The organism is Achromobacter pulmonis (assembly GCF_021733725.1).
GTDB lineage: Bacteria > Pseudomonadota > Gammaproteobacteria > Burkholderiales > Burkholderiaceae_B > Achromobacter > Achromobacter pulmonis.
Genome location: NZ_JAIFOT010000001.1, coordinates 2,547,473 through 2,662,815 on the forward strand (window position 1 = coordinate 2,547,473; position 115,343 = coordinate 2,662,815).

Annotated in this window: 97 protein-coding genes, 1 tRNA gene and 2 riboswitches (2 of these 100 running past the window's edge); of the genes, 53 read left to right on the top strand and 45 right to left on the bottom strand. The window is 68.0% G+C overall.

Annotated features, from left to right (window positions below):
- Positions 1–970, top strand: partial view of a translocation/assembly module TamB domain-containing protein gene (locus tag K2W61_RS11715; protein ID WP_419761600.1) — the end only. The gene continues 2,765 nt to the left of window position 1, outside the view; only the last 970 of its 3,735 coding nucleotides appear in the window; its start codon lies beyond the left edge, outside the window; its stop codon occupies positions 968–970.
- Positions 971–1,058: 88 nt separating this feature from the next.
- Positions 1,059–1,622 (top strand): dCTP deaminase, encoded by a 564-nt coding sequence (dcd, locus tag K2W61_RS11720; RefSeq protein ID WP_175133998.1) that lies wholly within the window; start codon positions 1,059–1,061, stop codon positions 1,620–1,622.
- Between the two features lie 43 nt (positions 1,623–1,665).
- Here dcd and K2W61_RS11725 read toward each other — a convergent pair whose 3' ends face one another.
- Entirely contained in the window at positions 1,666–2,523 is an 858-nt protein-coding gene (locus K2W61_RS11725; RefSeq protein WP_236755673.1) for a GNAT family N-acetyltransferase, read from the bottom strand.
- A gap of 161 nt (positions 2,524–2,684) precedes the next feature.
- On the opposite strand from K2W61_RS11725, the gene K2W61_RS11730 reads away from it, so the two are divergent.
- Complete coding sequence (locus K2W61_RS11730) at positions 2,685–3,926, top strand: diguanylate cyclase (RefSeq protein WP_236755674.1); 1,242 nt, start codon at positions 2,685–2,687, stop codon at positions 3,924–3,926.
- A 13-nt stretch (positions 3,927–3,939) separates the two neighbouring features.
- Here the strand turns inward: K2W61_RS11730 and K2W61_RS11735 are convergent, their stop codons facing one another.
- The gene (locus K2W61_RS11735; RefSeq protein WP_175134001.1) at positions 3,940–4,461 is read right to left on the bottom strand and encodes a GNAT family N-acetyltransferase; all 522 of its coding nucleotides are present in this window, start codon (positions 4,459–4,461) and stop codon (positions 3,940–3,942) included.
- A gap of 117 nt (positions 4,462–4,578) precedes the next feature.
- On the opposite strand from K2W61_RS11735, the gene K2W61_RS11740 reads away from it, so the two are divergent.
- The 8 genes from K2W61_RS11740 (at position 4,579) to gcvP (ending at position 15,457) form a co-directional block, all read left to right on the top strand.
- Positions 4,579–5,031 carry a hypothetical protein gene (locus K2W61_RS11740; RefSeq protein WP_175134064.1) on the top strand — a complete coding sequence of 151 codons (453 nt, stop codon included), beginning with the start codon at positions 4,579–4,581 and terminating at the stop codon, positions 5,029–5,031.
- A gap of 269 nt (positions 5,032–5,300) precedes the next feature.
- Positions 5,301–7,562 (top strand): arginine/lysine/ornithine decarboxylase, encoded by a 2,262-nt coding sequence (locus K2W61_RS11745; RefSeq protein ID WP_175134002.1) that lies wholly within the window; start codon positions 5,301–5,303, stop codon positions 7,560–7,562.
- Positions 7,563–7,579: 17 nt separating this feature from the next.
- A complete protein-coding gene (locus K2W61_RS11750; protein ID WP_236755675.1) occupies positions 7,580–8,782 on the top strand; it encodes a BaiN/RdsA family NAD(P)/FAD-dependent oxidoreductase in 1,203 nt (400 codons plus the stop codon).
- Positions 8,783–8,968: 186 nt separating this feature from the next.
- Positions 8,969–9,583 carry a superoxide dismutase gene (locus K2W61_RS11755; RefSeq protein WP_236755676.1) on the top strand — a complete coding sequence of 205 codons (615 nt, stop codon included), beginning with the start codon at positions 8,969–8,971 and terminating at the stop codon, positions 9,581–9,583.
- A gap of 27 nt (positions 9,584–9,610) precedes the next feature.
- The gene (locus tag K2W61_RS11760) at positions 9,611–10,504 is read left to right on the top strand and encodes a ZIP family metal transporter (protein WP_175134005.1); all 894 of its coding nucleotides are present in this window, start codon (positions 9,611–9,613) and stop codon (positions 10,502–10,504) included.
- Between the two features lie 80 nt (positions 10,505–10,584).
- Positions 10,585–10,679, top strand: a riboswitch (glycine riboswitch).
- 33 nt (positions 10,680–10,712) lie between these two features.
- A riboswitch (glycine riboswitch) is annotated at positions 10,713–10,833 on the top strand.
- 80 nt (positions 10,834–10,913) lie between these two features.
- Positions 10,914–12,014, top strand: coding sequence for a glycine cleavage system aminomethyltransferase GcvT (gene gcvT / locus K2W61_RS11765; protein ID WP_175134006.1), 1,101 nt, complete (start codon positions 10,914–10,916; stop codon positions 12,012–12,014).
- A gap of 99 nt (positions 12,015–12,113) precedes the next feature.
- Positions 12,114–12,491, top strand: a complete 378-nt coding sequence (gene gcvH, locus K2W61_RS11770) for a glycine cleavage system protein GcvH (RefSeq protein ID WP_006385867.1) — start codon at positions 12,114–12,116, stop codon at positions 12,489–12,491.
- 92 nt (positions 12,492–12,583) lie between these two features.
- Positions 12,584–15,457 carry an aminomethyl-transferring glycine dehydrogenase gene (gene gcvP, locus K2W61_RS11775; protein ID WP_236755677.1) on the top strand — a complete coding sequence of 958 codons (2,874 nt, stop codon included), beginning with the start codon at positions 12,584–12,586 and terminating at the stop codon, positions 15,455–15,457.
- Between the two features lie 111 nt (positions 15,458–15,568).
- On the opposite strand, the gene K2W61_RS11780 is transcribed toward gcvP, so the two are convergent.
- From K2W61_RS11780 to aptA, 10 genes are all read right to left on the bottom strand, one after another.
- Positions 15,569–17,563 (bottom strand): DUF945 family protein, encoded by a 1,995-nt coding sequence (locus K2W61_RS11780; RefSeq protein ID WP_175140375.1) that lies wholly within the window; start codon positions 17,561–17,563, stop codon positions 15,569–15,571.
- Between the two features lie 210 nt (positions 17,564–17,773).
- The gene (locus K2W61_RS11785) at positions 17,774–19,249 is read right to left on the bottom strand and encodes a M81 family metallopeptidase (protein ID WP_175134009.1); all 1,476 of its coding nucleotides are present in this window, start codon (positions 19,247–19,249) and stop codon (positions 17,774–17,776) included.
- A gap of 33 nt (positions 19,250–19,282) precedes the next feature.
- Entirely contained in the window at positions 19,283–20,692 is a 1,410-nt protein-coding gene (locus K2W61_RS11790) for an amidase (protein ID WP_236755678.1), read from the bottom strand.
- Between the two features lie 46 nt (positions 20,693–20,738).
- Positions 20,739–22,424, bottom strand: coding sequence for an ABC transporter ATP-binding protein (locus K2W61_RS11795; protein WP_175134011.1), 1,686 nt, complete (start codon positions 22,422–22,424; stop codon positions 20,739–20,741).
- A 5-nt stretch (positions 22,425–22,429) separates the two neighbouring features.
- Positions 22,430–23,335, bottom strand: a complete 906-nt coding sequence (locus K2W61_RS11800; protein WP_175134012.1) for an ABC transporter permease — start codon at positions 23,333–23,335, stop codon at positions 22,430–22,432.
- 9 nt (positions 23,336–23,344) lie between these two features.
- Complete coding sequence (locus K2W61_RS11805) at positions 23,345–24,286, bottom strand: ABC transporter permease (protein ID WP_175134013.1); 942 nt, start codon at positions 24,284–24,286, stop codon at positions 23,345–23,347.
- A gap of 26 nt (positions 24,287–24,312) precedes the next feature.
- Complete coding sequence (locus tag K2W61_RS11810; protein WP_175134014.1) at positions 24,313–25,878, bottom strand: ABC transporter substrate-binding protein; 1,566 nt, start codon at positions 25,876–25,878, stop codon at positions 24,313–24,315.
- 82 nt (positions 25,879–25,960) lie between these two features.
- Entirely contained in the window at positions 25,961–27,466 is a 1,506-nt protein-coding gene (locus tag K2W61_RS11815) for a M81 family metallopeptidase (protein ID WP_236755679.1), read from the bottom strand.
- Positions 27,467–27,544: 78 nt separating this feature from the next.
- Positions 27,545–29,041: a CoA-acylating methylmalonate-semialdehyde dehydrogenase gene (locus K2W61_RS11820; RefSeq protein WP_175134016.1), complete on the bottom strand. Its 1,497-nt coding sequence runs from the start codon at positions 29,039–29,041 to the stop codon at positions 27,545–27,547.
- Positions 29,042–29,133: 92 nt separating this feature from the next.
- Positions 29,134–30,459 carry an omega-aminotransferase AptA gene (gene aptA, locus K2W61_RS11825; RefSeq protein WP_236755681.1) on the bottom strand — a complete coding sequence of 442 codons (1,326 nt, stop codon included), beginning with the start codon at positions 30,457–30,459 and terminating at the stop codon, positions 29,134–29,136.
- A 169-nt stretch (positions 30,460–30,628) separates the two neighbouring features.
- Here aptA and K2W61_RS11830 point away from each other — a divergent pair, with 169 nt between their 5' ends.
- On the top strand, positions 30,629–32,047 hold the full coding sequence (locus tag K2W61_RS11830) for an aminotransferase-like domain-containing protein (protein ID WP_175134018.1): 1,419 nt from the start codon (positions 30,629–30,631) through the stop codon (positions 32,045–32,047).
- Between the two features lie 40 nt (positions 32,048–32,087).
- Here the strand turns inward: K2W61_RS11830 and K2W61_RS11835 are convergent, their stop codons facing one another.
- From K2W61_RS11835 to K2W61_RS11850, 4 genes are all read right to left on the bottom strand, one after another.
- The gene (locus tag K2W61_RS11835; protein WP_175134019.1) at positions 32,088–32,573 is read right to left on the bottom strand and encodes a dihydrofolate reductase; all 486 of its coding nucleotides are present in this window, start codon (positions 32,571–32,573) and stop codon (positions 32,088–32,090) included.
- A gap of 129 nt (positions 32,574–32,702) precedes the next feature.
- Positions 32,703–34,766: a putative bifunctional diguanylate cyclase/phosphodiesterase gene (locus K2W61_RS11840; protein ID WP_175134020.1), complete on the bottom strand. Its 2,064-nt coding sequence runs from the start codon at positions 34,764–34,766 to the stop codon at positions 32,703–32,705.
- Positions 34,767–35,227: 461 nt separating this feature from the next.
- Positions 35,228–36,199 (bottom strand): thymidylate synthase, encoded by a 972-nt coding sequence (locus K2W61_RS11845; protein WP_175134021.1) that lies wholly within the window; start codon positions 36,197–36,199, stop codon positions 35,228–35,230.
- 47 nt (positions 36,200–36,246) lie between these two features.
- A complete protein-coding gene (locus tag K2W61_RS11850; protein ID WP_006391405.1) occupies positions 36,247–36,690 on the bottom strand; it encodes an OsmC family protein in 444 nt (147 codons plus the stop codon).
- Positions 36,691–36,807: 117 nt separating this feature from the next.
- Between K2W61_RS11850 and coq7 the strand changes: the two genes are divergently transcribed.
- From coq7 to K2W61_RS11900, 10 genes are all read left to right on the top strand, one after another.
- A complete protein-coding gene (gene coq7 / locus K2W61_RS11855) occupies positions 36,808–37,485 on the top strand; it encodes a 2-polyprenyl-3-methyl-6-methoxy-1,4-benzoquinone monooxygenase (RefSeq protein WP_175134022.1) in 678 nt (225 codons plus the stop codon).
- Between the two features lie 812 nt (positions 37,486–38,297).
- Complete coding sequence (locus K2W61_RS11860; protein ID WP_175134023.1) at positions 38,298–39,401, top strand: MraY family glycosyltransferase; 1,104 nt, start codon at positions 38,298–38,300, stop codon at positions 39,399–39,401.
- Positions 39,402–39,500: 99 nt separating this feature from the next.
- Positions 39,501–40,778 carry a Vi polysaccharide biosynthesis UDP-N-acetylglucosamine C-6 dehydrogenase TviB gene (gene tviB / locus K2W61_RS11865; RefSeq protein WP_175140381.1) on the top strand — a complete coding sequence of 426 codons (1,278 nt, stop codon included), beginning with the start codon at positions 39,501–39,503 and terminating at the stop codon, positions 40,776–40,778.
- 14 nt (positions 40,779–40,792) lie between these two features.
- Positions 40,793–41,818, top strand: a complete 1,026-nt coding sequence (locus K2W61_RS11870; protein WP_175134025.1) for an SDR family oxidoreductase — start codon at positions 40,793–40,795, stop codon at positions 41,816–41,818.
- A gap of 1 nt (position 41,819) precedes the next feature.
- On the top strand, positions 41,820–43,169 hold the full coding sequence (gene murJ / locus K2W61_RS11875; RefSeq protein WP_175140382.1) for a murein biosynthesis integral membrane protein MurJ: 1,350 nt from the start codon (positions 41,820–41,822) through the stop codon (positions 43,167–43,169).
- Positions 43,170–44,312: a glycosyltransferase family 4 protein gene (locus K2W61_RS11880; protein WP_175134027.1), complete on the top strand. Its 1,143-nt coding sequence runs from the start codon at positions 43,170–43,172 to the stop codon at positions 44,310–44,312.
- Between the two features lie 4 nt (positions 44,313–44,316).
- The gene (gene asnB / locus K2W61_RS11885) at positions 44,317–46,248 is read left to right on the top strand and encodes an asparagine synthase (glutamine-hydrolyzing) (protein ID WP_175134028.1); all 1,932 of its coding nucleotides are present in this window, start codon (positions 44,317–44,319) and stop codon (positions 46,246–46,248) included.
- Between the two features lie 3 nt (positions 46,249–46,251).
- A complete protein-coding gene (locus K2W61_RS11890; protein WP_175134029.1) occupies positions 46,252–47,367 on the top strand; it encodes a glycosyltransferase family 4 protein in 1,116 nt (371 codons plus the stop codon).
- Positions 47,364–48,518: a glycosyltransferase family 4 protein gene (locus K2W61_RS11895; RefSeq protein ID WP_175140383.1), complete on the top strand. Its 1,155-nt coding sequence runs from the start codon at positions 47,364–47,366 to the stop codon at positions 48,516–48,518. The genes K2W61_RS11890 and K2W61_RS11895 overlap by 4 nt, the downstream gene beginning before the upstream one ends.
- Complete coding sequence (locus tag K2W61_RS11900) at positions 48,515–49,648, top strand: glycosyltransferase family 4 protein (RefSeq protein WP_236755683.1); 1,134 nt, start codon at positions 48,515–48,517, stop codon at positions 49,646–49,648. Before K2W61_RS11895 ends, K2W61_RS11900 begins: the two co-directional genes overlap by 4 nt.
- A gap of 18 nt (positions 49,649–49,666) precedes the next feature.
- Here K2W61_RS11900 and pgi read toward each other — a convergent pair whose 3' ends face one another.
- Together pgi and K2W61_RS11910 are read right to left on the bottom strand one after the other, a co-directional pair.
- Positions 49,667–51,232, bottom strand: coding sequence for a glucose-6-phosphate isomerase (pgi, locus tag K2W61_RS11905; protein ID WP_236755685.1), 1,566 nt, complete (start codon positions 51,230–51,232; stop codon positions 49,667–49,669).
- 1 nt (position 51,233) lies between these two features.
- Positions 51,234–52,625: a phosphomannomutase/phosphoglucomutase gene (locus tag K2W61_RS11910; protein ID WP_175140386.1), complete on the bottom strand. Its 1,392-nt coding sequence runs from the start codon at positions 52,623–52,625 to the stop codon at positions 51,234–51,236.
- 331 nt (positions 52,626–52,956) lie between these two features.
- Here K2W61_RS11910 and K2W61_RS11915 point away from each other — a divergent pair, with 331 nt between their 5' ends.
- From K2W61_RS11915 to K2W61_RS11950, 8 genes are all read left to right on the top strand, one after another.
- Positions 52,957–53,586, top strand: coding sequence for a BPTD_3102 family carboxylase-like protein (locus tag K2W61_RS11915; protein WP_175140387.1), 630 nt, complete (start codon positions 52,957–52,959; stop codon positions 53,584–53,586).
- Positions 53,587–53,715: 129 nt separating this feature from the next.
- Positions 53,716–55,131: an FAD-binding oxidoreductase gene (locus K2W61_RS11920; RefSeq protein ID WP_175134035.1), complete on the top strand. Its 1,416-nt coding sequence runs from the start codon at positions 53,716–53,718 to the stop codon at positions 55,129–55,131.
- A 37-nt stretch (positions 55,132–55,168) separates the two neighbouring features.
- Complete coding sequence (locus K2W61_RS11925; RefSeq protein WP_175134036.1) at positions 55,169–55,888, top strand: response regulator transcription factor; 720 nt, start codon at positions 55,169–55,171, stop codon at positions 55,886–55,888.
- Complete coding sequence (locus K2W61_RS11930) at positions 55,885–57,204, top strand: sensor histidine kinase (RefSeq protein WP_175140389.1); 1,320 nt, start codon at positions 55,885–55,887, stop codon at positions 57,202–57,204. The genes K2W61_RS11925 and K2W61_RS11930 overlap by 4 nt, the downstream gene beginning before the upstream one ends.
- 236 nt (positions 57,205–57,440) lie before the next feature.
- Complete coding sequence (locus K2W61_RS11935) at positions 57,441–58,160, top strand: phosphatase PAP2 family protein (RefSeq protein ID WP_236755686.1); 720 nt, start codon at positions 57,441–57,443, stop codon at positions 58,158–58,160.
- A 124-nt stretch (positions 58,161–58,284) separates the two neighbouring features.
- A complete protein-coding gene (locus tag K2W61_RS11940; protein ID WP_175140390.1) occupies positions 58,285–59,013 on the top strand; it encodes a FadR/GntR family transcriptional regulator in 729 nt (242 codons plus the stop codon).
- Positions 59,014–59,165: 152 nt separating this feature from the next.
- Positions 59,166–61,061 carry an LTA synthase family protein gene (locus K2W61_RS11945; RefSeq protein WP_175140391.1) on the top strand — a complete coding sequence of 632 codons (1,896 nt, stop codon included), beginning with the start codon at positions 59,166–59,168 and terminating at the stop codon, positions 61,059–61,061.
- 179 nt (positions 61,062–61,240) lie between these two features.
- Complete coding sequence (locus K2W61_RS11950) at positions 61,241–62,155, top strand: acetyltransferase (RefSeq protein WP_175140515.1); 915 nt, start codon at positions 61,241–61,243, stop codon at positions 62,153–62,155.
- 9 nt (positions 62,156–62,164) lie between these two features.
- Here K2W61_RS11950 and fahA read toward each other — a convergent pair whose 3' ends face one another.
- Both fahA and hmgA read right to left on the bottom strand, forming a co-directional pair.
- Positions 62,165–63,484 carry a fumarylacetoacetase gene (gene fahA, locus K2W61_RS11955; RefSeq protein ID WP_175134041.1) on the bottom strand — a complete coding sequence of 440 codons (1,320 nt, stop codon included), beginning with the start codon at positions 63,482–63,484 and terminating at the stop codon, positions 62,165–62,167.
- Positions 63,485–63,602: 118 nt separating this feature from the next.
- Positions 63,603–64,901, bottom strand: a complete 1,299-nt coding sequence (gene hmgA / locus K2W61_RS11960) for a homogentisate 1,2-dioxygenase (RefSeq protein ID WP_175134042.1) — start codon at positions 64,899–64,901, stop codon at positions 63,603–63,605.
- A gap of 165 nt (positions 64,902–65,066) precedes the next feature.
- On the opposite strand from hmgA, the gene K2W61_RS11965 reads away from it, so the two are divergent.
- Positions 65,067–65,984: a LysR family transcriptional regulator gene (locus tag K2W61_RS11965; protein ID WP_175140393.1), complete on the top strand. Its 918-nt coding sequence runs from the start codon at positions 65,067–65,069 to the stop codon at positions 65,982–65,984.
- On the opposite strand, the gene K2W61_RS11970 is transcribed toward K2W61_RS11965, so the two are convergent.
- From K2W61_RS11970 to mutM, 4 genes are all read right to left on the bottom strand, one after another.
- The gene (locus tag K2W61_RS11970) at positions 65,950–66,168 is read right to left on the bottom strand and encodes a DUF2783 domain-containing protein (protein WP_175134044.1); all 219 of its coding nucleotides are present in this window, start codon (positions 66,166–66,168) and stop codon (positions 65,950–65,952) included. The genes K2W61_RS11965 and K2W61_RS11970 overlap by 35 nt on opposite strands.
- Positions 66,169–66,185: 17 nt before the next feature.
- On the bottom strand, positions 66,186–67,865 hold the full coding sequence (locus tag K2W61_RS11975) for an FAD-dependent oxidoreductase (protein ID WP_175140394.1): 1,680 nt from the start codon (positions 67,863–67,865) through the stop codon (positions 66,186–66,188).
- A 130-nt stretch (positions 67,866–67,995) separates the two neighbouring features.
- Positions 67,996–68,949 (bottom strand): MBL fold metallo-hydrolase, encoded by a 954-nt coding sequence (locus K2W61_RS11980; RefSeq protein WP_175140395.1) that lies wholly within the window; start codon positions 68,947–68,949, stop codon positions 67,996–67,998.
- A gap of 216 nt (positions 68,950–69,165) precedes the next feature.
- Complete coding sequence (gene mutM, locus K2W61_RS11985) at positions 69,166–69,993, bottom strand: bifunctional DNA-formamidopyrimidine glycosylase/DNA-(apurinic or apyrimidinic site) lyase (protein WP_175134047.1); 828 nt, start codon at positions 69,991–69,993, stop codon at positions 69,166–69,168.
- Between mutM and K2W61_RS11990 the strand changes: the two genes are divergently transcribed.
- The 10 genes from K2W61_RS11990 (at position 69,992) to ychF (ending at position 79,903) form a co-directional block, all read left to right on the top strand.
- On the top strand, positions 69,992–71,878 hold the full coding sequence (locus K2W61_RS11990) for a tetratricopeptide repeat protein (protein WP_175140397.1): 1,887 nt from the start codon (positions 69,992–69,994) through the stop codon (positions 71,876–71,878). The genes mutM and K2W61_RS11990 overlap by 2 nt on opposite strands.
- A 38-nt stretch (positions 71,879–71,916) precedes the next feature.
- Positions 71,917–72,477, top strand: a complete 561-nt coding sequence (gene lolB, locus K2W61_RS11995; RefSeq protein WP_175134066.1) for a lipoprotein insertase outer membrane protein LolB — start codon at positions 71,917–71,919, stop codon at positions 72,475–72,477.
- A gap of 233 nt (positions 72,478–72,710) precedes the next feature.
- Complete coding sequence (locus tag K2W61_RS12000; RefSeq protein WP_175140398.1) at positions 72,711–74,309, top strand: methyl-accepting chemotaxis protein; 1,599 nt, start codon at positions 72,711–72,713, stop codon at positions 74,307–74,309.
- Between the two features lie 110 nt (positions 74,310–74,419).
- The gene (gene ispE, locus K2W61_RS12005) at positions 74,420–75,349 is read left to right on the top strand and encodes a 4-(cytidine 5'-diphospho)-2-C-methyl-D-erythritol kinase (protein ID WP_236755689.1); all 930 of its coding nucleotides are present in this window, start codon (positions 74,420–74,422) and stop codon (positions 75,347–75,349) included.
- Between the two features lies 1 nt (position 75,350).
- Positions 75,351–75,427 (top strand) — tRNA-Gln (locus K2W61_RS12010).
- A gap of 135 nt (positions 75,428–75,562) precedes the next feature.
- Positions 75,563–76,513 (top strand): ribose-phosphate pyrophosphokinase, encoded by a 951-nt coding sequence (locus K2W61_RS12015; protein WP_175134051.1) that lies wholly within the window; start codon positions 75,563–75,565, stop codon positions 76,511–76,513.
- Positions 76,514–76,639: 126 nt separating this feature from the next.
- The gene (locus tag K2W61_RS12020; protein WP_175140400.1) at positions 76,640–77,245 is read left to right on the top strand and encodes a 50S ribosomal protein L25/general stress protein Ctc; all 606 of its coding nucleotides are present in this window, start codon (positions 76,640–76,642) and stop codon (positions 77,243–77,245) included.
- 96 nt (positions 77,246–77,341) lie between these two features.
- Positions 77,342–77,938, top strand: a complete 597-nt coding sequence (pth, locus tag K2W61_RS12025) for an aminoacyl-tRNA hydrolase (protein ID WP_175134053.1) — start codon at positions 77,342–77,344, stop codon at positions 77,936–77,938.
- On the top strand, positions 77,938–78,717 hold the full coding sequence (locus K2W61_RS12030; RefSeq protein ID WP_175134054.1) for a CPBP family glutamic-type intramembrane protease: 780 nt from the start codon (positions 77,938–77,940) through the stop codon (positions 78,715–78,717). The genes pth and K2W61_RS12030 overlap by 1 nt, the downstream gene beginning before the upstream one ends.
- 94 nt (positions 78,718–78,811) lie before the next feature.
- Positions 78,812–79,903, top strand: coding sequence for a redox-regulated ATPase YchF (ychF, locus tag K2W61_RS12035; protein ID WP_006385927.1), 1,092 nt, complete (start codon positions 78,812–78,814; stop codon positions 79,901–79,903).
- Positions 79,904–79,979: 76 nt separating this feature from the next.
- On the opposite strand, the gene K2W61_RS12040 is transcribed toward ychF, so the two are convergent.
- The 5 genes from K2W61_RS12040 to K2W61_RS12060 form a co-directional block, all read right to left on the bottom strand.
- Entirely contained in the window at positions 79,980–82,274 is a 2,295-nt protein-coding gene (locus K2W61_RS12040; protein WP_236755690.1) for a TonB-dependent siderophore receptor, read from the bottom strand.
- 239 nt (positions 82,275–82,513) lie between these two features.
- Positions 82,514–84,127, bottom strand: coding sequence for an ABC-F family ATP-binding cassette domain-containing protein (locus tag K2W61_RS12045; protein ID WP_236755691.1), 1,614 nt, complete (start codon positions 84,125–84,127; stop codon positions 82,514–82,516).
- A gap of 241 nt (positions 84,128–84,368) precedes the next feature.
- Entirely contained in the window at positions 84,369–84,866 is a 498-nt protein-coding gene (locus K2W61_RS12050) for a DUF2938 domain-containing protein (RefSeq protein WP_175134057.1), read from the bottom strand.
- Positions 84,867–85,046: 180 nt separating this feature from the next.
- Positions 85,047–85,493, bottom strand: a complete 447-nt coding sequence (locus tag K2W61_RS12055) for a MarR family winged helix-turn-helix transcriptional regulator (RefSeq protein WP_175134058.1) — start codon at positions 85,491–85,493, stop codon at positions 85,047–85,049.
- 3 nt (positions 85,494–85,496) lie between these two features.
- A complete protein-coding gene (locus tag K2W61_RS12060) occupies positions 85,497–87,095 on the bottom strand; it encodes an MDR family MFS transporter (protein ID WP_236755692.1) in 1,599 nt (532 codons plus the stop codon).
- A 336-nt stretch (positions 87,096–87,431) separates the two neighbouring features.
- Here K2W61_RS12060 and K2W61_RS12065 point away from each other — a divergent pair, with 336 nt between their 5' ends.
- Entirely contained in the window at positions 87,432–89,927 is a 2,496-nt protein-coding gene (locus tag K2W61_RS12065; protein WP_236755693.1) for an AsmA family protein, read from the top strand.
- On the top strand, positions 89,924–90,310 hold the full coding sequence (locus K2W61_RS12070; protein WP_236755695.1) for an MOSC N-terminal beta barrel domain-containing protein: 387 nt from the start codon (positions 89,924–89,926) through the stop codon (positions 90,308–90,310). The genes K2W61_RS12065 and K2W61_RS12070 overlap by 4 nt, the downstream gene beginning before the upstream one ends.
- A 67-nt stretch (positions 90,311–90,377) precedes the next feature.
- On the opposite strand, the gene K2W61_RS12075 is transcribed toward K2W61_RS12070, so the two are convergent.
- The 4 genes from K2W61_RS12075 to rsmD form a co-directional block, all read right to left on the bottom strand.
- Positions 90,378–91,598, bottom strand: coding sequence for a benzoate/H(+) symporter BenE family transporter (locus K2W61_RS12075; RefSeq protein ID WP_175134062.1), 1,221 nt, complete (start codon positions 91,596–91,598; stop codon positions 90,378–90,380).
- Positions 91,595–91,846 carry a YfhL family 4Fe-4S dicluster ferredoxin gene (locus tag K2W61_RS12080; RefSeq protein WP_175134067.1) on the bottom strand — a complete coding sequence of 84 codons (252 nt, stop codon included), beginning with the start codon at positions 91,844–91,846 and terminating at the stop codon, positions 91,595–91,597. Before K2W61_RS12080 ends, K2W61_RS12075 begins: the two co-directional genes overlap by 4 nt.
- A gap of 191 nt (positions 91,847–92,037) precedes the next feature.
- On the bottom strand, positions 92,038–92,541 hold the full coding sequence (gene coaD / locus K2W61_RS12085; RefSeq protein WP_006385942.1) for a pantetheine-phosphate adenylyltransferase: 504 nt from the start codon (positions 92,539–92,541) through the stop codon (positions 92,038–92,040).
- 58 nt (positions 92,542–92,599) lie between these two features.
- Positions 92,600–93,166, bottom strand: coding sequence for a 16S rRNA (guanine(966)-N(2))-methyltransferase RsmD (gene rsmD, locus K2W61_RS12090; protein WP_175140517.1), 567 nt, complete (start codon positions 93,164–93,166; stop codon positions 92,600–92,602).
- Between rsmD and ftsY the strand changes: the two genes are divergently transcribed.
- Positions 93,165–94,574: a signal recognition particle-docking protein FtsY gene (gene ftsY, locus K2W61_RS12095; protein WP_236755697.1), complete on the top strand. Its 1,410-nt coding sequence runs from the start codon at positions 93,165–93,167 to the stop codon at positions 94,572–94,574. The genes rsmD and ftsY overlap by 2 nt on opposite strands.
- A gap of 132 nt (positions 94,575–94,706) precedes the next feature.
- Here ftsY and K2W61_RS12100 read toward each other — a convergent pair whose 3' ends face one another.
- The 7 genes from K2W61_RS12100 to K2W61_RS12130 form a co-directional block, all read right to left on the bottom strand.
- A complete protein-coding gene (locus K2W61_RS12100) occupies positions 94,707–96,365 on the bottom strand; it encodes a CYTH and CHAD domain-containing protein (RefSeq protein ID WP_175132203.1) in 1,659 nt (552 codons plus the stop codon).
- Positions 96,366–96,722: 357 nt separating this feature from the next.
- A complete protein-coding gene (phnE, locus tag K2W61_RS12105; protein WP_175132204.1) occupies positions 96,723–97,547 on the bottom strand; it encodes a phosphonate ABC transporter, permease protein PhnE in 825 nt (274 codons plus the stop codon).
- Positions 97,544–98,455, bottom strand: coding sequence for a phosphonate ABC transporter, permease protein PhnE (gene phnE / locus K2W61_RS12110; RefSeq protein WP_175132205.1), 912 nt, complete (start codon positions 98,453–98,455; stop codon positions 97,544–97,546). Before phnE (K2W61_RS12110) ends, phnE (K2W61_RS12105) begins: the two co-directional genes overlap by 4 nt.
- Complete coding sequence (gene phnC, locus K2W61_RS12115) at positions 98,443–99,213, bottom strand: phosphonate ABC transporter ATP-binding protein (RefSeq protein WP_175132206.1); 771 nt, start codon at positions 99,211–99,213, stop codon at positions 98,443–98,445. Before phnC ends, phnE (K2W61_RS12110) begins: the two co-directional genes overlap by 13 nt.
- A 5-nt stretch (positions 99,214–99,218) precedes the next feature.
- The gene (gene phnD / locus K2W61_RS12120; protein WP_175140408.1) at positions 99,219–100,217 is read right to left on the bottom strand and encodes a phosphate/phosphite/phosphonate ABC transporter substrate-binding protein; all 999 of its coding nucleotides are present in this window, start codon (positions 100,215–100,217) and stop codon (positions 99,219–99,221) included.
- A gap of 209 nt (positions 100,218–100,426) precedes the next feature.
- Positions 100,427–101,242, bottom strand: coding sequence for an IclR family transcriptional regulator (locus tag K2W61_RS12125; RefSeq protein ID WP_236755698.1), 816 nt, complete (start codon positions 101,240–101,242; stop codon positions 100,427–100,429).
- A gap of 10 nt (positions 101,243–101,252) precedes the next feature.
- Complete coding sequence (locus tag K2W61_RS12130; RefSeq protein WP_175132209.1) at positions 101,253–102,059, bottom strand: HAD-IIB family hydrolase; 807 nt, start codon at positions 102,057–102,059, stop codon at positions 101,253–101,255.
- 148 nt (positions 102,060–102,207) lie between these two features.
- On the opposite strand from K2W61_RS12130, the gene ribBA reads away from it, so the two are divergent.
- The 6 genes from ribBA (at position 102,208) to K2W61_RS12160 (ending at position 106,777) form a co-directional block, all read left to right on the top strand.
- Entirely contained in the window at positions 102,208–103,383 is a 1,176-nt protein-coding gene (gene ribBA / locus K2W61_RS12135; RefSeq protein ID WP_236755699.1) for a bifunctional 3,4-dihydroxy-2-butanone-4-phosphate synthase/GTP cyclohydrolase II, read from the top strand.
- Positions 103,384–103,393: 10 nt separating this feature from the next.
- Positions 103,394–103,924: a 6,7-dimethyl-8-ribityllumazine synthase gene (ribH, locus tag K2W61_RS12140; RefSeq protein ID WP_006391339.1), complete on the top strand. Its 531-nt coding sequence runs from the start codon at positions 103,394–103,396 to the stop codon at positions 103,922–103,924.
- A complete protein-coding gene (nusB, locus tag K2W61_RS12145; RefSeq protein ID WP_049076116.1) occupies positions 103,893–104,384 on the top strand; it encodes a transcription antitermination factor NusB in 492 nt (163 codons plus the stop codon). Before ribH ends, nusB begins: the two co-directional genes overlap by 32 nt.
- Positions 104,385–104,605: 221 nt before the next feature.
- A complete protein-coding gene (gene thiL, locus K2W61_RS12150; protein ID WP_236755700.1) occupies positions 104,606–105,571 on the top strand; it encodes a thiamine-phosphate kinase in 966 nt (321 codons plus the stop codon).
- Between the two features lie 136 nt (positions 105,572–105,707).
- Positions 105,708–106,214: a phosphatidylglycerophosphatase A family protein gene (locus K2W61_RS12155; protein WP_175132401.1), complete on the top strand. Its 507-nt coding sequence runs from the start codon at positions 105,708–105,710 to the stop codon at positions 106,212–106,214.
- Positions 106,211–106,777 (top strand): CinA family protein, encoded by a 567-nt coding sequence (locus tag K2W61_RS12160; protein ID WP_236755701.1) that lies wholly within the window; start codon positions 106,211–106,213, stop codon positions 106,775–106,777. The genes K2W61_RS12155 and K2W61_RS12160 overlap by 4 nt, the downstream gene beginning before the upstream one ends.
- Positions 106,778–106,847: 70 nt before the next feature.
- Here K2W61_RS12160 and pyrF read toward each other — a convergent pair whose 3' ends face one another.
- The 3 genes from pyrF to K2W61_RS12175 are packed head-to-tail and all read right to left on the bottom strand — an operon-like array spanning position 106,848 to position 109,445.
- On the bottom strand, positions 106,848–107,666 hold the full coding sequence (pyrF, locus tag K2W61_RS12165; protein WP_175132213.1) for an orotidine-5'-phosphate decarboxylase: 819 nt from the start codon (positions 107,664–107,666) through the stop codon (positions 106,848–106,850).
- 8 nt (positions 107,667–107,674) lie between these two features.
- Positions 107,675–108,994 (bottom strand): NAD(P)/FAD-dependent oxidoreductase, encoded by a 1,320-nt coding sequence (locus K2W61_RS12170; RefSeq protein WP_175132214.1) that lies wholly within the window; start codon positions 108,992–108,994, stop codon positions 107,675–107,677.
- A 52-nt stretch (positions 108,995–109,046) separates the two neighbouring features.
- Entirely contained in the window at positions 109,047–109,445 is a 399-nt protein-coding gene (locus K2W61_RS12175) for a diacylglycerol kinase (RefSeq protein ID WP_054415096.1), read from the bottom strand.
- A gap of 269 nt (positions 109,446–109,714) precedes the next feature.
- On the opposite strand from K2W61_RS12175, the gene K2W61_RS12180 reads away from it, so the two are divergent.
- Positions 109,715–111,346 (top strand): mannitol dehydrogenase family protein, encoded by a 1,632-nt coding sequence (locus tag K2W61_RS12180; protein WP_236755702.1) that lies wholly within the window; start codon positions 109,715–109,717, stop codon positions 111,344–111,346.
- 119 nt (positions 111,347–111,465) lie between these two features.
- On the opposite strand, the gene K2W61_RS12185 is transcribed toward K2W61_RS12180, so the two are convergent.
- Positions 111,466–112,425 carry a YihY/virulence factor BrkB family protein gene (locus K2W61_RS12185; protein ID WP_236755704.1) on the bottom strand — a complete coding sequence of 320 codons (960 nt, stop codon included), beginning with the start codon at positions 112,423–112,425 and terminating at the stop codon, positions 111,466–111,468.
- 123 nt (positions 112,426–112,548) lie between these two features.
- A complete protein-coding gene (locus K2W61_RS12190; protein ID WP_236755705.1) occupies positions 112,549–113,802 on the bottom strand; it encodes a flavin-containing monooxygenase in 1,254 nt (417 codons plus the stop codon).
- Between the two features lie 352 nt (positions 113,803–114,154).
- Between K2W61_RS12190 and K2W61_RS12195 the strand changes: the two genes are divergently transcribed.
- Together K2W61_RS12195 and K2W61_RS12200 are read left to right on the top strand one after the other, a co-directional pair.
- Entirely contained in the window at positions 114,155–115,258 is a 1,104-nt protein-coding gene (locus tag K2W61_RS12195) for an ABC transporter ATP-binding protein (RefSeq protein WP_236755706.1), read from the top strand.
- 2 nt (positions 115,259–115,260) lie between these two features.
- Positions 115,261–115,343 carry the 5' portion of an NAD(P)H-quinone oxidoreductase gene (locus K2W61_RS12200; RefSeq protein ID WP_236755707.1) on the top strand. 919 nt of this gene lie beyond the right edge of the window, so 83 of the gene's 1,002 nt are visible here — the first part of the coding sequence; the start codon lies at positions 115,261–115,263; its stop codon lies beyond the right edge, outside the window.

Below are 115,343 nucleotides of genomic sequence, written 5' to 3' on the forward strand. Positions count from 1 at the left end.
CCGCTTCCCGGCGCTGCAGCGCTCCGACCGCTATGCCATGGTGTCCGGCACCATCGACCTGAACGCCGCGATGCCGCGCATCGACATCGTCGGCGACCTGAAGGCGGACGCCGGCTGGTTCAGCCTGGAGATTCTGCAAGGCGTGCCGTCGCTGGACGATGACGTCAAGGTGCGGCGCGCGGGCGACAACCCCGGCGCCGTTTCGACGCCGTTGCAGACCAGCATGAATCTGAAGTTCGACATGGGGCCGCGCTTCTACATCACCGGCATGGGGCTGGACGCCGGCCTGCTCGGTTCGATCCAGATCCAGCTCAACGACGGCCGCCTGACCGGCGTGGGCGCGCTGCGCACCCGCGGCGGCGGCATCGAGGCCTACGGCCAGAAGCTGCGGCTGCGGCGCGGCACGCTGACCTTCCAGGGCCGGCTGGACAATCCGTTGTTGGATATCGAGGCGCTGCGCACCGGCGAGCAGGTCGAGGCCGGCGTCAAGGTAGGGGGCACGGCGCAGCGCCCGCGCATCGACCTGGTGTCGTACCCGGACGTCAGCGATGTCGAGAAACTGTCGTGGCTGCTGCTGGGGCGCGGCCCCGACGAAAGCGGCAGCGACGCCGCCCTGCTGCTGTCGGTGGGCACGGCCCTGTTGGGTGGCGGCGAGCCGTTCTACAAGCAGTTCGGGCTGGACGACCTCAGCGTGCGCACCGGCAACCTGGGCAGTTCGGGCAGCATCCTGCCCGACCGCACCGTGGCCGGGGACGTCAACCGCGACAGCGACAGCCAACTGGCGACGCAGTTCCTGGTGGCCAGCAAGGCGTTCGCCAACGGCATCACGCTCAGCGTCGAACAGGCGCTGGCCGGCAGCGATACCGTGGGCCGGGCCAGCTACCGCCTGGCGCGCGGCCTGTCGCTGGACCTGAAGGGCGGCTCGGTCAATGGCATCGCCCTGGTGTATCGCACGTTCTTTGGCGATTGAAGCCCGCCGCCGTTCCGCCCCCGCTGGGGGCGGGGCGGCGCTCGGGATAAAATGACGTCCATTCCATTCCCCAAGCACCTTTGCCATCATGAGCATCAAAAGCGACCGCTGGATCCGCCGCCAGGCTGAAGTCGGCATGATCGAACCCTTCGAAGCGGGTCAGGTCCGCACGGCCAATGGCGGGCGCATCGTCAGCTACGGCACCAGCAGCTACGGCTACGACGTGCGTTGCGCCGACGAATTCAAGATCTTCACCAACATCAATTCCACTATCGTCGATCCCAAGAACTTCGACGAAGGTTCGTTCGTGGATTTCAAGGGCGATGTCTGCATCATCCCGCCCAACTCGTTCGCGCTGGCCCGCACGGTGGAATATTTCCGTATCCCGCGCAGCGTGCTGACCATCTGCCTGGGCAAGAGCACCTATGCCCGCTGCGGCATCATCGTCAACGTGACGCCGCTGGAACCCGAATGGGAAGGCCACGTCACGCTGGAATTTTCGAACACCACGCCGCTGCCGGCCAAGATCTACGCCGGCGAGGGCTGCGCCCAGATGCTGTTCCTGGAAAGCGACGAGGTCTGCGAGACCTCGTACGCCGACCGCGGCGGCAAGTACCAGGGCCAGCGCGGCGTGACGCTGCCGCGCACTTGATACCGCGCCGGGGGCCGCGGCGCCCGCCGGGCCCGCTGCCGCCTCAGGAGGCGGTTTGGCGCCCGGGCGCCTGGCGCAGGTAGTCGATGTCCCATTCGCCTTGCGCCACCGGCTCGAAGCCGTGGCGGCGATAGAAGCGGTTCGAGTCGCTGCCGCGCAGCGCGCCCACGCGCACCGGCAGGCCGCGGTGGTCTGCATCCCGCAGCAGGCGGCCCAGCACCCGGCTGCCCACGCCCAGGCCTTGCGCCGCGGGCAACACATACAGATGATCCAGCCGCAGGGCGTCGCCGTCGGGGCGCAGGGCGTAGAAGCCGACGCGCGCGCCGTCGCGCTCGATGAACCAGGTGTGGCCGGGGCTGAACGTGGCGCGCAGCCGTGCCCGGGCCCGCTCCGGGTCGAACCGGCCCAGGCGTTCCAGGCTGTCGCGCATGGCTTCGATGCGGATCGCCAGCAGGGCTTCGAAATCGGCTTCGGTCACGGGCGCATCGCGCAGCGTGTCCGCCGCCAGCGCATCGTAGCCGCGGCCCAGGAACTGCATGATGCAGATGCCATGACCGAACGGGTCGCTCAGGTGGGCGATGCGGCCCCAATCATGCGAAACCGCCGGATCTTCCAGCCGCGCGCCCGCGGCCACCGCCCGCGCCACCGCGTCATCGACGTCATCGACCACCACGTCCAGGTGTACCGGGGTCCAGTGGCGCGCGTAGTCGCGCGGCTGGCGCGCGGCGCCCGCGGCCGGTGTGCCGGCGGCCTTTTGCAGCAGGTAGATGGGCGCCGGGGCGCCCAGCATTTCGGCGCCGGTCGCGCCCAGCCGGCGCTGCAGCGCCAGGCCGAAGGCGCGGGTATAGAAATCGATGGCCGCCTCGAGGTCGGGCACGTCGATGTTGACCAGAATGCGCATGGTTTCTTTTCCTCGGGGACGGAGCGCAAAACATAGCACGCCGCGCGCGGCCGGGAACTGCGGGCAATGCGCTAAAGAACCTGCGGGGGCGACCGTAAAATGACATATGTGTTTGCCGATTTGGCGACGTCATTTCAGCAAGCGTGAGCAAGGCCCTATCCGTGCGTTACCCCCATATCCCCTGGCTGCCCCTGTTGTTCTACCCTGCGCTGCCAGTGATGGCGGCGGTCGGGCTGTTGCTGTGGCGCCAGTGGCCGCCGGCGCTGACCCTGATCATGCCGTTCGTGCCCTGGGTCATGGCGCTGGTGGGGGCGGCCATTTGCCTGATGTACCAGCGCTCGCAGACCCTGGCGCTGATGCTGGCGGTGCTGGCCGCCGTGGCCGTGTGGCCAACGCTGGCCCGCCAGGCGCCCTGGGCGCTGGGGCCGGCGCTGGTATGGTGGTCGTTGGCCTATAGCATCAACGCGCTGTGGCCGGAACGCGCGGGCATGCTGCGCGACCTGGCGGCCCGCTTAGGCCTGATGGCGGCGGGCGTGGCCGCCATTGCGCTGGCCGGCAAGGAAGGTGTGTCGCAGCTGTTCGGCGAGCTGGCGGTGCAGGGCGTGCTGGCGCGGCTGGGGGTGCCGTTCGAGGCGCTGGCGGCGTTGCTGCTGACCGGCTTGACGCTGACCCTGCTGTTGTTGCGCTATGGCCGCCCGCAGCAGGCCGGCCAATGGCTGGGTTTCGTCTGCATGGCCTGGGCGCTGCCGCGCGGCGCCGAGCATGGCATCGAACTGGCCATGATGGCCGCCGCCGCGCTGACCTCGCTGTCCATTTCGCTGGCGCACGAGGGCTATCACATGGCCTTCCGCGACGAACTCACCGGCCTGCCGGGGCGGCGCGCGCTCAACGAGCGCCTGCAGCGCATGGGCCGCGTCTATACGTTGGCCATGGCCGACGTGGATCATTTCAAAGTATTCAACGACACCCATGGGCACGACGTCGGCGACCAGGTGCTGCGCATGGTGGCGGCGCAACTGCGCCGCGTGCCGGGCGGCGGCTACGCCTATCGCTACGGCGGCGAGGAATTCACGCTGGTGTTCCCGGGCAAGACCGCGGTCGAGGCGATGCCGCACCTGGAAACGGTGCGGCGCGCCATCGAGGCCTACCAGATGCGCCTGCGCGACAAGCCGGCGCGCCCCAAGGCCGACCAGCTCGGCTTGCGCCGGCGCGGCGTGCGCGCCGGCCGCAATGCGCGGCCGCTGCGCGTGACGGTGAGCATCGGCGTGGCCGAGCGCGGCGAGGCCTTGCGCGCGCCGGACGCGGTCATCAAGGCGGCCGACCAGGCGCTCTACAAGGCCAAGGACGGCGGCCGCAATCAGGTGTGCGCCTACGGCGCAAGGCGGCGCGCGGGCACGGCCTGAGCGGCGCGGCAGTTCAGCGGCCGGGCAAGGGCAGCGCCATCAGCAGTTCATCGTAAAGCGTGCCGTTGACGCACAGGGCTTCCTGTTCGTGACCATACTGTTCGAAGCCGAGGCTGGCGTACAGCCGGCACGCGGCGGTGTTGTTGGCGGTGACGCTCAGGAGCACCGTGCGCACGCCGGGCATGGCGGCGGCGTGGTCGATCGCCGCCTGCAGCAACAGCCGCGCCAGGCCTTGGCCACGCCAGGCCGGCGCCACGTATACGCTCCAGACATGCGCCTTGTGGCGCATCTTCAGCTTGCGCTGCCGGGCCACCCCGATGATGCCGGCCAATGCCTGGCCGACGAATACGCCGAACATGGCGCTGTCGTCCACGGGGACGATCCAGGCGCGGATGTCCGCCAGTGTCAGCGTGTGTTCCTCTTCGTAACTCGATCCGAACGCTTCGGGGGTTTCGCGCAGCGCATCCAGGCGCAACTGGCGCAGGGCGGGGGCATCCTCGGCGGTAAGGCGTCTGACGAGCGGAGCGGGATTCATGGAGCGGAGCGAGTGTTGGGAATTGGGAACGGTCGAGGCCGCGCGCGGCCAGTATAGGCGGGCAGGCTGCCTATAATGGGGTCAACGCCGCTTGCGGTTTTCACACAGGAGCCAATGATGTTCGGTTTCCTCAAGATAAACCAGGACGCCAAGCGCGACGAGGTCCAGGAAGAGTTCGTGGCGCGCGTGGCCCATGCCGCGCAGGATTTCGTCCAGGCCGCCGGTCAGGCCGGCGCCGGGCTCGACTATTCCGTGTCGAGCGTCCATGCCCTTGATGACGTGCTCGACGCCGCGCATCTGGGCAAGTTGTCCCTCACCCCCATGCAGACCGTCGGCGCCGCCGCCTATCTCTACGAGGTGGTGCGGCGGGCCCATGGCGGGCTGTACGAAGTCTGCGACGACGAGGACCCGGTGGTGCTGGTATGCGGTGCGCCGCAGGCCGAGGTCTGCCTTGGGGCCATTGCCAAGGTCGAACGGCGCATCCGCTATGGCGCCGCCGAAGCCATCCCGCCGTACTTCGAGCGCTTCCTGGCGGCGCTGGCGGCGGGGGGCGACGTTACCCTGCGCTAGGCCTGGCCATCCTCCCGCGCGCCCAGTCTGCCGCCATCGCGGCCCCGGCGCCCGGCGTGGCCGCCGCCGCCGGGAAAACCCCCGCGCCGGGGGGGCGTGGACGGTTCTTTTCGAGGTTGGCCGGCCCCGGGGGAAAACCGCCCTACAATTCCGCCATTCCCGCCGCCGGCGGGAACCTCGCGCCCGCCTGTCATCAGACGGTTTTTCACTAGAAGTACACTCGCGTCCGCCAACCCGGTCCGATTCGCCTTGCCCCCAGGAGCGCCTGCATGAAATTCCGCTTCCCCATCTTCATCATCGACGAGGACTATCGTTCCGAGAACGCGTCCGGTCTGGGTATCCGTGCTTTGTCTTCGGCGATCGAGGCCGAGGGCGTCGAGGTGATCGGGGTGACCAGTTACGGCGACCTGAGTTCGTTCGCCCAGCAGCAGAGCCGTGCCAGCGCCTTCATCCTGTCGATCGACGACGAAGAGTTCGACGTGGACTCGCCCGAGGACGTGGCCAGCGCGATCAAGAACCTGCGCACCTTCATCGGCGAATTGCGGTTCCGCAACGCCGACATCCCGATCTACCTGTACGGCGAGACGCGCACCTCGGAGCACATTCCGAACGACATCCTGCGCGAACTGCACGGCTTCATCCACATGTTCGAGGACACCCCCGAATTCGTGGCGCGCCACATCATCCGCGAAGCCCGCAGCTATGTGGACAGCCTGCCGCCGCCGTTCTTCCGTGAACTGGTCAAGTACGCGCAGGATGGTTCGTATTCCTGGCACTGCCCCGGCCATTCGGGGGGCGTGGCGTTCCTGAAGAGCCCGGTGGGCCAGATGTTCCACCAGTTCTTCGGTGAGAACATGCTGCGCGCCGACGTCTGCAACGCCGTCGACGAACTGGGCCAACTGCTGGACCATACCGGCCCGGTGGCCGAGTCCGAGCTGAACGCGGCGCGCATCTTCCACGCCGACCACTGCTTCTTCGTGACCAACGGCACCTCGACCTCGAACAAGGTGGTGTGGCACGCCAACGTCGCCGCCGGCGACGTGGTGGTGGTGGACCGCAATTGCCACAAGTCGATCCTGCACGCCATCACCATGACGGGCGCGATCCCGGTGTTCCTGCGCCCGACGCGCAACCACCTGGGCATCATCGGCCCGATCCCGCTGGAAGAGTTCCACCCGGACAACATCCGCAAGAAGATCGAGGCCAACCCGTTCGCGCGCGAGGCGGTGAACAAGAACCCGCGCATCCTGACGCTGACGCAGAGCACCTACGACGGCGTGATCTACAACGTCGAGATGATCAAGAAGGAGCTGGGCAGCTACGTCGACACGCTGCACTTCGACGAAGCCTGGCTGCCGCACGCGTCGTTCCACGAGTTCTATCACGACATGCACGCGATCGGCCAGGACCGCCCGCGCAGCCAGGACGCGATGGTGTTCGCCACCCACTCCACGCACAAGCTGCTGGCCGGCATCTCGCAGGCCTCGCAGATCATCGTGCAGGAATCCGAGACCCGCAAGCTGGACCGCAACGTCTTCAACGAAGCCTACCTGATGCACACGTCGACCTCGCCGCAGTACGCGATCATCGCGTCGTGCGACGTGGCCGCGGCCATGATGGAGCCCCCGGGCGGCACCGCGCTGGTCGAGGAAAGCATCCGCGAAGCCATGGATTTCCGCCGCGCCATGCGCAAGGTGGAGTCCGAGTTCGGCAAGAACGACTGGTGGTTCAAGGTCTGGGGCCCGAACCGCCTGGTGTCCGAAGGCATCGGCAACCGCGACGAGTGGATCCTGGAGTCCAACGACCACTGGCACGGCTTCGGCGACCTGGCCGAAGGCTTCAACATGCTGGACCCGATCAAGGCCACCGTCATCACGCCGGGGCTGGACATGTCGGGCAGCTTCGGCGAAACCGGCATTCCGGCCGCGCTGGTCTCCAAGTACCTGACCGAGCACGGCGTGGTGGTCGAGAAGACCGGCCTGTATTCGTTCTTCATTCTGTTCACCATCGGCATCACCAAGGGCCGCTGGAACACGCTGCTGACCGCGCTGCAGCAGTTCAAGGACGACTACGACCGCAATCAGCCGCTGTGGCGCATCCTGCCGGACTTCTGCCGCGGCCATCGGCGCTACGAGCGCATGGGCCTGCGCGATCTGTGCCAGCAGATCCACGAGGCCTATCGCGAGCGCGACGTGGCCCGCCTGACCACGGAGATGTACCTGAGCGACATGGTGCCGGCGCTCAAGCCGTCCGACGCCTTCGCCCGCATGGCCCACCGCGAGGTCGAGCGGGTCGACATCGACCAGCTCGAAGGCCGCGTCACCGGCGTGCTGCTGACGCCGTATCCCCCGGGCATCCCGCTGCTGATCCCGGGCGAACGCTTCAACCGCACCATCGTCCAGTACCTGCAATTCGCGCGTGAGTTCAACGAACGCTTCCCCGGCTTCGAAACCTACATCCACGGCCTGGCCGACGAAGTGGGCCCGGACGGCGAGAAGCGTTACTACGTCGATTGCCTGATCGAAGACTGAGCGGGCCTGGAGTCTTGATGTTCGATGTCGCCGTTCTCGGCGCCGGCGCCGCTGGCATGATGTGTGCCGCGGTCGCCGGGCAGCGCGGCCTGCGGGTGGTGCTGGTGGACCACGCCGAGCGCCTGGCCGAGAAGATCCGCATCTCCGGCGGCGGCCGCTGCAACTTCACCAACCTCGGCGCCGGCCCCGCCAACTTCCTGTCCGACAACCCGCATTTCTGCCGCTCGGCGCTGGCGGGCTATACGCCGCAGGATTTCCTGGCGCTGCTCAAGCGCCACCGCATCGCCTGGCACGAGAAGCATCGCGGCCAGTTGTTCTGCGACGATTCCAGCGAGTCCATCATCGAGATGCTGCGCGCCGAATGCGATGCCGGCGGGGTGCAGTGGCGCATGGGCTGCCAGGTGGCCGAGGTGGCCCACGGCGATGCCGGCTTCGAGCTGCGCACCAACCAGGGCGCGATCCGCGCCGCCAGGCTGGTGGTGGCCACGGGCGGCATGGCGATTCCACAGTTGGGCGCGACCGACTTCGGCCTGAAACTGGCACGCCAGTTCGGGCTGAAGGTGGTCGAACCGCGGCCGGCGCTGGTGCCGCTGACCTTCGACCCGGCGCAGTGGCAGCCGCTGTCGGAACTGTCCGGCGTGGCGCTGGAAGTCAACCTGGCGACCGGCCAGGGCAAGGCGCGCGGCGAGTTCCTGGAAGACCTGCTGTTCACCCATCGTGGGCTGTCGGGTCCGGCGATTCTGCAGATTTCGAGTTACTGGAAGCCGGGCGAGCCCATCGTCATCGACCTGGCGCCCGGGCGAGACCTGGCCGCCGAACTGCTGGCGGCCAAGTCCGGCAACCGGCAGCAACTGCATACGGTGCTGGCCGGCCTGTGGCCCAAGCGCCTGGCCGACCGCTGGCTGCAACTGGCCGAGCAGGGCGGCAAGCCGGGCCTGGCGGCGCTGCGCCTGGCCGACGCGCCGGACAAAACCCTGCGCGCCCTGGCGCAGGACATCCACCAGTGGAGCCTGGTGCCCAGCGGCACCGCCGGCTACAAGAAGGCCGAGGTCATGCGCGGCGGGGTCGACACCCGTGGCCTGGACCAGAAGTCGATGCAGGCCCGCACCACCCCCGGCCTGTACTTCATCGGCGAGACGGTGGACGTGACCGGCTGGCTGGGGGGCTACAACTTCCAATGGGCCTGGGCCAGCGGCGTGGCCTGCGGCAAGGCGCTCTAGGCTTTCCAGACGCCTTTCCCGGGCACGGTTCATGCTGCGTGCGGATGCGATGTCCGCGCCTTAGCCTGTCTGCATGACAGGCATTGCAACATGGCCGTTGTGGTATTAAATAAAAATACCTATCATTTGTATTTCTAAAATTCAGACGTGCGCCAGCCCCGGCCGCGTCGCCCGACGGAGACCGCCTTGGCCTATACCTTGCCGCCCCTGCCTTACGCCTGCGATGCCCTCGAACCGCATATCGACGCGCTGACGATGGAGATCCACCACGGCAAGCATCACCAGGCCTACGTCAACAACCTGAATGCCGCGCTGGAGGGCGCCGGCATCGCCGCCGACGAGCCGGTCGACGCGCTGGTGGCGCGCATCGACCAACTGCCCGAGGCCATCCGCGGCGCGGTACGCAATAACGGGGGCGGCCACGCCAACCACAGCCTGTTCTGGTCGGTGATGTCGCCGCGCGGCGGTGGCGAGCCGGACGGCGCGCTGGCCCGCGCCATCGACACCGAACTGGGCGGCCTGGCCGCCTTCCGCAACGCCTTCACCCAGGCCGCGCTGACGCGCTTCGGCAGCGGCTGGGCCTGGCTGAGCGTGACGCCGGGCGGCAAGCTGGCGGTCGAGAGCAGCGCCAACCAGGACAGCCCGCTGATGCAGGGCAATACGCCGATCCTGGGGCTGGACGTGTGGGAACACGCTTACTACCTGAAGTACCAGAACCGTCGGCCGGAATACATCGGCGCCTTCTACAATGTGATCGATTGGCCCGAGGTGGCGCGCCGCTACGCCGCCGCCGTGGGCTGAGCCGGCATTGCGCGGAGGCAGCGGTCCATGAATACCTTCAGCCGTCATCGCATCCGGCCCGCGGCCACCAGCGTCAGTGTCTGGACGCTGGCGGTGCTGGTCGCCTGCCTGGGCCTGTATCAGATGTGGGTCTACTTCAACGGGCACGCGCCGCACGTGGCCGACGCGCTGCTGGGCGGCATGGTGGCCGCTGGCGCCACCGCGGCGGGTACGCTGCCGATCCTGTTCGCGCGCACCATTCCACAGAAAGTGCAGGACGGCATGTTCGGCTTCGGCGCCGGCGTGATGCTGGCGGCCAGCGCCTTCTCGCTGGTGGCGCCGGGCATCGCGGCGGCCGAATCGCAGGGCGCCGGCCCGTGGGGCGCGGGCCTGACGGTGGGCGCCGCCATCCTGTTGGGCGCGGCGGCGCTGCTGCTGATGGACCGGCTGCTGCCGCACGAACACTTCATCAAGGGCCGCGAGGGCATCGAAGCGCACCGCCTGCGCCGCACCTGGCTGTTCGTCTTCGCCATTACGCTGCACAACCTGCCCGAGGGGTTGGCCATTGGCGTCGGTTACGCCGGCAACGATCCGCTGCGCGGCACCGCGCTGGCCACCGGCATCGCGATCCAGGATATTCCCGAAGGGCTGGTGGTGGCGGTGGCGCTGATCGCGGCCGGCTACAAGCGCGCGTTCGCGGTGGCGCTGGGCATGCTGTCCGGGCTGGTCGAACCGGTCGGCGCGGTGCTGGGCGCGGCGGTGGTGGGCTGGTCGGCCGCCTTGTTGCCGTGGGGGCTGGGCTTTGCCGCCGGCGCCATGCTGTTCGTGATCAGCCACGAGATCATTCCCGAATCGCACCGCAAGGGGCACGAGGTCTACGCCACCTGCGGCCTGATGCTGGGCTTCGTGCTGATGATGCTGCTGGATACGGCGTTGGGCTGAAGCCCATGGCGGGCGGCGGCCGTCCGGTGGCCGCCGATCAACAACGCGGCGGCGTTTCGCGGTATGCTTTCGGCGCTGTCACGCATGTTGCGGGAGAGAGCGGCCGTTCACCCGGTCGCCGCCGAAGGCGCAATTCGCCCGGAATCGCTCAGGTATCCCATACCGCGCATGTTTGCCCTGTCCCGGTTTTCACCGCGTGGACGCGGCAAAGCAGCACTCTGGAGAGACCTGGCGCCGCAACCCATCAGGGCATCGCGCGCAGACCAGGCGCCGAAGGTGCAAACCCGCCACGCGGGGCAACTCTCAGGCAAAAGGACAGAGGGGCGGAAAATTCAGCCGTTGGGCGGGCATCTGTCCCCTGGCGGCATTCCGTAACCCTGGCCCCGCAGCCGCTCCGGAGTACCCGCGCATGTCCGCACCCCTCAAACGCACCCCGCTGGCCGACGAACACATCGCCGCCGGCGCCCGCATGGTCGATTTCGGCGGCTGGGATATGCCCCTGGCCTACGGCTCGCAACTGGAAGAGCACCACGCGGTGCGCCAGGATGCCGGCATGTTCGACGTCTCGCACATGCTCAACGCCGACATCGTCGGCCCCGATGCCTACGCCTTCCTGCAGCGGCTGGTGGCCAATGACGTGGCCAAGCTGACCGTGCCCGGCAAGGCGCTCTACACCTGCATGCTGAACCCGCAGGGCGGCGTTATCGACGACCTGATCGTGTATTTCTTCGCCGCCGACCAATGGCGCGTGGTGGTCAATGCCGGCACCGCCGACAAGGACATGGCCTGGATGCAGCGCGTCAAGCAGGCCGGCAAGTTCGACGTCACCATCACGCCGCGCCGCGACCTGGCCATGATCGCCGTGCAGGGCCCCAATGCCCGCGCCAAGGTCTGGGCCGCGCGTCCGGCCTGGCAGGCGGCCAGCGAGCCGCTGACCCCGTTCGTGGCCGCCCGCGTCGGCGACGACATCCTGGTGGCGCGCACCGGCTACACCGGCGAAGACGGCTTCGAAATCGTGTTGCCCGCCGCCGAGGCAGTGCAGTTGTGGCGCGACCTGGCGGCCCAGGGCGTGCGTCCGGCCGGCCTGGGCGCGCGCGACACGCTGCGCCTGGAAGCGGGCATGAACCTGTACGGCCAGGACATGGACGAACTGACCCAGCCGGGCGAAGCCGCGCTGACCTGGACGGTGTCGCTGAAGAACCCCGAGCGCCGCTTCATCGGCCGCGACGCGCTGGAACAATTCGCCACCCCGGCCGCCTTTGTCGGCCTGAAGCTGCAGGAGCGCGGCGTGATGCGCGCCCACATGGCGGTGCGCACCAAGCACGGCATGGGCGAGCTCACCAGCGGCACCATGTCGCCGACGCTTGGCGTGTCGATCGGTTTTGCCCGCCTGCCGCAAGGCGTGGCCGCCGGCGATACGGTCGAAGTCGACATCCGCGGCAAGTGGGTGCCCGCCCTGGTCTGCAAGCTGCCGTTTGTCCGTAACGGCAAAGCCGTCGAACACTCGTAAACTCGAAGCTTCGCGCTGGCGGCCGGCCCCCTGGGGCCGCGGCCGCGGGCGCGAGGCGCGCAACACTTTTTCTCCATCCGAATCCCCCCAGGAGCTCCCATGAGTCTGCCCACCGATCGCAAGTACACCGAGTCCCATGAATGGGTCAAAGCCGAAGGCGACGTGTTCGTCGTCGGCATCACCGATACCGCCCAGGACCAGCTGGGTGACCTGGTCTTCGTCGGCGACGTCAAGGTCGGCGCCAAGCTGAACGCGGGCGAGACCGCCGGCGTGGTCGAGTCGGTCAAGGCCGCTTCGGACATCTACGCGCCCGTGGCCGGCGAAATCGTCGCGTTCAACGACGAACTCGAAAGCAACCCCAACCTGATCAACGAATCGGCCTTCACCGCCTGGATCTTCAAGATCAAGCCGGTCAACGCCGCCGATGCCGACAAGCTGCTGGACGCGGCCGGCTACGAAGCCGTCGCCAACGGCTAAGCCCGTCGGGGCGGGCGCGGCGCTGGCGCCGCCGCCCGCCCATGCATCACCGTCCGTCCCTCCGACGACACCGCCATCCCGAGATCCCTCCCATGTCGCGCGCCCTAGACACCCACACCGACTTCATTCCCCGCCACATCGGCCCCTCCGACGCCGACCAGGCCGCCATGCTCGCCGCGATCGGCAGCCCCAGCCTGGACGCCCTGATCGAAGAAGTCGTGCCGCCCAAGATCCGCAGCCAGGCGCCGCTGGCGCTGCCGCCGTCGCGCAGCGAAGCCGACGTGCTGGCCGAACTGAAGCAGATCGCCGGCCGCAACAAGGTCTTCCGCAATTACATCGGCCAGGGGTACTACGGCACGCAGACGCCCAATGTGGTGTTGCGCAACATTCTCGAGAATCCCGCCTGGTACACGGCCTACACGCCGTACCAGCCCGAGATCTCGCAGGGCCGCCTGGAGGCCCTGCTGAACTACCAGACCATGGTCGCCGACCTGACCGGGCTGGACATCTCCAACGCCTCGCTGCTCGATGAAAGCACCGCCGCCGCCGAAGCCATGACGCTGGCGCGCCGCAGCGCCAAGTCGCAGAGCCCGGTGTTCTTCATCTCGCGCCACGTGCATCCGCAGACCATCGAAGTCGTGCGCACGCGCGCCGAGGGCCTGGGCATCGAGATCGCCGTCGGCGACGAGGCCGACGGCCTGCCGCAATGCTTCGGCGTGCTGCTGCAGTACCCGCACAGCACCGGCTCGGTGGCCGACTACCGCCAGCTGGCCGAGGCCGCCCACGCGCAAGGCGCGGTGGTGGCGGTGGCCACCGACCTGCTGGCGCTGGCGCTGCTGGCCGCGCCGGGCGAGTGGGGCGCGGACATCGCCATCGGCTCGGCCCAGCGCTTCGGCGTGCCGTTCGGTTTCGGCGGCCCGCATGCCGGCTTCATGGCCTGCAAGGACGCCTTCAAGCGCAACATGGCCGGCCGCCTGGTGGGCGTGTCCAAGGACGCCCAGGGCAACCCGGCGATGCGCCTGGCGCTGCAGACGCGCGAACAGCACATCCGCCGCGAGAAGGCCACCTCGAACATCTGCACCGCACAGGTGCTGCTGGCCGTGATGGCCGGCATGTACGCCGTCTGGCACGGCCCGGCCGGCATCCGCCGCATCGCCGAGCGCGTGCAGCGCTACACCGCGATCCTGCGCGCCGAACTCGTCAAGCTCGGCGTCAAGGTCGCCAACGACACCTTCTTCGATACGCTGCTGCTGGAAACCGGCCCGGCCACCCCGGCCATCATTACCGCCGCCGAGTGCGAGCACATCAACCTGCGCCGCATCGACGGCGCGCGCCTGGCCGTGTCGCTGGACGAGACCGTCACCGCCGCCGACCTGCAGGCGCTGGTGAATGTGTTCGCCGCCGGCCTGGAGCGCGATGACGTCGAGCTGGACGTCGACGCGCTCGACGCCCAGGCCGCCGGCGGCATCCCCGCCGCCGTGGCGCGCGAAAGCGCCATCCTGACGCATCCGGTGTTCTCCAGCGTGCAGTCGGAAACCGACATGCTGCGCTACCTGCGCAAGCTGGCCGACAAGGACCTGGCGCTGGACCGCACCATGATCCCGCTGGGCTCGTGCACCATGAAGCTGAACGCCACGGCCGAGATGATTCCCATCACCTGGCCGGAGTTCGCGCTGGTGCACCCGTTCGCGCCCGCCGCGCAGAGCAAGGGCTACGACGAACTGATCACGCGCCTGTCGGCCGCGCTGTGCGAAATCACCGGCTACGACAACATCAGCCTGCAGCCCAACTCGGGCGCGCAGGGCGAATACGCCGGCCTGCTGGCGATTCGTGGTTACCACCAGGCCAACGGCCAGCACCAGCGCAACATCTGCCTGATCCCGTCGTCGGCCCACGGCACCAACCCCGCGTCGGCGCAACTGGCCGGCATGGACGTGGTGGTGGTGGCGTCCGACGCCAACGGCAACGTCGACCTGACCGACCTGCGAGCCAAGATCGAACAGGTCGGCGACAAGCTGGCCGCGCTGATGATCACCTACCCGTCCACGCACGGCGTGTTCGAGGAAGCGGTAACGGAAATCTGCGACCTGGTGCACCAGGCCGGCGGTCAGGTCTACCTGGACGGCGCCAACATGAACGCCATGGTCGGCGTGGCCAAGCCGGGCAAGTTCGGCTCGGACGTGTCGCACCTGAACCTGCACAAGACCTTCTGCATCCCGCACGGCGGCGGCGGCCCCGGTGTCGGTCCGGTCGCGGTGCGCGCGCACCTGGCGCCGTACCTGCCGGGCGTGGTCAACGAGCAGGGCAAGCTGCCCGGCGAGGCCCGCGTCGGCCCGGTCTCGGCCGCGCCGTTCGGCTCGGCCGGCATCCTGCCGATCCCGTTCGTGTACATCGCGCTGATGGGCGCCGACGGCCTGCGCCGCGCCACCGAAGTCGCGATCCTGAACGCCAACTACATCGCCACCCGCCTGCGCGGCCACTACCCGGTGCTGTACGCGGGCCGCAACGGCCGCGTGGCGCACGAGTGCATCCTGGATGTGCGTCCGCTCAAGGAAACCAGCGGCATCAGCGCCGAGGATATCGCCAAGCGCCTGATGGACTACGGCTTCCATGCCCCGACCATGAGCTTCCCGGTGGCCGGCACGCTGATGGTCGAGCCGACCGAATCCGAGGGCGTGGCCGAGCTGGACCGCTTCATCGAGGCGATGATCTCGATCCGCGAGGAAATCGCCCAGATCGAGCGCGGCGAACGTGACCGCGAGGACAACGTCCTGAAGAACGCGCCGCACACCGCGCAGATGCTGCTGGCCGAGGAATGGCTGCACGACTACCCGCGCCAGCAGGCCGCCTACCCGGTGGCATCGCTGCGCGACGCCAAGTACTGGCCGCCGGTGGCGCGCGTGGACAACGCCTACGGCGATCGCAACCTGGTGTGCGCCTGCCTGCCGATCGAAGCCTACGCCTGATGCCGCATGAGGGCCCGTCCTCGTTGGGGGCGGGCCCTTGAGGCCGGCCTCGCGCCAGGCAAAAAAATACCCCCATCGCGAGATGGGGGTATTTGTTTTTGCGCGGCCGCCTTACTTCTTGGCCGGCGCTGCCGTGACGGTGTTGGCGAAGTCCTCGACGATGCTGAAGTAGGTGTTCAGCAGGATCTGCAGGTTCTTCTTGCCGATGCCGCCTTCGGCGTTCATGTCCATCTGCAGCACGGCCTGGTTCTTGTCGTCCAGGTAGGCGCGGGTCCAGCGGTATTCCTGGTTCCAGGCGTTGATGGCCTTGAGCGTGGCCGGCTTCTTGCTGGCGTAGGTGGCGGTGGCCACCAGGTCGTAGCACTTCTCGGAGAAGTCGTTGCACAGGAATTCCAGGCGCAGGTCGGTGGCGCCGGTGTTGGCCGCGTCCAGGATCAGGACCGGACCTTCGTCGCCTTCGATCTGGCGCGTGGCGTAGCCCATGTCTTCGAGCATGCGCACGACCATGTCGACATCGAACTGGTTCACGACATCGGCGTTGCTGGTCGCCGCCATGGCGTCGTCCATGACGCTGGCGTCGGCCGCCGGCCCCGCTTCGTGCTCATCGTCCATGCCTTCAGGCAGGTCTTCCTCGGACATGTCGTCGTGTATTCCGGCCGCGCCCAGCAGGCCCGAGAACATTTCCTCGGCGGGGATCTTCTTGCCGTTCAGGTCGCCCATGCCGTCGGCGAAGTGGAATTTGCCGACGATATTGTCGCCGTCGTTCTTGCCGACGTTGAGCATTTCGGCCATGCCGGACATGTTGCGCACGTTGTCGGCGGCTTCGGCCTCGGCCTTGTCGGCGCTCAAGCCGTTTTTCTTGATGGCGTATTGCACCATCAGATCCTGCACCATGGGCTTGGAGATCACCAGGGTGGCGTCGATCTGCTTGATCGCCTTGATCGCGATTTCCTGCGGCGTGAGGTTCTTGACGTCGGGCGGGTTGGCCAGGTCCAGCCTGAAGTTCAGCTTGCTTTCGCCCTTGGCGGTCTTCCAGCTGATCGGGTCGATGCTGAACGACGGATTGCCGGCCAGGATCTTGCCGGCATTGTCCAGCAGCACCTGGATCTGTTCGTCCTTCAGGCCCTCGTCCTGGGTGTCGGCCATGTACTGGCTGATGAGCTGGTTGTAGGTGTCCGACAGTTGCTTGACCGCGGCGCCGTCCAGGCTGGACAGCTTGATCACGGCCTGGCCATTGCCCAGCGCCACGTCATTGACGGTCAGGTCACCGGTCTGGTAGACGGCTTGGATGTTGATGTTCTTGTCGTCTTCGGCGAGCTTGACGGTGTAGCCGAAGTTGTCGAGCACGACCTTGACGTCGGTGTCCGGCTTGATGACTTCGGCGCGCTGGATCTTGATGCCCGAGTCGCCGACCGACAGGCCGAACTTGCCCATGCGGCTGTCCACGTCCATCGACAGGCCCGACAGCACCATCTTGATGGGGTCGTGGCTCTTGGTGCCGTCCACGGCCAGCGTGTCGGTTTTGGCGCTGGCGGTGATGGCCTGCAGGCCGCGGTCGAAGGTGCCGGTGATTTCCATGCCGCTGAAATCGACCGAGTTGCCGTCATGGTCCACCTTCACCGGCGCGATGCGCGTGGTCGAGGCGGAGTGGCCGCCAAAGCTGACCATGGCGTCGGAGACCAGCGGCGTGACATCCTTGGTCAGTTCGAACACCGGTTTGACGTTGTCGGTCTTGGCCAGCTCGGCATGGACGAAGGCCAGCTTGGGGGCGATGGCGCCGCGCGCCAGGGCGCTCTTGGGGAACGGGCCGTGTTCGATGCGGGTATCGAATTCGATCATGCCGGCGGGCATGTCGTTGGGGGATTTGTCGTTCTTGACGAACGACAGGCCATAGCGCGCCTGGGTCGAGAACAGGCCGCGCTCATACTGGAGCTGGTCGATGCGCAGGCCGAACAGGGGCGTGATCCGGGCCAGCTTCTCATTGGCTTCGGCCAGGCGACGCTGGGTGCTTTCCTCGATACGTTTGCCGGTGTACCACGTGGCGCCCACCCAGCTTCCCGCTCCCACTATGACCACCGCGAGGGTGATTGCTACGCTCTTCTTCATCGTTTTGCTTTGTCGTTGATTGTCGAGTCTTGCCCGAGCGGCGCGACGCCATTGCTTGGCGTGGGCGGCCCGGACGCGTTCATCGGCCTGTCAGGACCCGCGGCGAGTATACCGAGGCGGAATGGTGTCTTGCGGTGCGTGCGGTTACTGAAGATTTCAAAATGAAAGCCGGCGCCCTCGGGCGCCGGCCAGATTGTCGACAAACCGCCCTTAAAGCGGATCGAGCGGGTAGATCGGCCGCCGCACGTGCTTGAAGTCGAGCTGGCCGTAGTCGGAGGTGGTGACGCCGACGCCGGTGCATTCAATGATCTCGGTGGCCATGGCCGAGAAGCCGGCGCGCCAATGGATGCGGCTCTTGAGCACCACGTAGCGCTTTTGCAGCGGATCGATGCCGGCCGACAGCAGGCAATTGATATCGAACGGCTCCTGGTGCCGCGATACCACCACGATCTCGACCCGGCCGGTGTCGATCACCACGGTCAGGCCGGTATCGTTGCGCACGCCGCGGTACATGGGGCCGCGGTTCAGGTAGACGCCGTCGAACACCAGCTTGACCCGGCCGGTCACGGTCAGCGGCTCGCCGGGCCGGTTGATGGCCGGCATGTCGACCTTGCCGCCCAGCGGCAGGGTGATGGTGCTGCCGACGCCGGCCGTGGCGGCCTCGCGCGCCGCCTGCGGGTCGCAGATGGCGTAGAACACCACGTTGTCCAGTTCCTGGCGCAGCACTTCGGCCAGTACCGCCGTGGTGTCCATGGTGCCGCCGGAGCCGGTGTTGTCGTAGTGATCCAGCAGCACCACCGGCCCTTGTTCGATGGCCTTGGCGCGGGCGATGGTGGGCGCCAGCGGTTCGGCGTGGAATACCCACTTGGCGCGGTCGGTCCAGGCGCGGTCCAGCAGCTCGTCTCGGTATTGTTCGGCCTGCGCCAGGTTGGCGTCGGTACAGACCACGGCGCTCAGGCCGGCCTCGCGGATGTCGGCATGCGGAAAGCCGACGAACACCGAGGCCGCCAGCACGCCCTCGGCTTCCAACTGGCGGCAGCGCTCCTGCAGCGACTTGTTGGGGTCGGCATGGGTGCCCTGGCACATGACGTGCGGCAGCATGGGCTTGCTGGCCCAGGTCATTACCGGCTTGATCTCGCCCTTGAGCGTGCGCACGATGACGTTGGCCGCGCGCACGCCGGCCTCGCGGATGTCCACGTGCGGGTAGGTATGGAAGCCGCTGATGACGGTGGCGTTGTCGACGATGTCGGCGTAGATGTTGGCGTGCATGTCCAGCGTCACCGCCACCGGGGTCGTGGCGTCGATCGCGCGCAGGCGGCGCAGCAGGTCGCCCTCGGCGTCTTCCACGCCCTCGGCCACCATGGCGCCGTGCAGGTCCAGCAGGATGGCGTCGTAGCCGCCCTTGCGGACCTCGTCCAGCACCAATTGGCACAGCCGTTCGTGGGTTTCGGCGCTGGCCGGGCCGCTGGGCCAGGATTCGGCCGCCACCGGCACCACGATCTCGGCGCCGACGCGGCGCGCCACGTCGATATAACCGCCCAGGCCGCTGTCGGTGTTCTCGTAGGCCCGGATGGCGCGCTCGCCCGCCAGGATTTCAGGGTTGCCGCGGAAAAAGCGCGCGAGCGGGGTCGGCACGGGCGAAAAGGTATTCGTCTCGTGTTTGATCATTGCCAGAAGCCAACGCATGGAAATTCCTGTGGGTTGCCAAAGGGGAAAGGATCAGGCGGCCTGGGGCGGCTGCGGCCAGGGATGCTGCGCCGGGCGCATGCGCTCCCAGGCGCGGGCCAGGCGCAGCACGCCGAGGTCGTCGAAGCGGGCGCCGGCGATCTGCAGGCCGATCGGCAGGCCGGCCCGGGTGTAGCCGCAATTGACCGAGGCGGCCGGCTGCTCGCTCATGTTGTAGGGCAGCGTGTAGCCGATGTGGTGCATGGTGGTGGCGACGTCGTTGGTGGGCGCTGGCCACTCGGCGTTGTAGGCCACTACCGGCGCCACGGGCGACAGCACGTAGTCGTAGGGTGCGGTGGCGGCGACTGTCCTGGCGCGCACGTTGAGGGTTTCGTAGTAGCTGCGGAACACGTCCTCGCCCGACTGGCCACCGCCGCTTTCGGCCCAGGCGCGGATGAACGGCAGGATCCGGGCGCGGCGTTCTTCCGGCAGGGCGCCCAGGTCGAGCGCCGAGCGGGTGCGCCAGAAGCGGTCGACCCCTTCCAGCATCCCCGGCGTCATCCAGGGGGGCAGCGGCGTGACGATGGCGCCAGCCGCCTCGAAGAGGCGCGCCGCCGCTTCAACGGCGCCGCGGATCTCCGGGTCCAGCGGCAGGCCGCAGCCGGCGTCCAGCTGCAGGCCGATGCGCAGGCCGCGCACGTCGATGTTCAGGTTGAGCCAGTCGAAGTCCTGGAACGGCAGGCTCATGTGGTCGCGCGCGTCGGGCTGCGACAGCACGCCCATCATGAGCGCGGCGTCGGCGACGTCGCGCGTCATGGGGCCGGCGCAGCGGCCCATGAAGGGCGGGTCGATCGGGATGCGGCCCAGGCTGGGCTTGAGCGTGGCGATGCCGCACCAGGCGGCCGGCAGGCGCACCGAGCCGCCGATATCGGTGCCGATGTGCAGCGGGCCGTAGCCCGCCGCCGCGGCCGCGCCGGCGCCGGCGCTGGAGCCGCCGGGGTTCTTGGACAGGTCCCAGGGGTTGCGCGTCAGCGCATGGAAGCTCGACAGGCCGGACGACAGCATGCCGTAGTCGGGCATGGTGGTCTTGCCCAGCACCACGGCGCCGGCCTCGCGCATGCGCGCCGCCGGCGGGGCGTCGGCCGTGGCCGGCGTCAGGTCGGTGGCGGCGGTGCCCAGCGGCACCGGCACGCCGCGCGTGGCGATGTTTTCCTTGATGGTGGCGGGCACGCCGTCCAGCGAGTAACCGCCGCAGGCCAGCGGCTCGCCTTTCATCCAGCGCGCCTCGGAGGCGCGGGCCGAGGCCAGCGCCTGGTCGGGATCGAGCGCATAGGTGGCGTGGATGTGCGGCTCCCAGCGCGCGATGTGATCGAGCACCGAGCGCGTCGCCTCGACCGGCGACAGGGTCTTGTTGCGATAGGCGGCCAGCAGTTCCTGGGCCGAGAGTTCATGCGGTTGCGACATGGCGGATTCCAATTGCGGGGGATGCCTGGGTGTTACGTGGGCGCTCTCAGGCGGCGGGGGCTGCCAGTCCGGCCGCCACGGGCCGGAAATTGCGGAAGTCCCAGTCGCGCCCGGGCGCCGCGTCGATCAGGGCGCGGGTGTATTCGTGGCGGGGGTCGGTCAGCACGGCCTGCGCGGCGCCGGTCTCGACGACCTTGCCGCGCTGCATGACCATGATGGTGTCGCAGATCTGCGCGGCCACGCGCAGGTCATGCGTGATGAACAGCACGCCCACCCCGGTGCGCTCGCGCACCTGTTCGAGCAATTCCAGCACCTGCGCCTGCACCGACACGTCCAGCGCCGACACGGCTTCGTCGGCCACCAGGATCTCCGGGTCCATCACCAGCGCGCGGGCGATGCAGATACGCTGGCGCTGGCCGCCCGAGAACTGGTGCGGGTAGCGCCGCATGGCGTCGGGACTCAGGCCGACCACGGACAGTGTCTCGCCGGCGCGGCGCTCCGCCTGGTCGCGCGGCACGCCGAAATTGAGCAGGCCTTCGATGATGGACTCGCCCACGGTGCGGCGCGGGTTGAGCGAGCGGTACGGGTCCTGGAACACGATCTGGATGCGGCGGCGCACCGGACGCAGGGCCGCGCCGGACAGGGTGCTGAGGTCCTCGCCGCCCATCATCATGTGCCCGGCGGTGGGTTCGATCAGGCGCACGATGCAGCGCGCCACGGTCGACTTGCCCGAACCGGATTCGCCGACGATGCCCAGGATCTCGCCCTTGCGCAGCGTCAGGTTGACGTCGGCCGCGGCGATCACGTTCTGCGGCGCGCGGCGCGAGAACAGCGAACCCTTGCCGCCGTAGGTGCGGCCCAGGCCCTTGACGTGCAGCACCGGCTGGCCGGCGGGCGCCTCGCGGTGCGACGGCACCAGGCTGGGCACCGATGACACCAGGCGCCGCGTGTACGACTGCTTGGGCTCGGCCAGGATCTCGTTGCGCGTGCCGCTTTCGATCAGGTCGCCGCGGTTCATCACCACGATGCGGTCGGCGATCTCGGCCACCACGCCGAAATCGTGCGTGATGAACAGCACGGCGGTCTGGTGCTTGAGCTGCAGTTCCTTGATCAGCAGCAGGATCTGCTTTTGCGTGGTGACGTCCAGCGCCGTGGTCGGCTCGTCGGCGATCAGCAGCTTGGGTTCCAGGATCAGCGCCATGGCGATCACGATGCGCTGGCGCTGGCCGCCCGAGAGCTGGTGCGGATAGGCGTCGTAGATACGTTCGACATCGGGCAGGTGCACCGAGCGGAACATCTCCAGCACCTTGGCGCGGCGTTCGGCGGCCGACATGCGGCGATGCAGCCGCAGCACTTCGTCGACCTGCTTGCCGACGGTGTGCACGGGATTGAGCGCGGTCATGGGTTCCTGGAACACCATTGCCATGCGGGTGGCGCGCAATTCGCGCAGGCGGCGCGGCGTGGCATTGGCCACCTCCTCGCCTTCGACGCGGATCGACCCCGCGCTGATGCGCAGCACGCCCGGCGGCAACAGGCCCATGACGGCCAGCGAGGTGACCGACTTGCCCGAGCCGGACTCGCCGACCACGCACACGGTTTCGCCGGCGTTCACATCCAGGCTCAGGTTGCGCACCACGCGGTTGCCGGCGCCGCCAACCTCCACCGACAGGTTGCGGATGGCCAGCACGGCGGACGAGGCATCGCCCGCGGGGGGAGTGGGAGAATAAGTCATCGGCATCAGATCCTGCGCACCATTTTCGGGTCGAGGGCGTCGCGCAGCGCGTCGCCCAGGATGTTCACGCTGAGCACGGTCAGCGACAGGAACAGGCCCGGGAACAGGATCAGGCCGGGCAGCATGCGGAAGTACATGCGGCCTTCGGACATGATGTTGCCCCACGAGGCGATCTCGGGCGGGATGCCCGCGCCCAGGAAACTCAGGATGGCCTCGGTCAGCATGGCCGAGGCGAACACATAGGTGCCCTGCACGGTCAGCGGCGCGATGGTGCTGGGCACCATGTGGCGCCACAGCAGCAGCGGCAGTGGCGTGCCGAGGGCCAGGGCGGCCTCGACGTAGGGTTCGCCGCGCACGCTCAGGATCTGGCCGCGCACCAGACGCACCACCCGCGGCACCTCGGGAATGGTGATGGCCACCAGCACCGTCGTCAGGCTGGCGCCGGTGACGGAGACCAGCGCGATCGCCAGCAGGATGCCGGGGATCGCCATGATGGCGTCCATGGTGCGCATGATGAGGCCGTCGAGCGAGCGGAACCAGCCGGCGATGACGCCGACCACCAGCCCGATGGTGACGCTGACGACCGCCGCGCCCAGGCCCGCGATCAGCGACGTCTGGGCGCCATAGGCCACGCGCGACCAGACGTCGCGGCCGAAGGCGTCGGTGCCGAACAGGTACTCGGTGAACGGCTGCTTCAGGCGCGCGCCGGGATTGAGCAGAGTCGGGTCGACCGTGCCCAGGTACGGCGCGAACAGGGCCATGCCGATGATGGCGACCAGCACCACCAGGGCCAGCATGACCGGCCAGCTCTTGAGGCCGTGGCGGATCTGGCGCCAGGCGGTGACGTGGGGCGTGCCGCCGCCGGGAAGGTCGGCGGCCGCTTGCGCGGCGGCGTCGGTTGGCGTTTGCATGGCGTGGCCTCAGTATCGGATACGGGGGTCGAACACCGTGTAGGCGCAATCGACAACCAGATTGATGAAGACGTAGACGAAGGCGAAGAACAGCGTCAGGCCCTGGATGACGGGATAGTCGCGCGCCAGCACGGCTTCCACCACCAGCCGGCCCACGCCGGGGATGTTGAACACCGACTCGGTCACCACCACGCCGCTGATCAGCAGCGCGATGCCCAGGCCCACCACCGTGGCGATGGGCACGGCGGCATTGCGCAACGCATGGCCGAGCAGCACGCCGGTCTCGGTAAGCCCCTTGGAGCGCGCGGTGCGGATGAAGTCTTCGCCCATCACCTCGATGACGCTGGTGCGCGTGATGCGGGCGATCAGCGCGATGTAGACCGTGGACAGCGCCAGCGACGGCAGGATCAGCCGGTGCAGGAACAGCCAGAAGCCGTTGGCCAGCGGCGTGTAGCCCTGCACGTTGAACCAGCCCAGCTTGATGGCGAAGGCCCAGATCAGCAGGTAGCCGGTGACGAACACCGGCACCGAGAAGCCCAGCACGGAAAAGCCCATGACGGCGCGATCGAGCAGCCGGCCCTGGCGCCAGGCCGCCAGCACGCCCAGCGGAATCGCCACGATCAGCGTGAAAACCAGCGTCAGCAGCGCCAGGCTCAGCGACGGTTCGAGGCGCTGGCCGATGAGCTGGGTGACCGGCACGCCGGACATCAGCGAAGTGCCCAGGTCGCCCTGCAGCAGCTTGCCGCCCCATATGAAGAACTGCTTGACCACCGGCTGGTCCAGGCCCATCGTCTGGCGGATCTGCTCGATCCGTTCGGGCGTGGCGCCGTCGCCCGCCATGATGATGGCCGGATCACCCGGGCTCAGACGCAATATCGCAAAGACCACCACCGCGACCATCACCAGAACGGGGATGGTCGCGAGGAGCCGGCGTGAGACGAATGCCAGCATGCATTTCCCCCTGAACTACTTGCCCGTCAAGGGGCTTTTTTCACATTCCAGAACGCGAACACCGGCGCGTGCACCAGGCCCGAGAGCTTGGTCGAGTAGACGGTGGGCACGGACATCTGGCCCAGCGGCACGTACAGGCCTTCATCGATGCCGATGCGCTGCAATTCATCGGCGATCTTCTTCTGCTCGGCCGGGTCGGAGGTCAGCGCGAACTTGGTGCGCAGTTCCTCGACTTGCGGGAAGTCGGGCCAGCCGAACCAGGCGTTGTCGCCGTTGGCCGCGGCCGGGGCCGAGCGCACCGGGTCCATCACGTCGGTGGCGTACCAGTTGGTGTTGTGGATGTTCCAGCCGCCTTCGGCCGGCGCCGCCTTGGAGGCGCGGCGGGTGGCCACGCTCTGCCAGTCCATCGCCGCCAGGTTGACGTTGAAGCCGGCCTTGCGCAGCGCCTGGGCCATCACCACCGGCTGGGCCGACAGCGTGCCGACGTCGGTGGCATGCATCATCAGGATCGGGGTGTTGTCGTAGCCGGCTTCCTTGAGCAGGGCCTTGGCCTTCTCGATGTTCGAGGGCACCACGATGTCCTTGCCGATGTCCGACTCCAGCGGCGTGCCGCAACCCCACAGCGAGGCGCAGGTCTTCCAGTACTTGGGATTGCCCACCAGCGCCTTCATCACGTCTTCCTGGCCGATGGCGTACATCGCGGCTTGGCGGATCTTCTTGTTGTTGAAGGGCGGGTACTTGAAGTTGAAGCGGTACATCGTGAAGTAACCGACCGGACTGAGCGATTCTTCCTTCAGGTCCTTGTTGCCCTCGACCATCGGCAGCAGGTCGTAGGGGAACTGCTCGACGAAGTCGATTTCACCGCCGAGCAGGGCGTTGGCGGTGGTCAGGGCGTCGGGCATCACGTCCCATTCGACCTTGTCCACGTTGACCACCTTGCCGCCGGCCAGGCCACTGGCCGGTTCCTTGCGTGGCACGTAGTCGGTGTTTTTGACGTAGACGGTCTTCACGCCCGGCTTGAATTCGGCAACCTTGAACGGGCCCGAGCCGGTCATGTCGGTGATCGGCTTGCCGACAGGCTGTTCGGCGATGCGCTTGGGCATCATGAACGGCGCGGTGCCGGTGGGCTTGGACAGGGCGCGCAGCGCCAGGTCCGTGGGTTCTTTCATGACGATGCGGAAGCTCTTGTCGTCGATGACTTCGATCTTGTCGGTGAATTTCAGCAGGGTGCGGCCCATGCCGTCGCCCGCCGCCCAGCGCTTGATCGACGCGACGCAGTCCTCGGCCGTGACCGGCTTGCCGTCGTGCCATTTCTGGCCCGGGCGCAGGGTCATGGTGTAGGTCTTGCCGTCGGCCGAGACATCCCATTTTTCCAGCATCTGCGGCTGGATCTTGTTGTCGGCGTCAGTGGCCAGCAAGGTGTCGTAGATCATGTAGCCGTGCCACGTCGTGATGTACGCGGTGGTGGCGTGCGGATCGGTCAGGCGCAGCGGCGAATGCATCACCGCCTTGATGACGGTTTCGGCGTAGGCGCCATGCGCCATCAGCAGGGTGGCGCCGGCGAATGCGGCCGCGCGGACGAACTTGAGCATGAAATTCCCCTTTTATGCGGAGTGAGCGGCGTGTCTGCCGCTACGTCGTTGACACGCCGCGCCAAGGAGCGGCGTGCGAGGGTCAGTCGGCTGCGGCACCGGCGAAGACCGGGCCGCAAGGCGCCATTCTGATGCCGGGAGGCAAGCGTGTCCATGGTTGTTTTGCCGCATCCATCAGCATCGAGCCCGGCGCGGCGCAAACCAGGATCGTGTGGGCGATCGGTGTGAAGTCGGCACGGAAATGCGCCGAGCTTTTCACCGCCAGGATGGCCGCGCGGCGCGGCTCGATGCCGGCGAAACGGAACATCTCCTGGTCGGCCATCTGCACCTTGTTGGAGGCCACCACGATGCGCACGCCGCCGATGCGCAGACAGGCGCTGGGGCCCAGGTCCATGTGGAAGCCGCGGTAGAACGCGCCGTGCGTGTCGAAGCGCCCATCCGAAGTTTTCTCCACGATGAACTCTGCGTCTAGCGGTTCGTCGTCGGGAATACCCGAGTGTCCACCCAATGCAATGCGGACCGATTTACCCACGCCGGCGCGGTGCGCGGCCAGCGCCGCTTCCGGATCGACGATCAGGCCGATGGCGGCGTCGCGCACCTGGTGGCGGATCAGCGCGCGCAGCAGGCCGGTGGTGTCGGAACTGCCGCCGGCGCCAGGGTTGTCCTGCGCGTCGGCGATGATCACGGGCGCATTGGCCTCGCGCGCCAGGCGCAGGGCGGTGGTGATCGCATCATCCGGTGTGTAGAGCGTGCCACCGAAATCACGCTCGGCATCGAGCACGGCGCGCGCCAGCGTGTCGGCGGCCGCGTCGGCGTCGGCCTGGGTCGCGCCGTAGGCCCAGACCGCGGGCAGGCAATCGGGAAAATCCGCCGCCGGGAAACCGGTGGCCAGCGACACGCTGTGGGCGCCGCGCGCCTCGATGTCGCCCACCATCTGGTAGAGCGAGCGCGCCGGTTCGATGTCGGTCGATTGCCAGCACAACGGGATCAGGAAGGGCAGCTGCCGCAGCGCCACGCAGGGACGCGGCGCGCCGGCCAGGCGCCGCGCCAGCAGCGCGGCGGCGCGCTGGCCGGTTTCGGCCATGTCGATGTGCGGATAGGTGCGATAGCAGACCAGCGCGTCGGCATGGCGCACCATCGCCGGCGTCATGTTGGCGTGCAGGTCGAGGCTGGCCACTACCGGCACGTCGGGGCCGACCAGGTCGCGTACGCGTTTGAGCAGTTCGCCTTCGCCGTCGTCCAGGTGCTCGGTGACCATGGCGCCGTGCAGGTCGAGATAGACGCCGTCCAGCGGCATGGCCGCTTGCAGGCCGTGCAGGATCAGCGCGCTGATGCGTTCGAACGCATCCTCGGTGACCGGGCCGGACGGGCTGGCCGCGGCCCAGGTGGACGGCAGCAGCGTGTGCTGTTGCATGGCCTCGATGAAGCCGGCCACCGGAATGTTGGCGCCGGCCACGGCCGGGAACAGCGCCGGGCCGCTGACCAGCTTCGGCCAGCCGCCGCCCTTGTCGGCGAAGTCTTCCCAGGCCGCGCGCGAGGGCGCGAAGGTATTCGTTTCATGCTGAAAGCCGCCGATCCCGATGCGCATCAGGATTCCCCTTATTGTGTGTCTTTCGGCAAAACCCCGGCCGCTTTGCGGCTCGGGGCGGTGAGAGCGTCTACATGATTACTTGGCCACCGGCATGGTGAATTCCGCACCCTTTGCGATGCTGTCCGGCCAGCGCTGCATCACGCTCTTGTAGCGTGAGTAGAAGCGGATGCCTTCCTCGCCGTAGGCGTGGTGGTCGCCGAACAGCGAGCGCTTCCAGCCGCCGAACGAGTGCCAGGCCATCGGCACCGGGATCGGCACGTTGATGCCGACCATGCCGACCTTGATCTGGCGGGCGAAGGCGCGCGCCACGCCGCCATCGGAGGTGAAGCAGGCCACGCCGTTGCCGAACTCGTGCGCGTTGATCAGTTCGACCGCGGCGGCGAAGTCGGGCACGCGCACCACGCACAGCACCGGTCCGAAGATCTCTTCGCGGTAGATGTTCATCGTGGGCTTGACCTGGTCGAACAACGTGCCGCCCAGGAAGAAGCCCTTCTCGGCGCCCGGCACCTGCAGGCCGCGGCCGTCGACCACCAGTTCGGCGCCGGCGGCGATGCCATCCTCGATATAGCCGATGACCTTGTTGCGGTGCTGCGCGGTGACCAGCGGGCCCATCTCGGCATCGCCCTGCATGCCATCCTTGACCACCAGGGCCTTGACGCGCGGCGTCAGGCGTTCGATCACCTTGTCGGCCACGTCGCCCACCGCCACGGCCACCGAGATCGCCATGCAGCGCTCGCCGGCCGAGCCATAGGCCGCGCCCATCAGCGCGTCGGTGACCTGGTCGAGGTCGGCGTCGGGCATCACCACCAGGTGGTTCTTGGCGCCGCCCAGGGCCTGCACGCGCTTGCCGCGACGGGTGCCTTCGGCATAGATGTATTCGGCGATCGGAGTCGAGCCGACGAAGGACAGGGCCTCGACGTCGGGGTGTGCGATCAGCGCGTCCACGGCCTGCTTGTCGCCGTGCACGACGTTGAACACGCCCGGCGGCAGGCCGGCCTCGGTCAGCAGCTCGGCCAGGCGCAGCGAGGCCGAGGGATCGCGTTCGGACGGCTTGAGCACGAAGGTATTGCCGCAGGCGATGGCCACCGGGAACATCCAGCACGGCACCATCATCGGGAAGTTGAACGGCGTGATGCCGGCCACCACGCCCAGCGCCTGGCGCATGCTCCAGTTGTCGATGCCGCCGCCGATCTGGTCGGAATACTGGCCCTTGAGCAGTTGCGGAATGCCGCAGGCGAATTCGACGATCTCGATGCCGCGCATCACTTCGCCCTTGGCGTCCGAGAACACCTTGCCGTGCTCGCGGGTGATCAGCTCGGCCAGTTCGTCCTGATGCTGGTCCAGCAGCGCCTTGAAGTTGAACAGCACGCGGGCGCGCTTGAGCGCCGGGGTTTCCGACCAGGCGGGAAAGGCGGCCTTGGCCGCCGCCACCGCCAGCGCGACTTCATCGGGCGAGGCCAGCGGCACCGAGGAGATGATCTCGCCGGTGGCCGGATTGAAGCCGTCGGCGTAGCGGCTGCTGCGGCCGTCGTAGGGCTGGCCGTTGATGTAGTGGGAGAGGTTCTTCTTCATGGGTAAAGCCCGGTTCTTTGAAAATGCCGGAGGGCGACCCGGGGCCGCCCGCCGTTGTGTGCGATGCGCGGCGTCTGGCGCCGCGCCGGAGGTTACGCGACTTCCTTGAGCACCTTGCCGATCTGCTCGAAGATCTGGCCGATCTGCGCTTCTTCGATGATCAGCGGGGGCGAGACGGCGATGATGTCGCCGGTGTAGCGCACCATCAGGCCGCTGTCGAAGCATTTCTGGAACACTTCGGCGGCGCGCGCGCCCGGCGCGCCGGCGCGCGGCGCCAACTCGACGCCGGCCACCAGGCCCAGGTTGCGCACGTCGATCACATGCGGCGCGCCCTTCAGGCTGTGGGCGGCCTGTTCGAAGGCGCCGGACAGCTTGCGGGCGCGGGCGAACAGGTCTTCGCGGCGGTAGATGTCGAGCGTGGCCAGGATGGCGGCGGCCGCCAGCGGGTGGGCCGAATAGGTGTAGCCGTGGAAGAACTCGATGCCGCCGGCCGGGCCATTGACGATGGCGTCATGCACTTCGCGGCGCACCGCCACGGCGCCCGCCGGCACGGCGGCGTTGCTGACGCCCTTGGCCATGGCGATCAGGTCCGGCGTGACGCCGAAGAATTCCGACGCGGTGGCCGCGCCCAGGCGGCCGTAGGCGGTGATGACTTCGTCGAAGATCAGCAGGATGCCGTGCTTGGAAGTGATCTCGCGCAGCTTTTCCAGGTAGCCCTTGGGCGGGATCAGCACGCCGGTGGAGCCGGCCATGGGCTCGACGATGACCGCGGCGATGGTCGAGGCGTCGTGCAGCGCGATGATGCGTTCGAGTTCGTCGGCCAGATGCGCGCCCCAGGCCGGCTGACCCTTGGAATAGGCGTTCTGTTCCAGGTTGTGCGTATGGGGCAGGTGGTCCACGGCGGGCAGCAGCGCGCCGGAGAAGGTCTTGCGGTTGGTCGAGATGCCGCCCACCGAGATGCCGCCGAACCCCACGCCGTGGTAGCCGCGCTCGCGGCCGATCAGGCGGGTGCGCTGGCCGTCGCCGCGGGCGCGGTGATAGGCCAGGGCGATCTTCAGGGCGGTGTCGACCGATTCCGACCCCGAGTTGGTGAAGAACACGCGGTCCAGGCCCTGCGGCATGAAGCTGGCGACGGCGGTGGCCGCTTCGAATGCCAGCGGGTGGCCGAGCTGGAAGCCGGGCGCGTAGTCCATGATGCCGGCCTGGCGCGAGATCGCCTCGACGATCTCCTGGCGGCCGTGGCCGGCGTTGACGCACCACAGCCCGGCCGTGCCGTCCAGCACCTGGCGGCCGTCGGCCGAGGTGTAATACATGCCCTTGGCCGACGCCAGCATGCGCGGGTGCGCCTTGAATTGCTTGTTGGCGGTGAAAGGCATCCACAGATGGGACAGGTCGGGCAACTCGGCAGGGGCGTTCATGGTGGCTCCAGGGCAGGGACAAGCGCCGGGCCTGCGCCAAGTGGGGCGGGCAGCCGGCGGGATGCGATTGATTCTGGTCCGTCCTGGGGCGAATGAAAATATACAATCCGCGCAAACCGGGCTAACTGTATAGTTGCAGGCATGACAACTGTACAGATAACGTAGCGTCGTGATCGACTTCCAGCCTGTGCGCGCCCGTGGCCAGGCGCCGACCCTGGTGGACCAGGTGGTGGCGGCCGTGCTGCGCGCCATCGAGGCGCAATTGCTGCGTCCGGGTATGTCCCTACCTTCGGTGCGCGAGTTTGCCCGCCAGCACCAGGTCAGCACCTTCACCGTGGCCAGCGCCTACAGCCGGCTGGTGTCGCTGGGCTGGCTGGCGGCGCGGCCGGGCGCCGGCTACCGGGTGGCCTCGCCCGATGCGCCGGCACGCCGTGGCGAGCCGCAGTCGTGGGAGCCGCCGCGCCTGAATGCGGCCTGGCTGCTGTCGGACATCTTCGCGGACCATTCCATCCCCATCAAATCGGGCTGCGGCTGGTTGCCGGGCGAATGGCTCAATGAAGAGGGGCTGCACATGGCGCTGCGCCACATGGGCCGGGTGCCGGCCATGCGCATTGCCAACTACGGCCATCCCTATGGGTACGCGCCGCTGCGCGAAACCATCGCCGCCACGCTCGGCGCGCAGGGGATGGAGGTCGAGGTGTCGCAGGTGCTGCTGACCCAGGGCGTGACGCACGGGCTCGACATGGTGATCCGCACCTTGCTGCGGCCGGGCGACACCGTGCTGGTCGAGCAGCCGGCCTATGCCAACCTGCTGCAGATGCTGCGGCTGGCCGGCTTGCGGGTGGTGCCGGTGCCGCGCACCCTGGACGGCCTCGATTGCGAGGCGCTGGAGCAGGCCGCCTCGCAGCACCGGCCGCGCGCGCTGTTCGTCAACACCGCCCTGCAGAACCCGTCCGGCGCCAGCATCAGCATGGCCAATGCCTTCCGCATCCTGCAACTGGCCGAACGCCATGGTCTCTGGGTGATCGAGGACGATATCTCGCGCGAACTGGCGCCGGGCGTGACGCCCATGCTGGCGGCGCTGGATGGCGGCCGCCGGGTGGTCTATCTGGGCGGCTATTCCAAGGTCATCAGCCCGTCGGTGCGGGTCGGCTACGTGGTGGCGCACCGCGACCTGGTGCGCGACATCGCACGCACCAAGATGGCGGTGGGGCTGACCTCGCCGGAGATCATGGAGCGCATCGTGCACCAGGTCATCCGCGAGGGCCGCTATCGTGCCCACATCGAACGCACCCGCGAACGGCTGGCCCAGGCCCACGCGTCGGTGGCGGAGCTGATGGCGCAGCATGGTTTCGAGATCTATGCGCGGCCCCGGGCCGGCCTGTTCCTGTGGGCCAAGGTGGCCGGCCAGTGGCGCGAGCGCGGCGCCAACGGCCTGGCCGGATTGGCGCTCAAGGATGGTATCTGGCTGGCGCCGGGCTCGTATTTCGAGGCCGATGAGGCCGATACGCCGTGGGTGCGCTTCAACGTGGCGTATTCGGAAGCGCCGGCCCTGTGGCGCTTCATGCGCAACGCGGGCGCGGTCTGATCTTCCGGACCGGCTGGGCCGCCGGTAGCGGGCGCCGCTATCAGGCGCGCTCGTACGTCACGAAGTCGTAGCGGTAGCCGTTTTCCGCGGGCTGCGCCGCGCGCGCGGTTTCGCGCCACTGGAAGCCGGGCAGCAGCGGGAAGAAGGCATCGCCCTCGACCTCGGCATGGACCTCGGTGGCCAGGACGCGGCTGGCCAGCGGCAGGGCCTGCGCATAGATCTGCGCGCCGCCGATGACGAAGGCCTCAGCGCTGTCGCCACAGGCGGCGACGGCGGCCTCCAGCGTAGCCACCACGGTGGCGCCGGCGGCCTCGAAAGCGGGGTTGCGGCTGATGACGATATTGGCGCGGCCGGGCAGGGGACGGCCGAGCGACTCCCAGGTCTTGCGGCCCATGATGATCGGATGCCCCAGCGTGCTGCGTTTGAAATGCGCCAGGTCGCCCGGCAGTTTCCAGGGCAGGGCGTTGTCGCGGCCGATGGCGCGATTGGTGGAATAGGCGACGATCAGGATCAGGCGGGCGGACATGCGGTCGGGGAGGGTCTGGAAAAAAGGGCCGGCATTGCCGGCGGGAAGACCCCAAGCGTAGCAAATTTGACCGGCCGGGCCGGCCCGCGTCGTCGCGCCGGCCGGGGGGGCACAGCGGCAGGGGCCGGCTCAGCCGCTGGCGTGCTCCAGGAATTCGTCGGCCGGCATCGGCTTGCCCAGCAGGAAGCCCTGCAGCGAATCGCAGCCCAGGCCGGTCAGGAATTTCTGCTGCGCGGTGGTTTCCACCCCCTCGGCCACGATGCGCAGGTTCAACTGCTGCGCCAGCGCGACGATGGCCGAGACGATGGCGGCGTCCTCGTTGTCATTGTCCAGCTGGTTGACGAAACCGCGGTCGATTTTCAGTTCGGTGGCCGGCAGGCGCTTCAGGTACAACAGGCTGGAGTAGCCGGTGCCAAAATCATCGATCGAGATAGTCACGCCCAGCCCCGACAGGCGCTTGAGCACGGTCAGGCTGGCCTCGGCATCGCGCATGGCGGTCGACTCGGTCACTTCCAGCGTCAGGCAGGACGGCGGCACGTCGTGGCGCGCGAGCGCGCCGCGCACGGTTTCGACCAGGCTGGAATGGGCGAATTGCAGCGCCGAGATGTTGACGGCGATGGTCCAGTGTCCCTGTCCGGCGTTGATCCATGCGCGCATCTGGCGGCAGGCCTCGTTGATGACCCAGTCGCCGATCGACAGGATCAGCCCGGTCTTTTCCGCTGTCGGGATGAACTGGTCCGGGCCCACCAGGCCGCGGGTGGGATGGTTCCAGCGCAGCAGCGCCTCGGCGCCGATGATGGGGCCGGCCGGCGCTTCGTATTTGGGCTGGTAGTGCAGCACGAACTGACCCAGTTCCTGCGCCAGGCGCAAGTCATGCAGCAGTTCGATCTGCTCGTGGGCGTCGGCGTTCATCGACGGCTCGAAGAAGCTGTAGCCAGTGCCGCCCAGGCGCTTGGCATGGTACATCGCGGCGTCGGCATTGGTCAGCAGGGCGTGGGTGTCCTCGCCGTCGTTGGGATAGATGGCAATGCCGACGCTGGAGGTCACCAGCACTTCGTGTCCGTACACCATCACCGGCCGCGCGATCGCCTCGATCAGGCGGTCCGCCACATTGGCGGCGTCGGTGGGTTCGGCCACTTCGCTGAGCACGATGAACTCATCGCCGCCGAGGCGGGCCACCGTGTCCTGCGTGCGCAGGGTCTGGCGGATGCGCTGGGCCAGGTCGATCAGCAGGGCATCGCCGGTATGGTGGCCATAAGCGTCGTTGACCGCCTTGAACCCGTCCAGGTCGAAGAACAGCACGGCGAAATAGCCCTTGCGGCGACTGGCGCTTTCGATCGCCTGTTCCAGCCGGTCTTCCAGCAGGATGCGATTGGGCAGCTTGGTCAGCGTGTCGTGCAGCGCCAACTGCACCAGTTCTTCGTTGGCTTCGGCCAGCGATGAGGCGAGCGCCGAGGTCCGGGCCTCCAGGCGGTTGTCCAGCACCGCCACCACCAGGGCGATGGCCAGCACGCTGAGCGTCACGGCGGTCACGGCAATGGCCAGCCAGCCGGCCGAGATGCCCGTGTTCGCCGCCGTGCAGAGGCTGCCCGCCGGGAAGCCCGCGGCCTCCATGCCGGTGTAATGCATGCCGACGATGGCAAGCCCCATGACCCCCGCCGCCAGCGGCCGCGACAGGGCCACGCGCGGACCGTCCTGGCGCAGGCGGTAGGTGATCCACAGCGCCGCGCCCGACGCCGCCACCGCGATCACGATGGACAGGATGAACCAGGCCGGATCGTAGACGATGCCGGGCATCATGCGCATGGCGGCCATGCCGATATAGTGCATGGCGGCGATGCCCGCTCCCATCAGCAGGGCGCCACTGACCAGGCGGGGCCAGGGCAGTTCGTCCTTGCAGACGACCCACAGCGCGAATGCGGAACAGCCTATGGCGATGGCCAGCGACAGTACCGTCAGGGGCAGGTCGTAGCCCATCGGGATCGGCAGGCTGAACGCCAGCATGCCGACGAAATGCATGGACCAGATGCCGATCCCCATGGCCAGCGCGCCGCCCGCCAGCCAGTAGCGCGCCGCCGGCAGCCCGCTCGCCGCCCGCACGCGATTGGCCATACCCAGCGCCGTGTATGACGCCAGGATGGCGACCCCTAGGGATACGAGGACGAGCGAAGGGTTATATGTTCCAACGAGCATTTTTGGAGTCCTGTCCTGAGCGCATACAGCCGCCGCGCCGGCCTCAATTCAAATCAATTAGTAGTCAACGGTTGCAACTTGGCCGCACGGGCATTCTGCTGTCGACGCTGGCGATTCACATACTCTCTTGTCTGGATGGGGGGGGCGGCGCCGCCCTGCAGGCGGTCGGCGAGACCAGCGGATGAGCCGGTCACGCGGCGAGTGGCAGGCACGGCGCGGCAAGGGCCGTTCAGCAGCGACGGCGCGCAGGGCTTGCAGTACCCGCGTCCGAGGCTAAGGGATGGGTTATACCGAAAACGCGCTTCCAGAAGCTCACCAATCTTCACCTGTGCCGGGCGGGGCGTGCCCGCCACGCGGCGTCGTTGTACGCGCCTCGCATGGCCTGGGCACGCGGCGGCGACCGCGCCAGGCCGGGCGGCCGATGGCCGGTCCGCGCGAGGCGCCTTCAAGTGGCAGCCGGTTCAGACGGCCATGGGAGCGGTGAGCGGGGCGTGATGGGTGTAGCCGGCCAGCGAAAAATCGCCCGGTTCGACCTTTTCGAGCCATTCCGGTTCATAGCGGCCGGTCTGGGCGAAATCGGGGATGCGATCGGACAGCACCAGCCGCGGCGCCTCGTGCGGCGTGCGCGTCAGTTGCTCGCGCAGCATCGGCAGGTGGTTCTCATAGATGTGGGCGTCGCCGATGAAATACGTGAACCAGCGCGGCGTGTAGCCGGTCAGCCGGCCGACCAGGTGCAGCAGGGCCGCGCCTTCGGTCAGGTTGAACGGCGTGCCCAGGCCGACGTCATTCGAGCGGATGTACAGGCACAGCGAGATTTCGCGCGTGGTCGCGTTCGGCAGGAACTGATAGAGCAAGTGGCAGGGCGGCAGCGCCATTTCCTCGATCTGCGCCCAGTTCCAGCCGTGGAACAGGATGCGGCGGTCGCCCGGACGCTCGTGGATGGTGTCCAGGCACTGGCGCAACTGGTCGACCGCCTTGTACAGCAGCACCTTGGGCGCGCCGCCTTCCTGCAGGTCGGCCACCTTGGTGTAGCCGCGGGCCAGGGCATCGGCGATCTGGCCGTCGCGGCCGGCGTCCAGCAGTTTGTAGGCCGGCCATTGGCGCCATTGCACGCCGTAGACCGGGCCCAGGTCGTCCGGCCCTTCGCGGTACGGGTTGGCCAGCCATTGGGCGTTTTCGTTGGCGTTCTGGTCCCAGACCTTGCAACCCAGTTCCCGGAACGCGGCGGCGCTGCGCACGCCGCGCAGGAAGCCGACCATTTCACCGATGGCGGACTTGAAGGCCAGTTTCTTGGTGGTGACGGCCGGAAAGCCCTGCTGCAGATCAAAGCGCAGCGAGGCGCCCGGCATGCTCAGCGTGCGTATGCCCGTCCGGTTTTCCTGCCACGCGCCGGTGTCCAGGATGGATTGAACGAGGTCCAGGTATTGTTTCATGGGTACAGAATCAGAAAAGGCTGAAGTGGCGCCGGCAACGGGCAGCGTCAGGCGGCCGCCGGGGCTTCCTGGGTATCGACGATATCCACCGAGAAGGTCAGTTCGGCGGTCTTTTCAAGCATGGCGGAAGCCGAGCAGTATTTCTCGTGCGACAACTGCACCGCGCGCTCGACCGCCGCGCGCGGCAGGTTGCGGCCGGTGACGGTGAAGGCGAAGTGGATGCGCGTGAACACCTTGGGGTCGACGTCGGCGCGGTCGGCCTGCAGTTTGACGCTGCAGCCGGTCACGGCATGGCGGCCGCGCTTGAGGATCAGCACGACATCATAGGCGGTGCAGCCGCCGGTGCCGGCCAGCAGCATTTCCATGGGGCGGGGCGCCAGGTTGTGGCCGCCGCCGTCCACCGCGCCGTCCATCACGGCCACATGGCCGCTGCCGGTGCTGGCGGTAAAGAGCATGCCGTTGGGGCCGCCCCAGTCGATCGTGCATTCCATTTCTCGGGTCCTTGTGCTTGAGCGCAATCAATGGCTGATGATACCCGTTGCGTACAATTCCAGGCGTGAGAGCCCCGCCCCGCGTCAGGGGTGTGTGCCGCAATCCAGGAGTTGTCCATGTCCCCCTCCCTGTCCCCAACCGCTCCCGCCAGATTCCCGCGCCGCGCCGCGCCGCTGGACGCACTGCTGGCCGAGGCCGACCGGGCCTTGCGCGTGCTGTCCGGCAGCGCCAGCGCCGGCCGGCCCAACCCGGCCACCGCCGAGGAGGCGCCGGACACCCTGTCGGCGCAGGAAAAGCGCCATGCGGCCGGGCTGATGCGGGTCAATCATGTGGGCGAGGTCTGCGCCCAGGCGCTGTATCGCGGCCAGGCCGCGGTGTGCCGCGAGCCCGGCCCGCGCAACCTGTTGCTCGAGGCCGCTGGCGAAGAGGTCGATCACCTGGTGTGGTGCAACCAGCGTCTGGGGGAACTGGGCAGCCGGCCCAGCCTGCTCAACCCGGTCTGGTATGCCGGCTCGTTCGCGCTCGGCCTGCTGGCCGGCTACGCGGGGGCGCCGCGCAACCTGGGTTTCATGGCCGAGACCGAGAAGCAGGTCGAGGCGCATCTGGAGGGGCATTTGCGCACGCTGCCGCAACAGGATGCGCGCTCGCGCCAGATCGTGCAGAAGATGAAGGAAGACGAGGCCCAGCACCGCGCCAGCGCCGAAGCGGCCGGCGGAGTGCCGTTGCCCGCCCCGGTCAAGGCCGCCATGCGCGCGATGTCCAAGGTCATGACGACCACAGCGTACTGGATCTGAGGGCGGCGGCCCGGCGGCACCCCCCTGGGGCATCAAAATGTTGCGATGCGCAATAATTGCCGCAATCTGGTGCCGGGCGCACCTTTCTGGTGCAAATCATAGGGCGGGATTACCCGGCCAAGGCTAGGGTAAGTCCGCAAGGGGTAAACCCGTTTGGCAATAACCCGCCTTTTTTGAAAAACATTGCTGGGCGCGGCTTTGCGGGCGATGACAGCCTGCGTTGCGGCAAAAAAGCAACGCAGGCTCCGAGAGCCTGATGCGCGCAAAAAAATCTTGCATCGCACAAAAAAACCCGATACTATGCATCTCATCGGATGTTGAAACGCAGTCGGCGCGGTGCCAAACCCCGACAGCGCAGTGAGCGAAAGCGGCTCCCAACATGCCACGGTTGTCTCCTCCACCCTCCTCCTTTGGTGGATTTAGCCCGAGATCTCACGATCTCGGGCTTTTTTTTAAGAAAAATCAACGCGTCCCCAATTTCCTGAGCGCGGCGTCGAAGCGCGTTGGGGCAGGGGGCGGGAAAGGATTTCAGACGCGGCTGCCCTCCTTATGACGGACTCCGTGTTTTCCCTTGGATATTTCGCGTGCGCAGGGGCGGAAAGCTCTACAATCAATTCATGAAATCCGTATTTCCGCGGGCCAATGGCCGCGTCGCGGCACACCCCTCAACCGGGGACGCTGCGCCGGCCCGGTCCGCGGCCGTTACGTTCTGTCCCGGTGAATTGCACTTCCTTATTCCTGCCATATATGGGCGTTACACCTGCCGTCGATAATGGCCGGCCTGTCTCGATAGACCAACCAGAGGTGACCCTGTGACCTGGCTGTACATATGCGTGGTCGCGTTCATGGTGGGGGGACTCATCGTGGCGTCGGAGCGCTGGCATGGCGCCTTCACCGGCGACAGCGATCTCAACAAGCCGCAAGCGAACCATTCGCGCGCCACGCCGCGCGTGGGCGGACTGGCCGTGCTGGCCGGCACGCTCATGGGTCTGCTGGTGCTGGGGCCCGACAACATGACCCTGACCTGGCTTTGGCCGGCATTGTTCGTTTCGGCGCTGCCGGTGTTCGTGGCGGGGCTGCTCGAAGACATCACCAAGGACATTGGCGCCAGCAAGCGCCTGCTGGCCGCCTTCGCGTCCGCGGCGATCGCCTGGTGGCTGCTGGGCGGCGTCAGCCGCGTCGGCATGGCGCCGGTGGACTACATCCTGTCGTATTGGCCGGTTTCCCTGATTTTCACCATGTTCGCGGTGGGTGGCTGTACCCATGCGCTGAACATCGTCGATGGCATGAACGGGCTGGCCGGCATGGTCGCGACGCTGATGGCGGTGTCCATCAGCCTGGTCGCGCTGCAGGTGGGCGATGTGCCGATCTTCCTGGTGGCCGCGGCCCTGGCATCGGCCACGCTCGGCTTCCTGGTGTGGAACTTCCCCTTCGGGCGCGTGTTCCTGGGGGACGGCGGCGCTTACTTCCTGGGCTTCATGCTGGCCGAGCTGGCGGTGCTGCTGGTGGTGCGCAATCCGTCGGTGTCGCCGTTCTACGCCTTGGCGGTGTTGTTCTACCCCGTTTTCGAAACCGGTTTCTCGATCTGGCGCCGCCGCTTCAAGCGCGGCGTGCCGGTGGACCAGCCGGATGCCCTGCACCTGCATCAGTTGGTGTTCCGCCGGCTGGTGCGCGTGACCTTCAGCCGCGGACGCCGCCACGCGGTGCCGGCGCTGTGCAACGCCCTGGCTTCGCCCTACATGTGGGTCCTGGCCCTGATCGGCCTGGTGCCGGCCACCATCTGGTGGGACAACGCCTGGGCGCTGAGCGCCAGCCTGCTGGTCTTTGCCGGCGTGTACATCTGGCTGTATGCGCGCCTGGTGTCCTGGCGCCGGCCAGGATGGCTGCTGCTGCCGTCCGTCCTGCGGGCCGATTAAGTTTTTGGGTGCCCCGGTGATTTCCGCCGGGGGCCCGGTTATCCATCACCCCGACCATATTTAAAATGCCGTAATGGTTCTTACGGTAAAGGGAGAATTATGTTGCGTATTCAGGATGTGAAACTCGCGGTCGTCGGCCTGGGCTACGTCGGCCTGCCGTTGGCGGTCGAGTTCGGCAAGAAGCGGTCGGTTATTGGTTTCGACATCAACACCCGACGCATCGAGGCGCTGAAGGCCGGCCATGACCACACGCTGGAAGTCAGCGACGCCGAATTGGCCGAGGCCACGCAACTGAGCTACACCGCCGACCGCGCCGAGCTGGGCCAGGCCAATGTCTTCATCGTCACCGTGCCCACGCCGATCGACGAATACAAGCAACCCGACCTGACGCCGCTGGTCAAGGCCAGCGAGACCATCGGCGCGGTGCTCAAGCGCGGCGACATCGTCATCTATGAATCGACCGTGTACCCCGGCGCCACCGAGGAAGACTGCGTGCCGGTGCTGGAACGCGTGTCGGGCCTGAAGTTCAACGTCGATTTCTACGCCGGCTACAGCCCCGAACGCATCAACCCGGGCGACAAGGCGCACCGCGTCAGCACCATCAAGAAGGTCACGTCGGGCTCGACGCCGGAAGTGGCCGAGCTGGTCGACCAGCTCTACAAGCAGATCATCACCGCCGGCACCCACAAGGCTCCCAGCATCCGCGTGGCCGAGGCCGCCAAGGTGATCGAGAACACCCAACGCGACGTCAACATCGCGCTGATCAATGAACTGGCGCTGATCTTCAACAAGATGGGCATCGATACCGAAGCGGTGCTGCAGGCCGCCGGCACCAAGTGGAACTTCCTGCCGTTCCGTCCGGGCCTGGTGGGCGGACACTGCATCGGCGTGGACCCGTACTACCTGACGCACAAGGCGCAGTCGATCGGCTACCACCCCGAGATCATCCTGGCGGGCCGCCGCCTGAACGACTCGATGGGCGGCTACGTGGTGTCGCAACTGGTCAAGGCCATGACCAAGCGCCGCATCCACGTGCAGGGCGCGCGCGTGCTGGTGATGGGCCTGGCCTTCAAGGAAAACTGCCCCGATCTGCGCAATACCCGCATCGTCGACATCGTCAAGGAACTGGGCGACTACAACGTCGATGTCGATGTGTACGACCCGTGGGTGGACGCCGAAGAGGCCATGCACGAATACGGCATCACCCCGGTCACCAAGCTCGAGGAAGGCAAGTACGACGCCGTGATCCTGGGCGTGGCGCACCAACAGTTCGCCGACATGGGCGCGGCCGGCATCCGCAAGCTGGGCAAGCCGGAACACATTCTTTACGACCTGAAGTACGTGTTGTCGCCCGCCGAATCCGATCTGCGCCTGTAATAGGAGGATGTCGCATGACCACACGCTTTGAATCCGTCACCCGGGAGCTGGCCGCCGCGCCGCGCAAGTGGCTGGTAACCGGCTGCGCCGGCTTCATCGGCTCCAATCTGCTGGAAGCCCTGCTCAAGCTGGACCAGACCGTCACCGGCCTGGACAACTTCGCCACCGGCCACCAGCGCAACCTGGATGAAGTGAAAGCCGCCGTCACGCCCGAGCAATGGGCGCGGCTGACCTTCATCGAAGGTGACATCCGCGACCTCGAGGTTTGCCGTCGCGCGGTTCAAGGCGTGGATTTCGTGCTGCACCAGGCCGCCCTGGGTTCGGTGCCGCGCTCGCTGAAGGATCCGATCACCACCAACGAGGTGAACATCGGCGGGTTCCTCAACATGCTGGTGGCGGCGCGTGACGCGGGCGTCAAATCGTTCGTGTATGCCGCTTCCAGCTCGACTTACGGCGACCATCCGGCGTTGCCCAAGGTCGAGGAGAATATCGGCAAGCCCTTGTCGCCCTATGCGGTGACCAAATTCGTCAACGAGCTGTACGCCGACGTGTTCGCGCGTTCCTACGGGTTCGAGACGGTGGGCCTGCGCTACTTCAACGTGTTCGGCAAGCGCCAGGATCCCAACGGCGCCTATGCCGCGGTCATTCCCAAATGGACCGCCGCGATGATCCAGGGCGAGGACGTCACCATCAACGGCGATGGCGAGACCAGCCGCGATTTCTGCTTCGTCGACAACGCGGTGCAGGCCAACATCCTGGCCGCGATGGCGCCGGCCGAAGGCCGCAACCAGGTCTACAACGTGGCCGTCAGCGGCCGCAGCACCTTGAACCAGCTGTTCGGGTTCCTGGTGAAGGCGCTGGGCAACCAGGGCGTCGCCTACGACAAGCAACCGGTCTACGCCGACTTCCGGGCGGGCGACGTGCGCCATTCGCAGGCCGACGTCAGCAAGGCCGGCCGGCTGCTGGGCTACCAGCCCACGCATACCGTGCTGCAGGGCCTGGAAGTGGCAATGCCCTGGTACACGCAATTCCTGCGTTGATTTGAAAGCACTCATCCGCAAACTCGGCAGCATCCACCCGGATCACCAGCGCATTTTCAAGGGCGCTTTCCGGGTGGCGCTGTTTCTGCTGCTGGGCAAGGCCGCCGGCGCCATCAAGGAGATGGCGGTGGCGTACCGCTATGGCGTCAGCGATGCCGTCGACGCCTATCAGTTCACGATGACCATGGCCACCTGGCTGCCGGTCACCATCGTGGGCGTGCTGTCAGTGGTGCTGATTCCGGTGCTGGTGCGCTTGCGCCGCGCCGAGGATACCGAGCGTGAGCAATTCATCCGCGAGCTGCAAGGCTGGGTGGCGGCCGCGGGCATCGCGCTGGCCTTGTTGACCTGGTTCGCCTGGCCACAGGTGCTGGGCGCGCTGGGGCAGGGCCTGTCGGCGCGCGTCGGCGAGATGACCGGCGAGCTGTTGCTGGCCTTCGCGCCGGTGTCGGCATTGCTGCTGGTGGCGGGCATCAGCGCCGCGCGGCTGCGTTCGCATGAGCGTCACGTCAATACCCTGCTGGACAGCGTGCCGGCGGTGGCGACGCTGGCGTGGGTCATGCTGGCCGCCAGCGCCGAGAGTGTCGGACCGCTGTTGTGGGGCACGCTGGTGGGCTATGCGATCCAGACCGTGTGGCTGGCCTGGCTGGCCGCGCGCGCCGACGGAGGATTCTGGGGCGCGCCGAGGCTGACCCTGCGTTCGCCCCATTGGCCCGAGTTGATGGGCGCGGCGGGCGTGATGCTGATCGGCCAGGTGGCCATGAGTTTCGTCGGGCCGCTCGATCAATACGCCGCCGCCAACCTGGGCGCCAATGCCAATGCCACGCTGGGTTACGCCAGCCGCCTGTTGTCGCTGTTGCTGGGTATCGGCGCGGTGTCGGTGGGCCGCGCGGCGCTGCCGGTGTTGGCCGACGTGCAGGCGCGCGGCGACACGGCGCGCGCGCGGGCCATGGCATTGAAATGGTCGGTGCTGATGGTGGCGGCCGGCGCCGGCGCGGTGGCGGTGGGCTGGGTGCTGGCGCCTTGGGGCGTGTCGGTGCTGTTCCAGCGCGGCGCCTTCACCGCCGAGAATACCGCGGCCGTGGCGCATGTGTTGCGTTGGGGCCTGCTGCAATTGCCGTTCTACTTCGGCGTGCTGATCCTGGTGCAGTTGCTGGCCAGCCAGAACCGCTATCGCATCATGGCCGCCATCGCGGTCGCCAATTTCGCGTTGAAGGCTGGCCTGAATACTGTGTTGGCGCCGAAGATGGGGGCCGCGGGCATCATGCTGGCCACCAGTCTGATGTACCTGTTGTCCTATGCCTGCTACCTGGTGGTGGCCTTGCGCCGCGCCGAACCCAAAGAGGCCGACTGAATGCCCGCCGCTTCCGACACCGGCCGCGCGCAACGCGTGCTGCTGTTCATCCATTCCCTGCACGGTGGCGGCGCCGAACGCGTGGCCGCCGACCTCAGCGCGCACTGGGCCGCCATGGGCCGCGAGGTGATGGTGGTGACCCAGGCCGGCACTGATGGCGACGCCTATGCGCTGCACCCCCAGGTGCGCCGCGAAGTGCTGCACACGGCGGGCGAGGGCGGCGGCCTGCGCGGCATCTGGAGCAACATGCAGCGGGTGCGCGCGCTGCGACGTGTGGTCAAGGCGTTCCGGCCCGACATCGTGCTGGGCATGATGACCACCGCGTCGGTGCTGTCGGTGCTGGCCTGCGCCGGGCTGGGATGCCGTGTCATCGCCACTGAACACACCCATCCGCCATCGCAGACCCTGTCCGGCTTCTGGCAGCGCCTGCGTCGCCTGACCTACCCGCGCGCCGCGCGCGTGGTGGCCCTGACGCGCGGCACCGCGCAATGGCTGGAGCGGCATGTGCCGGGCTCGCGGCTGGCGGTGATCCCCAATCCGGTGCACTGGCCGCTGCCCCAGGGCGAGCCGGTGCTGGCGCCGCCAGCAGGCGCCGGCCGCAAGCGCCTGCTGGCGGTCGGCCGGCTGCACGCGGACAAGGGCTTCGACCTGCTGCTGCGGGCCTACGCGCGGCTGGCGCCGTCGCATCCGGACTGGGATCTGGTTATCCTGGGCGAAGGCGGCGAGCGCCGCGCCTTGGAGGCGCAGGTGCGTGAAGCCAGTCTGCAGGATCGCGTCCACCTGCCGGGGCGTGCGGGTAACGTGGGCGATTGGTACCAGAGCGCCGACCTGTACGTGCTGACCTCGCGTTTCGAGGGGCTGTCCAATACCTTGCTGGAATCGATGGCCAGTGGCCTGGCCGCGGTGGCGTTCGATTGCGACACCGGGCCGCGTGAAATCGTGCGCGAAGGCGTCGATGGCGTGCTGGTGCGGCCCAATGGCGATGTCGACGCGTTGTGCCGCGCGCTCGATGCGGTGATGGGCGACGAGGCCGGCCGCCAGCGCATGGCGGCGGCGGCCACGGCGGTACGCGAGCGCTTTTCCGCCGCACGCGTGCTGGGCCTATGGGAAGAACTTTTTGCTGCGGTGACCACGAGAACCTGAAATCATGTGTGGAATTGTCGGAATTTGGGGCCCCCTGGGTGACAAGGCGCAAGTGCTGGCGGAGAGTTGCCGCCGCATCCGCCACCGCGGGCCCGACAGCAACGGCTTCTGGGAAGACGCCGAAGCCGGCCTGGCGCTGGCGCACGTGCGCCTGGCGATCCAGGACCTGACCGAAGCCGGCCATCAGCCGATGGTGTCGGCTTGCGGCCGCTACGTGATGGTGTTCAACGGCGAGATCTACAACCACCTGGACATGCGCCGGCAGTTGGAAGCGTCCGGCCTGGCGCCGTCCTGGCGCGGCCATTCCGATACCGAGACCCTGCTGGCCGGTTTCACCGCGCTGGGCATCGAGGCCACGCTGCAGGCCTCGGTCGGCATGTTCGCCATCGCGCTGTGGGACCGCGCCGCGCGCAAGCTCCTGCTGGCGCGCGACCGCATGGGCGAAAAGCCCCTGTATTACGGCTACTCGGGCGCCGACCTGGTGTTCGCGTCCGAACTCAAGGGCTTGATGCCCATTCCCGGTTTCGGCCGCAACCTGAACCGCAATGCGTTGGCGTCGTTCATGCGGCATAACTACATTCCCGCGCCGCAGTCGATCTACGAAGGCATCGCCAAGCTGCCGCCCGGCACCTGGATCGAATTCACCGCCGACGACACCCGCAGCCGCCGAATGCCCGAGCCGCGCGTGTACTGGTCGGCGCGCGAGGCCGCCGATACCGCGGCGCAATCGTTGCTGTCGTTTGATTCCGACGCGCAGGCCACCGACGCGCTCGAAGGCGTGCTGTCCAAGGCCGTCGGCGGCCAGATGCTGTCCGATGTGGCCCTGGGGGCGTTCCTGTCGGGCGGCATCGATTCGTCCACCATCGTCTCGCTGATGCAGGCGCAGAGCGCGCGGCCGGTGCGCACGTTCGCCATCGGCTTCCACGAAAAAGGCTACGACGAGGCGCAACATGCCAAGGCGGTGGCCACGCACCTGGGCACCGATCATACCGAGCTGTATGTCACCGCCGACGATGCGCTGGCGGTGGTGCCGGGCCTGGCCGACATGTACGATGAACCGTTCGCCGATTCATCGCAGATCCCGACCTCGCTGGTGACGCGCATGGCGCGCCAGCATGTCACCGTGGCGCTGTCCGGCGACGGCGGCGACGAGCTGTTCGGGGGGTATTCGCGTTACTTCCGCGTCAACAACTGGTGGCAGAAGTGCGAGCGCATTCCGGCGCTGCTGCGCACCCCCGCCGGCGCGCTGCTCAGCGCCTCGACCCACCTGCCAGGCCGTGGCGCCTGGCGCGGCAAGGTCGGCAAGCTGGGCGAGTTGCTGCGGGCCGACACGCGCGGTGATTTCTACCGCTTGTTCGTGTCGTACTGGTCGGACCCGGCCCGCGTGGTCAAGGGCGCCGTGGAGCCGGTGTCCGAGTTCGCGCGGGAGATGCGCGGCTCGACCTTCGAGGCCATGATGAAGCTCGATACGGTGACCTATCTGCCGGACGACATCCTGGTCAAGGTGGACCGGGCCGCCATGGCGGTAAGCCTGGAGACCCGCGTGCCGCTGATCGACCACCGCGTCTACGAATTCGCCTGGAGCCTGCCGCACCGCTACAAGGTGCGCGGCGCCACCGGCAAGTGGCTGCTGCGCCAGGTGCTGTACCGCCATGTGCCGCAGGCGCTGGTGGACCGCCCCAAGCGCGGCTTCGCCGTGCCGCTGGCCGCCTGGCTGCGCGGCCCGCTGCGCGACTGGGCCGAGGCCCTGCTGGATCCGGCGCGCCTGCGCCAGGAAGGCTGGTTCGAACCCGAGCCCATTCTGCGCAAATGGCGCGAGCACGTGTCCGGGCATCGCAATTGGGATAGTCATCTTTGGGGCGTGCTGATGATGCAGGCCTGGCTGGACCGCTACCGCGCCGGTGGCGAACAGGGAGGAACGGTTGGGAGTCGCTGACGTATGAAGATCCTGATGCTGGTCAGTTCCATGCATGCCGGCGGCGCCGAGCGTGTGGCCGCCACGCTGGTCAATGCGTGGGCCGAGCGCGGCGACGATGTCACCCTGACGCCGACCTATTCGTCCAAGGGCAGTTGTTTCTATCCGCTGTCGGACAAGGTCAAGCTGGAATGGCTGGCGGATCTGGCGGGCACGCGCGTCTCCGGTCCGATGGCCGCGTGCAAGCGCCTGCTGGCGCTGCGCCGGCATATCTGCGACAGCGCGCCGGACGTGGTGGTGTCGTTCCTGACCAACGTCAATGTGGCCGCCATTTTGGCCACGCGCGGCCTGCGCACGCCGCTGATCGTCTGCGAGCGCACCAATCCGGTGGCTGAAACCACCACTGGCGCCGTTTGGCGCAGATTGCGCCGCCTGCTGTATCCGCGCGCCGACATGGTGACGGTGCAGGCGGCCGATACCGCCGGCCCGTTCGCGCGCCAGGTGCCGGGCATCAAGCGCCTGGCCGTGATCCCCAATCCGCTGCCGGCGCCGCTGCTGGAGGCGCCTCGGGTAGCGCAGCGCGAAGACGGCGCGCCGCGCATGCTGCTGGCGATGGGGCGGTTGGTGACGGACAAGCAGTTCGACCTGCTGATCGATGTGTTCGCGCAACTGGCGCCCGAATTTCCGGACTGGAACCTGCGTATCTGGGGCGAAGGCCCCGAGCGCGGCGCGCTGGAGCGCCAGGTCGAACGCCTGGGACTGCAGGCGCGCATCAGCCTGCCGGGGCGCACCGAGACGCCCTGGGAAGAACTGGCCCAGGGCCAGGCCTTCGTGCTCAGTTCGCTGGTGGAGGGCTTTCCCAACGTGTTGCTGGAGGCGATGGCGTTGGGCCTGCCGTGCGCCGCCTTCGATTGTCCCAGCGGCCCGCGCGAAATGACGCGCGACGGCCAGGATGCCCTGCTGGTGCCCGCTGGCGACCGCGAGGCGCTGCGCGAGGCGCTGCGCCGCCTGTTGGGCGATGCGGCGTTGCGCCGGCAACTGGGCGAGCGGGGCGCTGATGCGGTGCGCCAACGTTATGCACTGGCCAGCGTGCTGGCGGAATGGGATGAATTGTTCGAAGCCGTGAGGGAAGGGCGATGAGCGCCGCCTTGCGCATCGTCCATGTGATCACCGGCCTGGGCCAGGGCGGCGCGGAGTCCGTGTTGTGGCGGCTGGCCACCTTTCCCGGGCAGGACGTGGAACACATCGTTGTGTCGCTGACCGACGACGGCCTTTATGGCGAACGGCTGCGCGCGACCGGCGTTGCCGTGCATGCACTGGGCATGCCACGCGGCCGCATCACGCCGGGCGGCTTCATGGCCTTGCGCCGTTTCATCGCCGGCGCCAAGCCCGATGCGGTGCAGACCTGGATGTATCACGCCGACCTGATCGGCGGCCTGGCGGCGCGCCTGGCGGGCGTGCGCGCCATTGCCTGGGGCATCCGCAATTCCGGCGCCCATCTCGAGCGCAGCAGCCGTTCGGCCCGCATGGTGCTGCGCGCCTGCGCACTGCTGTCGGGCGTGCTGCCGGGCGCCATCGTGTGCGCTGCGCAGGATGCCGCCGAACGGCACGCGGCCAAGGGCTATCGCCGCGACCGCATGGTGGTGATCGCCAACGGCTACGACCTGTCGCGCTACGCGCCCGACGCGGCGGCGCGGGCGCGGGCGCGGGCCGAGTGGGGGCTGGACGGCGATGTGCCGGTGATCGGCTGCGTGGCGCGCTGGGATCCGCTGAAAGACCACGCCAACCTGCTGCGCGCGGTGGCCGCGCTGGTGCGCGACGGCCGCGACGCCGGGTTGCGCTGCGTGCTGGTGGGGCGCGGCATGACGGCCGACAATCCGGCGCTGATGACCTGGGTCGACAAGCTCGATCTGCGCGAGCGGCTGGTGCTGGCGGGGCCCAGCGATGACGTGCCGGCCGTGATGAACGGGCTGGACCTGCACGTATTGTCCAGCTGCGCCGAGGGCTTTCCCAACGTGGTGGCCGAGGCCATGGCCTGCGGCGTCTATTGTGTGGCGACGGACGTGGGCGATGCCGCCTACATCATCGGCGATACCGGCGTGGTGGTGCCGCCCGAACAGCCCGAGGCGCTGGCGCGCGGCATCGAGAGTGCGTTGCGCGAGGTGGCCGCGCGCGGCCGGAGCCGCGCCGGCGAGGCCGGCCGTGCCCGGGTGCTGGAGCACTTCGACCTGGCGCGCATGGTGCAGAACTACATCGCGGTGTGGCGCCGCCTTGCCGGAGCCTCGGCATGAGCCCGGCCCGCCGCCTGCTGTTCGTGGTCAACAATCCGGCGTTCTTCATGTCGCATCGGGTGCCTGTGGCGCTGGCCGCGCAGCGCGCCGGCTACGACGTGCACGTGGCCACGATGGATGGCCCCGCGGTGGCCGATATCGAGGCGCTGGGCATGACCCATCACGTGGTCCCGATGACGCGCAGCGGCAAGCATCCCTTGCAGGAATTGGGCACGCTGCTGTCATTGCTGCGCCTGTTCCGCCGGCTGCGGCCGCAGGTGGTGCACCTGGTGACCATCAAGCCGGTCCTGTACGGCGGCATCGCCGCGCGCCTGGCGCGCGTGCCGGGCATGGTGGCGGCGATCTCCGGCCTGGGTTTCGTGTTCCTGTCCAATTCGTTGAAGATGCGGCTGGTGCGCGCAGTGGTGGCGCGGCTCTACCGCCTGGCGCTGGGCCATCGCAACAGCCGCGTGATCTTCCAGAATGCCAGCGACCGCGATCTGCTCCAATCGCTGGGCGCGGTGCGCGATGAGCAGGTGGTGCTGATCCGCGGCGCCGGGGTCGACCTGGACCAGTACCGCGCGCTGCCCGAACCGCCGGCGCCGCCGGTGGTGGTGACGATGGTGGCGCGCCTGCTGCGCGACAAAGGGGTGCGGGAATTCGTGCAGGCCGCGCGCCTGCTGCGCGAGCGCGGCGTGGACGTGTCGATGCAGTTGGTGGGCGGAGTGGATGCGGGCAATCCGGCCTCGGCGACGCCGGCCGAGGTCCAGGCCTGGCAGCGCGAAGGCTGCGTGCAGGCCCTGGGCGAGCGATCCGATGTGCCGCAGCTCTATGCGGCCTCGCATATTGCGGTGCTGCCGTCCTACCGCGAAGGCTTGCCGAAGTCGCTGATCGAGGCCGCGGCCTGCGCGCGCGCGGTGGTCACCACCGACGTGCCAGGCTGCCGTGACGCCATCGATCCGGGCAAGACCGGGCTACTGGTGCCGGTGCGCGACCCGCAGGCGCTGGCCGACGCGATCGCCCGCCTGGCCGATGATCAGGCCCTGCGTCAGGCCATGGGGACAGCCGGGCGTGCCCTGGCTGAACGCGAATTCAATATTGAGCGCGTCGCCCGCCTCCACGTCGAGCTGTACGACACGCTCAGCGCCTGAGGCGGCCGCCGCGTCGCCTCAATGGCGGCGCGCGATGGCGTCGATCCAGAAGCGGGTCGAAGGGTCCTGGGGCGCGGTCTGCTGGGCGGGCGCGTCCAGTTCGCGGATGATGTTCTTGGCCAGGGCCTTGCCGAATTCCACGCCCCACTGGTCGAACGGGTTGATGCCCCAGATCACCCCCTGGGTGAAGACCTTGTGTTCGTACAGCGCCAGCAAGGCGCCCAGCGTATAGGCTTCCAGGCGCGGCAGCACGATCAGCGACGACGGCCGTCCGCCCGGATGCACCTTGTGCTGCGCCAACAGGCGCGCGCGCGCCGCATCGGGTTCGACCCGCGCGGTTTCGGCCAGCGCTTCATCGAACGACTTGCCACGCAGCAGCGCTGCCCGCTGGGCCAGGCAATTGGCGATCAGCAGTTCGTGGTGGCGCGCGTAGGCGTGGTCGGGCTGTTCGCACAGGATGAAATCGACGGGCGCACCCGCGGTGTCCTGGTGCAGCCACTGGAAGAACGTGTGCTGGCAATCGGTTCCCGACATGCCCCATACGGCCGGCCCGGTCGGCACGCCCGCCGGGCTGCCATCGGCGGTCGCCACCTTGCCCAGCGATTCCATTTCGAGCTGCTGGGCCCATGGCACCACGTGATAGAGGCGCGAATCGTAGGGCGAAATGACCAGCGAATCGAAACCCAGCACGCTGCGGTTGACCACGCCAGCCAGCGCCAGCTGCAGCGGCGCGTTCTCGGCCAGCGGGGCGTGGCGGAAGTGTTCGTCCATGGCCGCGGCGCCAGCCAGCAACTGGTCGAAACAGTCGTTGCCCAGCGCCAGCGCCACCGGCAGCCCGATGGCGGACCAGAGCGAATAGCGGCCGCCGACCCAGTCCCAGATCTGGAAGATGTGATCGGGTGAAATGCCGAGGTTGAGCGCGGCCTCGACGTTGGCGGTGATCGCCACCACCTGCTTGATCGGATCGGCCACGCCGGCCTCGCGCAACCAGTTCATGGCCACTTCGGCGTTGGCCAGCGGTTCGGTGGTGGTGAAGGATTTCGAGGCGACGATGACCAGGGTGTTGTGCGGGTCCAGCCGGCTCATGGCATCGGCCACCGAATGCGAATCGACGTTCGAGGCGAAACGCACTTCGCGCCGCATGCCGCCATGGCGCAGGGCGCGGGTGACCAGCCGAGGTCCCCAGTCGCTGCCGCCGATGCCCAGGTGCAGCACGCTGCTATAGCGGCCGGCCTCATCGGCGGCGCGCACGAACTGGCGCACGCGTTCGCGTTCGGCCAACACGGCGGCGGCGACCATCGCGGGCGGCCGGGCAGCGCGCAGCGCCGTGTGCCAGGCCGGGCGCTGCTCGGTCCAGTTGGCGTTGCCGCCGTCGAACAGCCGGGCGCGCGCGGCATCGAAGTCCTGCTGCGCCAGCAGCGCCGCGGCGGCCTGTTGCAGCGCGGGGGAATCGGCCTGGGCGCTCAGGTCCAGGCGCAGTCCCGGGGCATGGATCAGGCGCAGTTGCTCGCCGCGCAGAGGGGCGGCGGCGCCAGCGGCGGCGAATGCGCGCCAGGCAGGGCTGTTGGGCAGGGACATGGGCAATCTAGAAAGGCAGGGACGCTTGGGGGGCCAGTTTAGCCAGTTCGCGCCGGAAATCAGCCTGGATGCGGGCCAGCGCCTCGGCGGTCTGGGCCTCGAAGCGCAGCACCACCACCGGCGTGGTGTTGGAGGGACGGGCCAGGCCGAAACCGTCGGGGTACTCGGCGCGCACGCCATCAATGGTGATGACGCGCGCGGCGCCGGGGAATTGGCCTTGTTCCTGCAGCGCCCGGACCAGGGCGAACGGCTGGCCTTCTTCCATCTCCAGTTTCAATTCGGGCGTCGAGACGTCCTGCGGCAGCGCTTCCAGGGGCGCGCCGGCATCGCTGAAGCGCGACACGATCTCCAGCAGGCGGGCGCCGGTGTAGAGCCCGTCATCAAAGCCATACCAGCGCTCCTTGAAGAAGATGTGGCCACTCATTTCGCCGGCCAGCGGGGCGCCGGTCTCGGCCAGCTTGGCCTTGACCAGCGAGTGGCCGGTCTTCCACATCAGGGCCTCGCCGCCGGCGGCCTCGACCGACAGGCCGACGTGCCGGCTGCACTTGACGTCATAGATGATGGTGGCGCCGGGGTTGCGCGCCAGCACATCGCGGGCGAACAGCACCAACTGGCGGTCGGGCCAGATGATCTGGCCGGACTTGGTCACCACGCCGAGACGGTCGCCGTCGCCGTCGAAGGCCAGGCCGAGTTCACAGTCGGTGGTGGCCAGGCAATGGATCAGGTCCTGCAGATTCTTGGGTTCGGCCGGGTCGGGGTGGTGGTTGGGGAAGGTGCCGTCGACTTCGCAGAACAGCTCGGTGACTTCGCAGCCCAGGGCGCGGAACAGCCGTGGCGCAATGGCGCCGGCCACGCCATTGCCGCAGTCGATGGCGATTTTCATGGGGCGGGCCAGTTTTACGCCCGAGGCGACGCGCGCGATGTAGGCCGCCACCAGGTCCAGTTCGCGGCGCACGCCGGGGCGCGCGGCCGGGGCATCGGTGGCGCCGTTCATGCGGGCCGCCAGGGCCTGGACGTCGTCGCCATACAGGGCGCGGCCGCCCATCATCATCTTGAAGCCGTTGTACTTGGGCGGATTGTGGCTGCCGGTGATGGCGACGCCGGACCCGGTCTGCATCGTGTGCGCGGCGAAATACACCAGCGGCGTCGGCACCTGGCCGATATCCAGAGTGTCGACGCCGCCTTCGAGCATGCCTTCCTGCAGCGCCTGCGACAGCATTTCGCTGCTCAGGCGCCCGTCGCGGCCCACCACCAGCGTCTGCACCCCTTGTTCGCGCGCGACCGCGGCCAGCGCCGCGCCCAGGGAGCGGGCGAAACGCGCGTCGATCAGGTCCGGGACGGTGCCGCGGATGTCATAGGCCTTGAAGACGGAGGCGGGAAATTGCGCATGGTCGGCCACGGCGGTTCCTCATTCTGTGGATGATAGGGCAATGCAATGGACAGGTCCGTCCGGAACGGCTCCTGCGGCTCGATCCCCGTCGGTGCGTGAGGTCCGGCCGGGGTGCAGACTCGGATTATCCTCCATCGGCGACCGGGATATGATCCTGCCCGGTGTTCCCGCGGCGTCCGTGGCGGGGCCATGGCCCCGGCTTGGTGCATGCGGGCGCTGCGCCACGCCTTGTTGCGGTGCGCCAGGACGGGCGTCTCCAGGGGGCGGGCGATGGCATGGAACTTGCTCGTCATCCGAAGGTGATACGCTTGTCATGCAAGCAGAAAGACCGGAGGGGCCCATGCGAGCCAAAGTATCCACAGTCACGTCAACGGGCGGCGCCAGACGCAGGCGCGGGCCGCCCACGGACTTCGCCGGCCCGTCGGCCGGGCGGGAACGCCGGCTCGACATCCACGTATTCGTCTCGCCCGGCGGCGAGTTGGCGACCAGCCAGGCCTGGGAGCGCTGCGTCTGGCGCGATGCCCGGGTGCTGATTGCCGAATGTCCGGCCCCGCACCTGCCGGCCTCGGTCGAAAGCGCCCTGCGCGCCATCGCTGCCGGCGTGGCGCGGGACCGGGCCTGGCAGGGCATGGGCACGGTGGCTTTTTCGCTGGACGACCGTAGCGGCGTGTTCCGCGTGATCCTCGCCGAATCGCAGCCGCGCTCGGGGACCCCGATGTCCGATTTCGAGCCGGTCGCGGCGCATGCGCTGGAATTGCGCATCGACGGCTGCGCCGACCGTCTCATGCCCTGCACCCATCTGCTGGTGTGCGGCGCCACCCGTGGCGAAGCCCTGCGGCGCGCCTATCGCGCCCTGTCCGAGATGCCGGGGCCGGCGGGCGTCGACCGGGCCTTTCTGATGCACCGCATCGCTTCGCGCGCCTATTGCGCGGGCCTGACCGGCACGCGCCTGGACCAGGCCGTGGGCTGACCGGCGCCGGGCCGGGCCCGGCCGCCGCCTGACCGGGCGGCGCCATGCCCGCCCAGCCTCTACAATAGTCCGCATCATCCCTGAACAGTGCCCGGGCGTGGCCCGGCGCGACCTTTCCCTGCGGCGGCTATGACTTTGCTGAGTGAATTGCAGTCCCTTCTGGGCCAGGCCCATGTGTTGACCGGCGCCGATGCCGAACCCTACGCGCTGGATTGGCGGCGCCGTTATCGCGGCGTGGCGCTGGCGGTGCTGCGGCCCGGTTCGACGCAGGAAGTGGCCGACGCCATCAAGCTGTGCGCGCGCCATGGCGTGCCGGTCGTGCCGCAAGGCGGCAACACCGGCCTGTGCGGCGGCGCCACGCCCGACGATTCGGGCGGCGCGGTGGTGCTGTCGACCGCGCGCCTGAACCGGGTGCGCGCGCTGGACACTGACAACGACACCATCACGGTCGAGGCGGGCTGCATCCTGCAAGCGGTGCAACAGGCCGCCGCCGACGCCGGTCGGCTGTTCCCGCTGAGCCTGGCCGCCGAGGGCAGTTGCACCATCGGCGGCAATCTCGCCACCAACGCCGGCGGCACCCAGGTGCTGCGCTACGGCAACACGCGCGATCTCGCCCTGGGCCTGGAAGTGGTCACCGCCGAAGGCGAGATCTGGAACGGCCTGCGGGGCCTGCGCAAGGACAATACCGGCTACGATCTGCGCGATCTCTACATCGGCAGCGAGGGCACGCTGGGCATTATCACCGCCGTCACGCTGAAGCTGTTCCCGCGGCCGGTGGCATCCTGCACCGCGCTGCTGACATTGGAGAGCATCGACAACGCGGTCGAACTGCTGTCGCGCGCCCGCGCCGGCTTCGGCGCCGCGCTGACGGGCTTCGAATTGATGAGCGGCGACTGCCTGCAGGCGGTGGTGCGCCTGTTCCCACAGCAGCGCCTGCCGTTCGAAGGCGAGTCCGCGGCCGCGCCCTGGTTCGCGCTGCTGGAGCTGTCCGACAGCGAAAGCGAGGCGCATGCGCGCGAGCGCTTCGAAACCGTGCTGGGCGAAGCCATCGAGGCCGGCCTGGTGAGCGACGCGGCCATTGCCGCCAGCGTTGCGCAAAGCAAGGCGCTGTGGCATTTGCGCGAAAGCATCCCGCTGGCCGAGGCCGAGCTGGGCAAGTCGGTCAAGCACGATGTGTCGATCCCGATTTCCGCCATCGCCGGCTTCGTGCACCAGACCAATGCGCTGCTGCAGGCACGTTTTCCGGGCGTGCGCCATGTGATCTTCGGCCATCTGGGCGACGGCAACCTGCACTACAACGTGGCCAATGCGCCGGGGCAGACTGAAGCCGAATTGCTGGCGCTGCAAAATGACATCTATGGTGTCGTGCATGACAGCGTGCATGCGCATACCGGCTCCATCAGCGCCGAGCATGGCGTGGGCCAGCTCAAGCGCGACGAGCTGCCGCGCTACAAGAGTCCGGTCGAGCTGGCCCTGATGCGCCGCATCAAGCGCGCGCTCGACCCGCAAGGCCTGATGAATCCGGGCAAGGTGCTGCAGGCCTGACGGGGGGCAGACCTTTCTTTCCACGAGGAATGAGACCATGGCGACCAGTCCCGCCGCAGGCGCGAATCACCGGATCCTGATCGTCGAGGACGATCACATCATCGCCGGCAACCTGTATGCCTTCCTGGAAACGCGGGGCTTCCTGCCGGACGTGGCCTACACCGGTCCGGCGGCCTTGCAGCGGTTGGAAGAACAGCGCTTTGACGCGATGATCCTGGACATCGGCCTGCCCGGCATGGATGGCAATTCGGTACTGCATACGCTGCGCGCGCAAAAGCGCCTGCCGCTGCCGGTGCTGGTGCTGACCGCGCGCGACAGCCTGGAAGACAAGCTGGCCGGTTTCTCGCACGGCGCCGACGATTACCTGACCAAGCCCTTCGCGTTGCTCGAGGTCGAGGCCCGGCTGCTGGCGCTGATCCAGCGCGCCAAGGGCGCGACGGTCGATACCGTGCGGGTCTGCGGCGATCTGGCCTATGACACCCGCAGCCGCGGCGTATCGATCGGCGGCAAGCCGGTGCACCTGACGCGCAAGGCCACGCTCATCCTGGAAGCGCTGCTGCGCGATGCCGGCCGGGTGGTCTCGCGCGAAGAACTGGAATCGTTGCTGTGGGGCAGCGAGCCGCCTTCGTCCGATGCCCTGCGCAGCCAGGTCCACCTGCTGCGCCGCGCGCTGGCGGACGCCGGGTTCGACGGTATCGAGACCGTGCATGGCACCGGCTGGCGGCTGGCTCCCGCGCAGGCGGGGAGTCCGGCATGAGTCGCAGTCCAGGCGGGGGCACCCTGACGCAACGCGTGGTGTGGGCGCTGACCGGCACCGTGGCGCTGTTCGTGACGGCGCTGGCGTTGCTCGCTTACCTGACGTTCGACCAGATGGAAGACGATCTGGTCAACGACATCCTCAATACCGAGATGGACCGCCTGGTACAGCATGCCCGCACCAGCGACCAGTTCCTGCCGCGCCGCGGCGCGCGCGAACTGGGCGGCTCGATGCGTGCCTGGCTCAGCGTCGATGGCCAGGCGCCGATCGGCATACCCGAGGAAATCCGCGGCCTCGACAACGGCCTGCACCTGGTCGAGCCCGGCGCCTATACCTGGCATGTAATGGTGGCCGACACCGGCACGGGCAAGGTCTACCTGCTCTACGACGCCACCGACAACGAAGAGCGGGTACACGATTTCGGCTTGATCGTGCTGGGCGTGGGGGCGATCTGCGTGGTGGGCGCGTATGCCCTGTCGCGACGGGTGGCGGCGGTGGCGGTGGGGCCGTTGCTGGAGTTGACCGATCGCATGTCGACCTGGGCCCCCGGCGCGCCGGACCTGGCGGTGACCCGCGACGACGAGGCCGGGCGCCTGATCGAGGCGTTCAACCGCGTGCAGAACCAGGTCGACCGTTCGATCGCGCGCGAACGTGAATTCGCCGGCAACCTCAGCCACGAAGTGCGCACGCCGTTGGCGGCGATCCGCTCGGACAGCGAGCTGATGTTGCTGACCCAGGACCTGACCGCCGACCAGCGCCAGCGGCTGACGCGCATGATGGATAACGTCGACGATGTCATCGTCAGCCTCGAAAGCGCCCGCGCCATGGCCCGTGACCAGATGCGCCCGCCCGAGCCGGTCGACCTGGCCGAGTGCATGCTGGACGCATGGCGCGGCTACGAAACCCAGGCCGGCCTGGCCGAATTGCGCTTCGATAATCACATTCCGGCCGATCACATCCGGGTTCTCGACCGCTATGCCTTGTTGACCGTGCTGCGCAATCTGGTGCGCAACGCCGTCGAGCATGCCGCGCCCGCCACCCTGACGGCCTCGCTGAGCCCCGATGGCGCGCTGCAACTGAGCGACGACGGCAAGGGCATCGCGGCCGACGACCTGCCATTTCTGTTCCGCCGCTACTACAGCGGCCGGTTGCGCGATTCGGGGGCGGCGGGCCGCGATGAAACCGCCCGCGGCCTGGGGCTGGCGATCGCCAAGCGAGTCTGCGACATGCAAGGCTGGACACTGGCGGTGGATTCCTCCCGCGAGGGGCCGCAGCGCGGCACGCGCTTCACCTTGCGCCTGGAGGGGGCGGCCTGACCGCCATGGCGCCGGCCGGCGCGGCGCCGTCGCCTGGGTAGCCGCCGCAATGGCCGGCCCGGCACTGTGGGAAAGTCGCCACGGCATGCGGATTTGACGAATTTTCAACTGTCCGCCACCTAAGCTGTCCGCTTCGGCCGGTCGCCATCGTTTCCTGTCCCGTCATGTCGCCACCCCTCTCGCCCGCGGTCGCCCGGCCGACGCCTGTCTTTTACCTTTGCACGCATGTGCTGGGGGTGACAGCGATCCTGGCCTGTCTGGCCTGGTGGGCCAATGCGTCCGGGCTGGATCTGGCCGTGGCGCGCGCCCTGTTCAACCCGGCGCTGGACGATTTTCCGCTGCACACCAATCGTTGGTTGGAACTGGTTGGCCACCGTATGGTGCTGACCCTGCCCATCAGCCTGGGGCTGGGCGCCGTCGCCGTGGCCGCCGCCAGTTACCGCATCCCCGCCTGGCGTTCCCTGCGCGCCCCGGCGCTGGCGTTGGCGCTCACCTGTATCGTGGGGCAATTGGCGATCACCCAGCTCAAGCACTACACCACCTTGCCGCGTCCCTACGATCTGGACTCGCTGGGCGGCTACACGCCGTATCCGCAGACGTGGTGGACCTGGGATCGGGGCAAGGCGGGCGGCGCCCTGCCCAGCGGCCACGCCGGGGCCGGCTATTCGATGCTGACTCTGTATTTCGCGGGATGGGCCGTGGGACGGTCCGGGTGGCGTTGGGGCGGGTTGGCGTTGGGCGCCCTGGCGGGCATCGGGTTTTCCGCCGTGCGTATTCTGCAAGGCGCGCATTTCCTGAGCCAGACGCTGTGGTCGGCCGCGCTGATGTGGTTGCTGGCCGCGCTGTTCTTCTGGCCGGTGCTGTGCGCAGGCACGCCCGGCGGCAGGCCGTCGTCCGTCGTGTCGATCCGCTTCGGCGGTAGGCGTGGCAGCCACGGCGAGAAGGCCGGCACATAGTCGGGCTGAGGCACAGCGAAAAGATGGTTGCTGGTACGTTATCGTACAACTAGTGTGCCGTACGTATAATGGGCACGCTTTTTTTGCGCTCAAGCGCCACGCAACCGCTCCCGGACAATCCCTGATGAACGCTCCTGTCGATCCCCCTGTCCTGCCGCGGCGTCGTCCCCGGAACCTGGCCCAGGGCCTGGTGGAGAACATCTCCGAGCGCATCCGTGGCGGTGACATCCGCCCGGGCGACAAACTGCCGACCGAATCCGAGATCATGCGGCAGTTCGGCGTCAGCCGCACGGTGGTGCGCGAAGCGTTGTCGCGCTTGCAGGCCTCGGGCCTGGTCGAAACCCATCATGGCGTCGGTACCTATGCGCTCGAACCCAGCGGCGGCGGCGATTTTCGTGTCGATCCGGCCGATATCGCCACTGTGCGCGACGTGCTGGTACTGCTGGAGTTGCGCATCTGCCTGGAAAGCGAGGCCGCCGGCCTGGCCGCGATCCGCCGCAGCGAGGCGCAACTGGCCGACATGCGCCGCGCGCTGGACGCTTTCAAGGCCGCGCTGGACAGCGGCGGCGATACCATCACGCCGGACTTCCAGTTCCATCTGCTGGTGTCGCAGGCCACCGACAATCGCTATTTCGCCGATCTGATGTCGCACCTGGGCTCAGCCATCATTCCGCGCACCCGCATCAATTCGGCCAAGTTCGCGCACGAGGATCGTGGCGCCTATCTGGCGCGCGTCAACCTTGAGCACGAAGATATCTACAGCGCCATCGTGCGGCGGGACGCCGAGGCGGCGCGCGCGGCGATGCGCACCCACTTGAGCAACAGCCGCGAGCGCCTGCGCCGGGCGCAATGAGACCAGGGCGCGCGCGCCCGCGGCTCGTAACGTTGGCCCGTTCCGCGTTAATCTTGGCCGGTTTCAATCACCGGATGGCAAGGCATGGTTAGGCTCGGCAAGCGCGGCGCGGCAATCACCGCGGGTTTCACTCACCGGGGGAGGGCCGCCGCATGCGCCGCTTGACGCTCCGTTTCATCTTGTCCGTGCTGGTTCTGCTGACGCTGAGCCGGCTCGGCCTGTCGCTGTGGATGTGGGACCGGGTCGAGGCGGCCGGCGGCCTGTGGCCGGTGCTGTTCGGCGGCCTGCGCATCGACGTCTGCCTGCTGTCCATGGTGATCGCGCTGCCGGCGGTGTTCTCGCCGTGGCTCGGGCACCGGCCGTGGGCCGCGCGCGTCACTGCCTGGTGGTTCCGGGCCTGGTGGATGCTGTATGTGCTGCTGGAGGTATCCACGCCGCAGTTCATCGCCGAATACGACACGCGCCCGAACCGCCTGTACTTCATCTACCTGCTCAACCCCAAGGAAGTGGGTTCGATGCTGTGGCAGGGCTACAAGGGCGTGCTGCTGGCCGCCCTGGTGGCGCTGCTGGTGGCGGCCTGGCTGGCAGTCAGGCTGTTTCCGGTGCGCGTGCGCGATCCGTTCCTGGCGTGGTGGAAGCGGCCGCTGGCGTCGCTGGCGATCCTGGCGCTGGTCGTGCTGGGCGCGCGCGGCACGTTGGAGCATCGCCCTATCAACCCGGCCAAGGTCGCGTTCAGCTCGGACGCCATGGTCAACTCGCTGGCGCTCAACTCGCTCTACAGCGTGTTCGACGCCGCCTACCGCATGCGCGACGAACGCTCGTCGGCCGCGATGTATCCGAAGATGCCGGTGGACGAGATGAACGCCATCGTGCGCGACAAGGCCGGCCTGACCGGCGCGCCGCTGGATCCGCGCTATCCCAGCCTGCACGAGCAGAAGGCCACGGTGCGGCGCGACAAGCCGCTCAACCTGGTGATCATCCTGCAGGAAAGCCTGGGCGCGCAGTACGTCGGCAGCCTGGGCGGCAAGGACCTCACACCGAACATCGACCGGCTCGGCAAGCAGGGCTGGATGTTCCACCGCGCCTACGCCACCGGCACGCGCTCGGTGCGGGGCATCGAGGCGGTCACGGCGGGCTTTCTGCCCAGCGTGGCCGACGCGGTGGTGAAGCTGCCGCGCTCGCAGACCGGCTTCTTCACGCTGGCGCAGGTGCTGGGCAAGCATGGTTATCACTCGCGCTTCGTCTATGGCGGCGAGTCGCACTTCGACAATATGCGCGCCTTCTTCCTGGGCAACGGCTTCAACGAGGTGGTTGACCGGCCGAAGTTCGAGCATCCGGTGTTCGAAGGCTCGTGGGGCGCGTCCGACGAAGACATGTTCAACCAGGTCGACCGGCTGCTGCGCGCCGACGGCGACAAGCCGGCGTTCACGCTGGCGTTCTCGGTCAGCAACCATTCGCCGTGGGAATATCCGGCCGGCCGCATCCAGCCGGTGGGCGATCCGGCCAGCGTCGACAACACCGTGCGCTACGCCGACTGGGCGCTGGGCCAGTTCTTCGACAAGGCGCGCAAGGCGCCCTATTGGGACCACACGGTGTTCCTGGTGATCGCCGACCACGATTCCCGCGTCTACGGCTCGATTCCGGTGCCGGTGCGACACTTCCAGATTCCGGCCTTGATCCTGGGCGCCGGCATCGCGCCGCGGCAGGACGAACGCATCGTCAGCCAGATCGACATGGCGCCCACGCTGCTGTCGTTGATCGGGCTGGACAACGTCAACCCCATGCTGGGCGCGGACCTGACGCAACGCGATCCCAACCGGGCGCTGATGCAGTACGCCGATAACTTCGGCTACCTGCAAGGCGACAAGCTGCTGGTGCTGGAGCCGGCCAAGGCCGCGCGCGAGTTCCGCTACCGCGCCGCGCCGGTCGGGCAGGACGAAACCTACGAACCGGTCGAACCGGTGGACGCGGCCTTGAGCAAGGAGGCGCTGGCGCATGCCCTGTGGGCCAGTTGGGCCTACCGCGAAGAAAAATACCGCCTGCCTTGACTTGGCCCCGTCCGGGCCCGGGGCCGGTTTGATCCCGCTCAAGCCGGCCCGGCGCCAGTGCTCGCACACTCGTGCTCATGACTTTTCCCGATCCGCTCGCCGGTCCGGCCCGGCCTCCTGTGGTTGATGCCATCGACGCGCCCGCGTCCACCCCGGCCCCGCGCTGGCGCGGCTGGCCGGTGCCGCGCGGCCGCCTGGCCTGGCTGACCGGCGCGTTCAGCACGCTTCTGCTCGGCGCCAGCACGCTGTTCTGGTGCCTGTTGTTGTTTCCCATGGCGTTGCTGAAACTGGCGCTGCCCTTCGCCGCGGCCAGACGCCGCATCGATCCGGTCCTGAATGGCATCGCCACGGCGTGGATCAGCGTCAATACCGCCTGGTTCACGCGCATCCAGCGCTCGGCCTGGGATGTGCGCGGCAACACCGGATTGCGCTACGCGGATTGGTATCTGGTCAATTGCAACCATCAGTCCTGGGTGGACATCTTCGTGCTGCAGGGCGCGCTGAACCGGCGCATTCCGCTGCTCAAGTTCTTCCTCAAGCAACAACTGATCTATGTGCCGGTGATCGGCTTGGCGTGGTGGGCGCTGGACTTCCCCTTCATGAAGCGCCACGGCAAGGCGGCCCTGCGCCGCAATCCGGCGCTGGGCCGCCAGGACCAGGAGACCGCGCGCCGCGCCTGCCGCAAGTTCTCATTGGTGCCGACCAGCGTGATGGTCTTTGCCGAGGGCACGCGCTTCACGCCGGCCAAGCGCGACGCGCAAGGCGCGCCCTACCGGCACCTGCTCAAGCCCAGGGCGGGCGGAATGGCGGTGTCGTTGAACGCGATGGGCACGCGCTTTCGCTCGATGATCGACGTCACCATCGCCTATCCGCAAGGCGTGCCCAGCTTCTGGGACATGGCCTGCGGCCGCATGGGCCTGACGCGGGTGCGGATGCGCCAGTTGCCGGTGCCGGCAGCCTTCTGCGAAGGCGACTACAGCCGCGACAAGGCTTTCCGCAGCGAATTCCACCATTGGCTCGGCCAGCAGTGGCTGGCCAAGGATGCCGAGATCGAGGCGTTGACGGCGGATACGGCCGCCACGCCCCGATCGTAACGGCGCCGCTTACGCCCGCGCCGGCAGCACCGTGCCCGAGCATTCGCCGAAGCCGATGCGCGGGTAGCCGGCCTTGACGCACTCGGCGCGGATGATGATCTGATCGCCATCCTGCAGGAAGGTGCGCTTCTCGCCCCAGGGCAGCTCGATCGGCTGCTTGCCGCCGTGATTCAGTTCCAGCAGCGAGCCGGCTTCCGACGGTTGCGGGCCCGACAGCGTGCCGGTGCCGAGCATGTCGCCCGGTTGCAGATTGCAGCCGTTCACCGTGTGGTGCGTGATCAGTTGCGCCACGTTCCAGTACGCATCGCGGAAATTGCTGCGCGACAGCCGCGCCGGCGCCGCGTTGCCGGCGCGCGACTGTTCGGTCGTCATCAGCACCTCCATCTGCACATCGTAGGCGCCCTTGGCGCGGTTGGCGTCGGAGGCCAGGTACGGCAGCGGTTGCGGCTCGGACGGGCCGCGGGTCCATTGCGTGCGGAACGGTTCCAGCGCTTCCATCGTGACGATCCACGGCGAGATGGTCGAGGCGAAGTTCTTCGACAGGAACGGCCCCAGCGGCTGGTATTCCCAGGCCTGGATGTCGCGCGCCGACCAGTCGTTCAGGATGCACAGGCCGAACACATGCGCGTCGGCATCGGCCAGCGGGATGCGCTCGCCCTGGGCGTTGCCCGTGCCGACGAAGATGCCCAGCTCCAGTTCGTAGTCCAGCCGCGCGCACGGGCCGAACTGCGGCGCCTCGCCTTCGTTGGCGGGACGGGTCTGGCCGACCGGGCGCGGGAATTTCTGGTCCACGCCGATGCTGGAGGCGCGGCCGTGGTAGCCGATAGGCACCCACTTGTAGTTCGGCAGCAGGGGATTGTCGGGGCGGAACTGTTTGCCGATGGCGGTGGCGTGGTGCACCGAGATGTAGAAGTCGGTGTAGTCGCCGATGCGGGCCGGCGTGGTGTATTCGGCGTCGGCCTGGGCCACCAGCAGCGGCTCGACCGTGGCGCGCAGCGCGGCGCCTTCACGCAGCGCGCGCGACAGCGCCAGGCGCAGCGCGCTCCAGTGGGCATGGCCCAGGGCCATCAGCGCGTTCAGGCTGTCGCCCTGGCAGGCGGCCAGCGCCTCGGCGGCGGCGCCTTCGAACGGCTTGGCGGCGGCCAGCGCGGCCAGGTCGACGATCTGGTCGCCGATGGCCACGCCGGGGCGGAACGATTCCTGCGAGCCCTTGCGGCGGAACGCGGCGTAGGGCAGGTTCTGCACCGGGAAGTCCGAGGCGCCGGTATTGGCGCTGGCGACCCAGCTCTTCAGGGACGGGTCGTGGGTTTCATTGATGGCGGTGGTCATGGGGAGTGTCTCGTTCAGTGTGTTTGTGAGGGCGCGGCAGGCGCCGGAAAAATCCAAAGCCAAACGGCGATGCGCTTGCGCGCATCGCCGTGGGCGGGCGTGATGGCGTCAGGGCCGGTCACGCCTTGGCGGGATCGAAATGCTTCTGCAGGCCCTGCCAGCACCGGTAATAGTCGCCCTGCAATTCTACCGAGGCCAGCGCCTGCGCTGTCGGCCGGATCACGCGCCGCGTCTCGAACATGAAGGCCATGGTGTCGCGGATGTAGTGCGCCTGGCGGGTATCGGCGTGCGAGGCCTTCTCGAAGGTCTCGGCATCGGGGCCGTGACCGCTCATGCAGTTGTGCAGGCTGGCGCCGCCGGGCGCGAAGCCGTCGGCCTTGGCGTCGTACACGCCCTGGATCAGGCCCATGAATTCGCTGGCCACGTTGCGGTGGAACCAGGGCGGACGGAAGGTGTTTTCCATCGCCAGGATGCGCGGCGGGAAGATGGCGAAGTCCATATTGGCCGTGCCCGGGGTGTCGGACGGCGCGGTCAGCACCGTGAAGATCGACGGGTCCGGATGGTCGTAGCTGATCGAGCCGATGGTGTTGAAGTGGCGCAGGTCGTACTTGTACGGCGCATGCGTGCCGTGCCAGGCCACCACGTCCAGCGGCGAATGGCCGATCGCGGCGCGCCAGAAGCCGCCGGTGAACTTGGCGATCAGTTCGAAGTCGCCTTCCACGTCTTCGTACCAGGCCACCGGCGTCTTGAAGTCACGGGCGTTGGCCAGGCAGTTCGAGCCGATCGGGCCCAGTTCGGGCAGGCGCAGCGCGGCGCCGAAGTTCTCCAGCATGTAGCCGCGCGCGGTGTCGTCCAGCAGTTGCACGCTGAAGCGCACGCCACGCGGGATCACGGCGATCTCCAGCGGCTCCAGGTCGATCAGGCCCAGTTCGGTGGCCAGGCGCAGGCGGCCCTGTTGCGGCACCAGCAGCAGTTCGCCGTCGGCGTTATAGAAATAGCGGCCCTGCATCGAGCGGTTGGCGGCATACAGGTGGATGCCGACGCCGCCTTGTTCGTCCGGACCGCCATTGCCGCCCCAGGTCCGCACGCCTTCGATGAAGTCGGTGGGCGTGGCGGGGATGGGCAGGGGGCTCCAGCGCAGTTGGTTGGGCGTGACCGGGCCATGGCCGAACGCGCTTTCCCAGCCCTTGATGGCGGCAAACGGCTCGAACGGCTTGTGCTGTGCGCCGGGGCGGATGCGGTAGAGCCAGGAGCGGCGGTTCTCGCTGCGCGGCGCGGTGAAGGCGGTGCCGGACAACTGCTCGGCATACAGGCCATAGGGGCATTGCTGGGGCGAATTGCGGCCCAGCGGCAGGGCGCCGGGCAGGGCTTCGGTGGCACAGTCGTTGCCGAAACCGGTCTGGTAGTGCAGTTCCATGGAATCCTCCTGGGGTGGCGCGCGATGCGTGGCCGCGCGGTCTGGTCGTGGCGCGCCGGACGGGACGGTCCGATGCCGATACGCCATTGTCGGAAAAATCCCCCACTACGGCTACGGGAATGCAAAAATAGCAACTATAAATTTTGTGAATAGTAGGGGTGCCTGATGGCGGACTTGCGAGAGGTCGACCTGAACCTGCTGATCTTGTTCCAGCACTTGCTGGAGGACCGCAACCTGTCCGCCGTGGCGCGCCGGCTGGACCTGTCGCAGCCGGCCGTCAGCAACGCCCTGCGCCGGCTGCGGCTGGCATTCGGCGACGAACTGTTTGTGCGCACCGCCCAGGGCATGCTGCCGACGCCGCGCGCGCAGCGCCTGGCCGGACCGGTCAGCGAAGCGCTGGCCCTGCTTTCACAGGCGCTGCAGGATCAGGACGCCTTCGACGCGGCCACCAGCACGCGGCGCTTTCGCGTGGCCATGACGGACGTGGGCGAAATTCATTTCATGCCGCGGCTGATGGAGGTCTGCGTCCAGGTGGCGCCGCAGGTGCGCATCGATTCCGTGCGCGTGCAGGGGGCGGACCTGCCGCGCGAGATGGAGGCGGGCCGGGTCGACCTGGCCATCGGCGCATTCGACGATATGGGCGCGGGTACCTTGCAACGCATGTTGTTTCGCCAGGGGTACGCCACGCTGTTCCGCCAGGCGCATCCCACCGCCCATGCCGGCATGGGGTTGAAGGCATTTCGCGCCGAGCGCCACCTGATCGTGTCGCGCGCCGCGCCCTACGGGCAGGTCAACCAGTCGATGGAGCGCGCTGGCGTGCCGCTGGCCGAGCATTTCAGCGTGCCGCATTTCTCGGCCGTGCCTTACATCGTCAGCGCCACCGACCTGCTGGCCACGGTGCCGGAAAAGCTGGCGGCCAGCGCCGCCCAGCCGTTCGGCCTGCGCTACATGGCGCCGCCGGTGAAGGTGCCGGCGCTGCAGACCAATATGTACTGGCAGCGCCGCTACGACCGCGACGGCGGCAACCAGTGGTTGCGGGCCTTGATCGTCAACACGTTTGCGGTGGGGGCGCCGTCGCGGTGACCGACGCGCGCGCCTGCGCCAGGGCCTCGCGCAGCACCGCCATGTCGCCCAGGTGGTTGGCCAGCAGCAGGATCAGCGCCGCGTTCATTTCCTGGCTCTGCTCGTTGCTCAGGTCGCGATGGGCGTCGATCAGCGCCTCGTAGAAGTCGTCCGGCGCGGCCAGGTTGGTTTCGGTGTTCAGCATGGATGGGGCCTCCGGATTCAGGCGCGGCCGATGGCGCGGTTGACGGCCGACGCCACCGCGTCGGGTTGGAAGGCGCGCCAGCGCGCGGCGACGTGCTGGTCGGGCCGGATCAGATAGGCAGTGCCCGTCAGCGCGTCGTAGCGCTGGGCCAGCAGCCCTTCGGCATCGACGACGCGCGCCAGGTCTTCCGGCCAGCCGGCGGCGTTGCCGCCGGGACCGGCTACCAGCACCGGCTTGACCGGCACGGCGGCCAAGCGCAGCGCGCGCAGGGCCTGCAGCGTTTCACTATCGGGCGGGGCATCGCCGCAGAACAGCGCCAGCGTGAAGCCGGCGTCCAGGTGCGACAGCCACCACGGCGCGTCGGCGGTGCCGCGCACCGGCGCGTCCAGCGCCACCGCGCCGGGCCGCATGCGGCCGGCGAAGGTGTCGGTGTCGGGGGTGTTCAGCGGCGAGTCCACATAGGTGGCGGGCAGCGACAGGCGGCCGCTGTTGACCAGCGCGCGTGCGAACGCATGGGTACGGGCCAGGTTCAGCACCGCGTTGCGGAAACTGCGGCTGATGTCGCTTTTGGGGGTGATGAAGTCGGTGGCGCGCGACGAATTCAGGATGTTTTCGTCGGCGGCATGCTCGCGTTCGGCGGCGTAGCTGTCGATCAGCGCTTCCGGCGCCTGGCCGGCCAGCACCAGGCGCAGCTTCCACGCCAGGTTCTCGGCATCCTGCACGCCGCTGTTGGCGCCGCGCGCGCCGAACGGCGAGACGCGGTGCGCCGAGTCGCCGGCGAACACCACGCGGCCGTGGCGGAACTTGTCCATGCGTTCGCAGGCGAAGGTGTAGACGCTGACCCATTCCAGGTCGAACTGCGCGTCCGGGCCCAGCAGGGCGCGGATGCGCGGCAGCACGTTCTCGGGTTTGACGGCCTCGACCGGGTCGGCGTTCCAGCCCAGCTGAAAGTCGATGCGCCAGACATTGTCGGGCTGCATGTGCAGCAGCACCGATTGATTGGGGTGGAAGGGCGGGTCGAACCAGAACCAGCGCTCAGCCGGGAAGTCGGCCTTCATCTTGACGTCGGCGATCAGGAAGCGGTCGCGGAAGATGCGGCCGTGGCTTTCCTGGCCGATCAGCTTGCGCACCGGCGAGCGGGCGCCGTCACAGGCCACCAGCCAGTCGGCACGCAGCGCGTAGCCGCCCTCGGGCGTGTCGATCGACAGCACCACGCCGTCGCCCGCCTGTTCCAGGCCCACCACCTTGTTCTTCCAGCGCAGGTCGATGTTCGGTTCCTGGCGCGCCTGCTCGTACAGATAGCCTTCAGCGTAGTACTGCTGCAGGTTGATGAAGGCGGGGCGGCGGTGTCCGGGTTCGGGCAGCAGATCGAAGCGCCAGACCTCCTGGTCGCGGAAGAACACCTTGCCGACGTTCCACGACACGCCCTTGTCGACCATGCGCTGGCCGACGCCGAGGCGGTCCCAGATTTCGAGGGTGCGCTTGGAAAAGCAGATGGCGCGCGAGCCGGTGGACAGGCGGTAATCGTCGTCCAGCACCACCACCCGCACGCCCTGGCGCGCCAGATCCAGCGCCGTGGTCAGGCCGACCGGACCGGCACCCACCACCACCACCGGGTGGCGCGCCTGGGTCGCGGCGGCCTGGTCGGCGTGCTTCTCATAGGCGAACTCCATCGCCTGAAAGTCGATGTCTCCCACGGTTGTCTCCTGTGTGGGTCATTTTGTTTTTTATGCGCGGCGCCGCGCGCTGCCCGCGACCTCTGGCCGGCGGGCCGTGCGGCGCCGTTTCAATCGGTGGCACAGCGGCCGGCGAACCGGCCGCGCGGGATCAGCCTTCCAGCTGGGCCCACATTTCCAGGTCGCGCTTGTCGGTCCAGATGCGCGGGTGGACGTGGCCGGTGGCCTCGTCATAGGCGCGCGACACGTCGAACGGCATGCAGTGGTCGAAAATGACCCAGTCGCTGTAGCGCGGCTTCATGAAGTCGTACACCTCGCGGTAGATCGTCTTCAGGTCCTTGCCTTCGGCCACGCCGCGGTTCACCGCGCCGTACAGGTCGGTCAGGAAGGCGCGCGTACCGGCCAGGCCCTGGCGCACTTCGGTGGCGTTCTTCAGGGCCGGGCCGCGGCCCGGCACCATCTTCTCGGCCTCGAAACCCGACAGCGCGTCCAGCGTGCTGGGCCAGTCGCGGAAATAGGCATCGCCGCAGTAGGGCGTGGACTGGTATTCGACCAGATCGCCGGCGAACAGGATCTTCTGCTCGGGCAGCCAGGCGATGGTGTCGCCCTTGGTGTGGCCGCGGCCGACCTGCAACAGCTTGACCTCCAGGTTGCCCAGGTTGACGGTCATCTCGCCCTTGAAGGTCATGGTGGGCCAGACCAGGCCGGGGGGAATCGATTCGGCGTTGCGGAACAGGCGCGGGAAGCGGCCGATTTCGCTGGCCTTGTCCTGCTCGCCGCGTTCGGCGATCAGGTCGTAGGTGTCGCGGCTGGCCAGGATTTCCTGGGCGTTGTAGGCCGACGCGCCGAATACGCGCACCGCGTGGTAGTGCGACAGCAGGATGTACTTGATGGGCTTGTCGGTGACTTCGCGGATGCGGCGGATGACGTCCTGCGCCATGACCGGCGTGGCCTGGGTATCGACCACCATGACGGCCTCGTCGCCGATGATGATGCCGGTATTGGGGTCGCCTTCGGCGGTGTAGGCGTAGGCGTTGTCGGACAGCTTTTCGAACGACACGACCTTGTCGGCCAGATCGGCGTGCGAGGCGAATTGCTTGCTCATGGAGGCTCCTTCCACTGTTATAGGAATAGGGTGTGTGGACGGACTATAGCGTGGCGTTAGTGGTTGTGCAATACGTTTGCTATAAACGAATCAACCCTTTTTGCCAGGGATTCCCCTTGGGTTTCCGCGGCCCGCCAAAATGCATCCGGGCCGCGCAGGGCGGCCCGGACGGGAACCTTTCCGGCCGGCGGCGGCCCCAGGGAGTCGGCGTGTGGGTCAGGCCTTCTGGCACTTCGGGCAGTAATAGGTGGCCCGCTGGCCCTGCACGATGCGCTTGATCGGCGTGCCGCAGACCCGGCAGGGCTGGCCGGCGCGCTCGTAGACCGCCGCGTGGATCTCGAAATACGCGCCCGGTTCGCCGCTGGCGCCGACGTAGTCGCGCAGGGTGCTGCCGCCGGAGGTCAGGGCGTCGGCCAGGGTGGCGCGCACCATGTCCGCCAGGCGGTCGCAGCGCGCGCGCGACAGCGTGTTGGCCGGGGTCTTGGGGTTGATGCGGGCGCGGAACAGGCTTTCGGAGGCGTAGATATTGCCCACGCCCACCACCGCCATGCCGGCCAGCAGCACCTGCTTGATCGCGGCGCCGTGGTTCTTGAAGTGGCGGTGCAGCCAGGCGCCATCGAAGCGCGGGTCGAAGGGTTCGATGCCGAGCTTGGCCAGCAGGGGGTGGCTTTCGACCGGTCCGTCCGCGTCGGAGTGCCACAGCACCGCGCCGAAGCGGCGCGGATCATGCAGCCGCAGCACGGCCTGGTCGAAGATCCATTCGACGTGGTCGTGCTTGCGCAGGAATTCACCGGGCGCCACGCTGCGCAGCGATCCGGACATGCCCAGATGCACGATCTGGGTGCCGTGGTCGAAGCGCAGCAGCAGGTATTTGCCGCGGCGGCCGCATTCCAGCACGGTGCGGCCGCTCACCAAGGCGGGCAGCTCGGCCGGGATGGGCCAGCGCATCCGGGACTCATGGATGACCAGCCGCGTGAGGGGGCGGCCGGTGATGACGGCGTCGATTCCGCGACGCGTGGTTTCAACTTCAGGCAGTTCCGGCATGAGCCAGTGTAAGATCATCAATTGCGTGTACGAAGATTGTGCCACCAACCGGACGGGCCGCGTGAAGTCGTCTTTCAAACAAATGAATATCGGGATTGCCGCGCTGGCGCTTGCGTTGGCCTCCGCCCTGGCCCCTCAGGCCCAGGCCGCCGACAGCCGGACGCGCGATGCGACCGGCCCCCGCATGGCGCCGCTGAATCGTCAACCGGAAACCGAGGTGATCCGCCTGCGGCCAGGCCAGTTGCCGTACGTCACCCTGACCGCCGATATCTTCTATCGTGTCCTGGCCTCCGAAATCGCCGCCCAGCGCGGCATGTATGGCACGGCCGCCAGCACCATGGTCGGCCTGGCGCGCGACACCGGCGACCCCCGCCTGGCGCGCCGCGGCCTGGAGTTCCAGCTGGCCGGCGGCAACCTGCCCGGCGCGCTGGATGCGGCGCGTGTCTGGGCGCGGCTGTCGCCCAATGATCTCGAAGCCAGCTCCACCGAACTGGCGCTGGCCGCCGCCAATGGCCAGACCAAGGGCCTGTCGCAGGCGCTGCGCAACCGCATCGAGTCCTCGCACGACAAGCCGGCCGCCATCGGCCAGGCCCTGGCGGTGCTGAGCCGCCTGAACGACCGCCGCCTGGCGCTGCGCATCCTCGACGATGCCTTGAGCGACAGTGTGCGCAAGCTGCCTGCCGCCCACCTGGCGCTGGCCGATGTGGCATCGGCCGCCGGCGATTACCCGCGCGCCGCCCAGGAGGCCCGCGCCGCCCTGGCCGCCGATCCCAAGTCCGAACCGGCTGCCCAGCGCGTGCTCGAATACGGCGCCAAGGTCGATCCGCAACGCGCGCAGGCCGATGCCCGCGCCTATATCAGCCGCAATCCCAACGCGCGCAAGGTGCGGCTGATGCTGGCTGGCCAGATGGCCGACGCCGGCGATTACAACGGCGCCCTGGCCGAATTGCAGGCCATGTCGCGCCGCTCGCCCGAAGACTTCGACCTGCTCTTCATGCAGGCCCAGCTGGCGTACAAGGCCGGCCAGTTGCCGCGCGCCAAGACGCTGCTGCAGCAGTATCTCGAAGTCCAGAACCAGCGCCAGCGCGCCATCGTGCCAGGCGCCACCGATGCCGGCGCCGCCGCGGCCGATGCCCATGTGCTGCTTTCGCGCATTGCCGAAGACCAGGGCCAATACGACGAGGCCATCGCCGAGCTGGGCCGTATCGACGACCCGTCGCTGCGTTTCTCGGCGCGCATGCGCCAGGCCGCGCTGCGCGCCAAGTCCGGCCGCGTCGACGACGCCATCAAGATGGTGGACGCCGCCTCGCCCCAGGACGAGGAAGAGCGCACCCTGGGCGTGTTGACCAAGGCCCAGATCCTGCGCGACGCGGATCGCATCGGCCAGGCCGTGTCGGTGCTGGAAGCGGCCGACCAGGCGCTGCCGGACACGGTCGAGATCAAGTACGAGCTGGCCATGCTGTACGAGCGCCAGGACCGCCTGGCCGACCTCGAACGCATGCTGCGCCAGGTCATCGCCCTGGATCCCGAACACGCCCACGCCTACAACGCGCTGGGCTACACCCTGGCCGACCACAACCAGCGCCTGCCCGAGGCCCTGGACCTGATCACCCAGGCGCTGGAACTCTCGCCCAACGACCCGTTCATCCTCGACAGCATGGGCTGGGTCAAATTCCGCATGGGCGATCAGGCCGCGGCCGCCGACTACCTGCGCCGCGCCTACAGCGTGCGGCCCGAGGCCGACATCGCCGCCCACCTGGCCGAGGTGCTCTGGACCCAGGGCAAGCGCGATCAGGCGGTCGAACTGCTGCGCGCCGCGGTCCGGAAGGATCCCAAGAACGCGACCGTGCTCGAGGTCATCAAGCGCCTTGGGGTCGCCCTGTGACGGTAACGCTGTGCGGCGCGCGCCTGGGCCTGGCGTGGATGCGCTGGGCGCTGTTGGCCTTGCTGGCGTTCGTGCTGGCCGCCTGCACCACCACTCCCAAGCCCATCGAAGGCGAGGCGGCCGATGCGTTTTCGCGTGTCGGGCGGTTCGCCATCACCGTCAACGAAGAAGGCGGCAAGCAGAGCGCGGTGCAGGGCGGCTTTTCGTGGTCGGACGACGGCCGGCGCTACGTGCTGGACCTGACCAACCCGCTCGGTTCGACCGAGGCGCGGGTCGAAGGGCGGCCGGGCGCGGCCAGCCTGACCAAGGCCGACGGCACCCGCCTGGTGGCCGACAACCCCGATGCCTTGGCCGAGGATGCGCTGGGCAGTCGCATGCCGGTGTCCGGCCTGCGCGACTGGCTGCGTGGCAGGCTGGCGGGACAGCCCGATGCCACCGATGTGTCCACCGATGATCTCGGCCGGCCGGTGGCTTTCGAGCAGGGCGGCTGGCGCGCGCGGCTCTCGCGCTACGACACGCTGGGGCCGCGGATGCTGGTGCTGGAACGCCTGGAGCCAGGCCGCCGCATCATGGTGCGCCTGGTCGTCAACCAGCCTTGATACCGCGGGCCGGTGGTCTGAACCCCCGGCCTCCCCGAGGCGGGGCGCCGTCCGCGCTAACACGTCTGTCTCGCTTCAATCAGCAAAGCAGCCTTGCAAAATCGAGGCTGTTACTGATTGATAGGTTCTGTTTAACCTGAATAATTCTCCGCACACCCGCGCGCGTTACCCCTGTGCGCGGCATGCAAGCCGGCGGACGCGGATCGCGCCGCCGCTTTTTACGGAGAACGGCTATGTTCAGGAATACACGAATCGCGACGATGCTCTTGGGGATCATCGCGGTGTTTTTCACTTTCCAGCTGCTGGTGGGTGGCATGGGCTTCGCCGCCCTGCGCCAGACCAATCAGGACGTCGGCCAGCTCTATCGCCTTTCCGCGCTGCAGGTCAACGCCGTCAATACGGCCGCGCTGTCACTGGTGGCGGCCCGCACCGACCTGAGCCGTTACGCCAACCGGGTGACACAGGGCAATCCCGGCGACACCACCGCGCTGCGGTTGGCGCGCCAGCGCATCGCCGCGGGCGATCGCGCCTTCCAGCGCTTCGCCGGCGGCTTGTCGGCTCAGGAAAAGACCGAGTCCAAGGACCTGATCGAGGCCTACAACAACCTCAGCGCCAACCTGCAGAACGTCGGCAAGGTGCTCGAGGCCGGTGACATGGAAGCCTATTTCAAGCAGGGCACGCAGCAGGCGCAGGAACTGCTGGTGTCCGAGCGCGATGCTTTCATGCGCCGCGCCGAAGCCGCCGGCCAGGATGTGATGGACGAGATTTCGCTGTTCCACACCGCCTTCAGTTCGCTGCTGGCCGGCATCCTGGTATTGGGCCTGCTGATGGCGGTGGGCGCGCATGTGCTGATTCGCCGCATGATCGTGCGGCCGCTGCTGGAAGCCGGCGAGATCTTTCGCCGCATTGCCGATGGCGACCTGACGCGCCGCGTGGCGGATCGCGGCCGCAATGAGATCGGGGCGCTGCTGAATGCCCTGCGCGCGATGCAGGACAGCCTGGTCCGTACGGTGTCCAGCGTGCGCCGGGGGGTCGACGAGATCAACGTCGGTGCGCGCGAGATTTCGTCCGGCAATGCCGATCTGTCCAGCCGCACCGAAGAGCAGGCCGCCTCGCTCGAGGAAACCGCCGCCAGCATGGAAGAGCTGGCCACCACCGTGAAGCAGAACGCCGACAGCGCGCGCGAAGCCAACCGCATGGTTGCCACCTCGGCCGCCGTGGCGCAACGCGGCGGCGAGGCCGTCTCCAGCGTGGTCGAGACCATGCGTGCGATCCAGGGCAGCTCATCACGCATTTCCGACATCGTCGGCGTGATCGACGGCATCGCCTTTCAGACCAACATTCTGGCGCTGAACGCCGCGGTGGAGGCCGCGCGCGCCGGCGAGCAGGGCAAGGGCTTCGCCGTGGTCGCCAGCGAGGTGCGCACGCTGGCCCAGCGCAGCGCCGCCGCCGCCAAGGAAATCAAGCAACTGATCGAGGATTCGGCGCAGACGGTCGGCGTTGGTGCCGCGCAGGTCGAAACCGCGGGCGCCACCATGCGCGAGATCGTCGATTCGGTGCAGCGCGTGACCGGCCTGATGGGCGAGATCTCCGCTGCATCGGAAGAGCAGGCCACCGGCATTGACCAGGTCAACCGCGCCGTGACGCAGATGGATGGCGTGACCCAGCAAAACGCCGCGCTGGTGGAGCAGGCCGCTGCCGCGGCCGGCGCGCTCGAAGAGCAGGCGCGCCAGTTGGCGGGCGCCGTGGCGGTGTTCAAACTGCCGGAAGGGCAGGTGATCGAGGCGCCGGCCGAGCGCCTGGCTGGCCGCGTCGCGCCGCAGATCGCCTGATGATCCGGGGCCGCTGGGCGGGTGCCGGCGGCCCGGCTTTGCCACGCCCGGCGCCTGCGCGTGCGCCTGATCGCTAAAATCGACGCATCCGTCTTTTTTCCCGATCCGCCGTGACCCTCTACGACGTACCCGCGCCCGCCAAGGTGAACCTGTTCCTGCATGTGGTGGGCCGCCGTCCCGACGGCTACCACCTGCTGCAGACTGCCTTCCGCTTCATCGACCTGTGCGACACGCTGCATTTCGAGGCGCGCGCCGACGGCGTCATCAGCCGCGCCACGGCATTGCCGGGCGTGTCCGAGCAGGACGACCTCACCTTGCGCGCCGCGCGCGCCCTGCAACAGGCCACCGGCACGCGCCAGGGCGCGCAGATCGCGCTGGAAAAACGCATTCCGCAGGGCGGCGGCCTGGGCGGCGGTTCGAGCGATGCGGCCACCGTGCTGATCGCCTTGAACCGCCTGTGGGGCACCGGTCTGTCGCGGCGCGAATTGATGGACCTGGCCCTGCCGCTGGGCGCCGACGTGCCGGTGTTCGTGTTCGGCCAGTCTGCTTTTGCCGAGGGCGTGGGCGAAAAGCTGACCGCGCTGGACCTGCCGGCGCGGGCCTATCTGGTGGCGCAGCCGGACGCCAGCGTGCCGACCGCTGGAATTTTTTCCGCCCCCGATTTGACAAGAGACTCTTCTTACATCACAATAGCGGACTTTCTTGCTTCGCCAACATTTTCCTTCGGGAAAAATGATCTGGAGCCGGTGGTCTACCGTCTTTATCCTGAGGTTCTCAGGGCATCGCGGTGGCTTGCAGAGCAGGGTGTGTTGAAAAACACAGGTACCCAAGTTCGCATGTCGGGATCTGGTGCGTGTTTATACGCCGAGTTTTCCGAACTTTCGGAGGCCGTTTTGGCGAAAACGGAAATTACCGCTACAATGCGCGGCGCTGTTGAAGCAAACTGCAAATCACACAGCACAACGCATCCACGGTTCCGGTTGGTACAGGCGTGTCCTGGGTTGACTGAACATCCGTTGCGGAATTGGATTGCAAGATAGTTGGGGAGTCGCCAAGCTGGTTAAGGCACCGGATTTTGATTCCGGCATGCGAAGGTTCGAATCCTTCCTCCCCAGCCAACCGAATACATAACAAAGCTGTTGAACACGCCTGTAAGACACTGGCCCGGGTTCAGCAGCTTTTTTATTTTCCGGCGTCAGCAGGTTCCCGCATCACCTCGTTAGTGTCTCAAAACGACCATCGCATCATCCATCATGGCAAACGATAGCTTCATGATCTTCACGGGCACGGCCAATACTCGGCTGGCCGTGGACGTAGTCAACCACCTCGACATGTCCCTGGGCAAGATGACCGTCGGTCGCTTCTCGGACGGCGAGGTGATGGTCGAGATCAACGAGAACGTGCGCGGCAAGGACGTCTTCGTCCTGCAGCCCACCTGTGCGCCTACCAACGACAACCTGATGGAAATCATGGTGATGGTCGATGCCCTGCGCCGCGCCTCGGCCGGCCGCATCACCGCCGCGATTCCCTATTTCGGCTACGCCCGCCAGGACCGCCGCCCGCGCTCGGCGCGCGTCGCGATCTCGGCCAAGGTGGTGGCCAACATGCTGCAAGTGGCTGGCGTCGACCGTGTCCTGACGATGGACCTGCACGCCGACCAGATCCAGGGTTTCTTCGACATCCCGGTGGACAACATCTACGCCGGTCCGATCCTGCTGGGCGACATCTGGCGCCGCAATTTCTCGAACCTGGTCGTGGTGTCCCCGGACATCGGCGGCGTGGTGCGGGCCCGTGCGCTGGCCAAGCAGCTCGAAGCCGACCTGGCCATCATCGACAAGCGTCGTCCGCGCGCCAACGTGTCGGAAGTGATGAACATCATCGGTGAAGTCGACGGCCGCACCTGCATCATCATGGACGACATGGTCGACACCGCCGGCACGCTGTGCAAGGCGGCCCAGGCCTTGAAGGACCGTGGCGCCGGCGCCGTCTACGCCTATTGCACCCATCCCGTGCTGTCCGGCGGCGCCATCGACCGCATCGAGGCGTCGGCGCTGGACGAACTGGTCGTCACCGACACCATTCCGCTCTCCGAGCAAGGCCAGGCCAGCGGCAAGATCCGCCAGTTGTCGTGCGCCGCGCTGCTGGGCGAGACCATCCTGCGTATCTCGAACGCGGAATCGGTCAGCTCGCTGTTCGTCGACTGACGCCAGCCCACCCGTTTTTTGTGCCTTGCTGGTCGCGGCAAGGCACAAGCAACACGGCGCACCTGTTGTGCGCCGTGCATTTAACCGGCGAAGTCCGCTTCGCTTTTTCAGTTTTTGGAGTTTTCCATGAAATTCACTGCCACTGCGCGTAGCGTCCAGGGTTCGAGTGCGAGCCGCCGCCTGCGCCGCGCGGGCCGCGTTCCCGCCATCGTCTATGGTGGTTCGGCTGCCCCGCTGAACATCGAACTCGACCACAACGAGATCTACCACGCCCTGCGCAAGGAAGAGTTCCACGCGTCGATCCTGCAAATGCAGCTCGAAGGCAAGGACGAGCAGGTCCTGCTGCGTTCGGTTCAATGGCACGCCTACAAGCCGCAAGTCCTGCACGTGGACTTCCAGCGCGTCGACGCCAACCAGGCGCTGCGCACCAAGGTGCCGTTGCACTTCGTGAACGCTGAAATCTCGCCGGCCGTCAAGCTGAGCGGCGCGATCGTCAGCCACGTCACCACCGAACTGGAAATCACGTGCCTGCCGTCGGCGCTGCCCCAGTTCATCGAAGTCGACCTGACCAACATCCTGGCCGGCGCTTCGATCCACCTGGCTGACATCAAGCTGCCGATGGGCGTGACCTACGTCCCGCACGGTGGTGAAGAGAACCCGCTGCTGGCCGCCGCTGTCGTCAAGGGCGGCGCTGCCGCCGACGACGCCGCCGCGGAAACCCCCGCCGCCTAAGTCCTGCCGGAAAGCCCTGGCTTTCCTGCGGCTTGCGCCCGAAACCCTGCGTGTGCATTTGCATGCGCAGGGTTTTTTGGTTTAAACAGCCCCATCATGTCTATTCCCATACGCCTCATCGTGGGATTGGGTAACCCCGGTCCCGACTACGAAACCACTCGCCACAACGCGGGCTTCTGGCTGGCCGACCACCTGGCGGACGATCTGCGCGCCTCATTCGCGCTGGAGAAGTCGTTCTTCGGCATGGTGGCCAAGGCCCGCCTGGGGGCCGACAACGTGCTGCTGCTCAAGCCCAACACCTACATGAACCGTTCCGGCCAGGCGGTCGGAGCGCTGGCGCGCTTCTACAAGCTGACGCCGGAACAGGTGCTGGTGCTGCACGACGAACTCGACCTGATGCCGGGCCAGGTCAAACTCAAGCAGGGCGGCGGCCACGCCGGCCACAACGGCCTGAAGGACATCCAGGCCGCGCTCGGCAGCCCGAATTTCTGGCGCCTGCGCATCGGCATCGGCCATCCGCGCACGCTCGGCCTGGCGCAGCAGGTGGCCGACTTCGTGCTGCACCCGCCGCGCCGTGAAGAGCAGAAGGAGATCGAGGCGGTCATCGACCGCTGCCGCGCCGTGGTGCCGGCCATGCTGGCGGGCGACTTCGCGCTGGCCACGCGCCAGTTGCACAGCGGCAACGACGCCTGATGGACGACGCTCCGGGCTCCGCCGCGCCGCGCAAGCTGCGTTTCCGCAGTGAGCTGGCGGATTTCTGGCGCTTCGTGCGTCATCCCCATCCGGTGCGCCGCCTGCCGGGGCGCACGCCAGCGATCGGCTGGGTGTCGGACTGGTGGCCCGGCGTCGGCCCCGGACGCCTGCTGGCCTGGGCGGCCGTGCTGTGGCTGATCAACCTGTTCGCGCTGGGGCCGGTGGCGGTGGCCGCGGCAGGCTTGGGTGGCGTGACGCACCGGCTGGACCCGGCCAACATCCCGTGGCTGACGGCGGTGGTCTGGGCGCCGCTGGTCGAGGAAATGCTGTTCCGCTATGGCCTGCGCCGGCCCAAGCAGGCGCTGTGGCTGTGCCCGGCGCTGTTGCCGGTGGTGCTGTACGGCCCGCGCATCTGGACCGGCCTGCTGCTGGCCGCCTTGGTGCTGCTGGCCTGCTGGGCGCTGCGGCCGCGCCCCGCGCCGCTCAGGGGCTGGAACACGCGGTGGCGGCGCCTTTACCTGAGGCACTTCGGCTGGGTGTTCCACCTGGTGGCGCTGACCTTTGCCGCCGTGCACCTGACCAACTTCGTCTTCAACCACACGCCTTATTGGCTGCTGCCATTGCTGGTGCTGCCGCAATGGGTCACCGGCCTGGTGCTGGGCTGGATCCGCATCCGCCGTGGCATCGGCGCGGCAATCGCGTTGCACGCCACGTTCAACGCCGGCCCCATTTTGCTGATCTGGGTCGTGATGCGCTGGGCGCCCACGGCGGCCGGTTGAGCCGTCCGTCCCCCACGGGCGCCGTCCCGATGGCGCCGCCCGGCGGGGTAAACTAGAACGTTAACGATCAATACCGTACTTACACAGGATTCCCATGGCTCTGCAATGCGGCATCGTCGGCCTGCCCAACGTTGGCAAATCGACACTTTTCAATGCTCTGACCCGCGCCGGCATCGCCGCCGAGAACTACCCGTTCTGCACCATCGAGCCGAACGTCGGCGTGGTCGAGGTGCCGGATCCGCGTCTGCAGAAGCTGGCCGAGATCGTCAAGCCCGAGCGCATCCTGTCGGCCACGGTCGAATTCGTCGACATCGCCGGCCTGGTGGCGGGCGCCAGCAAGGGCGAGGGCCTGGGCAACCAGTTCCTCTCGCACATCCGCGAAACCGACGCCATCGTCAACGTGGTGCGCTGCTTCGAAGACCCCAACGTGATCCACGTCGCCGGCAAGGTCGACCCGATCGCCGACATCGAAGTCATTGAAACCGAACTGGCCCTGGCCGACCTGCAGACCGCCGAAAAGGCCCTGCAGCGCCACCAGAAAACCGCGCGTTCCGGCGACAAGGAATCGCAGCGCATCGTCGCCGTGCTGGAAAAGTGCGTGGCGCAGCTGAACGAGGCCAAGCCGATCCGCGCGCTCGACCTGTCCACCGAGGAAAAGGCTGACATCGCCCAGCTCTGCTTCATCACCGCCAAGCGCGCGATGTACGTGGGCAACGTGGCCGACGACGGCTTCACCAACAACCCGCTGCTGGACCGCCTGACCGAATTCGCCGCCGCCCGCAACGCGCCGGTGGTCGCTATCTGCGCCGCCATCGAATCGGAAATCGTCGACCTGGACGACGCCGACCGCCAGGCCTTCCTGTCGGACATGGGCATGGAAGAGCCGGGCCTGAACCGCCTGATCCGCGCTGCCTTCAAGCTGCTGGGCCTGCAGACCTACTTCACCGCCGGCGTCAAAGAAGTGCGCGCCTGGACCGTGCCGATCGGCGCCACCGCGCCCCAGGCTGCCGGCGTCATCCACACCGACTTCGAACGCGGCTTCATCCGCGCGCAGACCATCGCGTATGAAGACTTCATCACCTACAAGGGTGAGCAGGGTGCGAAGGAAGCGGGCAAGATGCGGGCGGAAGGCAAGGAATACATCGTGCAGGATGGGGATGTGATGAATTTCTTGTTTAACGTCTGATCGTTATTCCCACGCGCGTTCGGTCGCGCTTCACAGACGGGGCAGGCCTTTGGCATCAAGGGCCTGCCCCGTCTATTTAGAACTTCGCCTGCAAACTCAACGTCACCCTACGCGGCTCGCCATAGATCAAGCCGTTATAGAACCCATACTGCCGGTAGTACGTCTTGTCGAACAGATTGCTGACGTTCAGCATGGCCGACAGGTGGCGGTTGATGTCATAGCGCGCCATCGCGTTGAATAGCGCATACCCCTTCAGAGGAATCGGCGAATCGTCGAAGCCGCCGCGGCCATCCGGCCGGCCGGGGTAGGGCTCGGACACCGTCTTTCCTTGCCAGGACATGCCGCCGCCGACGGTCAGCCCCCGGAGCGGCCCCTGGAACCGGTAGGTGGTGTTCAGCCGCAGCAGATGGCGCGGGTCGGGGCGCTCGGCGGTGTCGTTGTTGCCGACGTCCAGATAGGTGTAGCCCAGATAGACGTTCCAGGCGGCCGTCACGGCGCCGGCGATCTCGGCGTCCACGCCCTTGACGATGACGCCGGTGCCGGGCTGGTAGGCCTGGTCGCCATCGGGCGTCAACCTGTCGCCGTCTTTCAGGGCGACGTTCTTCTGCAGGCTGCGGAATGTCGACACGGCGGCATTGAGCGCGCCATTGAACCATTCGCCCTTGATGCCGGCCTCGTAGCTGGCGCCCGTGATGGGCTTGAGGGTGTCGCCGCTTTCATTCTTGTTGGTCTGCGGCGTGAAGACATCGGTGTAGCTGGCGTAGACCGAGTAGTTCGGCGTCAACCCGTAGACCAGGCCGTAGTAGGGCGTCCAGGCGTGGGCGGCGTTTTCTCCGGTGCGCGCGCCGCGGGCGCCCGCCGCGTTGTAGTTGTCGCTGTGGATCTGGTAGACGCTGCGGCGCAGTCCGGTGATCAGGGTCAGGTCGTCGGCGAGTTCGAAGCGGCCCGCGACGTAGCCGCCATAGAGCGTTGTCCGGGTGACGCGGCGGGCGTCGGTGCGGAAGGCGCGGATGTTGCCATATTCGTCGCCGCGCCAGGCGCGCCAGTCGGCGACGGGCAATTCGGTGCGGTATTGGCAGCGTCCGCGGAAGCCGGCGATGCCGTCGATGCTGCAGTTGCTGCTGTTGAAGGTCCAGGACGGTTCGTCCATGCGCGAGCCGTTCAGGCCGACGAGCAGTTCATGCCGGTGTCCGAACAGTTCCAGGGGGCCCGACAGATCCAGCGAGAAGGAGTCGGTTTCGCCTTCGGTCTCCGAATGGATGGCATTGAGGTAGGCGCCGCTGCCGTCCTGATGCCAATGGGGCCAGCGGACCCTGCCGTTGTTGACCTTGATGGCCCCCTTGTTGTTCAGGTCCGCGCGCGAGGCGTGGGCATAATCGGCACGCAGCTTCCAGTCGTTGTCGAAGCGATGGTCGAGCGAGACGAACAGCGTCTTCGCTTCCATGTCGGTCTTGCTCCAGTCCGCCGCGAGGTTGAGGCTGCGGCGGAAATGGGTCGGCGATCCGTCTGCGAACCAGGCGGGCACGTTGGCGCCCCAGGAGGCGCCGTGGAAGATGCTGTGTTCGTACTGGAAGCCCAGGCCCACCTGCGTGCGGGCTGTCACATCCATGGCGATGCTGGCCAGGAACCCCTGCCGTTCGATGCCCGAGTGGTCGCGAAACCCGTCGGAGTCCTCGCCGCTGAATACCAGGCGCGAGCGGACGCGGCCGTCCGCCGCCAGCGGTATGTTGATGTCGCCGACGGCATTCTTCTTGTTCCAGCTTCCGGTGCGCAGGGTCAGGCTCGCGCCGAGCGTGCGGCCAGGGCGCTTGCGCACCAGGTCGACGGTGGCGGAGGGATCGCCGGTGCCGCCCATCAAGCCGTTCGCGCCCCGCACGATGCTGACGCGGTCGTAGAGATCCATGTTGATCGCGCCGCTGCCGCCGCCGTTGAACGAGGACCCGCCGATGATCGACAGGCCATCGACTTTGTAGTTGGTGATGTTGAATCCGCGGGCCCGCCAGGTGGTGCGCCCGCCGTTGTCCAACTCGGTGAAGGTGATGCCCGTCGTGCTGCCGAGGACGTCGCCGATGGACTGCATGCCCTGGTCGTCCATCTGCTGGCGCGTCACCACCGACACGGACTGGGGTGTTTCCTTAGGACTCAGCGTCAGGCCCGTCGAGGCACGGGTCGAGGGCACGGTATAGGAGCGCGTGGCCTCGGTGGGCTCGTCGGCTTGCCCGCTCACTTCAATGGCCGGCAGCGTGGCCGGTCCGGGCGATGCGTTGCCGGCGGCATCCGGCTGTCGCGCCTGGGCCGGGGCGGCCGCGGACGCCAGCGCAAGCGTGATCAGGCCAAGCAGTACGGACGCGCCCGACGAGTGGTGGTGCATGACAATCCATCCCTGTTTAAATTAGAAAACGAAGCGCCATTGATTGGCATTTGTATTTATGCAAATGACTGCCCAGGGAATATGCCGGATATCGGCCGGGATGGATCGCGCAACGCGCGATGGCGCGGCAAAAGCAGACTTGTTGAAGTGGGGCGCCGCCGCGCGAATGGGATCAGGCGGTGCGATGGCGAGGCGCGCGGGGCCTCATTGCCATGCCGACCTATCGGCATCGTGTGCGCTCACCACGGTTCCAGGAGCCAGCCCTGTTCTGTGGCGCGCAGCCTATCGGTCAGCGCCAGGTTGTCCAGGAACGCGTTGTCGTGCGACACCACGACCAGCGCGCCGGGGTAGCCGCGCAGCATGCTTTCCAACGCGAGCAGGGAAGGCAGGTCGAGGTGATTGCCCGGCTCGTCCAACAGCAGCAGGCGTGGCGGCGGATCGGCGTAGAGCGCGCAAGCCAGCGCCGCCTTCAGGCGTTCGCCGCCGCTCAGCGCGCCGCTCGGCGCCATGATCTTGCGCGCGTCCAGGCCGAGGTGCGTCAGGCGTGTGCGCAGATCGCCTTCGCTCAGGGCTGCGTTGACGGCTTGCAGTTGTTCGAGCACGGGCCGGTGCGAGGCCAGGCTGGCCAGGCGCTGGTCGAGATGGACGCATTCGGGCACGCGCTTGCGTTCGCCCGCCAGCGGCGCCAGTTGGCCGGCCAGCACCTTGAGCAAGGTCGATTTGCCGCAACCATTGGGGCCGGTGACCGCGACGCGTTGCTGGCCGCCCAGCAGCAGGTCGACGTGGCGGGTGGGGCCCGCGACAAAAGGCAGTGTGACGGCCTCCAGCGCCGCCACGCGCCGCTGCGCGGCCGGCGAGACGGGCAGGGCATGCAGCGAGATGTCGACGTCCCTTTCCACCTGCTGCGCGGCGTCGCGCACGGCCTGCGCCAGGCGGTCGTGGGCGGCGGCATGCTGCTGGCGCAGCCTGCCTGCCGAGTCCTCGCTGCGGCCCTTTTGCCGGTCGAGCAGGATCTTCGCCTGGTTGGCTTCCTTGCCATGTCGCTGGCCGCGCGCCTGCCGCCGTTCCTGCCGTTCGCGCTGCGCCTGCATGGCCTGTTCTTCGCGCCGGCGTTCGAGCTTGCGGTGTTCGAGCCGCTCGAGCGCATTCGATCGTTCCTGTGCCTTGCTGGCGGCGTAGGCGTCGTAGTTGCCGCCGTAGCTGCGCAGGCCCAGCGACGACAGTTCGACGATGCGGGTCATGGTGTCTAGCAGTTGGCGGTCGTGGCTGACGACCAGCAGTCCGCGCGGCCAATGCCGCAGCTGTTCGATCAGAGCCTGGCGGTTGCGCCGGTCCAGGTGGTTGCTGGGTTCGTCGAGAATGAGGAAGTCGGCGTCGGACAGCATGGCGCTGGCCAGCGCCACGCGCATGGCCTCGCCGCCGCTGAGGGCGCTGGCCGGCGTCGCGGCGTCGAGATGGCCGAGGCCATCGCGTGCCAGCGCGTGTTGCAGGCGTTGGCGGATATCCCAGCGATCGCCGACTTGCTCGAAGTCTTCCGGCGCGCTGCTGCCGGCTTCGATGCGCCCGAGGGCGTCCAGCGTGGCTTGCACGCCGGCCAGGCTGGCGACGGTGGCGCCGGCAGGCGGGGACACCTGTTGGGCCAGGTAGAAGACGTTGCCCGATCGCAGGCAACGCCCGCTCGAGGGCGATAACTGGCCGGCCAGGATCCGCGCCAGCACGGTTTTGCCGGCGCCATTGCGCCCGACCAGGCCGGTGGGGCGTTGGTCGAAGGTTTCGTCGAGTGCGGAAAAAAGCGGGCTGCCGTCGGGCAGCAGGTACGACACGCGTTCCAGCGTGAGATAGGGAGTCGTCATGCGTGATGCTTCCAGGGATGCCAGGAACTCCCCCTGCGAACGGGGGCGGGTGGAGACTGGCCGTCAGGGTGACGGCGGCATCAATGGCGCATGGGACGAATACCTCGATGAATGGCGTTCAGGCCGTTACTTTAAAAGCCCTGCGGGGAATTGGCAAAACGCGTGCGCGGCAAGGCTGTCCGGGCAGGCGGGAAGGGCTCGCGGCAAAGGCAATCGGGCCGGTGCGCGGAGGTGCGGCGTTTCAGGCCTCCAGGGCCTGCGCCACCACCCATCCCGCCAAGTACAGCCCCACGCCGAACGACGCATGCGCCATCAGGCTGCGCAGGCGCGCCACACCGGGCTTTGGGGTCTTGGACGCGGCGATGCCGGCGCCCATGCCGGGTTGCAGGATCAGGAACGGCGCTGCCACCGTGGCGAGGCCGACGATCAGCGCCGGCGGCAGGGTCGGCCGCGCGGCCCAGGCCGGGCCCCAGATCGCCAGCAGCAGCAGGGCGAAGAGGACGCCGATGGCGTAGTGGGCGATCCAGCCAATGGCGCGTTCGCCCGCCACGGGCGCCGAGCGCGCGATGCCGGGATGGGTCAGGCGTCCTTGCGGCAGGTGGCCGAGCCAGCGGCCGACCAGGGCGTAGTCCAGCGACGGCACGCCGAACAGGCGCTTGAGCAGCAGCGCCCACAGATCCATGACGAGCGTGGCGCCGGCGCCGATCAGCACGGCGCGAAGAATGAGGTCGGGGGGCATGCGAGGGCTCGGGCGATATGGAATAACAATCAATAGATTAATTGAATGTTATTCAATAACCTTTCCGAGTGTCAATGTCACGGACAGGCGATGGGGCATTGCCCGCGCGAAGCGGCACGGGTAGGAAGGTTTTGGGCCGTGGCGTTGGAGCAACGCCACGGGCGGCCCCAGGGCGTGGCGCTACCCGCCCTTGCCGCCGCCCGCGGCGCGCAGGAAGTTCTCTTCCAGCACGTTCAGCACCCGGTTCAGGGTGTCGATGTCGGACGCGGACAGTCCCTTGAGCGATTCGTCGAAGAAGGCCGCGCGCTTGGGCAGGGCTTCATCGACCACGGCCTGGCCGGCCGGCGTGAGGCGGGCGTTGGTCAGGCGGTTGTCGTGCGGGTCGACGGCGCGCGCGATCCAGCCAAGTTTCTGCATTGCCTGCAATTGGCGGGTGAGCGAGGCGGGATCGAGGCGGCAGCGTTCGGCCAAGTGCTTCTGCGAGCAGGGACCGTTTTCATGCAGCGCCAGCAGGATGCGCCAGCGCGGCAGCGCGTGGCCGACCCGGCCGCTGAAGGCGCTCTGCATGACCCGGTAGGTCTGGCCCATGTGCTGGATGACCTGCAGGCCCTGTTGTTGTTTGGGCAAAAGCTACTCTCCGACGGCGGCGGGCTCCGGCTTGGCGGGGCGCGCCAATTGCACCAGGGGGACGCGCCGCACGCACCACAGCGCCAGCACCGCGACCGCCAGGGCGATGAGCTGCCCCTCGTGGATGGCGCCGACCAGCGCCACGCGCGCGATCTCGATCAGCGACGTTCCATCCTGGCCTTGATGCGCCAATTGTGCCAGGAACTGGCTCTGGGCCTCGGGATTGACCAGCATCTGCGGGTCGTTCAGTTGCGGCAGCCAACGCGCCGAGGCGCCGCGCAGGGTCGATTCGACGCCGCTGAAATAGCTGTGGCTGACCATGGTGCCGACCACGGCCGTGCCCAGCATGCCGCCGACCATGCGCAGCGATTGCAGCATTGCGGTGGCGATGCCCAGGTGGCTGCGGCCGGCGGTCTGCTGCGCGAACACGGTCAGGTTGGGCATGATGAAGCCCATGCCCAGGCCGGCCATCAGCATGTAGGCGGCGATCAGGCCCTGCGGCGTGTCATTGTGGGTGGTGACGATGCCCAGGCAGGACAGCGCCATCAGGATGAAGCCGGCATACAGCATGCGGTTGGGGTTGCGGATGCGGGTGATGATGCGGCCGTTGACGATGCTGCCCACGGTGATGAAGACCACCATCGGCGTGATCAGCAGGCCGGCGTCCTGTGGCGACAGGCCGAAGCCGCCCTGCAGCAGCAGCGGCGCGTAGAACAGCAGCGAATACATGGTGACGCCCACCAGCAGGGCCAGGATGAACAGCATGGCCAGGCCGCGGTTGCGGAACATGTCGAAGGGCAGCAGCGGATGCGGGCAGCGCCGTTCCCACCAGATCAACAGGCCGAAGGCGGCAACGCTGGCGGCGCCCAGCAGCGCGATGGTGGCGCTCAGGCCTTCCTTGGGCAGCAGTTCCACCAGCAGTTGCAGGCTGCCGAGCGCGGCGGCGATCAACAGCGCGCCCTGCCAGTCCAGGCGCACCTTGCCGGTGGCGTGGTTGCGCAGGTGCGGCAGGTAGCGCGTCACGAACCAGAGGCCGAGGATGCCGATGGGCAGGTTGACGTAGAACACCGAGCGCCAGCCGTAGTGCTCGGTCAGCGCGCCGCCCAGCGTGGGGCCGATTGCGTTGGCGATGCCGAAGGCCGAACTGAGCATGACCTGCCAGCGCAGCCGCACGTGCGGGTCGGGGAACAGGTCGGGAATGGAGGCGAAGGCGGTGCCCACCAGCATGCCGCCGCCGATGCCTTGCAAGGCCCGCGCCAGCACCAGCGTGAACATGCTGTCGGCGGCGCCGCACAGCACCGAGGCCAGCGTGAACAGCACGATCGCCGCCACCACGAAGGGCTTGCGGCCGTAGTAGTCGCCCAGCCGCCCGAAGATCGGCACGGTGATCACCGAGGTCAGCAGATAGGACGTGGCCACCCATGCGTACAGCTCGAAGCCCTTGAGTTCGGCCACGATGGTGGGCAGCGCGGTGCCCACCACGGTCTGGTCGATGGCGACCATCATCATGACGAAGCACATGCCCAGCATGGCGAGCAGGGTCTGGCGGAAGGGGAGCACCTGGCCGGGCGAATAAGGGGTGCTGGGGACGGGGGCGGGCATTATTGGACCGATCAATTATTGATGGATCAATCATTCTAGCCCTACAATCCCCGAGACAGAAAACCGTCAGCCTCGGGCCGGGCGCGCGGCCGGGCCCGATTTGTTACGATAGCGGTATGTGCACGCTGGTCAGACTGGCGTCTTCAGCAGGTCTTTCCATGGCAGTCCTCTCCGCTTGGCATCCCGGCCCCCCGGCCTGGCGCACGCGGCGGCACGCGATCGAAGACGGACAAATCAGGAGGCCGCGCGCAGGGCGCGGCGGCAAAGCGCCATTTCCGCGCCAGGCGCGGCGGATGGCATTCAAGGATTACCAGTCGAGGTACCGACGGGGCGGCAATGAAAACGTGGTTCAAGCGCATTCTGATAGGCCTGGTGGTGTTGATTGTCGTGGCCGTCGTTGGCCTGGCCATCTTTTTGCTGACGTTCGACCCCAACGCGTACAAGTACAAGCTCGAAGAGCTGGTGCAGGAACGCTATCACCGCACCCTCACGATCGACGGCGAGATCCAGCTGTCGCTGTTCCCGCGCATCGGCCTGTCGGTGCAGGGTGTGTCGCTGTCCGAGGTCAATAGTCCCGATACCTTCGCCTCCATCGACAGCACCCGCCTGGCGGTGGCGGTGTGGCCGCTGCTGTCCAACAGCTTCGTGGTCGACCACGTGGCCATCAGCGGCTTCAAGGCGCGCGTGGTGCGCAACAAGGACGGCCAGTTCAATTTCAGCAACCTGGTGGGCGGCACCGCGCCGGTGGTGGCCACGCCCGCCAATCCGGCCGAGGCGCTGGCAGGCGCCGCCCAGACCGCCGCGCAGGCGCTCAGCAGCGGGGCGCTGCCGCCGTCGCGCAACAACATGCAGATCGACATCGCCGGCCTCGACCTGAAGGATGGCGAGGTGCTGTTGCAGGACCAGATGTCCGGCATGGCGGTGGCGGTCACCAAGATCAATGCCAACACGGGCCGCGTCACGTTCAACCAGCCTTTTGACGTGCGCCTGACCGCGCGCATCGAGGGCGGCAATCCGCGTATCGACGCCAATCTGACCGGCCAGGCGTTGCTGACGCTGGACCCGTCGGCCAAGCGCTATGCGGCGCAGAAGCTGGACCTGCGCATGGACGGCAAGCTGCCGGGCGCCGAGGCCAAGAGCCTGGCGATGCGCGGCAACCTGGCGTTCAATGGCCAGAAATCGGCCTTGAACGTGGCGGGCCTGGAGGTCGTGTTCCAGGGTGACGTGACCGATCCGGCCGCGCGCGCCACCAATGTCGAGGCAAGCGTGGCCATGCCCAAGCTGTCGATCGACCCGCACAAGAGCCAGCTGCAGATCGAGAAGCTGGCGGTGCGCGCCAAGGGGGGCGTGGCCGACGGCCCGTTCGAATTCGCCGTCGATGCGCCCGCGCTGAATATTTCCCCGACGCAGGCCACCGGCGAGGCGCTGACCGGCCGCGTGCGCCTCAGCGGCCTGGATGCCAGTTTCGGCTTGAACGGCATCAGCGGCAACGCCGCCGAACTCGACATCAAGGAAGCCAAGCTCGACAGCACTTCCAAGAGTGGCGAGCGGGTCGTCAAGCTGAGCTTCGCCTCGCCGTTGACGCTGAACCTGCTGCAGCGCCAGGGCGGCCTGTCGGGCTTGCGCGGCGATGTCAGCATCACCGATCCCGGCCTGCCCAAGGGCAGCCTGCAGATCCCCGTGATCGGCAGCCTCAACGTCGATCTGCTCAAGGACACGGCCAGCAGCAAGATCAACGCCGTGCTGGAAGGCGGCAAGTTCGACCTGACCGCCGACATCGCCAAACTGAGCGATGCGCCGCAAGTGAAGTTCGCGCTGGCGGTGGATACGCTGGACCTGGATAAGCTGGCGCCGCCCGTCGCCGCCGCGCCGGCCAAGCCGCCCGCCGACGGCAAGAAGGACGAGAACAAGCCGGCGCAACCGGCGCCGGCCGCGCCGGCGGATGATTCGATCAACCTGTCGGCGCTGGTCGGTCCCAGCGTGAACGGCACGCTCAAGGTCGGCAAGCTGGTGGTGCGCGGCCTGAAGGCCGATGATGTCGCCGCCGCCATCAAGCTCGACCGCGGCAAGCTCGACATCTCCAGCCTGACCGCCGGGCTGTATGGCGGCAAGCTGGCCGGCGCGTTGTCGCTGGACGCGGCGCAGGGCAACCAGCTGGCGACCAAGATGTCGCTGGCGGGCATCGCCATCGAGCCGCTGCTGGTGGATTTGGCGCAGCGCAACATCCTGAGCGGCACCGGCAGCCTGGCGCTGGACCTGAAGACCGCGGGCGCCAATGCTTATGCCATGAAGGGCGGGCTGGGCGGCACCGTGCAGGTGCGGCTGCGCGATGGCGCCGTCAAGGGCATCAACCTGACGCAGACGTTGCGCGAACTGAAGGCCGCGCTCAAGCCCGACTCGCAGGACGAGACCGTGGCGGCCGATACCAGCAAGCAGACCGCCTTCTCGGAAATGGAAGCCGATCTGGCCTTCAACAAGGGCGTGGCCAGCGTCAAGCGCCTGAACGTGGTGTCGCCGCTGTTGCGCGTGACGCAGGGCGAGCCGGCCACCATCGATTTCGTCAAGAGCGAGCTCAACCTGGTGGCGCGCGCCCGCGTGATCAACCCGGCCGCCGACCCCGAGGGCAAGGAACTGATCGACCTGAAGGACGTGACCATTCCGGTGCACATCAAGGGCCCGTTCGACAAACCCACGTATACGCTGCTGTGGAAGGATGCCATCGGCGGCATCCTCAAGCGCAGCCTGGAAAACAAGCTGCGTGAAGCCGTGACCGGCAAGGGCAAGGGCGGCGCGGCGGTGGACAAGGCGCTCAAGGGCCTGCTGGGCAGATGAGCGCCGCCACCTTCCAGCCCATCGCCCAGTGCGGCGTGACGGCGCAGGCCGAGGCCGCGCCCTATCACCGCCAATGGCTGGTGGCCAACGATTCGGGCCAGTGGCTCAACCGCGAACTGTGCCCGCGGCTGGCCGACGTGGCGGTGGAGTTGCGCCTGGGTTACCTGGTGCTGCGCGCGCCGGGCATGCTGCGCATGGATATTCCGCTGGACGTGATCGAGGACGACGACAGCGTGCGCTACAGCATGAGGGTCGGCGAGCAGGTCATCGATGTGGTCGACGAGGGCGAACTGGCCGCTGCCTGGATCTCGAATTTCGTGCAGGTGCCGTGCCGCATCATGAAGGTGCATCCGGATACGCCCGTGTCCGCCTGGCCGGACTGAGCCTGGCGCGGTAAAGCCATTGCGCGAACCGTCGCCGGGCTGGCCGGCAACGCGCGAGGCGGCCGGTTCAGGCCGCGGGCTTGCGCGTGTATTCGAATAGGGTGTGGGCCAGCAGGCCCGCCACCAGGCCCCAGAAGGCCGAACCGATACCCCAGAAACTGAAGCCCGATGCCGTGGCCAGCAGCGTGATGAGCGCGGCTTCGCGCCGTTGCGGGTTGGCCATGGCCGCGGCCATGCCGCCCATGATGGTGCCCAGCAGCGCCAGCCCGGCCAGGGCCGCCAGCAGCGCGGCCGGCAATGCCTGGAAGAACACCGCGACCGCGCCGGCGACGATGCTCAGCAGGAAATAGCTGACCCCGTAGGTGGCCGCGGCGATGTAGCGCTTGGCGGGCTCGGCATGGGCCTCGGGGCCGGTGCAGATGGCCGCGCTGATCGCGCCCAGCGTGACGCTGTGGGCGCCGAAGGGGGCGGCCAGCAGGCCCAGCAATCCGGTGGCGGCCACCAGCCGCGAGGCCGGCGGGCGGTAGCCGGCGGCCTGCAGGATGGCCAGGCCGGGCAGGTTCTGCGAGGCCATCGCCACCACGAACAGTGGCACGCCCAGGCTGATCGCGGCCTGCATGCTGAAGGCCGGCGTGGTCCAGACGAATTCGGTCAGGCGCCAGTCCAATTGCTCGGCGCGGATCAGGCCCAGGCCGGCCGCCATGGCCACCGCCACCGCCATCACCACCAGCACCGCGTAGCGCGGCGCCCAGCGCCGGCACGCCAGGTAGGCGGCGCACATGACCAGCACCAGCGCCGGTTGCTTGCCGATGTTGGTGAACACGCCCATGCCGAAGTTGAGCAGTACGCCTGCCAGCATGGCCGCGGCGACTTCGCCGGGAATGCGGCGCAGGATCGGATCGATCCAGCCGAACAGGCCGCAGGCCAGCGTCAGCGCGGCGGCCAGGACGAAGGCGCCGATGGCTTCGGGAAAGGGCACGCCGGCCAGCGCGGTGACCAGCAGCGCGGCGCCCGGCGTGGACCAGGCCATGACGATGGGCAGGCCGGTGCGCAGGCTGTAGGCCGCGCCGCCCAGGCCCAGCGCCAGGCTGAGCGAACCGATCCAGGAACCGATGCGGGCAGCGTCCAGGCCGGCGGCATGGCCGGCCTGCACCATCAGCACGGCGGTGCCGCCGAAGCTGACCAGGACGGCGACCAGGCCGGCGGCGATGGCCGAGGCGGACAGGTCGCGGCGGGCGTTGGGGCGGGTGGCGGGGGGATCGAAGACGGGCTGGGCGGCGTCGCTCATGCGGCACCGGTCAGGCGGCGGTACTTGGCCATCAACTGTTCCTGGCCTTCCTGCCATTGCGGGTGCAGTTCGATGCACTCGACCGGGCAGACCACCTTGCATTGCGGCTCGTCGTGGTGGCCGACGCATTCCGTGCAGCGGTCAGGATCGATGACGTAGTAGTCCTCGCCCATGGAAATCGCGTCGTTCGGGCACTGGGGCTCGCAGACGTCGCAATTGATGCATTCTTCGGTGATGGTCAGGGCCATGATGGGGGGCAGGGCAATCCGGCAGGGTTCTTGCAATTGTACTGCCAGGCCCGCGAGGGGCCGCGCAAGCCCCTGGCGCCGACCGGCCCATCGGCGGCCCAACCCGATGCGCCGCGCGGGCCGCCAAAAGCGCAGGGAGGGCGCGCAAGGCGCCCTCCGGGAGGGTTCGGTGAGGCGGAGAGCGGGGACGCTCAGCCCGGCCAGGATTGCTCGCGGCGTTCCTTGGCTTTTTCCTGCAGCCAGCGTTCCACCGAGGGGAACACGAACTTGCTGACGTCGCCGCCCAACTGGGCGATTTCGCGCACGATGGTGCCGGAGATGAACTGGTATTGATCCGACGGCGTCATGAACAGGGTCTCGACGTCGGGCAGCAGATGGCGGTTCATGCCGGCCATCTGGAATTCGTATTCGAAGTCGGACACCGCGCGCAGGCCGCGCACGATGACGCGTCCGCCCTGGTCGCGCACGAAGTCCTTGAGCAGGCCGCCGAAGCTCTGCACTTCCACGTTGGGATAGTGGCCCAGCACTTCGCGCGCGATGTCCACGCGTTCGTCGATGCTGAAGAAGGGCTTCTTGTTGCGGCTGTGGGCGATACCAACCACGACTTTGTCGAAAAGCGTGGCGGCACGGCGGACCAGGTCTTCGTGGCCTCTGGTCAGCGGGTCGAAAGTGCCGGGGTAAACAGCGATGATCATGCGAGCTCCGTACCGTTATTAGTGGTGTACACCATCCTCCGAAGCTCGGATTATTGACTTATTTGCGCAATGCAGCAAATTTCAGGAGGTGGTAGTGGACGGCCCCGGCCTTGTCCTGGCGCAGGATCTCGAAGCCCTCGGGGGGCTCGATCGGGCTCTCGGCCTCGACGTAGACCAGTCCGCCCTCGGCCAGGATGCCCGGCAGGATCGGCCACAGGCGCGCCAGCCAGCCCTGTCCGAACGGCGGATCCAGCAGGATGAGGTCAAAACGGGACGCATCCATTCTTTCGGCGACCTGCATCGCATCGCCCACATGGATGCGTATCATGTCGGCTTTGAGTTTGTCGCGCAGTGTCCGCAGCGCGGACGCGGCGGTCTTGTCCCGCTCGACCATCTGCACATGCGCCACGCCGCGCGAGGCCGCCTCGAAGCCCAGGGCGCCGCTGCCGGCGAACAGATCCAGCACCTGCTTGTCGGCGAATTCGCCGCCCCACAGGTGATTGAGCCAGTTGAACAGCGTTTCCCGCACCCGGTCGGGCGTCGGGCGGAGCGTCTCCACGTCGGGCACGACGATAGGGGTGCGCCGGTATTGGCCCCCGACGATACGAATATACTTGTTACCCATGTTTAGCCGCTTCTTCAAGAAAAAATCCCCTCCGCCCGCCGCGCCGGCCCAGCCCGCGCCGCCGCCGGAGCAGGTGGACGCGGGGATCGCGCCGCCAGCCGGGGCCGAGGCGCCCGCCCAGCCCGTCGAACCCGCCGTTCCGGTCCGCGAATTCGCGCCGGTCGCAACGCCCGAGGTGACCCTGCCGGCGCCGTCCGCCGAGGTGCCGATGCCGGCTTCGGCCAGTGTGCCGCAACCGGCGCCGGCCGTGGTGCCGCAGCCGCAGGCCTCGGCGCCGGTGGTTGCGCCCGCCGCCACGCCGGTTTCCAACCCCGCGCCCGCCGCTCCCGCTCCCGCTTCCGCGCCCGTCGCCACCGCGCCGGCCGTGACGCCCAGCGCTGTCGCGCCGGCCGTTGCCCCGCCGCCGGTTGCGCCCGCGCCGGTGGCATCGCCGCCCGCCGCCACGCCGCCGGTCGCCGCCGCGTCCGCCGCGCCCGAACCGGAGTCCGCGCCCAAGAAGGCGTCGTGGCTGTCGCGGCTCAAGCAGGGCCTGTCGCGCACCGGCCAGAGCATTGGCGGCATTTTCGTCGGCGTCAAGGTCGACGAGAACCTGTTCGAGGAACTCGAATCGGCGCTCATTATGGCCGATGCCGGGCTGGAGGCGACCGAGAAGCTGCTGACCGCGCTGCGCGCGCGGGTCAAGAAAGAGCGCATCGAGGATCCGGCCCAGGTCAAGACCGCGCTGCGCCAGTTGCTGGCCGATCACCTGCGCCCGCTGGAGCGCGCCTTCGACCTGAAGCGCGCGCAGCCGCTGGTGGTGATGATCGCGGGCGTCAACGGCGCCGGCAAGACGACGTCCATCGGCAAGCTGGCGCACACGTTCCAGCGCCAGGGCGCCAGCGTGTTGCTGGCCGCGGGCGACACGTTCCGCGCCGCGGCGCGCGAGCAGTTGATCGAATGGGGCAGCCGCAACAACGTCACCGTGATCTCGCAGGATGGCGGCGATCCGGCGGCGGTGGCGTTCGACTCGGTCAACGCCGGCCGCGCGCGCGGCATGGGCGTGGTGATGGTGGATACGGCCGGCCGCCTGCCGACCCAGCTGCACCTGATGGAAGAACTGAAGAAGATCCGCCGCGTCATCGGCAAGGCCGACCCGGCCGCGCCGCACGAAGTGCTGCTGGTGGTGGACGGCAACACCGGCCAGAACGCGCTGGCGCAGATCCGCGCGTTCGACGCGGCCATCAACCTCACCGGCCTGGTCGTGACCAAGCTGGATGGCACCGCCAAGGGCGGCACGCTGGCGGCGGTGGCGGCGGGCAGCCAGGGCGTGCGGCCGATCCCGGTGTACTGGATCGGCGTGGGCGAAAGCCTCGAAGACCTGCAGCCGTTCGTGGCCGACGAATTCGCGGGGGCATTGCTGGCCGACTGATCAGGTCCACGGATCGCCGTCGGGGCCTCGCGCCCGGCGCTGAAAACACCGCGCCCCACGCCTGCGATGTATCAGGCGTGGGGCGCGGTGTTTTCAGCGGGCGCAAACGTGGTCCGCGAGGACCGCGTGGCCTCACTTCCAGAACGGTTTGCTGCTGGCCAGGTCGTCGAAGGCGCGCTGCGCATCCACCGCCAGTTCTTCCAGCCGGGCGCTGATCCAGCCCAGCGCGAACCAGGCCTGCGGATGCGTGGCCGTACACGACTCGTAGTAGTCCTTGGCCACGGCCAGGTCGTTGATCTCGCCCAGGATGTCCTGCACCCGCGACAGCAGCTTGCGGTAGCCGCGCAGCTTGGCCGGCGGCAGCAGCGATTCGGCGAAGGCCAGGCTGTAGCGCAGGCGCTTGCCGCGCTTGCGCAGTTCGTGGCGCGTCGGGATGTCGAGCGTGGCGAACTGGGTGCCCTGGTCGGCTACCTTGCTGTGCCAGCGGTGCAGGCGCCGCGCCAACTGCTTATGCAGTCGCTGCGGGTCGGGCTCGGGCGCCAGCATGGGGATGATGGTCGGTTTGACGCTGGGGCCGGCGATGCCGCCTTCCAGGCGGATGGCGGGCTCGGGCGCGGCGTCGCTGGGCATGCCATTGGCAACGTGCTGGCCGTCGGAGGCCGGCAGGGCCGGCGGCACGTCCAGGCTCCATTCCAGCAGTTCCAGCAGCCACGCCTGGAAGGCCTTGCCGCCGGCAATGGCGCGCGCGTCCTGTTCGGGCGGCGCCGCTTCCATCGGGATGACTGGCATGCCGGCGCGCATCAGCGCGGGCGCCACGGTTTCGTTCAGCACGTCCTGGTCGCGGTTGGCGCCGAAAGCGGCGAAGTGCGCGCGCACGCCCTGCATGATGCTGTCGGAGACCGGCGCGATCCAGCCATCGAACAGCTTCCAGGCCGAACGCAGGCGGCGGATGCCGACGCGCAGTTGATGCACGTGTTCGGAATTGCCGGCGCGGTACACGCCTTCGGTGTCGACCTCGGCCAGCACTGCGGCGTTGCGGGCGATCTGGTCCAGGCATTCGGCGGCGATGCGGCCCATGGCCTGGGCCGCGGTCATGTCCTCGCGCAGCTTGACGGCGGCAGCCGTGCGCGGCGCCCAGAACAGGGCGATGGCCTGGGCGCGGCGGCTGTCGAGGTCATCGCCCGGGATGGCGTCGACATCGGCCAGGCGTTGCGCCAACTGCGCCAGGGCGTCGCCGCGTTCCGATTTGCTGCGCGGGTCCAGCACCAGGTTGTGGCGTTGCTGCCAGCCGCGCGCGACCGCGAAGATGGCGGCGGGGCGGCCCGAGACCAGTTCGAATTCGAGTTCGGAGATCGGCAGTTCCAGCGCGCCGGCGCGCAGGATGCCGGTGTCGTAGGCCAGTTCGACCGTGCCGTAGCGGGTGCGCACCTTGCGCAGCATGCGCTGCACGTCGGTCTCATAGCGCAGGCCCAGTTCGCCCTTGATGGCGGCCAGGGCGGCCTCGACTTCGGTGCCGGCGTAGACCGACAGGTCGAGCACCGGGCCAGGGCGGGGATGATTCAGTTCGATGCGGGTGATGGCGTTGATGCCGGGCATCTTCAGGGTCTGCACCCAGTCGCGGCCTTCCTGGCGCAGGCGGATGGCGATGCGCGCCCGGGCCAGTTCGCGCTCGGGGGTGTCGAAGTACATCGCGTGCAGGCGAATGCGCGTCGCTTCGCGTTGCTTGATCTCTCGCAGCACGGCCTGGCGCGAAGCCGTGGGCACGTGCAGTTTCAGTTCCTGTTCCGACATGGCGGCGGGTGTCCAGCGGCAAAAGCCGAGATGTTAATCAAATGGGGGGAGATGTTTGATGACCGGTCATATTTAGTTCATAAATGCTCGTCCGAGCATAGACCGGGTTGCGGTGCATCAACAATCGTCGGCGGACCGGTCCCGTCGATATTTTCGGCTTTGATTGCGTCCGCGCAATTACCCGGCTCCAACGACAGGCGACGACGCCCCGGGCTATTCAAATTGTAATTAGCGTGCGTGCGCGCTATGGGTGACAGCGCTCCCCCTGGGCGCGACGCGGCGGTGGCGGTCCGGCGACGCGGGAAAAAAAAACCGCCCGTTGCCGGGCGGCGCAAAGGAACGTCGGTGGCGGGCGCGTCAGAGGATGCGTTTGCGCGCCTGGGTGATGAGAATCTCGGCCAGCACCACCACCACGAAGATGGCGGCCAGCACCAGCGCGACGCGGTCCCACTGGAACAGGTTGAGGGCGGTGTCCAGCGCCATGCCGATGCCGCCGGCGCCGACCAGGCCGAGCACGGCGGATTCGCGTACGTTGATGTCCCAGCGCAGCAGCACGATGGACCAGAACGCCGGGCGGATCTGCGGCCAGTAGGCGTACCAGATCACCGCGGCCTTGCTGGCGCCGGTGGCGGTGACGGCTTCGATCGGGCCGCGCTGCGCTTCCTCGATGGCTTCGCCCACCAGCTTGCCGACGAAGCCGATGGAGCGGAACGCGATGGCCAGCGTGCCGGCCAGCGCGCCGGGGCCGAAGATGGCGATGAACAGCAGCGCCCAGACCAGCGAGTTGACCGAGCGGCTCGACACCAGGACCAGCCGCGCGAGCATGTTGATGGTCTTGCTGGGCGTGAGGTTGTTGGCCGCCAGCAGGCCCACCGGCACCGCCATGATCACCGACAGGATGGTGCCGAGCGTGGCAATGTGCAGGGTCTCGATCAGCGCGTCGTGCACGCCGCCGCGGTAGTGGGCCCAGTCCACCGGCCACATGCGTTGGAACAGGTCGGCCATCTGCTCGGGCGCGTCGTACAGGAACTCCGGAATGACCTCGACGCCACGGATGGCCTGCACGATGGCGGCCACCAGCAGCAGGTAGAGGGCGAAGCGCAGCAGCCGCTGGCCCAGGCTGTAGCGCTGCCAGACGCGCGGCGCGCCGCTGGCGGGCAAGGTGGGGGCGTGCGTGCTCATTGGTCCGCCTCCGCTTTGCGGGCGGCCTGGTAGGCCGCCTTCGAGCTGCTGGAGCCGATGCCGCGCGCGCCGGCGAAACGGCCCTGCAGGATGCGGTCGAAGCCCAGGTTGTCCAGGAACACGGCGCGCACGAAGCCCGCCAGGATCTCGCCCAGCATGATGATGGCGATCAGCGTCAGCAGGATGGCGCTGACAAAGTCGTAGTCAAAGCGCTGGAAGGCCGAGAACAGCGTGCCGCCGACGCCGCCGGCGCCGACGATGCCGACCATGGTGGAGTTGCGCAGGTTCGAGTCGAACTGGTAGGTGGCAAAGCCGATGAAACGCGCGAACACCTGCGGCAGCACGCCAAAGGCGAGCACGTTGGCGAACGAGGCGCCTGTGGCGCGCACCGCTTCGACCTGCTTGAGCGAGATTTCCTCGATAGCCTCGGTGAACAGTTTGCCGATGAAGCCGATCGAGGCGACCGTCAACGCCAGGATGCCGGCCAGCGCGCCAAAGCCCACGGCCTTGACGAACAGGATGGCGACGATCACCGGATGCAGCGCGCGGCATAGCGCGACGAGGGCCCGCGCCGGCCACGACACCCAGCCCGGCATCAGGTTGCGCGCGCCCAGCAGGCCCACCGGCAGCGCGAACAGGATGCCCAGCACCGAGGCCAGCACGGCGATCTCCAGGCTTTCGGCGATGCCTTTCCAGAGGGTGGCGGGCTTCTCGAAATTGGGCGGGAACATGCGCGCCAGAAAGGTCGAGGCATGGCCCATGCCGCTCTCGAAGCGGGCCCAGCTGAAGTCCAGCTGCGCGCCGGCGTAGATCGTGTATAGCACCAGCAACAGCATGCCCGCCTTGGCGCGGCCGGACAGGGCGAAGGGGCGCGGATGCGCGGAACGGGGAGAGGTCACGCCAGCCAAGACTCGCCTCCGTAGATGGTCTTGAGCATGCCGGCGTCCAGGCCCTGGCCGTCGCCGTCGTAGACCACGTGGCCGCCGGACATGCCGACGATGCGGCTGGCATAGCGCCGCGCCAGCTCGACGTCATGGATGTTGACGATGACCGGGATGCCGCTGGCATCGCCCTGCGCCGCCAGCAGTTCCATGATCTCGACCGAGGTCTTGGGGTCGAGCGACGAGGTCGGTTCGTCGGCCAGCAGCAGTTGCGGCCGCTGCATCAGGGCGCGGGCGATGCCCACGCGCTGGCGCTGGCCGCCGGACAAGGCGTCGGCGCGCTGGTCGGCAAAGCCCGCCAGGCCGACGGTATCGAGCAACTGGTAGGCATGCTCGATGTCGTCGGGCTCGAAACGGCGGGTCCAGGCCTTGAAGGCGCCGGTGTAGCCCAGCCGCCCGGTGAGCAGGTTTTCCATCACGGTCAGGCGTTCGACCAGGTTGTATTCCTGGAACACCATGCCGATGCGCCGGCGCGCGCGCCGCAGCGACGCGCCACGCACCCGGGCCAGGTCGACCGCGCCGTCGCCGGCTTCCAGCACGATCTCGCCGCGGGTCGGCTCGATCAGCCGGTTGATGCAGCGCAGCAGTGTGCTCTTGCCGGTGCCCGAGGGGCCGATGATGGCCGTCAGGCCGCGTCCCGCGATCTGCAGGTCGATGCCGTTCAGTACCGGCCGGCCGGCCCGGTATTCCTTGACCAGGCCGGATATGCGTAGCGACGTCGTCATGCTGATTACTTCTTGCTCTTGGCGGATTCGCGGTCGTAGGCGGCGCGGTTGAAGCTCTCGCCGCCGGATTCGGCGACTTGGCGCACGATGGCCCAGTCCTTCTGGTAGGTCACCGGGTAGAAGCGGTCGGCGCCGTCGAAGGCCTTGGACATCTCGGCCGGGAAGCGGTAGTCGTAGAAGCACTTGAGCATCTGGTCGCGGAACTTCGGTTCCAGGTCGTGCGCGTAGGCGAACGATGAGGTGGGGAATTTCTCGCTCTTGTAGATGATGCGGAAGTCGGCTTCCTTGACCTGGCCGCGCTCGACCATGCGCTTGAACACGTCCGAGGCGACCGCGGCGGCATCGTAGTCGCCGGAGTTCACGCCCATGACCGACTGGTCATGCTTGCCCGAGAAGATGATCTTGTAGTCCTTGTCGGGCGTCAGGCCTTCCTTGGGGAACAACGCCACCGGCGCCATGTGGCCGGAGTTCGACGACGGCGCGGTGTGCGCCAGCTTCTTGCCCTTCAGATCGGTCAGCTTCTGGTACGGGCTGTCCTTCTTGACGATCACGATCAAGTTGTAGCCCTGGAAGCCATCGGCATAGCCCTTGACGGCGAACGGCACCGCGCCGGCGATGTTGACGGCGAAGGCGGTGGGGCCGGTGGAGAAGCCGCCCACGTGCAGGCGGCCCGAGCGCATGGCTTCGATTTCGGCGGCGTTGCTCTGCACCTGGTAGAACACCACGCGCTTGCCGGTGCATTCGGACAGGTGCTTGGTGAAGGGCTTGAAGATGTCTTCATACACCGCCGGGTCTTCCACCGGGGTGTAGGTGAACACCAGCGTCGACGGCGTCTTGAGCTTGGACGCATCGGTGGGCGTGTCGGCCACCAGGTTCTTGTCGGCGTCGCAGTACATCTGGTCCAGGTCGCCCCGGTTCGGGCAGGTGTCGGCGGCGTGGGCGGCGGACGCCCCGAACGCGAGCGCGGCCAGCGAGGCCGCTTGCAGTAGACGCAAGGCGCGCATCGTATGTCTCCTCTTATCGGTCTGAATATGACTAGTAACTGAATTCAAACATACAAGCGCAGGGGAGACACTCGGGAAAGTCCCTGTGTTTCTTTTCGGGTTTTGTTCGGTTTGTTCGTTTTGGGTTCGTTTTTGCGCGAACCGGGGCGAGGCCCGGCGACGGATCGGTCGATCCGCCGCCGGACTCGCGGGTCAGGCGGGAAGGAGGGTCAGGCGCGGTAGCCGAGCTTGCGCGAGATTTCCTGCGCGCAGGCCAGCAGCGGACGGGCGATGGCGCCGTCCCAGGACACGTCGAACAGGCCGGTGGGGCCCAGGCTGGTCAGCGCCAGCACGATGTTGCCGGTGTTGTCGAAGACCGGCACCGACAAGGCGTCGACGCCGGGCAGCGGGTTGCCCAGCGCCCGCGCCATGCCGTGCACGCGGATGTCGGCCAGTTGCGCCTCGATGTTGGCGCGGCTGGCCTTGCGCGGCGGCGGCACGCTGGCGATGACGGCGGTGTCGCCTTCCTCGCGGGCGATGTAGTGCTCGCTGACCTTGGGCGGCAGCCAGGCCGCGAACACCAGGCCGGTGGCGGTGTGCAGCATGGACATCACGGTGCCCTTGCGCATGTTCACGTGCACCGGGTAGCTGGCCTCGGTCATGTGGATCATGGTGGGGCCGTGCGAGCCCAGCACCGCGATGCCCAAGGTGTGGCCGATCTCGGATTGCAGCTTGGCGATCTCGGGCATGGCGATACGCACCGGATCCAGCCGTTGCAGGCTGACCAGGCCCATCTGCAGCGCGAACGGCCCCAGCTCGTACTGGCCGGTGATGCTGTCCTGCTGCACCAGGCCCACGCGGATGAAGCTGACCAGGTAGGGGTGGGCCTTGGCCGAGGTCATGCCGGCGCCGGCGGCCAGGTCGCGCAGGGTCAGCGGCTTGGCGGCCTCGACCAGCGCGGCCAGCAGCGGCACGCCCACTTCGATCGACTGGATGCTGCGGCGGCCGTCGTTGGCGGCGGGGGAGGATGTTTTGGCGGTGGCCACGGTGCGGGTCTCAGGCGGTGACGGCGCGGGCGGCCAGCAGGCGCTCGGCCATCTCGGTGAAACCGGCGCCGCCATGGAACGCGGCCACGTAGGCGGGGCGGTGCGTCAGGCGGTGCAACTGCGACTGGATGTTGGCCACGCCGACCGAGACCGGGAAGTAGGCGAACATGGGCTCGTCGTTGGGCGAGTCGCCGATGAACAGGGTGCTGTCGAGCACGCTGGCCACGTCCACGCCGAATTCGCGCTGGAACAGGGTGCGCGTCATGGTCAGCTTGTCGTAGTCGCCGAACCAGCCGTTGACGTGGATCGAACTGACCTTGGCCTGGGCGCCGGCTTCTTCGAAGAGGCGCACGATGCGGCCGATGTCGGCCTCGGGCAGGGGCGGCACGTCCTCGCAGAAGTCGATCGCCAGGTCGGCCACGCGGTAGTCCTGGTCGCTGGCGACGGCCGCGCCGGGCACCTCGGCCAGCACCCGGTCGCGGATCGCGTCCAACTGCTTGCGGCTGGCCTGGCGCGAGGCCGCGTCGGTCCAGTAGTGCGTGACCATGCGGCGCGCCTGGCGGTCGTAGGCGTAGTAGAACGCGCCGTTCTCGCCGACCACCGCGCGCACCGGCCACATGCGGGCGATGTGGTCGCACCAGCCGGCCGGGCGGCCGGTGATCGGCACCACCTGGATGCCGGCCTGTTCCAGGCGCTCCAGGGCGGCATAGGCGTCGGCGGGCAGCCGGCCTTCGGTGGTCAGGGTGTCGTCAATGTCGGTGAGCACGACGCGGATCCCCGCCGCGACGGTCGAAGGCATGGCCGCAAGGGCTTGCATGGCGTTTTTCCTTGGTTTTATGGGGTGTTCTCCGGCCGAAAGTTTAACCGGATGGCCCGCTTTGGGCGGGGGCGGAGCGGCCCGGTAGGGGATATGGCGCCGGGAGCGGTAAAATCCGGGCTTTCCCGCCTGGTATTGCGTGTCCACCATGTCCGTCCAGTTGTCCCCCTTGCCCGGCGCCGAGCCGGAATCCTTCGATATCGCGTCGGTCGCCGAGATCATCGCCGAGCTGCGCGCCGGCCGCATCGTCATCCTGGTCGACGAAGAAGACCGTGAAAATGAAGGCGATCTGGTCATGGCCGCCGAGTTCGTCACGCCCGAGGCCATCAATTTCATGGTGACCCACGGCCGCGGCCTGGTGTGCCTGACCCTGACCGAAGAACGCTGCCGCCAGTTGGACCTGCCGCTGATGGCGGCCCGCAACGGCACGCGATACGGCACCAATTTCACCCAGTCGATCGAGGCCGCCGAAGGCGTCGAGACCGGCATTTCGGCCGCCGACCGCGCCCGCACCATCCAGGTGGCGGTGGCGCGCGACGCCAAGCCGTCCGACCTGGTGCAGCCCGGCCACATCTTCCCGGTGCGCGCGGTGCCCGGCGGCGTGCTGGTGCGCGCCGGCCATACCGAAGCCGGCTGTGACCTGACCGCCATGGCCGGCCTGACCCCGGCCGCCGTGATCTGCGAGATCCTCAAGCCGGACGGCACCATGGCGCGCCTGCCCGACCTGGTCGAATTCGCCCGCGAGCACAGCCTGAAGATCGGCACCATCGCTGACCTGATCCAATACCGCAGCGAGCACGAATCCATCGTCAAGCGCGTCGGCAAGCGCAGCATGCAGACGGCCTGGGGCACTTTCGAGGCCGTGGCGTACGAAGACGCGGCCACCGGCTCGGCCCACTTGGCGCTGGTGCACGGCAAGATCGCGCGCGACGTCGAGACCCTGGTGCGCGTGCATGAGCCGGCCTCGGTGCTGGACGTGCTGGATACCGGCGCCAGCCCGCACAGCTGGGGCGTGGCGCCGGCCCTGCAGGCCATCGCGCAGGCGCCGGCCGGCGTGCTGGTGCTGATGAATTGCCAGTCCTCCACCGAGCACCTGTTCGCGCAGATCGCCGGCTGGAGCGACCCCAAGGCCAATGCCAACCCCGCCAACGCCGACCGTTTCGGCCTGCGCACCTACGGCATCGGCGCCCAGATCCTGCGCGACCTGAACGTGGGCCAGATGAAGCTGCTGGCCCGGCCGCGCAAGATGCCCAGCATGGCGGGCTTCTCGCTCACCATTACGGGTTACGATTGCGACCCTCCGAACTCTCCCGCAACACACTGAAGGCCGACACATGAACCCTTACATCCTCACCCCCGACCTGAACGGCGAAGGGCTGCACATCGGCATCGTACGCGCCCGCTTCAATGAAGAGATCGGCCAGGCCGAACTCGAAGCGTGCCTGAAGGAACTGGCCGAACTCGGCGTGGACGAGCGCGACGTGATGGTCGCCACCGTGCCTGGCGCGCTGGAACTGGGCGTGGCCCTGTCGCACATGGCCGAGACCTTCGAGTTCGACGCCCTGATCGCGCTGGGCGCAGTCATCCGCGGCGAGACCTATCACTTTGAAGTGGTCAGCAATGAAATGGCCACTGCTATCACCCGTATCTCCCTCGAGACCGGCATCCCGGTCGCCAACGGCGTGCTGACCGTGGACACCGACGAGCAGGCGCAGGCCCGCGCCGCCGGCAAGGGCCGCGACTGCGCCCAGGTGGCGGTCGAAATGGCCAACCTGGTGGCGGCCCTGGAACCCGAGGAAGAAGACGAAGACGACGAAGACGAGGACGAAGATTTTGACGACGAAGAAGACGACGACCAGCGCTGATAGCGCGGCGCAGGCCCGCGCCAACGCCCGCAGCGCGCGCCGCCGTGCGCGCGAATTCGCGCTGCAGGGCGTGTACGCGTGGCTGCTGCGCGGCGGCGAAGGCACGCAGGACGCCGGCGAGATCGACGCCCATCTGCGCGACACCGAGGATTTCTCCGAGGCCGACGCGCAGTGGTTCAAGACCTTGCTGCATGGCGTCTTGCGCGAAGCGCCCGCGCTGCGCGAGCGCTTCACGCCCTACGTCGACCGCCCGCTGGCCGAGTTGTCGCCCGTCGAGCATGGCATCCTGCTGATCGGCAGCTTCGAACTGATCCATCATGTCGAAGTGCCGTACAAGGTCGCCATCAATGAAGCCGTGGAGCTGGCCAAGTCGTTTGGCGGCACCGATGGCTTCAAGTTCGTCAACGGCGTGCTCGACAAGCTGGCGGCCGACGTGCGTTCGCACGAAATGAAGAAGTAGTATTTACCCCCCCGAAGCGCTGCGCGCTTCCCCCCCAGGGGGGCGCCGCTGCGGACCGGCGGAGCCGGATCCGCGCGGCCCGGGTCTGGGGAGGGCCGTTTTTTTTGGCGACCTTTCTCCTTTTGGAGCGCGCTTTCCGTCCCGTTGGAGCGAACCTCTCTTTGGAACGTGGCCCCTGAGTGGGAGTCAATACCGGCCTTGTGCCGGACTGCGGAGTTGTCGTGGCGTCCGAATTTGATCTGATCGCGCGCTATTTCACGCGCACCGCGCCTGCGGGGCTGCTGGGCGTGGGGGACGACTGCGCGTTGTTTCCCGTGCCGCCCGGCGAGCAGGTGGCCACCAGCACCGATCTGCTGCTGGAAGGCCGGCATTTCTTTCCCGATGTCGATCCCAAGGCGCTGGGGCACAAGGCCCTGGCAGTAAACCTGTCGGACCTGGCCGCCATGGGCGCGCGTCCGATCGGTTGCGTGCTGGGGTTGGCGTTGCCGCGCCTGGACGAGCCGTGGCTGGCGGCTTTTGCCGATGGTTTTCACGCGCTGGCGGCGGCCCATGGCTGCCCGTTGATCGGCGGCGACACCACGCGCAGCGCCCATGAACTGGCCATCAGCGTGACCGTGTTCGGCGCCGTGCCGGCCGATCTGGCATTGCGCCGCGCCGGCGCGCGCGTGGACGACGATGTCTGGGTGTCCGGCGAACTGGGCGCGGCCGACGTGGCCTATCGCTTGCTCGACGGGCAGTACCCGGCCGACGCGGCGCGGTTGGCCGCGGTCCGCGGCGCGCTGGAGTGGCCCGAGCCGCAGGTGGCGTTGGGCCTGGCGTTGCGCGGCATCGCGCATGCCGCCATCGATATTTCCGACGGTTTGCTGCAGGACCTGGGCCATATCCTGGCGGCCAGCCGGGCGGGCGCGGTGCTGCATGAAGACCGGATGCCCGTGGCTGCCGCGCTGGCCGGCCTGCCCGCCGATCAGGTGCGCCGCGCCGTCCTGGGCGGCGGCGACGTTTACCAGCTCTGCTTTACCGCGCCGCCGGCGCGGCGTGACGCCGTGCTGGCCGCCGCGCGGACGGCAGGCGCGCGGGTGACCCGCGTGGGCCGCATCGTGGCCCAGGCCGGCCTGGCGGTGCTGGACGCAGACGGGCATGCGCTGGCGCAATTGCCCGCGGGCTTCGATCACTTTCCGACTGCCTGATTGCTCGTCGGCGTTGCGAAGCGCGGCGCCAAACCCTGGCACAATCGCTGCCACAGGCATCGCCAACCCTATTGTCATTCTTGCAGCCATCATCGGGCCCTCATCCATGTCGTCCTCTTCCCCCCATTCCCCGTCGATGCGCGAACGCTCGCGGGCGGTCTATCCCGCGCTGTCCTGGGTCTGCCGCGATCCGGGCCGGCTGGTCGCCTTCGGCTTTGGCAGCGGTCTCATCCGGCCCGCCTCGGGCACCTGGGGCACGCTGCTGGCCTGGATCATCTGGGTCGCCGCCGCGCCGGCCGCCTCCGACCTGGCCATCGGCATTTTCCTGGCGCTGGCTTTCCTGTACGGCTGCTGGGCCTGCGACCGTGTCGGCCGCGAACTCCAGCAGCCCGATCATGTCGGAATGGTGTGGGACGAGATGGTGGCGTTCTGGCTGGTGCTGTGGCTGACGCCGGCCGGCTGGTTGTCGCAAGCGCTGGCGTTCGTGCTGTTCCGCGCGTTCGACATCGTCAAGCCGCCGCCCATCAAGTTCTTCGACGCCCGCCTGAAGGGCGGTTTCGGGGTAATGTGGGACGATATCGTCGCGGCCGGATACGCCTTGCTGATCATGGCGCTGGTCGTGCGCACAGGAGTCTTGGGATGAACCAGCAACAGGAAAGCACGCGGTCGAATCTGTCGGCCGAACAACTGGCTCAGGCCACCGCCTTCGGGCTGGCCGAAAGGCTCGGCGACACGCTGCGGCGCCAGGGCCTGGTGCTGGGCACCGCCGAATCCTGCACCGGCGGCCTGCTGGCCGGCGCGGTGACGGCGGTGGCGGGGTCCAGCGAATGGTTCGATCGCGGCTTCGTCACCTATAGCAATGACGCCAAGGTCGCCGAGCTGGATGTGTCGCCGGACGCGTTGCATCACTTCGGCGCGGTCAGCGAGCCGGTGGCGCTGGAAATGGCCAACGGCGTGTTGCTGGCCTCGCCTGCGGCGCAGGTGGCGGTGTCCACCACCGGCATCGCCGGCCCGGGCGGCGCCACCCCGGGCAAGCCGGTGGGCATGGTGTGCTTCGGCTTCGCGCAGCGGGTCGGCGACGGCATCAGCAGCCGCGCCGTCACCCACGTGTTCAGCGGCGACCGCGCGCAGGTACGCCAGCAGGCGGTCGAGTTCGCGTTGCGCGGGGTGCTGGAATTGCTGGGGGCGCCGGTCAACCGGCGTTGAGGGCTCACGCGCGCAACGGCGCGGGTCGTGGAGACCATGGCGGGGGCCAGGCGGCCCCCGCAAACGTCGATCAGCGCACCGCGTTGATCGCGTCGCGCAGGCCGCGCGCGGCGTCGCCGGCGGCCTGGCGCCAGTTGTCACCGCCGCTGGCGTAGATGATGGCGCGCGAGGAATTGATCATCATGCCGCTGCGCGCGGCGTTGGCGCCGGCGTTGACGGTGGCGGTGATGTCGCCGCCCTGGGCGCCGATGCCGGGCACCAGCAGCGGCACCGCATCGCCGATGCGCTGGCGCACCGCGGCCAGTTCGTTCGGGAAGGTCGCGCCCACCACCAGGCCGCACTGGCCGTTGGCGTTCCATTTGTCGGCCACCAGCCCTGCCACGTGCAGGTACAGCGGCTCGCCGTTATCCATCTTGAGGAATTGCAGGTCCGAACCGCCGGGGTTGGAGGTGCGGCACAGCACGATCACGCCGCGGTCGCGCCAGGCCAGGTAGGGCTCGACCGAGTCCAGGCCCATGTACGGGCTGACCGTCAGCGCGTGCGCCTGGTAGCGCTCGTAGGCTTCGCGTGCGTAGTTCTCGGCGGTGGAGCCGATGTCGCCGCGCTTGGCGTCCAGCACGATGGGCAGGTCGGGATGCTGGTCGCGGATGTGCTGGCACAGCGCTTCGAGCTGGTCTTCGGCGCGGTGCGCGGCGAAGTAGGCGATCTGCGGCTTGAAGCTGCAGGCATAGGGCGCGGTGGCATCGACGATGTCGCGGCAGAACTGGAAGATCGCGTCGGGCTTGCCCTGCAGTTCGCGCGGGAAACGCTGCGGGTCGGGATCGAGCCCGACTTGCAGGAGCGAGTTGCTGGTGGTCCAGGCGTGTTCGAGTCTTTGGAGGAAGTTCATGGGGGCGTTCAGTGCAGTTTGACCCGGGGGCGCGTGCGCCGCATGAGCAGGCGCGCCAGGGCCAGGGAGGCGGTGCGTGAGATGCCCAGCACCGCTTTGTGGTGCATCAGGTGCAGGCTCATGTACATCAGGCGCGCCAGTGTACCGCTTACGAACAGTCCCCGTCCGGCCAGCTTGCCCATCAGGCTGCCCACGCCGGCATCCTGGCCCAGCGAGACCAGCGAGCCGTGGTCTTGGTAGACGTAGGGGGCGGTGGGCTCGGCGGCGCGACGCAGCCGCGCGCTGAGCTTCTTGCACAGGTAGTCGGCCTGTTGGTGCGCGGCCTGGGCGCGCGCCGGCACGGTACGGCCATCGCGCCAGGGTACGGCGCAGCAGTCGCCCAGCGCCAGGATGTGCGGGTCGGCGGTCTCGAGCCGTTCATTGACCTCGACCTGGCCCAGCCTGTTCAGCGGCAGGTCCAGTTCCGCCAGCAGGGCCGGGCCCTTGATGCCGGCCGCCCACATGCACAACCGCGCGGGGAATTCGCGGCCATCGGCGGTCTTGACGGAATCGGCGGTGACCTCGGAGACCCGGCAGTCGGTCTCGACGCGGATGCCGAGTTCGGTCAGGCGCGCGGTGGCGGCGGTGGAGATCTTTTCGGGCAGGGCCGACAGGATGCGCGGCGCGCCTTCGACCAGCGTGATCGCCAGGTCGCGCTCGGCGCGGAAATTCGGCAGGCCGTAGGCGCTGACCACATGGCTGGCCTCGACCAGCTCGACCGCCAGCTCGACGCCAGTGGCGCCGCCGCCGACGATCACCAGGTCCAGCCGCGCCGACGGGTCGCGCACCTTGGCCTGGTCGACCAGGGCCATGGCCTTGAGCATGGTCAGGCGGAACTGCTCGGCATTTTCGGTGGTATCGAGCGTGACGGCATGCTCGGCCGCGCCCGGGGTGTTGAAGAAATTGGAGGTGCTGCCCAGCGCCAGCACCAGGGTGTCGTAGGCCAGTTCGCGGCGCGGCAGCACTTCCTGGCCCTGGGCGTCGGCCACGGCGTCCACGGTGACCTGGCGCCGCTCGCGGTCGACGCCGACCAGCCGGCCCTGGGCGAAGGAAAAGCCGTTCAGGTGCGCCAGCATCAGGTAGGACAGGCCTTCCTGGTGGATATCGAGCGTGCCGGCCGCCGCTTCGTGCAGCGACGGCTTCCAGATGTGGAACGGCCGGCTGTCGACCAGGGTGATGTGCTGGCGGCCGTGGAGGCGGCCGAGCTTGGCGGCCAGTTCGAGGCCGCCGGCACCCCCGCCGACGATAACGATGCGTTCCGAAGGGGCTGGCGTCGAGTTGGGCATCATGGCTCCCAGTATAGAGGCGCGGACCCCTTGGCGGGCAAGCCGGCGCCGGAATTCAGTGCATCACGAAACGGCTGACCGCCACGCCCACCCAGACCGCCACCGTGAACAGCAGCAGCAGCATGACGGCGGCGCTGCCCAGGTCCTTGGCCCGGCCCAGCAGCGGGTGGGTGTCGACCGACAGGGCGTCGGCCAGCGCCTCGATCGCGGAATTGAGCAACTCCACCGCCAGCACCAGCACCACGGTGCCGATCAGGAAGAATACTTCGACCGTGGTGCGCCCGAGGAAGAACGCGGCCGGAATCAGCAGCACGGCCAGCGCCAGTTCCTGGCGGAAAGCGGCCTCGTACTTGATGGCGGCCTGCAGGCCCTGCAGCGAATAGCGCAGCGCGTTCAGGATGCGGCGCAGGCCGCCGGTGCTTTTGTAGGGCGAGTGGTGCGGATTGGTCGACATGGGGAGCGTAAGAAGGCCTGGTGTGGCGGCTTTTTAACAGATATGGGTTGCCGGCGTGATGCCATCCGAGACTGGTCGGCAATCCTCCTGCGTTGTGCGGGTAATGCTACGTTACTTTTTGCCTTCGTTGCGGCCATGCGATACCCTGGCGGCGCGCGGCATCGCGGCGTTGGCCTTCGTCCGCGTCCGCCGTGTGCAATTTTCTATCAACGCGCCGCTTCGCCCGTCTGGGGGCGGATGCATCGCGGCGCCCTGAGACATTGCCATCCATGCTCGAACGCTTGAATACGGAGTCCCTGTCACGCCTGCCCGCGGACGTGGAAAAGCCCCCCTATGACCGCAGCCGGCTGACACCGGGCATCGTGCATCTGGGGCTGGGCGCCTTTCATCGCGCGCACCAGGCGCTGGCCACCGAACTGGCCATGGGCGCCAGCCAGGATCTCTCCTGGGGCATTCTCGGCGTGTCGCTGCGCAGTCCCGCGGCGCGCGATGCGCTGACACCGCAGGATGGCCTCTACACCTTGGCGCTGCGCGACTGCGGCGCGGACGGCGAAGCGCGCGAGTCGCTACGAGTGGTCGGCGCGGTGCAGCGCGTAATGGTGGCCGGCGAAGATCCGCAGGCGGTGCTGGAACGCATCGCCTATCCGCAGACGCGCATCGTCAGCCTGACCATCACCGAAAAGGGCTATTGCCACGAACCCGCCACCGGACACCTGCGCTGGGACGACCCCGACATCCTGCACGACCTGGACAACCCGGTGCGGCCGCGCAGCGCCATCGGCATGCTGGTCCACGGCCTGGCGCTGCGGCGCGAGCGCGGCCTGCCGCCCCTGACGCTGCTGTCCTGCGACAACCTGCAGGCCAATGGCGATACCTTGCGCAGCCTGGTGCTGGCCTTCGCGCTGCGGCTGGACGCGGCCCTGACCGGCTGGATCGACGCGCACTGCACCTTTCCCAATTCCATGGTCGACCGCATCGTGCCGGCCACCCATGACGACGACCGCGCGCGCATCGCGCGGCGGCTGGGCGTGCAGGATGTCGGGCCGGTGGTCGCCGAGCCCTACCTGAATTGGGTGGTCGAGGACAAGTTCGCGGCCGGGCGCCCGGCCTGGGAAGCGGCGGGCGTGACTTTCGTGGCCAATACCGCGCCCTACGAGCGCCTGAAGCTGCGCATGGTCGACGGCCCGCAGTCGGTGCTGGCCTATCTGGGCGCGCTGCTCGGGCTGGCCACGATGCGCGAGGCGGTGGCGGTGCCGGCGTTGCGCGGGTTCATCGATGACCTGATGCGCCATGAGATCGCGCCGACGCTCAAGGGCATCCCGGAGGCCGGCCTGGAAGGCTACCGCGAGCGCTTCCTGGCGCGGGTCGGCAACGCGGCGCTGTCGCACCCGACGCGGCAGGTGGCGATGGACGGCTCGCAGAAGCTGCCGCCGCACCTGCTGGCCACGATCCGCGACCGGCTGCGCGGCGGCGACGATATCCGCCGCCTGGCGCTGGCGGTGGCGGCCTGGCTGCACTACCTGCGCGGCGAAGACGAAAACGGCGCGGGCTATCCGGTCGAGGATCCGCTGGCCGAGTCGCTGGCCAAGCTGGTGGCGCGCGCCGATGTGGCCGCGCGGGCGGCCGCGCCCAAGCAGGCCGCGTATCGCCGCGCCCTGGTGCTGGCGGGGTATCGGCCGGTGTTCGGCGACCTGGGCGACAAGCCGGTATTCATCAATGCGCTGGCCGCGCAACTGGAGATCCTGCGCGAACACGGGGTGCTGCATGCGCTGCAAGCCGTGGCGCGCGAGCCCGAGCCCGGCGCCGCGGCCGACAGCGGGGAAGGGGCCGATGTGGCTCAAGGCGCTGACGCCGATGCCGCGCCGCACCCCCCGCAAGCGGCGGCCCGCGCCGGCGGGTGAACCCGCGGCGCCGTGGCCATGGCCGCGGCGCTATCCGTCCGGAGATCGCAGCAGGCGCAGCGCGTCGTTGACGACGGCCCGCGAGCTGCCGTTCCAGGGCCGCCCGGCCTTGCCCGATCTCAGGGCGCGTCTTGCGGCGGGGCAGGTGAGGCGGCGTCCGGTGCCGAGGCGGATGCGGGCGTCGCCGCCGTGTCCTTGCCGTTGGCCGCGCGCCCGAAGCGCAACGCGAACTGCCGCGTGAACACCGCGCCGAAAAAGAAGATCTGCGCCGAGTAATAGATCCACAGCAGCAGCGCGATCAGCGAGCCGGCCGCGCCGTATGCCGACACCGCGGCGCCTCGGCTCAGGTATACGCCGATGCCCCACTTGCCCACCAGGAACAGCGCTGCCGTGACGATGGCGCCGGGAATCACGTCGCGCCAGGAAATGCGCGCGCTGGGCAGCAGCTTGAAGATCACGGCGAACAGCGCCACCACGACCGAAAACGAAAACAGGCTGGAGAGCCAGTCGGCCACCGTGGCGAAGGCCGACGCGGCCCACAGCTCGCCGTAGTACTTGCGCGCGGCGCCCAGCGCCGCGTTCACGGTCAGCGATATCAACAGGAACAGGGCCAGCACCAGCACCAGGCCGAAAGACAGCACCCGGCTGCGCACCATGCCGTGCAGTCCGCCCTTCTGGTTGCCGGAGACCTCCCAGAGATCATCCGGGCTGGCCTTCAATTCGGCGAAGGCCGTGGTGGCGCTGAAGATCAGCACGAAAATGGAAATCAGCGCCGCGATCCAGCCGCCGCCGGATTCATGCGCGCTGGCCAGCACCGTCTGGATCACTTCGGCGCCGCGCTCGCCGGTCAGGTCGCGCAGCGACGAGAACAGCTCCGAGCGCACCGCGTCCTCGCCAAAGAAAGCGCCGGCTACCGCGATCACCAGGATCAGCATGGGCGCGAGTGAAAACACCATGTATAGCGCCAGTGCCGCGCCCTTGCTGGAGGCGCGATGAGTGGACCATTGGTTGGCGGAATCCATCAACAGCCCGCCGATTTCGGACGGACGCAGGACACGCAGGCTCTGGGGAAGGCGCATGGCTCTGGGCGGTTGTCAGTGAGCCTCTCATTGTAGGTAGGTTGCGGCCGGGCCCGTCCGCCCGAAACGTAACAAGTCTGTGGAGCCGCGGGCGTGCCAGCCGCGGCTCCGGGTTGGCCGGCCCTAGCGGGCCTTGTCGTAGGCCAGGTAATTCAAATGGATGCCGATGTGATCGGCGATGTACTTCGCGTCATGCCAGACGCCCCAGATGAAGGATGAAGAGCGGTTGGTCTGGTTCGGCAGGCCCAGGAAGTAGATGCCCTTCTCGGCGGTGATGCCGCGCTTGTGCACCGGGTAGCCGTGTTCGTCGAAGATGTCGGCGTCGATCCAGCTGTAATCCACTTTGAACCCCGTCGCCCAGACGATGGCGCCGATGCCGGCCTGCGCCAGGTCCAGGCTGAGGATGGGGTTGGTGAGGCAGTCGGGGTCTTCCAGCAGCTTCCAGGCGTCGGGTTCGGGAGGCAGGTCCAGGCCGTTCTCCTCGATGTAGGCGTCGGCCTCGCGCAGCACTTCGAAGTAGTCGGCATCGCCCTGGGCGATGTTGCGGGCCAGGCCTTCCTCGAACGTCATGACGCCATCGGCGTAGCCGAGCGTGATGCCGACCAGCTGGATGCCGGTATGGGCCAGGCGCCGGAAGTCGATGGTCTTGCCGTTGTCGTAACCGCTGACCGCGAAGGCGACGTGTTCGCGCTTGGGCTTTTTCTTGACCTCGTCCCACATGCCCAGCGCGCCCAGCCACCAGCAATAGTCGCGTTCGCGATAGGCGCGGGGCGGGCGGTAGTGCTCGCCCACGGACAGGTAGACGGTGCGGCCGGCCCGCCGCAACTCTTCGGCGATCTGCGATCCCGAGGCTCCTGCGCCCACTACCAGCACCGCGCCTTCGGCCAGTTGCGCGGGGTTCTTGTAGGCCGACGAGTGGACCTGCTGGATACCGGCCTGTGCCGGCACGATCGAGGGATAGCTGGGGATCTGGAAGGCGCCGGTGGCGGCCACCACGTGGCGGGCCTCGATCTGGCCCGTCGAGGTGGTGACGGTGAAGCCGGGACGCTTCCGGTTGCGCTGGACCCGCAGCACTTCCACGCCGGTGCGCACCGGCGCCTGGATCATCCGGGCGTAATCCTCGAAATACCTGGCCATGCGCTCCTTGGGCGGGAAGGTGTCGGCACTGACGTCATCGAATGCCAGGTTGGGGAAGCGGTCGTGCCAGGCCGGGCCGTTGGCGACCAGCGAGTCCCAGCGTTCCGACCGCCAGCGCTCGGCGATGCGCCGGCGCTCCAGCACGATGTGGTCGATGCCCATCGCGCCGAGGTGTTCGCTCATGGCGATGCCGGCCTGGCCGGCGCCGATCACCAGGGTATTGGTTGTTTCCACTGACATGTTTTTCCTGAGAAGTGTCGAAGCCGGGGCGCCACTGCGTCGCGGCTTCGTCGCCGGGGGCATGAGCAAGTCCGCTCATGGATGAGGCGCAGTGTGGGCCAGAAGGCCGCGCTTGATAACTTGGTTTTTTGGACGCGGGGCTTAGGAAAAAGCAAATCACTGCCCGGCCCCGGCGGCGCGGCGGCGTTTCGCTTTTTCCGATGGACGGCATCGGTATCCACTAACGGCCGGCCGCGCCCGCCTCCCGTATGCTGCAAGCCATCGCCTCCTGGAGCGACGCAGCGGCACGCGTGCCGCGCGTGCCCTGGGAAACCCTGTCGACGAATCGCGAGCCGCTATGCAGAACAGCCCCGTGTCCCCGAAACCCTCCAGCGCGGTGAGCCTGGAAGGCGTGGTCAAGAAATACCGCCAGCAGACCGTGCTGCAGGAACTGTCGCTGAAGATCCGGCGGGGCGAATTCCTGACGCTGCTGGGCCCCTCCGGCTGCGGCAAGACCACGTTGCTGAACCTGATCGCCGGATTCGCCGATCCCGACAATGGCGAGATCTTCATCGAGGATCAACTGGTGACGGACCTGCCGCCCTATCAGCGCCAGATCGGCATTGTGTTCCAGAACTACGCCTTGTTCCCGCACATGACGGTGGAACGCAATATCGGCTATGGCTTGCGCATGCGCCGCCTGCCGGCCGAAGAGATCGCGGCGCGGGTGAGCGAAGCGATGGCGTTGGTCAAGCTGGACGGCCTGGGACAACGCCGCCCGCGCGAACTGTCCGGGGGCCAGCAGCAGCGCGTGGCGCTGGCGCGCGCGCTGGTGATCCGGCCTAAGGTCCTGCTGCTGGACGAGCCGTTCTCCGCGCTCGACAAAGGCCTGCGCGGCGCGATGCAGGTGGAGATTCGCGAGATTCAGCGCCGCCTGGGCGTGACCACCGTGTTCGTGACCCACGACCAGGGCGAGGCGCTGGCCATGTCGGACCGCATTGCCGTGATGTCCAGCGGCGTGATCCGCCAGATCGCCACGCCCGACGAGCTGTACCGCAACCCGCAGGACCCGTTCGTGGCCTCGTTCCTGGGCGATGTGAACATCCTGCCCGCGCATTACCACGGCACGGATCCCGACGGCATCCTGCTGCGCCTGGGGGCGGGGCTGATCCGCGTGCCGCGCGAGCGGCTGGTGGGCGGCTCGCACGAAGGGCGGCGCCTGGATATTTACGTGCGGCCGGAACAGATCCGGCTGGAGAATCTGCACAGCGACTCGGTTCTGAGCGGCACGGTGGTCAACCATGTGTTCCAGGGCGATCACATCGATTCCTACATCGACGTCGATATTCCGGTGGCGGGCCACCAGCGTGTGATGGTGCGCAGCGCCGGCCTGGACGCGCCGCGTCAGTGGCCGGTGGGCGCGGTCACCGGCCTGGCGCTGCCGGGCCAGGGAATCAGCGTTTTCGACGCGTCGTGACGATGACGGGCACGCTTCCCTCCACCATGTTGGCCGTCGTGGCGCGCGAGCCGGGCGATGCCGGCGTTCTGACGCTGGCCGAGCG

Coding starts and splice junctions, on each gene's coding strand:
- K2W61_RS11870 (WP_175134025.1), top strand. CDS start 40,793: ATGACCACACGCTTTGAATCCGTCACCCGGGAGCTGGCCGCCGCGCCG.
- K2W61_RS11845 (WP_175134021.1), bottom strand. CDS start 36,199: ATGAAACAATACCTGGACCTCGTTCAATCCATCCTGGACACCGGCGCG.
- K2W61_RS12175 (WP_054415096.1), bottom strand. CDS start 109,445: ATGTCGACCAATCCGCACCACTCGCCCTACAAAAGCACCGGCGGCCTG.
- K2W61_RS11780 (WP_175140375.1), bottom strand. CDS start 17,563: ATGAAGAAGAGCGTAGCAATCACCCTCGCGGTGGTCATAGTGGGAGCG.
- gcvH (WP_006385867.1), top strand. CDS start 12,114: ATGAGTCTGCCCACCGATCGCAAGTACACCGAGTCCCATGAATGGGTC.
- K2W61_RS11800 (WP_175134012.1), bottom strand. CDS start 23,335: ATGCAAACGCCAACCGACGCCGCCGCGCAAGCGGCCGCCGACCTTCCC.
- hmgA (WP_175134042.1), bottom strand. CDS start 64,901: ATGGAACTGCACTACCAGACCGGTTTCGGCAACGACTGTGCCACCGAA.
- K2W61_RS12180 (WP_236755702.1), top strand. CDS start 109,715: ATGCTCGAACGCTTGAATACGGAGTCCCTGTCACGCCTGCCCGCGGAC.
- K2W61_RS12045 (WP_236755691.1), bottom strand. CDS start 84,127: ATGACGACTCCCTATCTCACGCTGGAACGCGTGTCGTACCTGCTGCCC.
- K2W61_RS11815 (WP_236755679.1), bottom strand. CDS start 27,466: ATGCGCATCGGGATCGGCGGCTTTCAGCATGAAACGAATACCTTCGCG.
- K2W61_RS12170 (WP_175132214.1), bottom strand. CDS start 108,994: ATGATGCCCAACTCGACGCCAGCCCCTTCGGAACGCATCGTTATCGTC.
- K2W61_RS11745 (WP_175134002.1), top strand. CDS start 5,301: ATGAAATTCCGCTTCCCCATCTTCATCATCGACGAGGACTATCGTTCC.
- K2W61_RS12070 (WP_236755695.1), top strand. CDS start 89,924: ATGAGCGCCGCCACCTTCCAGCCCATCGCCCAGTGCGGCGTGACGGCG.
- K2W61_RS11915 (WP_175140387.1), top strand. CDS start 52,957: ATGCGAGCCAAAGTATCCACAGTCACGTCAACGGGCGGCGCCAGACGC.
- K2W61_RS12015 (WP_175134051.1), top strand. CDS start 75,563: ATGGCAAACGATAGCTTCATGATCTTCACGGGCACGGCCAATACTCGG.
- K2W61_RS12185 (WP_236755704.1), bottom strand. CDS start 112,425: ATGCGCCTTCCCCAGAGCCTGCGTGTCCTGCGTCCGTCCGAAATCGGC.
- mutM (WP_175134047.1), bottom strand. CDS start 69,993: ATGCCGGAACTGCCTGAAGTTGAAACCACGCGTCGCGGAATCGACGCC.
- phnE (WP_175132204.1), bottom strand. CDS start 97,547: ATGAGCACGCACGCCCCCACCTTGCCCGCCAGCGGCGCGCCGCGCGTC.
- K2W61_RS12155 (WP_175132401.1), top strand. CDS start 105,708: ATGCGCGAACGCTCGCGGGCGGTCTATCCCGCGCTGTCCTGGGTCTGC.
- K2W61_RS11850 (WP_006391405.1), bottom strand. CDS start 36,690: ATGGAATGCACGATCGACTGGGGCGGCCCCAACGGCATGCTCTTTACC.
- K2W61_RS11965 (WP_175140393.1), top strand. CDS start 65,067: ATGGCGGACTTGCGAGAGGTCGACCTGAACCTGCTGATCTTGTTCCAG.
- ribH (WP_006391339.1), top strand. CDS start 103,394: ATGAACCCTTACATCCTCACCCCCGACCTGAACGGCGAAGGGCTGCAC.
- K2W61_RS11735 (WP_175134001.1), bottom strand. CDS start 4,461: ATGAATCCCGCTCCGCTCGTCAGACGCCTTACCGCCGAGGATGCCCCC.
- lolB (WP_175134066.1), top strand. CDS start 71,917: ATGCGCTGGGCGCTGTTGGCCTTGCTGGCGTTCGTGCTGGCCGCCTGC.
- K2W61_RS12060 (WP_236755692.1), bottom strand. CDS start 87,095: ATGCCCGCCCCCGTCCCCAGCACCCCTTATTCGCCCGGCCAGGTGCTC.
- phnD (WP_175140408.1), bottom strand. CDS start 100,217: ATGCGCGCCTTGCGTCTACTGCAAGCGGCCTCGCTGGCCGCGCTCGCG.
- K2W61_RS11925 (WP_175134036.1), top strand. CDS start 55,169: ATGGCGACCAGTCCCGCCGCAGGCGCGAATCACCGGATCCTGATCGTC.
- K2W61_RS11990 (WP_175140397.1), top strand. CDS start 69,992: ATGAGCCAGTGTAAGATCATCAATTGCGTGTACGAAGATTGTGCCACC.
- K2W61_RS12065 (WP_236755693.1), top strand. CDS start 87,432: ATGAAAACGTGGTTCAAGCGCATTCTGATAGGCCTGGTGGTGTTGATT.
- K2W61_RS11820 (WP_175134016.1), bottom strand. CDS start 29,041: ATGAAGAAGAACCTCTCCCACTACATCAACGGCCAGCCCTACGACGGC.
- K2W61_RS12080 (WP_175134067.1), bottom strand. CDS start 91,846: ATGGCCCTGACCATCACCGAAGAATGCATCAATTGCGACGTCTGCGAG.
- K2W61_RS12100 (WP_175132203.1), bottom strand. CDS start 96,365: ATGTCGGAACAGGAACTGAAACTGCACGTGCCCACGGCTTCGCGCCAG.
- K2W61_RS11930 (WP_175140389.1), top strand. CDS start 55,885: ATGAGTCGCAGTCCAGGCGGGGGCACCCTGACGCAACGCGTGGTGTGG.
- K2W61_RS11920 (WP_175134035.1), top strand. CDS start 53,716: ATGACTTTGCTGAGTGAATTGCAGTCCCTTCTGGGCCAGGCCCATGTG.
- K2W61_RS11840 (WP_175134020.1), bottom strand. CDS start 34,766: ATGCTCGTTGGAACATATAACCCTTCGCTCGTCCTCGTATCCCTAGGG.
- asnB (WP_175134028.1), top strand. CDS start 44,317: ATGTGTGGAATTGTCGGAATTTGGGGCCCCCTGGGTGACAAGGCGCAA.
- gcvP (WP_236755677.1), top strand. CDS start 12,584: ATGTCGCGCGCCCTAGACACCCACACCGACTTCATTCCCCGCCACATC.
- K2W61_RS11895 (WP_175140383.1), top strand. CDS start 47,364: ATGAGCGCCGCCTTGCGCATCGTCCATGTGATCACCGGCCTGGGCCAG.
- K2W61_RS11900 (WP_236755683.1), top strand. CDS start 48,515: ATGAGCCCGGCCCGCCGCCTGCTGTTCGTGGTCAACAATCCGGCGTTC.
- K2W61_RS12030 (WP_175134054.1), top strand. CDS start 77,938: ATGGACGACGCTCCGGGCTCCGCCGCGCCGCGCAAGCTGCGTTTCCGC.
- pth (WP_175134053.1), top strand. CDS start 77,342: ATGTCTATTCCCATACGCCTCATCGTGGGATTGGGTAACCCCGGTCCC.
- K2W61_RS12040 (WP_236755690.1), bottom strand. CDS start 82,274: ATGCACCACCACTCGTCGGGCGCGTCCGTACTGCTTGGCCTGATCACG.
- K2W61_RS11725 (WP_236755673.1), bottom strand. CDS start 2,523: ATGCGCATTCTGGTCAACATCGACGTGCCCGACCTCGAGGCGGCCATC.
- rsmD (WP_175140517.1), bottom strand. CDS start 93,166: ATGGGTAACAAGTATATTCGTATCGTCGGGGGCCAATACCGGCGCACC.
- K2W61_RS12130 (WP_175132209.1), bottom strand. CDS start 102,059: ATGCAAGCCCTTGCGGCCATGCCTTCGACCGTCGCGGCGGGGATCCGC.
- K2W61_RS12000 (WP_175140398.1), top strand. CDS start 72,711: ATGTTCAGGAATACACGAATCGCGACGATGCTCTTGGGGATCATCGCG.
- K2W61_RS11880 (WP_175134027.1), top strand. CDS start 43,170: ATGCCCGCCGCTTCCGACACCGGCCGCGCGCAACGCGTGCTGCTGTTC.
- K2W61_RS12050 (WP_175134057.1), bottom strand. CDS start 84,866: ATGCCCCCCGACCTCATTCTTCGCGCCGTGCTGATCGGCGCCGGCGCC.
- K2W61_RS11795 (WP_175134011.1), bottom strand. CDS start 22,424: ATGACTTATTCTCCCACTCCCCCCGCGGGCGATGCCTCGTCCGCCGTG.
- K2W61_RS11810 (WP_175134014.1), bottom strand. CDS start 25,878: ATGCTCAAGTTCGTCCGCGCGGCCGCATTCGCCGGCGCCACCCTGCTG.
- K2W61_RS11835 (WP_175134019.1), bottom strand. CDS start 32,573: ATGTCCGCCCGCCTGATCCTGATCGTCGCCTATTCCACCAATCGCGCC.
- ribBA (WP_236755699.1), top strand. CDS start 102,208: ATGTCCGTCCAGTTGTCCCCCTTGCCCGGCGCCGAGCCGGAATCCTTC.
- K2W61_RS11790 (WP_236755678.1), bottom strand. CDS start 20,692: ATGTCGCAACCGCATGAACTCTCGGCCCAGGAACTGCTGGCCGCCTAT.
- K2W61_RS11940 (WP_175140390.1), top strand. CDS start 58,285: ATGAACGCTCCTGTCGATCCCCCTGTCCTGCCGCGGCGTCGTCCCCGG.
- K2W61_RS11970 (WP_175134044.1), bottom strand. CDS start 66,168: ATGCTGAACACCGAAACCAACCTGGCCGCGCCGGACGACTTCTACGAG.
- K2W61_RS12075 (WP_175134062.1), bottom strand. CDS start 91,598: ATGAGCGACGCCGCCCAGCCCGTCTTCGATCCCCCCGCCACCCGCCCC.
- K2W61_RS11760 (WP_175134005.1), top strand. CDS start 9,611: ATGAATACCTTCAGCCGTCATCGCATCCGGCCCGCGGCCACCAGCGTC.
- K2W61_RS12160 (WP_236755701.1), top strand. CDS start 106,211: ATGAACCAGCAACAGGAAAGCACGCGGTCGAATCTGTCGGCCGAACAA.
- aptA (WP_236755681.1), bottom strand. CDS start 30,459: ATGAACGCCCCTGCCGAGTTGCCCGACCTGTCCCATCTGTGGATGCCT.
- ychF (WP_006385927.1), top strand. CDS start 78,812: ATGGCTCTGCAATGCGGCATCGTCGGCCTGCCCAACGTTGGCAAATCG.
- K2W61_RS11740 (WP_175134064.1), top strand. CDS start 4,579: ATGTTCGGTTTCCTCAAGATAAACCAGGACGCCAAGCGCGACGAGGTC.
- coq7 (WP_175134022.1), top strand. CDS start 36,808: ATGTCCCCCTCCCTGTCCCCAACCGCTCCCGCCAGATTCCCGCGCCGC.
- K2W61_RS12190 (WP_236755705.1), bottom strand. CDS start 113,802: ATGTCAGTGGAAACAACCAATACCCTGGTGATCGGCGCCGGCCAGGCC.
- K2W61_RS11750 (WP_236755675.1), top strand. CDS start 7,580: ATGTTCGATGTCGCCGTTCTCGGCGCCGGCGCCGCTGGCATGATGTGT.
- K2W61_RS11945 (WP_175140391.1), top strand. CDS start 59,166: ATGCGCCGCTTGACGCTCCGTTTCATCTTGTCCGTGCTGGTTCTGCTG.
- dcd (WP_175133998.1), top strand. CDS start 1,059: ATGAGCATCAAAAGCGACCGCTGGATCCGCCGCCAGGCTGAAGTCGGC.
- fahA (WP_175134041.1), bottom strand. CDS start 63,484: ATGACCACCGCCATCAATGAAACCCACGACCCGTCCCTGAAGAGCTGG.
- K2W61_RS11785 (WP_175134009.1), bottom strand. CDS start 19,249: ATGCGTTGGCTTCTGGCAATGATCAAACACGAGACGAATACCTTTTCG.
- tviB (WP_175140381.1), top strand. CDS start 39,501: ATGTTGCGTATTCAGGATGTGAAACTCGCGGTCGTCGGCCTGGGCTAC.
- K2W61_RS11890 (WP_175134029.1), top strand. CDS start 46,252: ATGAAGATCCTGATGCTGGTCAGTTCCATGCATGCCGGCGGCGCCGAG.
- pyrF (WP_175132213.1), bottom strand. CDS start 107,666: ATGAACTTCCTCCAAAGACTCGAACACGCCTGGACCACCAGCAACTCG.
- gcvT (WP_175134006.1), top strand. CDS start 10,914: ATGTCCGCACCCCTCAAACGCACCCCGCTGGCCGACGAACACATCGCC.
- ftsY (WP_236755697.1), top strand. CDS start 93,165: ATGTTTAGCCGCTTCTTCAAGAAAAAATCCCCTCCGCCCGCCGCGCCG.
- K2W61_RS11980 (WP_175140395.1), bottom strand. CDS start 68,949: ATGAGCAAGCAATTCGCCTCGCACGCCGATCTGGCCGACAAGGTCGTG.
- phnC (WP_175132206.1), bottom strand. CDS start 99,213: ATGACGACGTCGCTACGCATATCCGGCCTGGTCAAGGAATACCGGGCC.
- K2W61_RS11805 (WP_175134013.1), bottom strand. CDS start 24,286: ATGCTGGCATTCGTCTCACGCCGGCTCCTCGCGACCATCCCCGTTCTG.
- coaD (WP_006385942.1), bottom strand. CDS start 92,541: ATGATCATCGCTGTTTACCCCGGCACTTTCGACCCGCTGACCAGAGGC.
- K2W61_RS12020 (WP_175140400.1), top strand. CDS start 76,640: ATGAAATTCACTGCCACTGCGCGTAGCGTCCAGGGTTCGAGTGCGAGC.